The organism is Streptomyces sp. BK340 (assembly GCF_007827595.1).
In the GTDB taxonomy this organism is placed as follows: Bacteria; Actinomycetota; Actinomycetes; order Streptomycetales; family Streptomycetaceae; genus Streptomyces.
The window spans coordinates 115,344-230,686 of sequence record NZ_VISR01000009.1 but is presented as its reverse complement, the minus strand read 5'-3'; the positions used below and the strand labels follow the sequence as shown (position 1 = coordinate 230,686).

General features: G+C 71.1%; 107 protein-coding genes and 7 tRNA genes (2 of these 114 cut by a window edge). 88 read left to right on the top strand and 26 right to left on the bottom strand.

Annotated elements, in window-relative coordinates:
- Positions 1–98 carry the start of an FMN-binding protein gene (locus FB157_RS19050; protein ID WP_145881269.1) on the bottom strand. It extends 361 nt beyond the left edge of the window, so only the first 98 of its 459 coding nucleotides appear in the window; it begins with the start codon at positions 96–98; its stop codon lies off the left edge, out of view.
- A 16-nt stretch (positions 99–114) separates the two neighbouring features.
- On the bottom strand, positions 115–1,467 hold the full coding sequence (locus FB157_RS19045) for a ferric reductase-like transmembrane domain-containing protein (protein ID WP_145881267.1): 1,353 nt from the start codon (positions 1,465–1,467) through the stop codon (positions 115–117).
- A gap of 154 nt (positions 1,468–1,621) precedes the next feature.
- Here FB157_RS19045 and FB157_RS19040 point away from each other — a divergent pair, with 154 nt between their 5' ends.
- Both FB157_RS19040 and FB157_RS19035 read left to right on the top strand, forming a co-directional pair.
- A complete protein-coding gene (locus tag FB157_RS19040) occupies positions 1,622–2,362 on the top strand; it encodes a response regulator transcription factor (protein WP_145881265.1) in 741 nt (246 codons plus the stop codon).
- Complete coding sequence (locus tag FB157_RS19035; RefSeq protein ID WP_145881263.1) at positions 2,359–3,855, top strand: cell wall metabolism sensor histidine kinase WalK; 1,497 nt, start codon at positions 2,359–2,361, stop codon at positions 3,853–3,855. The genes FB157_RS19040 and FB157_RS19035 overlap by 4 nt, the downstream gene beginning before the upstream one ends.
- Here FB157_RS19035 and FB157_RS19030 read toward each other — a convergent pair.
- The 3 genes from FB157_RS19030 to FB157_RS19020 all read right to left on the bottom strand — a co-directional run bounded on the left by FB157_RS19030 (position 3,842) and on the right by FB157_RS19020 (position 6,146).
- Positions 3,842–4,543 carry a L,D-transpeptidase gene (locus FB157_RS19030; protein WP_145881261.1) on the bottom strand — a complete coding sequence of 234 codons (702 nt, stop codon included), beginning with the start codon at positions 4,541–4,543 and terminating at the stop codon, positions 3,842–3,844. The two genes, FB157_RS19035 and FB157_RS19030, sit on opposite strands and share 14 nt — an antisense overlap.
- Positions 4,544–4,546: 3 nt before the next feature.
- A complete protein-coding gene (locus FB157_RS19025) occupies positions 4,547–5,134 on the bottom strand; it encodes a pyridoxamine 5'-phosphate oxidase family protein (RefSeq protein ID WP_145881259.1) in 588 nt (195 codons plus the stop codon).
- 151 nt (positions 5,135–5,285) lie between these two features.
- Positions 5,286–6,146, bottom strand: coding sequence for a hypothetical protein (locus tag FB157_RS19020; protein ID WP_145881257.1), 861 nt, complete (start codon positions 6,144–6,146; stop codon positions 5,286–5,288).
- 168 nt (positions 6,147–6,314) lie between these two features.
- Here FB157_RS19020 and FB157_RS19015 point away from each other — a divergent pair, with 168 nt between their 5' ends.
- The 6 genes from FB157_RS19015 (at position 6,315) to FB157_RS18990 (ending at position 13,153) form a co-directional block, all read left to right on the top strand.
- Entirely contained in the window at positions 6,315–7,517 is a 1,203-nt protein-coding gene (locus tag FB157_RS19015; protein ID WP_145881254.1) for an argininosuccinate synthase, read from the top strand.
- 57 nt (positions 7,518–7,574) lie between these two features.
- Complete coding sequence (gene argH, locus FB157_RS19010; RefSeq protein ID WP_145881252.1) at positions 7,575–9,002, top strand: argininosuccinate lyase; 1,428 nt, start codon at positions 7,575–7,577, stop codon at positions 9,000–9,002.
- A 57-nt stretch (positions 9,003–9,059) separates the two neighbouring features.
- Complete coding sequence (locus FB157_RS19005; protein WP_145881251.1) at positions 9,060–9,902, top strand: hypothetical protein; 843 nt, start codon at positions 9,060–9,062, stop codon at positions 9,900–9,902.
- Between the two features lie 123 nt (positions 9,903–10,025).
- Positions 10,026–10,997: an aldo/keto reductase gene (locus FB157_RS19000; RefSeq protein ID WP_145881249.1), complete on the top strand. Its 972-nt coding sequence runs from the start codon at positions 10,026–10,028 to the stop codon at positions 10,995–10,997.
- A gap of 84 nt (positions 10,998–11,081) precedes the next feature.
- A complete protein-coding gene (locus tag FB157_RS18995) occupies positions 11,082–11,633 on the top strand; it encodes a TetR/AcrR family transcriptional regulator (protein ID WP_222440945.1) in 552 nt (183 codons plus the stop codon).
- Entirely contained in the window at positions 11,630–13,153 is a 1,524-nt protein-coding gene (locus FB157_RS18990) for an MFS transporter (protein WP_145881245.1), read from the top strand. The genes FB157_RS18995 and FB157_RS18990 overlap by 4 nt, the downstream gene beginning before the upstream one ends.
- 8 nt (positions 13,154–13,161) lie before the next feature.
- On the opposite strand, the gene FB157_RS18985 is transcribed toward FB157_RS18990, so the two are convergent.
- Positions 13,162–13,833, bottom strand: a complete 672-nt coding sequence (locus FB157_RS18985; protein WP_145881243.1) for a 1-acyl-sn-glycerol-3-phosphate acyltransferase — start codon at positions 13,831–13,833, stop codon at positions 13,162–13,164.
- A 345-nt stretch (positions 13,834–14,178) separates the two neighbouring features.
- Between FB157_RS18985 and FB157_RS18980 the strand changes: the two genes are divergently transcribed.
- From FB157_RS18980 to FB157_RS18970, 3 genes are all read left to right on the top strand, one after another.
- Positions 14,179–15,384 (top strand): glycerophosphodiester phosphodiesterase, encoded by a 1,206-nt coding sequence (locus tag FB157_RS18980; protein WP_145881241.1) that lies wholly within the window; start codon positions 14,179–14,181, stop codon positions 15,382–15,384.
- A 102-nt stretch (positions 15,385–15,486) separates the two neighbouring features.
- Entirely contained in the window at positions 15,487–15,993 is a 507-nt protein-coding gene (locus tag FB157_RS18975; protein ID WP_145881239.1) for a sigma-70 family RNA polymerase sigma factor, read from the top strand.
- Between the two features lie 45 nt (positions 15,994–16,038).
- On the top strand, positions 16,039–16,536 hold the full coding sequence (locus tag FB157_RS18970; protein WP_145881357.1) for a GNAT family N-acetyltransferase: 498 nt from the start codon (positions 16,039–16,041) through the stop codon (positions 16,534–16,536).
- 83 nt (positions 16,537–16,619) lie between these two features.
- On the opposite strand, the gene FB157_RS18965 is transcribed toward FB157_RS18970, so the two are convergent.
- Both FB157_RS18965 and FB157_RS18960 read right to left on the bottom strand, forming a co-directional pair.
- Positions 16,620–17,045, bottom strand: coding sequence for a hypothetical protein (locus FB157_RS18965; protein ID WP_145881238.1), 426 nt, complete (start codon positions 17,043–17,045; stop codon positions 16,620–16,622).
- Position 17,046: 1 nt separating this feature from the next.
- A complete protein-coding gene (locus FB157_RS18960; protein WP_145881236.1) occupies positions 17,047–17,406 on the bottom strand; it encodes a hypothetical protein in 360 nt (119 codons plus the stop codon).
- A 69-nt stretch (positions 17,407–17,475) separates the two neighbouring features.
- Between FB157_RS18960 and FB157_RS18955 the strand changes: the two genes are divergently transcribed.
- From FB157_RS18955 to FB157_RS18915, 9 genes are all read left to right on the top strand, one after another.
- Positions 17,476–18,126, top strand: coding sequence for an HAD family hydrolase (locus FB157_RS18955; protein WP_145881234.1), 651 nt, complete (start codon positions 17,476–17,478; stop codon positions 18,124–18,126).
- 414 nt (positions 18,127–18,540) lie between these two features.
- On the top strand, positions 18,541–19,584 hold the full coding sequence (locus tag FB157_RS18950; protein WP_145881232.1) for a methionine ABC transporter ATP-binding protein: 1,044 nt from the start codon (positions 18,541–18,543) through the stop codon (positions 19,582–19,584).
- Entirely contained in the window at positions 19,581–20,318 is a 738-nt protein-coding gene (locus FB157_RS18945) for a methionine ABC transporter permease (RefSeq protein ID WP_186581566.1), read from the top strand. The genes FB157_RS18950 and FB157_RS18945 overlap by 4 nt, the downstream gene beginning before the upstream one ends.
- Before the next feature lie 66 nt (positions 20,319–20,384).
- Positions 20,385–21,218, top strand: a complete 834-nt coding sequence (locus FB157_RS18940) for a MetQ/NlpA family ABC transporter substrate-binding protein (RefSeq protein ID WP_145881231.1) — start codon at positions 20,385–20,387, stop codon at positions 21,216–21,218.
- 181 nt (positions 21,219–21,399) lie between these two features.
- Positions 21,400–22,038, top strand: coding sequence for a GNAT family N-acetyltransferase (locus FB157_RS18935; protein ID WP_145881228.1), 639 nt, complete (start codon positions 21,400–21,402; stop codon positions 22,036–22,038).
- Between the two features lie 136 nt (positions 22,039–22,174).
- Positions 22,175–23,401 (top strand): precorrin-6y C5,15-methyltransferase (decarboxylating) subunit CbiE, encoded by a 1,227-nt coding sequence (gene cbiE, locus FB157_RS18930; RefSeq protein ID WP_145881226.1) that lies wholly within the window; start codon positions 22,175–22,177, stop codon positions 23,399–23,401.
- Between the two features lie 393 nt (positions 23,402–23,794).
- On the top strand, positions 23,795–27,775 hold the full coding sequence (gene cobT / locus FB157_RS18925; RefSeq protein ID WP_145881224.1) for a nicotinate-nucleotide--dimethylbenzimidazole phosphoribosyltransferase: 3,981 nt from the start codon (positions 23,795–23,797) through the stop codon (positions 27,773–27,775).
- A gap of 211 nt (positions 27,776–27,986) precedes the next feature.
- Positions 27,987–29,219, top strand: a complete 1,233-nt coding sequence (cobA, locus tag FB157_RS18920; RefSeq protein WP_145881223.1) for a uroporphyrinogen-III C-methyltransferase — start codon at positions 27,987–27,989, stop codon at positions 29,217–29,219.
- 74 nt (positions 29,220–29,293) lie between these two features.
- On the top strand, positions 29,294–30,112 hold the full coding sequence (locus FB157_RS18915; RefSeq protein WP_145881221.1) for an RNA methyltransferase: 819 nt from the start codon (positions 29,294–29,296) through the stop codon (positions 30,110–30,112).
- A 42-nt stretch (positions 30,113–30,154) separates the two neighbouring features.
- On the opposite strand, the gene FB157_RS18910 is transcribed toward FB157_RS18915, so the two are convergent.
- The gene (locus tag FB157_RS18910) at positions 30,155–31,549 is read right to left on the bottom strand and encodes a serine/threonine-protein kinase (protein ID WP_261386369.1); all 1,395 of its coding nucleotides are present in this window, start codon (positions 31,547–31,549) and stop codon (positions 30,155–30,157) included.
- 1,105 nt (positions 31,550–32,654) lie between these two features.
- On the opposite strand from FB157_RS18910, the gene FB157_RS18905 reads away from it, so the two are divergent.
- Together FB157_RS18905 and FB157_RS18900 are read left to right on the top strand one after the other, a co-directional pair.
- Complete coding sequence (locus tag FB157_RS18905; protein WP_145881219.1) at positions 32,655–33,596, top strand: phosphotransferase family protein; 942 nt, start codon at positions 32,655–32,657, stop codon at positions 33,594–33,596.
- A gap of 80 nt (positions 33,597–33,676) precedes the next feature.
- Positions 33,677–33,973 (top strand): zf-TFIIB domain-containing protein, encoded by a 297-nt coding sequence (locus FB157_RS18900; RefSeq protein ID WP_145881217.1) that lies wholly within the window; start codon positions 33,677–33,679, stop codon positions 33,971–33,973.
- Between the two features lie 47 nt (positions 33,974–34,020).
- On the opposite strand, the gene FB157_RS18895 is transcribed toward FB157_RS18900, so the two are convergent.
- The 5 genes from FB157_RS18895 to FB157_RS18875 all read right to left on the bottom strand — a co-directional run bounded on the left by FB157_RS18895 (position 34,021) and on the right by FB157_RS18875 (position 34,477).
- Positions 34,021–34,092 (bottom strand) — tRNA-Val (locus FB157_RS18895).
- A 29-nt stretch (positions 34,093–34,121) separates the two neighbouring features.
- Positions 34,122–34,193: transfer RNA gene (locus FB157_RS18890), tRNA-Val, on the bottom strand.
- Between the two features lie 26 nt (positions 34,194–34,219).
- Positions 34,220–34,291, bottom strand: a tRNA-Val gene (locus FB157_RS18885).
- Between the two features lies 1 nt (position 34,292).
- Positions 34,293–34,366, bottom strand: a tRNA-Cys gene (locus FB157_RS18880).
- Positions 34,367–34,404: 38 nt separating this feature from the next.
- Positions 34,405–34,477: transfer RNA gene (locus tag FB157_RS18875), tRNA-Gly, on the bottom strand.
- A gap of 178 nt (positions 34,478–34,655) precedes the next feature.
- On the opposite strand from FB157_RS18875, the gene FB157_RS18870 reads away from it, so the two are divergent.
- The 3 genes from FB157_RS18870 to FB157_RS18860 are packed head-to-tail and all read left to right on the top strand — an operon-like array spanning position 34,656 to position 37,417.
- Complete coding sequence (locus FB157_RS18870) at positions 34,656–35,720, top strand: chorismate-binding protein (RefSeq protein WP_145881215.1); 1,065 nt, start codon at positions 34,656–34,658, stop codon at positions 35,718–35,720.
- A complete protein-coding gene (locus FB157_RS18865) occupies positions 35,717–36,538 on the top strand; it encodes an aminotransferase class IV (protein WP_145881213.1) in 822 nt (273 codons plus the stop codon). Before FB157_RS18870 ends, FB157_RS18865 begins: the two co-directional genes overlap by 4 nt.
- A 54-nt stretch (positions 36,539–36,592) precedes the next feature.
- Positions 36,593–37,417, top strand: a complete 825-nt coding sequence (locus FB157_RS18860; RefSeq protein WP_145881212.1) for a GNAT family N-acetyltransferase — start codon at positions 36,593–36,595, stop codon at positions 37,415–37,417.
- A gap of 34 nt (positions 37,418–37,451) precedes the next feature.
- Here the strand turns inward: FB157_RS18860 and FB157_RS18855 are convergent, their stop codons facing one another.
- A complete protein-coding gene (locus FB157_RS18855; RefSeq protein WP_186581565.1) occupies positions 37,452–37,976 on the bottom strand; it encodes a DsbA family protein in 525 nt (174 codons plus the stop codon).
- A gap of 200 nt (positions 37,977–38,176) precedes the next feature.
- On the opposite strand from FB157_RS18855, the gene FB157_RS18850 reads away from it, so the two are divergent.
- On the top strand, positions 38,177–38,623 hold the full coding sequence (locus FB157_RS18850; protein ID WP_145881210.1) for a hypothetical protein: 447 nt from the start codon (positions 38,177–38,179) through the stop codon (positions 38,621–38,623).
- Between the two features lie 120 nt (positions 38,624–38,743).
- Positions 38,744–38,896, top strand: a complete 153-nt coding sequence (locus FB157_RS47320; protein WP_165289388.1) for a hypothetical protein — start codon at positions 38,744–38,746, stop codon at positions 38,894–38,896.
- 64 nt (positions 38,897–38,960) lie between these two features.
- On the opposite strand, the gene FB157_RS18845 is transcribed toward FB157_RS47320, so the two are convergent.
- Together FB157_RS18845 and FB157_RS18840 are read right to left on the bottom strand one after the other, a co-directional pair.
- The gene (locus FB157_RS18845; protein ID WP_145881208.1) at positions 38,961–39,521 is read right to left on the bottom strand and encodes a CGNR zinc finger domain-containing protein; all 561 of its coding nucleotides are present in this window, start codon (positions 39,519–39,521) and stop codon (positions 38,961–38,963) included.
- A gap of 306 nt (positions 39,522–39,827) precedes the next feature.
- Complete coding sequence (locus FB157_RS18840; protein WP_004002642.1) at positions 39,828–40,241, bottom strand: SsgA family sporulation/cell division regulator; 414 nt, start codon at positions 40,239–40,241, stop codon at positions 39,828–39,830.
- A gap of 191 nt (positions 40,242–40,432) precedes the next feature.
- Here FB157_RS18840 and FB157_RS18835 point away from each other — a divergent pair, with 191 nt between their 5' ends.
- From FB157_RS18835 to FB157_RS18790, 10 genes are all read left to right on the top strand, one after another.
- A complete protein-coding gene (locus FB157_RS18835) occupies positions 40,433–40,909 on the top strand; it encodes a TIGR02611 family protein (protein WP_145881206.1) in 477 nt (158 codons plus the stop codon).
- A 61-nt stretch (positions 40,910–40,970) separates the two neighbouring features.
- Positions 40,971–41,042, top strand: a tRNA-Val gene (locus tag FB157_RS18830).
- A gap of 680 nt (positions 41,043–41,722) precedes the next feature.
- Positions 41,723–43,009, top strand: a complete 1,287-nt coding sequence (locus tag FB157_RS18825; RefSeq protein WP_145881204.1) for an ABC transporter substrate-binding protein — start codon at positions 41,723–41,725, stop codon at positions 43,007–43,009.
- On the top strand, positions 43,009–43,980 hold the full coding sequence (locus FB157_RS18820; protein WP_145881202.1) for a carbohydrate ABC transporter permease: 972 nt from the start codon (positions 43,009–43,011) through the stop codon (positions 43,978–43,980). Before FB157_RS18825 ends, FB157_RS18820 begins: the two co-directional genes overlap by 1 nt.
- Complete coding sequence (locus FB157_RS18815; RefSeq protein WP_145881200.1) at positions 43,977–44,852, top strand: carbohydrate ABC transporter permease; 876 nt, start codon at positions 43,977–43,979, stop codon at positions 44,850–44,852. Before FB157_RS18820 ends, FB157_RS18815 begins: the two co-directional genes overlap by 4 nt.
- Before the next feature lie 10 nt (positions 44,853–44,862).
- Positions 44,863–45,453, top strand: coding sequence for a hypothetical protein (locus FB157_RS18810; RefSeq protein ID WP_145881198.1), 591 nt, complete (start codon positions 44,863–44,865; stop codon positions 45,451–45,453).
- 100 nt (positions 45,454–45,553) lie between these two features.
- Positions 45,554–48,286, top strand: coding sequence for a Tat pathway signal sequence domain protein (locus tag FB157_RS18805; protein ID WP_145881197.1), 2,733 nt, complete (start codon positions 45,554–45,556; stop codon positions 48,284–48,286).
- Positions 48,287–48,409: 123 nt separating this feature from the next.
- The gene (locus FB157_RS18800) at positions 48,410–48,856 is read left to right on the top strand and encodes an SRPBCC family protein (protein WP_145881195.1); all 447 of its coding nucleotides are present in this window, start codon (positions 48,410–48,412) and stop codon (positions 48,854–48,856) included.
- Between the two features lie 39 nt (positions 48,857–48,895).
- Positions 48,896–48,967 (top strand) — tRNA-Val (locus FB157_RS18795).
- A 37-nt stretch (positions 48,968–49,004) separates the two neighbouring features.
- On the top strand, positions 49,005–50,186 hold the full coding sequence (locus tag FB157_RS18790) for a DUF2207 family protein (protein ID WP_186581564.1): 1,182 nt from the start codon (positions 49,005–49,007) through the stop codon (positions 50,184–50,186).
- Here the strand turns inward: FB157_RS18790 and FB157_RS18785 are convergent.
- Positions 50,102–50,827 (bottom strand): 3'-5' exonuclease, encoded by a 726-nt coding sequence (locus FB157_RS18785; RefSeq protein ID WP_145881191.1) that lies wholly within the window; start codon positions 50,825–50,827, stop codon positions 50,102–50,104. The two genes, FB157_RS18790 and FB157_RS18785, sit on opposite strands and share 85 nt — an antisense overlap.
- 168 nt (positions 50,828–50,995) lie before the next feature.
- Here FB157_RS18785 and FB157_RS18780 point away from each other — a divergent pair, with 168 nt between their 5' ends.
- From FB157_RS18780 to thrS, 3 genes are all read left to right on the top strand, one after another.
- A complete protein-coding gene (locus FB157_RS18780; RefSeq protein ID WP_145881190.1) occupies positions 50,996–51,562 on the top strand; it encodes a DUF4365 domain-containing protein in 567 nt (188 codons plus the stop codon).
- Positions 51,559–52,800, top strand: a complete 1,242-nt coding sequence (locus FB157_RS18775) for a hypothetical protein (protein WP_145881188.1) — start codon at positions 51,559–51,561, stop codon at positions 52,798–52,800. Before FB157_RS18780 ends, FB157_RS18775 begins: the two co-directional genes overlap by 4 nt.
- A 99-nt stretch (positions 52,801–52,899) precedes the next feature.
- Positions 52,900–54,876, top strand: coding sequence for a threonine--tRNA ligase (gene thrS / locus FB157_RS18770; RefSeq protein WP_145881186.1), 1,977 nt, complete (start codon positions 52,900–52,902; stop codon positions 54,874–54,876).
- Positions 54,877–54,910: 34 nt separating this feature from the next.
- On the opposite strand, the gene FB157_RS18765 is transcribed toward thrS, so the two are convergent.
- A complete protein-coding gene (locus tag FB157_RS18765; protein ID WP_145881185.1) occupies positions 54,911–55,570 on the bottom strand; it encodes a potassium channel family protein in 660 nt (219 codons plus the stop codon).
- A 67-nt stretch (positions 55,571–55,637) separates the two neighbouring features.
- On the opposite strand from FB157_RS18765, the gene FB157_RS18760 reads away from it, so the two are divergent.
- Entirely contained in the window at positions 55,638–56,195 is a 558-nt protein-coding gene (locus tag FB157_RS18760; protein ID WP_145881183.1) for an HIT domain-containing protein, read from the top strand.
- A 31-nt stretch (positions 56,196–56,226) separates the two neighbouring features.
- Here FB157_RS18760 and FB157_RS18755 read toward each other — a convergent pair whose 3' ends face one another.
- A complete protein-coding gene (locus tag FB157_RS18755; protein ID WP_145881181.1) occupies positions 56,227–57,873 on the bottom strand; it encodes a hypothetical protein in 1,647 nt (548 codons plus the stop codon).
- Positions 57,874–58,085: 212 nt separating this feature from the next.
- Positions 58,086–60,284: an elongation factor G-like protein EF-G2 gene (locus FB157_RS18750; RefSeq protein ID WP_145881179.1), complete on the bottom strand. Its 2,199-nt coding sequence runs from the start codon at positions 60,282–60,284 to the stop codon at positions 58,086–58,088.
- Between the two features lie 283 nt (positions 60,285–60,567).
- Between FB157_RS18750 and pgsA the strand changes: the two genes are divergently transcribed.
- The 15 genes from pgsA (at position 60,568) to FB157_RS18665 (ending at position 75,808) form a co-directional block, all read left to right on the top strand.
- A complete protein-coding gene (gene pgsA / locus FB157_RS18745; RefSeq protein ID WP_145881177.1) occupies positions 60,568–61,248 on the top strand; it encodes a phosphatidylinositol phosphate synthase in 681 nt (226 codons plus the stop codon).
- Positions 61,245–62,153 carry a phosphatidylinositol mannoside acyltransferase gene (locus FB157_RS18740; RefSeq protein ID WP_145881175.1) on the top strand — a complete coding sequence of 303 codons (909 nt, stop codon included), beginning with the start codon at positions 61,245–61,247 and terminating at the stop codon, positions 62,151–62,153. Before pgsA ends, FB157_RS18740 begins: the two co-directional genes overlap by 4 nt.
- Positions 62,150–63,310: a glycosyltransferase family 4 protein gene (locus FB157_RS18735; protein WP_145881173.1), complete on the top strand. Its 1,161-nt coding sequence runs from the start codon at positions 62,150–62,152 to the stop codon at positions 63,308–63,310. Before FB157_RS18740 ends, FB157_RS18735 begins: the two co-directional genes overlap by 4 nt.
- A gap of 48 nt (positions 63,311–63,358) precedes the next feature.
- The gene (locus FB157_RS18730; protein WP_145881172.1) at positions 63,359–63,901 is read left to right on the top strand and encodes a LemA family protein; all 543 of its coding nucleotides are present in this window, start codon (positions 63,359–63,361) and stop codon (positions 63,899–63,901) included.
- Between the two features lie 115 nt (positions 63,902–64,016).
- Complete coding sequence (gene pdxS, locus FB157_RS18725; RefSeq protein ID WP_145881170.1) at positions 64,017–64,922, top strand: pyridoxal 5'-phosphate synthase lyase subunit PdxS; 906 nt, start codon at positions 64,017–64,019, stop codon at positions 64,920–64,922.
- A gap of 13 nt (positions 64,923–64,935) precedes the next feature.
- On the top strand, positions 64,936–65,541 hold the full coding sequence (gene pdxT, locus FB157_RS18720; RefSeq protein WP_145881167.1) for a pyridoxal 5'-phosphate synthase glutaminase subunit PdxT: 606 nt from the start codon (positions 64,936–64,938) through the stop codon (positions 65,539–65,541).
- A 49-nt stretch (positions 65,542–65,590) separates the two neighbouring features.
- On the top strand, positions 65,591–66,343 hold the full coding sequence (locus FB157_RS18715; RefSeq protein WP_145881166.1) for a YebC/PmpR family DNA-binding transcriptional regulator: 753 nt from the start codon (positions 65,591–65,593) through the stop codon (positions 66,341–66,343).
- 136 nt (positions 66,344–66,479) lie between these two features.
- Complete coding sequence (ruvC, locus tag FB157_RS18710; RefSeq protein WP_094220709.1) at positions 66,480–67,019, top strand: crossover junction endodeoxyribonuclease RuvC; 540 nt, start codon at positions 66,480–66,482, stop codon at positions 67,017–67,019.
- Positions 67,016–67,621: a Holliday junction branch migration protein RuvA gene (ruvA, locus tag FB157_RS18705; RefSeq protein ID WP_145881164.1), complete on the top strand. Its 606-nt coding sequence runs from the start codon at positions 67,016–67,018 to the stop codon at positions 67,619–67,621. The genes ruvC and ruvA overlap by 4 nt, the downstream gene beginning before the upstream one ends.
- Before the next feature lie 24 nt (positions 67,622–67,645).
- Positions 67,646–68,740, top strand: coding sequence for a Holliday junction branch migration DNA helicase RuvB (gene ruvB, locus FB157_RS18700; RefSeq protein WP_145881162.1), 1,095 nt, complete (start codon positions 67,646–67,648; stop codon positions 68,738–68,740).
- A 176-nt stretch (positions 68,741–68,916) separates the two neighbouring features.
- Positions 68,917–69,423 (top strand): preprotein translocase subunit YajC, encoded by a 507-nt coding sequence (gene yajC / locus FB157_RS18695; protein WP_145881160.1) that lies wholly within the window; start codon positions 68,917–68,919, stop codon positions 69,421–69,423.
- A 140-nt stretch (positions 69,424–69,563) separates the two neighbouring features.
- Complete coding sequence (gene secD, locus FB157_RS18685; RefSeq protein ID WP_186581562.1) at positions 69,564–71,339, top strand: protein translocase subunit SecD; 1,776 nt, start codon at positions 69,564–69,566, stop codon at positions 71,337–71,339.
- Between the two features lie 3 nt (positions 71,340–71,342).
- Entirely contained in the window at positions 71,343–72,452 is a 1,110-nt protein-coding gene (secF, locus tag FB157_RS18680) for a protein translocase subunit SecF (protein ID WP_145881156.1), read from the top strand.
- Positions 72,449–72,997 (top strand): adenine phosphoribosyltransferase, encoded by a 549-nt coding sequence (locus tag FB157_RS18675; protein WP_145881154.1) that lies wholly within the window; start codon positions 72,449–72,451, stop codon positions 72,995–72,997. Before secF ends, FB157_RS18675 begins: the two co-directional genes overlap by 4 nt.
- 261 nt (positions 72,998–73,258) lie before the next feature.
- Positions 73,259–75,808 (top strand): bifunctional (p)ppGpp synthetase/guanosine-3',5'-bis(diphosphate) 3'-pyrophosphohydrolase, encoded by a 2,550-nt coding sequence (locus FB157_RS18665; RefSeq protein WP_145881150.1) that lies wholly within the window; start codon positions 73,259–73,261, stop codon positions 75,806–75,808.
- A 77-nt stretch (positions 75,809–75,885) separates the two neighbouring features.
- Here the strand turns inward: FB157_RS18665 and FB157_RS18660 are convergent, their stop codons facing one another.
- Together FB157_RS18660 and FB157_RS18655 are read right to left on the bottom strand one after the other, a co-directional pair.
- Positions 75,886–77,115 (bottom strand): DUF349 domain-containing protein, encoded by a 1,230-nt coding sequence (locus tag FB157_RS18660; RefSeq protein ID WP_145881148.1) that lies wholly within the window; start codon positions 77,113–77,115, stop codon positions 75,886–75,888.
- Between the two features lie 155 nt (positions 77,116–77,270).
- Positions 77,271–78,095: a peptidylprolyl isomerase gene (locus FB157_RS18655; protein ID WP_145881146.1), complete on the bottom strand. Its 825-nt coding sequence runs from the start codon at positions 78,093–78,095 to the stop codon at positions 77,271–77,273.
- Positions 78,096–78,274: 179 nt separating this feature from the next.
- Between FB157_RS18655 and FB157_RS18650 the strand changes: the two genes are divergently transcribed.
- The 5 genes from FB157_RS18650 (at position 78,275) to rpsD (ending at position 83,449) form a co-directional block, all read left to right on the top strand.
- Entirely contained in the window at positions 78,275–78,991 is a 717-nt protein-coding gene (locus FB157_RS18650) for an MBL fold metallo-hydrolase (RefSeq protein ID WP_145881144.1), read from the top strand.
- A 13-nt stretch (positions 78,992–79,004) separates the two neighbouring features.
- On the top strand, positions 79,005–80,267 hold the full coding sequence (gene hisS, locus FB157_RS18645; RefSeq protein WP_145881142.1) for a histidine--tRNA ligase: 1,263 nt from the start codon (positions 79,005–79,007) through the stop codon (positions 80,265–80,267).
- Positions 80,268–80,472: 205 nt separating this feature from the next.
- Positions 80,473–81,129: a vitamin K epoxide reductase family protein gene (locus FB157_RS18640; RefSeq protein ID WP_145881140.1), complete on the top strand. Its 657-nt coding sequence runs from the start codon at positions 80,473–80,475 to the stop codon at positions 81,127–81,129.
- A gap of 44 nt (positions 81,130–81,173) precedes the next feature.
- Positions 81,174–82,529 (top strand): replication-associated recombination protein A, encoded by a 1,356-nt coding sequence (locus FB157_RS18635; protein ID WP_145881138.1) that lies wholly within the window; start codon positions 81,174–81,176, stop codon positions 82,527–82,529.
- Positions 82,530–82,834: 305 nt separating this feature from the next.
- Positions 82,835–83,449 (top strand): 30S ribosomal protein S4, encoded by a 615-nt coding sequence (gene rpsD, locus FB157_RS18630; RefSeq protein ID WP_020938857.1) that lies wholly within the window; start codon positions 82,835–82,837, stop codon positions 83,447–83,449.
- Between the two features lie 21 nt (positions 83,450–83,470).
- Here the strand turns inward: rpsD and FB157_RS18625 are convergent, their stop codons facing one another.
- Positions 83,471–85,663, bottom strand: a complete 2,193-nt coding sequence (locus FB157_RS18625) for an AAA family ATPase (protein ID WP_261386368.1) — start codon at positions 85,661–85,663, stop codon at positions 83,471–83,473.
- A gap of 171 nt (positions 85,664–85,834) precedes the next feature.
- Between FB157_RS18625 and FB157_RS18620 the strand changes: the two genes are divergently transcribed.
- The 13 genes from FB157_RS18620 to nusB all read left to right on the top strand — a co-directional run bounded on the left by FB157_RS18620 (position 85,835) and on the right by nusB (position 98,796).
- A complete protein-coding gene (locus FB157_RS18620; RefSeq protein WP_145881134.1) occupies positions 85,835–86,275 on the top strand; it encodes a DUF948 domain-containing protein in 441 nt (146 codons plus the stop codon).
- Between the two features lie 7 nt (positions 86,276–86,282).
- A complete protein-coding gene (locus FB157_RS18615; protein WP_145881132.1) occupies positions 86,283–86,636 on the top strand; it encodes a hypothetical protein in 354 nt (117 codons plus the stop codon).
- A complete protein-coding gene (gene alaS / locus FB157_RS18610; protein WP_145881130.1) occupies positions 86,636–89,308 on the top strand; it encodes an alanine--tRNA ligase in 2,673 nt (890 codons plus the stop codon). Before FB157_RS18615 ends, alaS begins: the two co-directional genes overlap by 1 nt.
- A 25-nt stretch (positions 89,309–89,333) precedes the next feature.
- Positions 89,334–89,798, top strand: a complete 465-nt coding sequence (gene ruvX / locus FB157_RS18605; protein WP_145881128.1) for a Holliday junction resolvase RuvX — start codon at positions 89,334–89,336, stop codon at positions 89,796–89,798.
- A gap of 122 nt (positions 89,799–89,920) precedes the next feature.
- Complete coding sequence (gene mltG / locus FB157_RS18600; RefSeq protein WP_145881125.1) at positions 89,921–91,627, top strand: endolytic transglycosylase MltG; 1,707 nt, start codon at positions 89,921–89,923, stop codon at positions 91,625–91,627.
- Positions 91,608–92,447 carry a shikimate dehydrogenase gene (locus tag FB157_RS18595; RefSeq protein ID WP_145881123.1) on the top strand — a complete coding sequence of 280 codons (840 nt, stop codon included), beginning with the start codon at positions 91,608–91,610 and terminating at the stop codon, positions 92,445–92,447. Before mltG ends, FB157_RS18595 begins: the two co-directional genes overlap by 20 nt.
- A 177-nt stretch (positions 92,448–92,624) precedes the next feature.
- Complete coding sequence (aroC, locus tag FB157_RS18590) at positions 92,625–93,809, top strand: chorismate synthase (protein ID WP_145881121.1); 1,185 nt, start codon at positions 92,625–92,627, stop codon at positions 93,807–93,809.
- Positions 93,810–93,841: 32 nt separating this feature from the next.
- Entirely contained in the window at positions 93,842–94,324 is a 483-nt protein-coding gene (locus FB157_RS18585; RefSeq protein ID WP_145881351.1) for a shikimate kinase, read from the top strand.
- Positions 94,321–95,412, top strand: a complete 1,092-nt coding sequence (aroB, locus tag FB157_RS18580; protein WP_145881119.1) for a 3-dehydroquinate synthase — start codon at positions 94,321–94,323, stop codon at positions 95,410–95,412. Before FB157_RS18585 ends, aroB begins: the two co-directional genes overlap by 4 nt.
- Before the next feature lie 181 nt (positions 95,413–95,593).
- Positions 95,594–96,460, top strand: coding sequence for a Pro-rich N-terminal domain-containing protein (locus FB157_RS18575; RefSeq protein WP_145881117.1), 867 nt, complete (start codon positions 95,594–95,596; stop codon positions 96,458–96,460).
- Positions 96,461–96,629: 169 nt separating this feature from the next.
- Positions 96,630–97,736: an aminopeptidase P family protein gene (locus tag FB157_RS18570; RefSeq protein ID WP_145881115.1), complete on the top strand. Its 1,107-nt coding sequence runs from the start codon at positions 96,630–96,632 to the stop codon at positions 97,734–97,736.
- A 56-nt stretch (positions 97,737–97,792) separates the two neighbouring features.
- A complete protein-coding gene (gene efp / locus FB157_RS18565; protein WP_015661807.1) occupies positions 97,793–98,359 on the top strand; it encodes an elongation factor P in 567 nt (188 codons plus the stop codon).
- A gap of 2 nt (positions 98,360–98,361) precedes the next feature.
- Complete coding sequence (nusB, locus tag FB157_RS18560; protein WP_145881113.1) at positions 98,362–98,796, top strand: transcription antitermination factor NusB; 435 nt, start codon at positions 98,362–98,364, stop codon at positions 98,794–98,796.
- Positions 98,797–99,023: 227 nt separating this feature from the next.
- Here nusB and bldD read toward each other — a convergent pair whose 3' ends face one another.
- Positions 99,024–99,527, bottom strand: a complete 504-nt coding sequence (gene bldD / locus FB157_RS18555; RefSeq protein ID WP_014671524.1) for a transcriptional regulator BldD — start codon at positions 99,525–99,527, stop codon at positions 99,024–99,026.
- A 252-nt stretch (positions 99,528–99,779) separates the two neighbouring features.
- Between bldD and pyrR the strand changes: the two genes are divergently transcribed.
- The 13 genes from pyrR to metK all read left to right on the top strand — a co-directional run bounded on the left by pyrR (position 99,780) and on the right by metK (position 114,160).
- The gene (pyrR, locus tag FB157_RS18550) at positions 99,780–100,352 is read left to right on the top strand and encodes a bifunctional pyr operon transcriptional regulator/uracil phosphoribosyltransferase PyrR (protein ID WP_145881111.1); all 573 of its coding nucleotides are present in this window, start codon (positions 99,780–99,782) and stop codon (positions 100,350–100,352) included.
- Positions 100,353–100,475: 123 nt separating this feature from the next.
- Complete coding sequence (locus tag FB157_RS18545) at positions 100,476–101,456, top strand: aspartate carbamoyltransferase catalytic subunit (protein WP_145881109.1); 981 nt, start codon at positions 100,476–100,478, stop codon at positions 101,454–101,456.
- Positions 101,457–101,461: 5 nt separating this feature from the next.
- Positions 101,462–102,748, top strand: coding sequence for a dihydroorotase (locus FB157_RS18540; protein ID WP_145881107.1), 1,287 nt, complete (start codon positions 101,462–101,464; stop codon positions 102,746–102,748).
- Complete coding sequence (locus FB157_RS18535) at positions 102,745–103,305, top strand: hypothetical protein (RefSeq protein WP_145881105.1); 561 nt, start codon at positions 102,745–102,747, stop codon at positions 103,303–103,305. Before FB157_RS18540 ends, FB157_RS18535 begins: the two co-directional genes overlap by 4 nt.
- Entirely contained in the window at positions 103,302–104,444 is a 1,143-nt protein-coding gene (gene carA / locus FB157_RS18530) for a glutamine-hydrolyzing carbamoyl-phosphate synthase small subunit (protein ID WP_145881104.1), read from the top strand. Before FB157_RS18535 ends, carA begins: the two co-directional genes overlap by 4 nt.
- Positions 104,437–107,745 (top strand): carbamoyl-phosphate synthase large subunit, encoded by a 3,309-nt coding sequence (carB, locus tag FB157_RS18525; RefSeq protein ID WP_145881102.1) that lies wholly within the window; start codon positions 104,437–104,439, stop codon positions 107,743–107,745. The genes carA and carB overlap by 8 nt, the downstream gene beginning before the upstream one ends.
- Positions 107,746–107,796: 51 nt before the next feature.
- Positions 107,797–108,903 carry a quinone-dependent dihydroorotate dehydrogenase gene (locus FB157_RS18520; RefSeq protein WP_145881100.1) on the top strand — a complete coding sequence of 369 codons (1,107 nt, stop codon included), beginning with the start codon at positions 107,797–107,799 and terminating at the stop codon, positions 108,901–108,903.
- Positions 108,900–109,745, top strand: a complete 846-nt coding sequence (gene pyrF / locus FB157_RS18515; RefSeq protein ID WP_145881098.1) for an orotidine-5'-phosphate decarboxylase — start codon at positions 108,900–108,902, stop codon at positions 109,743–109,745. The genes FB157_RS18520 and pyrF overlap by 4 nt, the downstream gene beginning before the upstream one ends.
- A gap of 300 nt (positions 109,746–110,045) precedes the next feature.
- Complete coding sequence (locus FB157_RS18510) at positions 110,046–110,369, top strand: integration host factor (RefSeq protein ID WP_003977346.1); 324 nt, start codon at positions 110,046–110,048, stop codon at positions 110,367–110,369.
- A gap of 60 nt (positions 110,370–110,429) precedes the next feature.
- Positions 110,430–110,987 carry a guanylate kinase gene (gmk, locus tag FB157_RS18505; protein WP_145881096.1) on the top strand — a complete coding sequence of 186 codons (558 nt, stop codon included), beginning with the start codon at positions 110,430–110,432 and terminating at the stop codon, positions 110,985–110,987.
- 75 nt (positions 110,988–111,062) lie between these two features.
- Entirely contained in the window at positions 111,063–111,335 is a 273-nt protein-coding gene (rpoZ, locus tag FB157_RS18500; RefSeq protein WP_005319902.1) for a DNA-directed RNA polymerase subunit omega, read from the top strand.
- 140 nt (positions 111,336–111,475) lie between these two features.
- On the top strand, positions 111,476–112,678 hold the full coding sequence (coaBC, locus tag FB157_RS18495) for a bifunctional phosphopantothenoylcysteine decarboxylase/phosphopantothenate--cysteine ligase CoaBC (protein WP_145881094.1): 1,203 nt from the start codon (positions 111,476–111,478) through the stop codon (positions 112,676–112,678).
- Positions 112,679–112,951: 273 nt separating this feature from the next.
- A complete protein-coding gene (gene metK / locus FB157_RS18490) occupies positions 112,952–114,160 on the top strand; it encodes a methionine adenosyltransferase (RefSeq protein ID WP_145881092.1) in 1,209 nt (402 codons plus the stop codon).
- Between the two features lie 66 nt (positions 114,161–114,226).
- Here metK and FB157_RS18485 read toward each other — a convergent pair whose 3' ends face one another.
- Positions 114,227–115,030, bottom strand: a complete 804-nt coding sequence (locus FB157_RS18485) for a S1 RNA-binding domain-containing protein (RefSeq protein WP_145881090.1) — start codon at positions 115,028–115,030, stop codon at positions 114,227–114,229.
- Between the two features lie 57 nt (positions 115,031–115,087).
- Between FB157_RS18485 and FB157_RS18480 the strand changes: the two genes are divergently transcribed.
- Positions 115,088–115,343: the beginning of a primosomal protein N' gene (locus FB157_RS18480; protein WP_145881088.1), read on the top strand. The gene runs 1,892 nt beyond the window's last position; only the first 256 of its 2,148 coding nucleotides appear in the window; the start codon lies at positions 115,088–115,090; its stop codon lies off the right edge, out of view.

Sequence of the window (115,343 nt, the reverse complement as noted above, 5' to 3'; positions counted from 1 at the left end):
TGCGGCTTCAGCGACAGCAGCAGCACCATTCCGGAGACGGTGGCCGCACTCGCCAGCACGATACGGCGGAGGGGACGGTTCTTCTTCAACGCGTGCACGCGGGCCTCACAGCTCTCAGAGTTCGAACGACTCGTGGTGGATACGACGGTCCGCGACCCCGGCCGCCCGCAGCGCGCCGTACACGTCCTGGGCGAAGCCGTGCGGGCCGCAGATGTACACGTCGTGGCCCGCCAGCCCGGGGAACGTCGCCTGCAGCGACTGTGCCGTGATGCTCGGCCGTTCCCCGTGCGGCCCGTTGAGCGCGTACAGCACCCGCGCGCCCCGCCGGCGGGCGATCGCCTCCAGCTCGCCGCCCAGCGCCAGGTCCTCGGCACCGCGCGCCCGGTAGAGCAGGGTGACCTCGCCGGGCAGCGTCTCGAACAGCGCCCGCAGCGGGGTGATGCCGACCCCGGCCGCGATCAGCAGGGACCGCTGCCCCGTGGCCCGGTCGGCGGTCAGCGAGCCGTACGGGCCCTCCGCCCACACCCGGGTGCCCGGCCGCAGCAGCGCGACGGCCGCGCTGTGGTCGCCGAGCGCCTTCACCGTGATCCGCATCCGGTCCGGGCGGGGCGGCGCCGACAGGGAGTACGGCGTCGACGTCCAGCTCATGCCCTCGGCGAGGAACCGCCAGCGGAAGAACTGACCCGGCCGCGCGCCCAGCTCGTCCAGGCGCCGCCCGTGCACGACGACCGAGTACACGCCCGGCGCCTCCCGGTGCACCGACTCCACCCGCAGCCGGTGCCGCCGGTTGAGCCGGACCGGGGCGAGGACCCGGAACCACAGCACCAGGGCCGCCACCCCGAGGTACAGCGCGTACCAGAAGGCGGTGGCGACCGGCTTGCCGTTGAACTCCTCACCCAGCGCCAGCTGGTGCCCGAAGGCGAGGAAGACGGCCGCGTAGGTGAGGAGGTGGACGTAGTACCAGAACTCGTGGCTCGTGCGGCGGCGCGCGGCGCGCACCGAGGTGACGCCGACCGCGAAGAGGATCACCGTGCCGGCGGTGGCCTTGAGCATCTCCGGGTAGTCCAGCACGACGGTGACCGTCTCGTGCCACAGCGAGGCGCGGTCCTGGGCGGCGTACCCGGCCAGGATCAGCACGATGTGCGCGACGAGCAGGCACACGGTGTACCGGCCCGCCATCGCGTGCCAGCGGGCCACCCGGTCGGAGCCGATCCGCACCTCCAGCAGCGGCACCCGGGCCATCAGCCCGACCAGCACCGCGCAGGCGTACCCGCACAGCAGCCCGGCGATCCGCCCGGCCCCGGTCAGCCGGCCCGCCGCACCGACCACGGCGTCCGTGTCCGCCCACCACAGCGCGACCACGGCCGCCGCTCCCGCCCACAGCACGGCCAGCACCGGCCCCGCGAGGGAGCGCCGTGCGGTCAGGGGCAGGGGCGGCGCCGCCCGCCCCGCGTCCACGGTGGTCATGAATGGTCGTCCCTTCGTCCGTCGTGCCGGGCCACTGTGCGGTCCGAAGCTCTGAGGGACCTCTGAGCGGGCGCCGTACCGAGCCGACTCAGAGGAAACTCAGAGCTGCCCCGGCGGCCGGCCGCCCGGCGCACGAGAGATGCTGGTAGACGCGATGAACACCACCCGCTCCGGCCGCCCCGCCCTCACCCGACCCGACGGCACCCCGCTGCGCGTCCTCGTCGTCGACGACGACCCCGACCTCGCGGAGGTGCTCACCGGCGCCCTGCGCTACGAGGGCTGGGAGGTGCGCGCGGCCGGCGACGGCGCCTCGGCGGTCGCCGCCGCGCGCGAGCTGCTGCCCGACGCCGTCGTCCTGGACGTGATGCTCCCGGACACCGACGGCTTCACGGTGCTGCGCCGCCTGCGCGAGGTGAAGGCGGACGTCTGTGTGCTCTTCCTCACCGCCCGGGACGCGGTCGAGGACCGTATCGCCGGCATCACGGCGGGCGGCGACGACTACGTCACCAAGCCCTTCAGCCTGGAGGAGGTCGTCGCCCGGCTGCGCGGACTGCTGCGCCGTGCCGGCATGGCCCGCCAGCTGGAGGAGGGGCCGCGGCTGGCCGTGGGCGACCTGGTCATGGACGAGGAGGCCCGCGAGGTGACCCGCAACGGCGAGCTGGTCGAACTCTCGCCGACCGAGTTCGAACTCCTCCGCTTCCTGATGCGCAACCCGCGCCGGGTGCTGAGCAAGGCGCAGATCCTCGACCGGGTGTGGTCGTACGACTTCGGCGGCCGGGCCCATGTGGTCGAGCTGTACATCTCCTACCTGCGCAAGAAGGTGGACGCGGGCCGCGAACCCATGATCCACACGGTCCGCGGCGCGGGCTACGTCCTGAAGCCGGTGCCCCGGTGAGGTCCGTACGACGCCTGCCCCGGCCGCGCACCCTGCGCGCCCGGCTCACCTTCGCCCTGGTGATCCTGCTCGCGGTGAGCTGCGCGGCCGTGGGACTCGCCGCGGTCGTCGAGCTGAACGGCTTCCTCACCCAGCGTCTGGACGAGCAGCTCACCCAGGCCGGCACCCGGTTCCCGGAGAGCCTGGAGCACAACCGCCCGGGGCCGGGCGGCCGGGTGCCCGACGATCACGACGGCGACGAGCAGGGCGACACCCGCCGCCTGGCCACCGGCACCTTCGGCGCCCGCCTGCTGAACGGCGAGGTCACCAACAAGGGCCTCATCCGCTCCGGCGACCCGTCCGCGGACCTGGGCGTGGACCTCACCGCCGGGGACCGGAAGGCCCTGGCCGCCGTACCGGCCGACGGCAGGCCCCACACCGTCGAACTCTCCGCCCTGGACGACTACCGGATCGTCGCCAAGCCGGGCCGGGACGGGGACGTGCTGGTCGTCGGCCTTCCGCTGGAGCCCGTCCAGGCCGCCGTCCACCGTCTCGAAGCGGTGGCCGGCATCGTCTTCGGTCTCGCCCTGGTGGCGACCGGCGTGACCGGGGCCTTCTGGGTCCGCTGGTCGCTGCGCCCGCTCAGCAGGGTCGCTGCGACCGCCACCCGGGTCAGCGAGCTGCCGCTGGCCAGCGGCGAGGTGGCCCTGCCGGCGCGCGCCCCGGAACCCGACTCCCGCAGCGAGGTCGGCCGGGTCTCGGCCGCCTTCAACCGCATGCTGGGCCATGTCGAGGACGCCCTGACCAAACGCCACGCCAGCGAGGAGCGGCTGCGCCGCTTCGCCGCCGACGCCAGCCACGAGCTGCGCACCCCGGTCGCCTCGGTCCGCGGCCACGCCGAGCTGGCCCTGCTGCACCCTGGGCCGGTCCCACCGGAGGTGACCCGCGCCCTGGAGCGCATCGCCGCCGAGTCCTCCCGCATGGGCGAGATGGTCGACGACCTGCTCCTGCTGGCCCGGCTCGACGCGGGCCGCCCGCTGGAGCGCCGCCCGGTCGACCTGACCCACCTGGTCCTGGACGCCGTGACGGACGCCCGGGCCGCCGGCCCCGACCACCGCTGGACCCTGGACCTTCCGGAGGAACCGGTCACGGTCACGGGCGACACCCACCGCCTCCAACAGGTGTTGGCCAACCTGTTGGCCAACGCACGTGTGCACACACCTGTCGGCACCAAGGTGACGGTGACCCTGGACACCGAGGACGGTTCGGCCCGCCTCTCGGTCCACGACGACGGCCCCGGTGTCCCCGGGGAGGTTCAGCCGGGCGTCTTCGAACGCTTCACCCGCGCGGAACACCGCCGCCGCCAGGACGCGCCCGGCGGCGGTGCCGGCCTCGGCCTGTCGATCGTGGCGGCGGTGGTGGAGGCGCACGGGGGGAGCGTCGGGCTGGAGAGCGGGCCGGGGGCGACGACGTTCACCGTACGGCTGCCCCTGGGCGGGGTCAGTAACGGGTGATGGCGGTGGCGCCGTCCGTGGTGCCGATCGCGACGTGCGGCTTCCTGCCGGGGTCCGCCCACTCCAGGATCCGCTGCATCGCGTCCTCGGGCACGGACACGCAACCGGCGGTGGCCGCCTTACCGTTGACGTGCAGAAAGATCCCGGCGCCCCGCCCCCGCACCGGCTCGTCGTAGTTGAACCCGATGACCAGACCGTACGCGTACTGCGTCCCGTAGGAGCTGAGCTGCTCGGACTCCGAGGCGCGGCAGTCGGCCGGGAGCGGATCCACCCAGCGGTTGTACTCGGTGGAGTCGACGTCCTCGCACCACCAGGAACTCTCCTTCACCGGCCGGTACTCGACCCGCGTCCCGCTCGGCGCCGTCTTGATGCCGAAGGCGAACGGAAGGCGGTACAGCCCCGTCGGCGTGGTGTTCGTCCCCTGCGTCCGCGACTGACCCTCGACCAGGCCCTTCGCCCCGAACCGGGCGGGCGCGGACCCGGCCTGGACCCACTGGCCGTCCCGCAGGTCCCACCACGTGACCGTGCCGGACGTCGCGGCGGTGTCCGCCGCCTGAGCGGTGATCAGCTGGGTGCCGCCCCCGGTGTCCGCCAGCTGCGAGGGCAACGGCGCCGGCCCCGGCCCGGGCGCGAGGCCGAGCACGCAGACGGACGCGGACACGAGGGCGACGACGACACCGGGGCGCATGGCTCAGACGGTAGACGGCGGGAGCGGCAACGGCAGTCCGGGCAGCCCGTCCAGGCTCGTCGCGATGTACTCCTTCTTGGTGAAGTAGGCACTCAGCGAGTCGTCGTCCTCGCGGGCGAACCGCTTGGCGTGCAGATCGCGGTCCTCCTCGTAGGCCATGTGGGGGACGGCGTATCCGCAGCTGTCCCGCACCAGGTCGGCGTGGACGACGATGACCGCGCGCAGGCCGTGCAGGCTCGGGTCGATGTCCGGGAAACGGGCGACCAGGTCCCTGAAGCGGGGGTCGTCCCGGAAGACCGCCTCGCCCCGGCCGTGCACCCGCACGATGTTCGGCGGGCCCTGGAAGGCGCACCACATGAGGGTGATGCGCCCGTTCTCCCGCAGGTGCGCGATGGTCTCGGCGTTGGACCCGGCGAAGTCGAGGTACGCCAGAGTGAGTTCGTCCAGCACCACGAACGAGCCCTTGAGGCCCTTGGGGGAGAGGTTGACCGTGCCGTCGCCGGAGAGTGGCGCGGTCGCCGTGAAGAAGAGTGGCTGCTCCTCGATGAACGTCCGGAGCCTTCCGTCTATGCGCTCGTAGCTCTTTCCCATGTCCAGCGATTATCGGCGCAAGTCGTTCGCATGTCTAAGGAATTGCCGGATCCGTGCGCCCGGGTCCGCTCGCCTGGGTCCGTTCGGCCGGACCGACCGCGGCCGCCCCGGCCGGCGCTGTTCGACGGGGCGGCCACGGCTGCCTGTCACCTCACTTGGTGAGCGTGCAGGCGGCCAGCGAGTCCAGGCCGGTCGGCTTGGCCGAGGTGCGGCCGATGGAGATGGCGATGCGGTCGATGGTGGAGACCCGCTTGTCCTTGAGGGGGCCGAGGATCGCGTTGTTGACGAAGTTCGGTCCGCCCTGGCCCACGGTGTTCTTCAGGCGCGTGTCGGCCTCCTGGATCTGGGTTTGCAGCAGGGCCAGGTTGCGGTCGACCTCGGCCTTCGCGGAAGCCGGGACAGCCGGCAGTGCGGAGGCCACGTCCGGGCAGGTGATCGTGCCCGCAGCGGTGCTCCCGCCCGCCGCGGCGCCGCCGCCCGACCGCTGCCCGGCCGCCTTGCCCGGGGTCGCGGAGGCGGACGCCTGGCCGCCGCCCGCGTTCGCGCCACCGCCCGTGGCCCCGCCCGCGTTCAGGGTGCAGGGCGCCAGCGCGTCCAGGCCCGTCGGTCTGGTGCCCTTGCGGCCGATGGAGATGGCGATGCGGTCGATGGTGGAGACCCGCTTGTCCTTGAGGGGGCCGAGGATCGCGTTGTTGACGAAGTTCGGTCCGCCCTGGCCCACGGTGTTCTTCAGGCGCGTGTTGGCCTCCTGGATCTGGGTTTGCAGCAGGGCCAGGTTGCGGTCGACCTCGGCCTTCGCGGAAGCCGGAACCGCGGGCAGCTTCGACTTCACGTCGGGGCAGGTGATGGTGCCGGGGTCCGCCAGGGTGCGCGCGGTCCGGGTGGTGCCGCTCTTGGCCGGCTCCCCGGCGAGGGCGGAACCGGCGATCACCGCGCCGGAGAGCACCACGGCGGCAGCGCCGCCGATGATCGCCGCACGACGCTTGCTGTACTTCGGAAGTGCCCTGGACATGCGACTGCCTCACTTGGGTCAGGAGTGGGTTGTGATCAACGCGGCGCCGGCGTTCGGTGGGAAGTACGAGAAAGCGATTGCCATCGTTCAAGCGGTCCGAGAATTGACGAATCATGCAGAGCTCTGCATACTCATGCATGTCAGTGAGTGCAGTGTGAGGAGAAACCCGTGACCGAGCGCGTCGTACTCGCCTATTCGGGCGGTCTGGACACCTCCGTCGCCATCGGCTGGATCGCCGAGGAGACGGGCGCCGAGGTCATCGCCGTCGCGGTGGACGTCGGCCAGGGCGGCGAGGACCTGGACGTCATCCGCAAGCGCGCCCTCGCCTGCGGTGCTGTCGAGGCCGAGGTCGCGGACGCCAGGGACGAGTTCGCCGAGCAGTACTGCCTCCCGGCGATCAAGGCCAACGCCCTCTACATGGACCGCTACCCGCTGGTCTCCGCACTCTCCCGGCCGACGATCGTCAAGCACCTCGTCGCCGCCGCCCAGAAGCACGGCGCCACCACGGTCGCCCACGGCTGCACCGGCAAGGGCAACGACCAGGTCCGCTTCGAGGCCGGCATCGTCGCCCTCGCCCCGGACCTGAAGTGCATCGCCCCGGTCCGCGACTACGCGATGACCCGGGACAAGGCGATCGCTTTCTGCGAGGAGAAGCAGCTCCCGATCGCCACCACCAAGAAGTCGCCGTACTCCATCGACCAGAACGTCTTCGGGCGCGCGGTCGAGACGGGCTTCCTGGAGGACATCTGGAACGCCCCGATCGAGGACATCTACGAGTACACGCAGAACCCGGCCGTGGCCCGCGACGCCGACGAGGTGATCATCACCTTCGAGCAGGGCGCCCCCGTGGCCGTCGACGGCAGGCCGGTCACCGTCCTGCAGGCCATCCAGCAGCTCAACGAGCGGGCCGGCGCCCAGGGCATCGGCCGGATCGACATGGTCGAGGACCGCCTCGTCGGCATCAAGTCCCGCGAGGTCTACGAGGCCCCCGGCGCGATCGCCCTGATCACCGCCCACCAGGAGCTGGAGAACGTCACCGTCGAGCGCGAGCTGGCCCGCTACAAGCGGCAGGTCGAGCAGCGCTGGGGCGAGCTGGTCTACGACGGCCAGTGGTTCTCGCCGCTCAAGCGCGCCCTGGAGGGCTTCATCGACGAGGCCAACCAGTACGTCACCGGTGACATCCGGATGACCCTGCACGGCGGCCGCGCGGTCGTCACCGGCCGGCGCTCGGACTCGTCCCTGTACGACTTCAACCTCGCCACCTACGACACCGGCGACACCTTCGACCAGTCGGCGGCGAAGGGCTTCATCGACATCTACAGCCTGTCGTCGAAGATCGCGGCACGGCGTGATCTCGCAGGCGGAGCCTGACGACGGCCTGGCCTGAGTACGGTTCGGACATCCACACCTTCTCTAGGAGCAGCGCAAGTGAGCAGCAACAGCGGTGACGTACGGCTCTGGGGCGGCCGTTTCGCCGACGGTCCCGCCGAGGCCCTGGCGAAGCTGTCCGCGTCCGTCCACTTCGACTGGCGGCTCGCGCCCTACGACATCGCGGGTTCACGCGCCCACGCGCGTGTGCTGCACAAGGCGGGACTGCTCTCCGAGGACGAGCTGACCCGCATGCTCGCCGGACTCGGCCGGCTGGAGGCGGACGTCGCGAACGGCTCCTTCGTGGGCACGATCGCCGACGAGGACGTCCACACGGCATTGGAGCGCGGCCTGCTGGAGCGGCTCGGCCCGGACCTCGGCGGCAAGCTGCGGGCCGGCCGGTCGAGGAACGACCAGGTGGCGACCCTCTTCCGGATGTACCTGCGGGACCACGCCCGGATCATCGGCGGCCTCATCGCCGACCTCCAGGACGCGCTCATCGGCCTCGCCGAGGCCCACCCGGACGTGGCCATGCCCGGCCGCACCCACCTCCAGCACGCCCAGCCGGTGCTCTTCGCCCACCATGTGCTGGCCCACGTCCAGTCCCTGTCCCGGGACGCCGAGCGGCTGCGCCAGTGGGACGAGCGGACGGCCGTGTCGCCCTACGGTTCCGGCGCCCTGGCCGGTTCCTCCCTGGGCCTGGACCCGGAGGCGGTCGCCGAGGACCTCGGCTTCGAGCACGGCAGCGTCGGCAACTCCATCGACGGCACGGCCTCGCGTGACTTCGTCGCCGAGTTCGCCTTCATCACCGCGATGATCGGCGTGAACCTCTCCCGGATCTCCGAGGAGATCATCATCTGGAACACGAAGGAGTTCTCCTTCGTGACCCTGCACGACGCGTTCTCCACGGGCTCGTCGATCATGCCGCAGAAGAAGAACCCGGACATCGCCGAGCTGGCGCGCGGCAAGTCGGGCCGTCTCATCGGCAACCTGACCGGCCTCATGGCCACGCTCAAGGCGCTGCCCCTCGCGTACAACCGCGACCTCCAGGAGGACAAGGAGCCGGTCTTCGACTCCTGCGACCAGCTGGAGGTCCTGCTCCCCGCCTTCACCGGCATGATCGCCACGTTGACCGTCAACCGCGAGCGCATGGAGGAGCTGGCCCCGGCAGGCTTCTCGCTCGCCACCGACATCGCCGAGTGGCTGGTCAAGCAGGGCGTGCCGTTCCGCGTGGCCCACGAGGTCGCGGGGGAGTGCGTGAAGGTCGCGGAGGCCGACGGCAAGGAGCTGGACGAGCTGACCGACGAGCAGTTCGCGAAGATCTCCGCCCATCTGACCCCCGAGGTCCGCACGGTCCTCAACGTCCCGGGCGCCCTCGCCTCCCGCAACGGCCGCGGCGGTACGGCACCCAGCGCGGTCGCGGTCCAGCTCACCGAGGTCAAGGCGGACGTGGCGGCGCAGCACGTCTGGGCGGACGCCAAGAAGTGACGACCTCCGGCGCGTGAACCCCCGCCTCCCCGGGCAGAGAGGGAGGCGGGGGGAGCCATGGAGAACAACGCGCCGGGAGGCCGGCGGCTGCTGAGCAGATTCCGCGCCGCCCTCGCACTGTGCGTCCTGCTCGCGGGCCTGAGCCTGGCCCTGCTGTCCAACGGCCGTGACGGCTTCGGCTGGTCGGTCCTCAACGAACTCGCCCTGTTCGCGGCGGCCGGTGTCGCCGTCCCCTTCTACTACGACCTGTTCCTCAGGGATGCCGAGCGGGAGACGTTCCTCCAGGAGCTGGGCGGGGTCATCGACCGGCGGCTGGCCACCGGTGACGGCGGACGCGGCCTGACCGTCCATGCCCATGGACGGCTCGCACCCACGGAGAAGGCCGCGTTCCTCGCCGCGGCGCAGACGGAGATCATCGAGATCGGTGTCGCCCTGCGCAGCCTGACCAGCCTGTACGTCTCCCGCCCCGAGCGCGACTTCACCGACCCCGTGCGCCGGCTGCTGAGCCGGGGTGTGCGGATCACCTGTCTGGTAGCCGACCCGGAGTCGGCGCTGATCACCGAGTACGCCCGCAGCATCGGCGACCCCGGCCTGCCGGGCCGGGCGGCGGAGTCCGCCCGTCAACTGGCCCGAGTGGCCCGGGACTTCGCGGCGGAGGGGCATGCCGGGCAGATGACCGTACGGTTCACCCGGCACCTGCCCACCTGCTACGTGTCCCTCGTCGACCCCGACTCCGCGTCGGGCCGCTGCCGTACCTCGCACTACCTGGTGGGGGTACGGCGAGCCGACTCGCCCGTGGTCGACATCGCCCGGACGGGCCAGCCCGAACTGTTCGCGCGCTACGTGACGTACGTACGGCGCGCGCTGGACGACAGCAGACCGGTCGACTCGGCCGGCTGACCGTCGTGTCCGCCCGCACGCGGCGGGTTACGTTGGTCCTGAGCCATAGGAGCCTGTGTCATGTTCCCGGCCAGGCGCGGGACATGGCACAGGCTCCACGGAGCCGACCGAACGGAGTCCGCGATGCCCTTCGCCCGTCTCGCGACCGCCACGACGCCGACCTGCCACATCGGGCTCGGTCTCGCCGCCGTCGGCCGCCCCGGCTACATCAACCTGGGCCGCGAGGAGGACCTCCCGCCGGTCCGCAGCGTCGACGCCCTGCGCGACCGCACCCACGACCTGCTGGACGCCGCCTACGCCCAGGGCGTGCGCTACTTCGACGTCGCCCGCTCCTACGGCCGTTCCGAGGAGTTCCTCGCCGACTGGCTGAACGCCCGCCCGGACATCGACGACGTGGTCGTCGGCAGCAAATGGGGGTACACCTACACCGCCGGCTGGTCCACCGATGCCGCGCAGCACGAGGTGAAGGACCACAGCCTGGCGACGTACGAGCGCCAACGCGCCGAGTCCGAAGCGCTGCTCGGCGACCGGCTCGACCTCTACCAGATCCACTCGGTGACCCCGGACAGTCCGGCCCTCACCGACAAGGAACTCCACGCCGAACTCGCCGAGGCCGCGGCCGGGGGTCTGACCATCGGCTTCTCCACCAGCGGTCCGGCCCAGGCGGACGCGATCCGCGCCGCCCTCGCCGTGCGGGTCGACGGCGAGCCCCTCTTCCGTACCGTCCAGTCGACGTACAACGCCCTCGAGACCTCGGCCGGACCCGCGCTCGCCGAGGCGCACGACGCCGGACTGACCGTGATCATCAAGGAGGGTATGGCCAACGGCCGCCTCGCCGCCCAGAATGCCCCGGACGCGCTGAAGACCGTGGCCGAGGAGACCGATCTCGGCTGCGACGCCGTCGCCCTCGCCCTGATCCTGCGCCAGCCCTGGGCGGGTGTCGTCCTCTCCGGCGCCGCGACCGTCACCCAGCTCGCCTCCAACCTCCACGCGCCCGTCGTGGACCTGGACGTCGACCAGCTGACCCGCCTCGCCACGCTGGTGGAGGAACCGGGCACCTACTGGGAGCGGCGCGGCCAGCTGCCCTGGCACTGACCGATCACCCCTGCTGACCAGCAGCTATGAGTCATGCATGCCTACAATGAGACAAAGATGTCTCACATGGGCTATGATTGTCTCATGGCCCTGGATCGTGACCACGTGCTGCGCAGCGCAGCCGCCCTGCTGACCCGCAAGTCCACGGCGACCATGGACGAGGTCGCCAAGGCCGCCGGGATCAGCCGGGCCACGCTGCACCGCCACTTCGCCGGGCGTGACGCGCTCGTACGGGCGCTGGAGGCGCTCGGCATCGCGGAGTGCGAGGCGGCGCTGGACACGGCCCGCCTGGAGGAGGGTTCCGCCGGCGAGGCCGTGCACCGCCTGGTCCGCTCGTTCGAACCCTCGGCCGGCCTGCTCGCCTTCCTCTACACCGAGAACCAGCTGTTCGAGGGCGAGGGGCAGAACCAGGGCTGGGCCCGCATCGACGAGCGCGTCACGGCCCTGTTCCGGCGCGGCCAGGAGAGCGGCGAGTTCCGTATCGACCTCACTCCGGTCTGGCTCACCGAGGCGCTCTACGGCCTGCTGGCCTCCGGTGCCTGGGCGGTCTCGGAAGGCCGCGTCGCCCCCAAGGACTTCACCCACATGATCGTCGAGCTGCTGCTCGGCGGCGCACTACGAAGAGAGGAATCATGACCAGCACCCTGCAGCCGGCGTGTGCGGCGGAGGTGGAGAAGCGCCCGGGCCGCTGGCTCGCGCTCTCCGTCCTCGTCCTGGCCGTGCTGCTGGTGGCCGTCGACGCCACCGTCCTCGGCCTCGCGACCCCGTACATCAGCGAAGACCTCAACCCCTCCGGTACCCAGCTCCTGTGGATCGGCGACGTCTACTCCTTCGTCATCGCCGGTCTGCTGGTCTCCATGGGCAGCCTCGGCGACCGCATCGGCCGCAAGCGCATCCTGCTGACCGGCGCCACGGCGTTCGGTGCGATATCCGTCCTGAACGCGTACGCGACCACCCCTGAACTCCTGATCCTGGCGCGGGCCCTGCTGGGCGTCGCCGGTGCGACCCTGATGCCGGCCACCCTCGCCCTGATCCGCAATCTCTTCCACGACCCGCGTGAGCGCAGCCTCGCGGTCGGCATCTGGGGCGCCACCGCCTCCGCCGGCACGGCCGTGGGCCCCATCACCGGCGGCTTCCTCCTCGAGCACTTCTGGTGGGGCTCGGTCTTCCTGATCAACCTGCCGGTGATGGCGGTCCTGGTGCTGGTCGGCATCCGTACGCTGCCCGAGTCCCGCAACCCGGACCCCGGCCCCTGGGACCTGATCAGCGTCGTCCTGTCGCTGGTCGGCATGATCGGCCTGGTGTACGCGGTCAAGGAGGCCGCCACCCACGGCCTCACCTGGCCCACGCTCGCCGCGGCCCTGCTGGGTGCGTCGGCGCTCTACGGCTTCGTGCGCCGCCAGCTCACCATGCCGGCCCCGCTGCTGGACATGCGCCTGTTCCGGCGCCGTGGCTTCAGCGGCGCGGTCCTCGCCGACCTGCTGACCGTGCTGGGCATGTCCGGCCTGGTGTTCTTCCTCTCCCAGTTCCTGCAACTGGTCCAGGGCAGGAGCCCCTTCGAGGCGGGCCTGGCCGAACTGCCCGCCGCCGTCGGCGCGGTGGCGGCCGGCCTGATCGCGGGCCGCGCGGCCCGCCGCTTCTCGGTACGGGCCGTGGTCTCGGGCGGTCTGGCCGCCGTGGGTATCGCCCTCGCCGTCCTCACGACCGTGGGCCGGTCGACGGGTTACCCGGTCCTCGGCGTCGCGCTCCTGGTCGTCGGCATCGGCGCCGGCTTCTCCTTCACGGTGACGGCCGACGTGATCCTCTCCAGTGTGCCCAAGGACCAGGCGGGCGCCGCCTCCGCGGTCTCCGAGACGGCGTACGAACTGGGCGCTGCCCTCGGCATCGCCCTGCTCGGCTCGATCGTGACCGGTGTCTACCGCGACTTCACGGGCCCGGCCGGAACCCCGGCAGCGGCCCATGAGTCACTGGGAGCGGCGGTGGAGGCCTCGACGGCCATGCCTGCGCACACGGCGGAGTCTCTCCTGGACGCGGCAAGCAGCTCTTTCGTCCAGGGCCTGCAGATCGCCTCGGCCGCAGGAGCAGCGGTCCTGCTGGCGACGGCGGTGGCGGCGTGGTTCCTGCTGAAGGGGCAGAAACTGGAAAGTGCCGGCTGAGCCGGCGCTTACGCAGCCTTGGCCTTCGTGGCGTACATGTCCACGTACTCCTGCCCGGAGAGCCGCATGACCTCGGCCATCACGGAGTCGGTCACGGCCCGCAGCACGTACCGGTCCCGGTCCATGCCCTCGTACCGCGAGAACTCCATCGCCTCGCCGAAGCGAACGGTGACCTTCCCGGGCCGCGGCATCCCCGCCCCGCCCGGCTGCAGCTTGTCCGTGCCGATCATCGCGAACGGAACCACCGGCGCACCGGTCATCAGCGTCAGCCGCGCGATACCGGTGCGCCCCCGGTACAGCCGGCCGTCGGGCGACCGCGTCCCCTCGGGGTAGATCCCGAAGACCTTCCCCTCCTCCAGGATCCGCCGCCCGGTCATCAGCGCGGCGACGCCACCGTTGGCCCCGTCCCGGTCGACCGGGATCATGCCGACGCCGGTGAAGAACCACGCCATCAGCCGGCCCTTGAGGGTCTTGCCGGTGACGTACTCGTCCTTGCCGATGAAGTACACCTGCCGCTTGGTGACGATCGGCAGCACCAGCGAGTCGATGAAGGTCAGGTGGTTGCCGGCCAGGATGACCGGCCCGTCCCCCGGGATGTGCTCCGCGCCCTCCACCTGTGGGCGGAACATCAGGCGCATGATCGGTCCGAGCACTGCCTTGATGAGCGCGAAGCGGGACAACGGGTCCTCCGATGTCGAGGGAAGCGATATGTGTCTGTGCAGGTGAGGACATTACTCGCGGCTCCGGGGGATGCGCACATCGGGTGCGGCCGGTTCACCGAGGTCTTACACACTGTTGACACTGGTTTACCTGCGGTGACGCCCCGGTGCCCGTCAGTGACGTACACCTGGAGTGTGACGGAGGTCGCGTCGAATGCCCGCGGCCGAAGCCGACGGACCGTCATGTCTCGCCTCGCACACGACAGACGGAGTCACCCGCGTGTTCGAACCGAGGTCTCCCATCGGTCATGTGTACGCCCCTACGATCGGCGCGCATCGAAGAGGCAGGACAGCGGGAGGGCGCTCATGGACAGCGACCAGACGAACGGGCAGACGCAGGGCACGGGACGGCGGGCGCTCCTCGGCGCAGCGGTGCTCGGCGCGGGCGGAGCGGTCTTCGGGCTGCCCGGAACCGCCCGGGCCGCCGACGCCCGGACGGCCGACGCCCGGACGGCCGACGCCCGGACGGCCGGGTACGGCGGGCGCGGGCTGAAGAGCCTGCCGGTGCCGACGATCATCGGCCACCGGGGTGCCAGCGGCTACCGCCCCGAGCACACCTTCGGCTCGTACAACCTGGCCCTCGACCTCGGCGCCGACGTCGTCGAGGCGGGCGACCTGGTGCCCACCAAGGACGGTCACCTGGTCTGCCGGCACGAGCCGGAGATCGGCGGCACCACGGACGTCGCCTCGCATCCCGAGTTCGCCGACCGCAAGACCACCAAGGTTCTGGACGGCGTCCCCACCACCGGCTGGTTCACCGAGGACTTCACCCTCGCCGAGCTGAAGACCCTGCGCGCGGTCGAGCGCATCCCGGCCAACCGCCCGCACAACACCCTCTACAACGGGCGCTGGGAGATCCCCACGTTCGAAGAGGTCCTGAAGTGGCAGGACGAGCAGACCCGCAAGCGCGGCAAGCAGGTCTGGATCTACCCCGAGACCAAGCACCCCACCTACTTCCGCAAGCTGGGCCTGGGCCTGGAGGAGCGGGTGGCGAAGCTGCTGCGCAAGTACGGGAGGGACGGCCGGGACTCGCCGGTCATCCTGCAGTCCTTCGAGCCGAGCAGCATCCAGAAGCTGAACCAGCTGGTGGACAACCCGCTCGTCGTGCTGCTCTCCTCGGCCAGCAGCCGCCCCTACGACTTCGTCGAGGCGGGCGACCCGCGCACGGTCGCCGACCTGATCACGCCCAAGGGGCTGCGGGAGATCGCCGGCTACGCGCAGGGCATCGGTCCGACGCTGGACCTGATCATCCCGAAGAACGCCGACGGCACCCTGGCCCAGCCGACCACGCTGGTCTCCGACGCGCACAAGGTGGGTCTCGTCCTGCACCCCTACACCATGCGCAACGAGAACCCCTTCCTCCCGGCCGAGTACCGCAAGGGCAGCGCCGCGGACGCCTACGGCGATGTCTTCGGCGCCTTCAGGACGTACTTCGCCACCGGCATCGACGGCGTCTTCACCGACAACGCCGACACCGGTGTGCTGGCCCGCGCCGACTTCCTGGCCGGCTGACCGGAGCCGCCCTCGTCAACACCGAGGCCGTACCGCACCCCTTTAGGGGTGACTCCGCGCCGTCCCGGAAACCTGCCGCCGGGGCGGCGCGTCGTTCCGCATATGACGCACGACTTGGTGGTCACCCTGCGCCCGCTGCTCGCCGCCGAGGCCTCTGCCGAGGCATATGCCTGCGGAGGTGAACCGGGCGATCTGGAGCAGGCCGTCTGGCTCCGCCTCCTGGAGCTCCTGGAGACCACCGGGCCGCCGACCGACCCGGAGGGCTGGCTGCGCAAGGCCGTCCGTGCCGAGGCCCGGCGCAGCCGTCGCACCACCCGCATCGAACGTCCGTACGATGTCGAGCCGGCCGACGACACCCGCTCCGACCCCGAACAGCTGGCACTCGCGGCCGCCCGGTACCGCGCCCTGCGCGACGCGGCGCGTCGGCTGCCCGGCCGCTGCCCCCGGCTCATCGAGGCGCTGCTCTCCCCGAGGGACCTGACATACCGGGAGATCGCGGGGGAGTTGGGTATCTCACAAGGCAGTCTCGGACCGGAACGTTCCAGATGTCTGGGATGTCTGCGCCGATTGCTCACGCCGGAGGTTGCGGCCCGTGAAGCGCGGGGATAGGAGTGAGGGACGACAGGTGATCAGGTGAGCGGGAGGCATGCGCACATGGGCATGAGCGTGACCATCTCGGTGGCGACCGAGCAGGATTCGGAGCAGATCTTCAGGCTCCAGTACCTGTGCTTCCAGAGCGAGGCGGCGCTGTACGGCAACTACCGCATCGACCCGCTCGTCCAGAGTCTCGACTCGGTCCGTCAGGAGGTCGTCGCCGACTGTGTCTTCGTGGCCCGCCTCGGCGACGAGGTGGTCGGCGCGGTGCGCGGCAAGGTGACCGAGGACGGCGCCGCCGCCATCGGCAAGCTCTGTGTCCACCCGCGTCTCCAGGGCCACGGCATCGGCGCGCGTCTGCTGCGCGCGGCCGAAGCGGCGCTGGAGGGGGAGCGGGGTGCCACCAAGTTCCGCCTCTTCACCGGCCACCGCAGCGAGAGCAACCTCCGCCTGTACCGCCGGGTCGGGTACCAGGCGGTGGGCCGGTCGAAGGGTGCGGACGGCGTGGAGATGATCGTCCTGGAGAAGCAGGCGGGCGCTTACGCAACTACGGCGTGAGGGGCGCCCCGAGGAGTCGCGGGGCCGTATTGACATGCGGCTCCGCCGCGTGGGCGCGAACGGCCCGCAGGCGCCCGCACTTCTCAGGCCGCAGCCCTCTGCTGCGCCTGCACCTTCCGCAGCCAGTACAGCGCGGACAACGGCAACAGCACGGGGATGAAGATGTAGCCCATCCCATAGTCCGACCACACGGTCGCGTCGGGAAACGCCGAGGGCTCCACGAGCGTCCACGTGCCGACGACCAGCACTCCCACCAACTCGGCCGCGCAGCAGACCCGCGCCGCCCTGCGCGCCGTCTCGCCCCCACGGACCAGCGTGTACGTGATGAACCCGTACACGACACCGGCCACCGCCGACAACGAGTAGGCGAGCGGCGCCCGCTGGAAGTCCGTCGCGATCTGGTACGCCGAGCGCGACAATGCGCCGACCACCATCACGCCGTAGAACCAGACGAGCAGCATTCCCGGCCCGCTGATCAACCGGGTCGGCTTCTCCTCGAGCGCCGTCATCTCAGCCTCCCCAGATGTCGTAGAGCCGTACCTCGAGCACGGCCAGCACCACACCGCCGGCCGCCACCGTCACCGAGCCCCAGCGCGTCCGCTCGGCCAGGGACATGAAGCCCGCCGCCGGCACGCACGCGAACGCGCCCAGCAGATACGCCACGAAGATGGCCGTCCCCTGCTCCGGCTTCTCGCCCCGGACCAGCAGCACGATCCCGGCCACCAGCTGGATCACGGCCAGCAGCGACACCACGGCCATGCCGATGAAGTGCCAGTCCTTGGTCGGCTGGTCCCGGTGGGCGGCCCAGCCGCACCAGGCGGCGAGCAGCAGCGCGGCGACTCCGGTCACCAGCGTCAGGGCGTTGAGCATGCGGTGACCTTATTACGGCCGAAATGGCCCGACGCCGCCGACCCCGTCGTACGCCGTAGGGTCTAGACCATGATGTTCCACGCGCACGCCCTCCTGTTCGACAACGACGGCACCCTCGTCTCCTCCCTCGAATCCGTCGAGCGCTGCTGGACACGCTGGGCGCAGGAGTACGGCATCACCGCCGAGCAGTTCCGGCGCGTCGCGCTGCACGGGCGGCCCGCGGCCGAGATAGTCGCCGACCTGCTGCCCGCCCGGCTCGTGCCGGAGGCGGTCGCCCGGGTCGAACAGCTGGAGGTGGAGGACGTGCCCGGCGGGGGCGTGCGGCTCCTGCCGGGCACCCGGGACTTCCTCGACTTGCTGCCCGCCGACCGATGGGCCGTCGTCACCTCCGCCACCCGGCGGCTCGCCGAGGCCCGCCTCGACGCCGTCGGCATCGTGCCCAAGACGCTCGTCGCCGCCGACGACATCACCCGCGGCAAGCCCGACCCCGAGCCCTATCTGCTCGCCGCCCGGCAGCTCGGCGTGGACCCGGCCCACTGTGTCGTCTTCGAGGACGCACCCGCAGGACTCCAGGCGGGCCGCGCGGCCGGCATGACCACCGTGGCGTTGGCCACAACCCACCGGGCCGAGGAGCTGGACGCCGACCTGGTGGTGAGGGACCTGTCGGCCTTGTCCGCACTGGTCACCGAGGCCGGAGTGGAGATCTCCGTTCGCGACTGAGAACTGTCCGCCGCTGTCCAGCATGCGGACAGCGGCGGCCGGTCAGCACCGTAGGTCTGGTTTACTGATCGCATGACCACGACGAGCTGCCGCACCCTTGCGACCGAGGCGACCCTGACGCCCGGTGCTCGTTGTATGTGTTCGCGCCGAATGTGTGCTTTCTAGAGGGCCCCTGCACCACCTGAGCCTCGCGCCCCGAAGCGAGAGCCGTGGCCGTCCCCACGCCGGATCCCCGGCCTGAGTGACTGAAGCCTCCCCCACTGCCTGAACGGCGTGGGGGACCCCCATCGCGCACGCGACGTTCTCCCCGGTTCACCGCCTCGGCCAGAACCGTGCCGCGTCCCTGAACGACTGCAACTGCACCCGTGTCCGGGCACACCCACGCCCGTGCACTCGACAGTGACGGAAACCCCTGTGATCACCACATCGGGCCTGACCAAGGTCTACCGCTCCCGCGGCCGTGAGGTCACCGCCCTCGACGGCGTCGATCTCCATGTCCGCGAAGGCGAGGTCTACGGCGTCATCGGCCAGTCCGGCGCCGGAAAGTCCTCGCTCATCCGCTGCGTCAACCTGCTCGAGCGTCCGACATCCGGGACGGTGAGCGTCGCCGGACAGGACCTCACCGCGCTCGCCGGCCGCGGCCCCCGCGCCGGCAAGGAGCTGCGCCGGGCGCGCAGCCGCATCGGCATGGTCTTCCAGCACTTCAACCTGCTCTCCTCGCGGACCGTGCAGGACAACGTCGAGCTGCCGCTGGAGATCCTCGGCAAGTCCGGCAAGGAGCGTTCCCGCAAGGCGCTCGAACTCCTCGACCTGGTCGGCCTCGCCGACAAGGCCAAGGCCTACCCCGCCCAGCTCTCCGGCGGCCAGAAGCAGCGCGTCGGCATCGCCCGCGCCCTGGCCGGCGACCCCAAGGTGCTGCTCTCCGACGAGGCCACCAGCGCCCTCGACCCGGAGACCACCCGCTCCATCCTCCAGCTGCTGCGCGACCTGAACCGGCAGCTGGGCCTGACCGTCCTGCTCATCACCCACGAGATGGACGTCGTGAAGTCCGTCTGCGACTCCGCCGCCCTCATGGAGAAGGGCAGGATCGTGGAGTCCGGCACGGTCAGCGAACTGCTGGCCACCCCCGGCTCCGAGCTGGCCTCCGCCCTGTTCCCGGTGGGCGGCGAGGCCACGGGCGCCGACCGGACCGTCCTCGACGTCACCTTCCACGGCGAGGCCGCCACCCAGCCGGTCATCTCCCAGCTCGCGCGCACCTACAACATCGACATCTCGATCCTCGGCGCCGCCATCGACACCGTCGGCGGTCTCCAGATCGGCCGCATGCGCATCGAACTGCCCGGCCGCTACGAGGACAACGTGGTGCCCGTGGGCTTCCTGCGTGAGCAGGGCCTGCAGGTCGACGTCGTCGACCACACGGTCCAGGCGCCCGTGCTGGTGAAGGAAGGTGCCAAGTGACCTGGTCCGAGATGCAGCCGCTGCTGTCCCAGGCGTGTAGCGAGACGTTCACCATGGTGGCCTGGTCCACCCTGATCGCCGTCGCCGCCGGCCTTCCGCTCGGCATCCTCCTCGTCCTGACCGACCGGGGCGGCCTGCTGCAGAACGTCGTCGCCAACAAGGTGATCGGCCAGGTCGTGAACGTCGGCCGGTCGATGCCGTTCATCATCCTGATGGTCGCGCTGATGAGCTTCACCCGCTGGGTCACCGGGACGACGATCGGCACGACCGCCGCCATCGTGCCGCTCGCCATCGGCGGCATCCCGTTCTTCGCCCGCCTGGTCGAGACGGCTGTCCGCGAAGTGGACAACGGTCTCGTCGAGGCCGTACAGGCCATGGGCGGCAACTCCTGGACGATCGTCCGCAAGGTCCTCGTCCCCGAGGCCCTGCCCTCGCTGATCGCCAGCACGACCACGACGGTCATCGCCCTGATCGGCTACTCCGCCATGGCCGGCACGGTCGGCGGCGGCGGTCTCGGCGACCTCGCCGTCCGCTACGGCTACCAGCGCTTCGAGACCGAGCTGATGTGGATCACCGTCGCGATCCTCGCCGTGGCCATCTCCCTCATCCAGTTCGCCGGCGACTACGCGGCCCGCTCCCTGCACCACCGCGGCGCGCGCTCCGGCCCCGCTCCCAAGCTGCGCCTGCTGAAGGCCGAGGCGACCGAGCCCGCCGACATCACCAAGGTCGCCTGAGACCCCCCAAAGACTCCCCGTACACCCATCACGGGGTCGCACCACCCTTAAGGAAAGGCACTTTTCGTGCGTAACACCGCCAAGCTCACCACCGCCGTCCTCGCCGCCGGAGCCCTCACCTTCGGACTCACCGCCTGCGGCTCCGGCAACGACTCCGCCGGCTCCTCCGACTACAGCGGCCCGCTGGTCGTCGCCGCGAGCCCGACCCCGCACGCCGAGATCCTGAACTTCGTCAAGGAGAACCTGGCGAAGAAGGCGGGCCTCGACCTCGAGGTCAAGGAGTTCACCGACTACATCACGCCGAACACGGCGACCGAGGACGGCTCGGTCGGGGCCAACTACTTCCAGAACCAGCCGTACCTGGACGACTTCAACAAGAAGCGCGGCACCCACATCGTGCCCGTCGTCACGGTGCACCTGGAGCCGCTCGGCCTCTACTCCCACAAGGTGAAGAGCGCCGATGCCCTCAAGAGCGGTGCGACCGTCGCCGTCCCGAACGACTCCGTCAACGAGGCCCGCGCGCTGAAGCTGCTCGCCGCCAAGGGCCTCATCACGCTCAAGGACGGCGTCGGCACCGAGGCCACCCCGCAGGACATCGCCAAGAACCCCAAGAACCTCAAGTTCAAGGAGGTCGAGGCGGCCCAGACCCCGCGTTCCCTGGACGACGTGGACGCCGCCGTGGTCAACGGCAACTACGCGATCTCCTCGGGTCTCAAGCCGGCGAAGGACGCCCTCGTGCTGGAGTCCGCGAAGAACAACCCGTACGGCAACTTCCTCGCGGTCGAGAAGGGCAACGAGAAGGACCCGCGGGTGAAGAAGCTCGCCAAGCTCCTCACCTCGCCCGAGGTCAAGAAGTTCATCGAGGACAAGTACCAGGGCTCGGTCATCCCGTCCTTCTGAATCTGACGGCTCGTCCGACGGCACGTATACGGCGTATCGCCACGCACGGGGTCCACTCCCTCACCCGGGGTGGGCCCCCTCGTGCCGTTCAGTGGTTTCATGCTGCATGCTGGGCAGTTCAGCGGGGCCCTGACGGTCCTGATGCTCTCTCAAGGATTTTCCGAAGGTTACGGAGCGGCGCATGACTAGCACCTTCCCCAACATCTCCATCAGCACGGAGCGGTTGGTGCTGCGTCCCCTCGACGAGGACGACGTGCCCGCCCTGGCCGAGATGATGAACGACGAGCACATCGGTGCCTGGACCGACGTCCCCCAGCCCTTCACCCAGGACGACGCCCGGTACTGGATCACCGAGTACGCGCCCGCCGAGCGCACCGCCGGCCGCGGCCTGGACCTCGCCGTCACCGAGTTCCTCACCCAGCGCCTCGTCGGCATCGTCCAACTGGGCAAGACCAACTGGCACATCCGCTCCACCGAGCTGTCGTACATCGTCGCCCCCTGGGCCCGCGGCGAGGGCTACGCCTCCGAGGCCGCCCTCGCCACCGCCCAGTGGCTCTTCGGCGACCAGAAGTTCGAGCGCATCGAGATCCGTACCGCCGCCGACAACACGGCATCCCAGCAGGTCGCGCAGAAGATCGGCTGCATCAGCGAGGGCGTGCTGCGCAACGCCTGCATAGTCCACGTCCGCGCCGAGGACGGAACCTGGACCGACCTGCGCACGGACTTCATCGTCTGGAGCCTCCTCCCGGAGGACCTCGAAGGCGCCGACGGGCAGCTCGCCGACACCGGCGGCTTCACCTCGTACGCCGACTGGAACTGACCCCGGCGAGGCGCACCCGGATCCGCGTACGGCCCCGCCGCATCGCGCGTCCGCTGCCTTCACCAGGTACCCTCACGGAGCCCGCCCGACGGGCCCGTACCCCTGACGAGCTGCGAAAACCTGGAGACTGACGACGATGGCCGACCGGGTCACGGTGATCGGCTGGGACGGCTCGCCGCTGACCGCCACGGCACGCGCCGCCCTCGGCGCCGCCACGCTCGTGGCCGGCGCGGCACACCACCTCGCACTCCCCGAGGTCCCGCCCACCGCCGAGCGCATCCGCCTCGGCAGCCTCGCGCTGGCCGCCCGCCGCATCGCCGCCCACCGTGGCACCGCGGTCGTGCTCGCCGACGGCGACCCCGGCTTCTTCGGCGTCGTACGGGCCCTGCGCGCACCGGAGTTCGGCCTGGAGGTCGAGGTCGTCCCCGCCGTCTCCTCGGTGGCCGCCGCCTTCGCCCGCGCCGGCATGCCCTGGGACGACGCCCAGGTGGTCGTCGCCCACCGGCGCACCCTGCGCCGTGCCGTGAACGTCTGCCGTGCCCACACCAAGGTCGCCGTCCTCACCTCGCCGGGCGCAGGCCCCGCCGAGCTGGGGCTGCTCATGGACGGGATCCACCGGACCTTCGTCATCTGCGAGGAGCTGGGCACCGAACGCGAGCGGGTCTCGGTCGTGACCTCCGACAATGCCCCCGACCACACCTGGCGCGACCCGAACGTCGTCATCGTCATCGGCGGCCCGGCCGGAGCCGCCGACGGCGGCGGCTGGATCGCCGGGCGCGACCCCGGCACCGGACCCCGCGGCTGGGTGCAGCCGGACGAGGAGTACGGGGGGTACGGCGGCGGCCTCGGTGAAGGGGAGACCCAGCTGCTCCGGGCCGCCCAACTCGCCCGTCTCGGTCCCCGGGTCGGCGACCTCGTCTGGGACATCGGCTGCGGCAGCGGCGCCTTCGCCACCGAGGCGGCGCGCGCCGGAGCCGCCGTCATCGCCGTCGACCGGCTGTCCGACGCCTGCGCCCGGACCGACACGGCCGCCCGCCGCTTCGGCGTCCAGCTCCAGGTGGTGCAGGGCACCGCGCCCCATGTCCTCGAAAACCTGCCCGAACCGGACGTCGTGCGGGTCGGCGGCGGGGGAGCGGCCGTGGTCTCCGCGGTCGCCGACCGCCGCCCGCAGCGCATCGTGACCCACGCCGCGACCCGCGACGAGGCCGAACTCGTCGGCCGCGGCCTGAGCGAACACGGATACCGGGTCGAGTGCGCCCTGCTGCAGTCCGTCGAACTCGACACCAGGGCCTGGACGGAGACCGAGCGGAACGTTGCGTTCCTGCTCACAGGGGAATTGCTGCGGCGCGAAGCGCCTCGTTGAGGGGCGGTGGTCGGGCGACGGGTGGGCCTGCCGGATCGCGCCCCGTGATCCTGTTGTCGTACTGCGCGCGGTAGGCTGGCCGATCGTTGTACCGCATCGGTGGCCCGGAACTTCGTTCGCCAATGTCCGGAAAGCGTGCCCGCTTTGGGGTGGGTGTGGTACGGCAGAACCCGAGGACGCGCAACGTGGCGCAGTCCACAGCGGGCTGTCGCGGATCATGCTGTCGCGACGGCTGAACGGCCGGGACAATGCCACTGAATGGCTTTGTCGCCTTTTTTGGGCGGGTCGTTCGTGCCGCTGGGCACACACGCTCGTTCTTCACTACGGGGCGGTCGGTGCGCCGTTCCGGGTGAGCTGGTCGTAGAAGCACTAACCGATGGGCGAGGGGTACGCATGACCGACACCGGCCAGGTCCCGGGCGAGGGACAGCCGGAGAGCGCAGGCATGGTGGAACAGCCGGGCGTCCCCGCGCACGGCGCGTACACCTACCTCTCCGAGGCACCCGCCGAGGACGAAGACCTGCTGCTGCCGGGAGCCCAGGGCGCGTGGGGCAACGAAGTGCACCCCCCCGCCCCGGAACCGGTGGTCGAGGCCGTCCACCAGCCGGGCCCGCACGAGACGGCCGGCCGGGACAGCGGTTCCGTCGACCTCAGCGGCGTCCGGCTGCCGAATCCGGCGCCGGCGTCCGTGCCGCCGTCGCCCATCCTCTCGGCCCCGCAGGACGCGGCCGCCGCGCCGCAGCAGGCGCGCCGGCCGCTGCATCTCGGTCCGCCGATCCCCGACGCCACCGCCAGCCCGGTCCGCTCCCTCGCCGACCGCGGGCCCGCCGGAGCGCCGGTACGGCAGCCGGGACCGGCCACGCCCGGACCCGAGTACCTCGAGGCCCAGCCGCTGGGCGACATGGCCCCGCAGAACGCGGCCCCCTGGGGCGCCGCGCCGGTCGCCGTGGCCCAGGTCGGCACGGAGGCCCCGGCCGCCGAAACGGTCGGTCCCGTCGCGGTCCCCGAGGCCGTCGCCGATGTACCCGACGCCGCCCAGGCCACGATGACCCGCCTTGCCACGCAGGCGGCCGCGCAGCTGCCCGGCGAGGCGGTCCAGCCGCAGGCCGTGCACGGCCATGACGGGGTGCAGCCGGTGCACGGTCACGACGGTGTGTACGTCCCCCAGGGGGATCTGGACCTGGGCCAGGGCCCCGAGGCCGCCGCCCCTTCCGACGCCGCTGCCGGTGGGGCCGTCCCCGCGCCCGAGGCCGAGGCCGCCGAGGCGGTCCATGCCGTGGAGACCGGCCCGGTGCCCCCTGCGGCCGACGTGCTGGAGCAGGGTGCTCCGGTTCAGCCGGCGCAGGCCGAGGCCGTACCGGTCCAGGCGCCCCAGGCCGCGCCGGTCGCGGAGGCCACGCCGGTGGCGGACACGGCGGAGCCCGTCCAGGTGCCCGAGCCTGTCCAGCAGCCGGAGCCTGTCCAGCAGGCCGAGGCCGCACCTGTCGTCGAGGCCGCTCAGCCGGTCGAGGGCGCACCCCTTGCCGAGTCGGCTCAGCCCGTCGAGGCCGCCCCCGTTGCCGAGGCGGTTCAGCCGGTCGAGGCGGCACCCGTCGTCGACGCCGTGCAGGCAGAGGTCCCCTCGGCTGCTGATGCGCCGGCCGAGGCTGTCGCCGCCGCTCCGGCACAGGGTGAGGCCGAGGAGGCGGATCCCGCCGTCGCCCAGAGGGTCACCGAAGCCGTCCCGGTCGTCACCGAAGCCGTCCCGGTCGCTCCGGCCCAGCCCGGCCCGTCCGCCGCCGGTCCCGTCGAGACCCGGCCCGCCGTTGTCCCCGACTCCGCCGCCCCCGCTGCCGGCCAGGTCCCGCCCGCCGTCGAGCAGGGGCAGGCGCCCGAGCCCGTGGCCGCCGCCGAGCCGGCGCCGGAGCCGGCGCACGCGGCCGAACCGGCAGAGTCCCCGGAGCCCCTCGCCCCGGCGCAGGACGTCGCGCAGGTGCTGGTTCCGGAGGCCACGCCCGAGGTGTCCGGGCCCGCCCTCCTGCAGGCCCAGGGCCCGCAGCTCGCGGGTCCCGTCCCGCAGTACGGCGATCCCGCGGCCGCCCCGCAGCAGCCGCAGCCCCAGGCGTCGGATGCCGCCGAGCAGGCCGCGGTGGCGCCGACCCCCGACACCGGCATCGCCGCACCCGCCGGCCCGCAGCTCCAGCCCGTCGAGGCCGCTCCGGTGGCGCCCGAGGCCGAGGCCGCTCCGGTGACGCCGGAGACCGAGGCCCCGACAGCGGTCGCACCGGCCACCGAGCCGGACCCGGCCGCGGCGGCCGCGCAGCAGGCACCCGCCGGCACCACCGGGCCGCTGCCCTCCGGCGTCCCGCTCCAGGCGCACCCCGAGCAGCCGCTCGGGCAGTTCGTGCCCGTCGAGGGCCAGGTGCCGACCACCCCGCACCTGGCGCCGACCCCGCCGCACCCCCTCGTCCTGCCCGCCCAGGAGCAGCAGGAGCCCGTCGTCACGGTCCCCGCTCCGCGCGAGGCCGAGCCCGCCGCCGGACCGGACGCGTCGGCCGACGAGCACGCCCCCGACGTCGTACAGCACGCGGAGGACCTGGAGACCAGGGCCGCCGACCAGGAAGAGAGCAAGGCCGCAGTGGAAGAGGCAGGACAGTCCACCGGACCGGCCGCTCCGGCCTACGACGACGCCGAGCGCGAGGCCGTCCTGAAGGTGATGCGCGAACGGCGCGACATCCGCAACGGCTTCCGCAGCGACCCGATCCCGCACGAGGTGCTGCTGCGCGTCCTGGAGGCCGCCCACACGGCGCCCTCCGTGGGCCACTCGCAGCCCTGGGACTTCGTCGTCATCCGGTCCGCCGACACCCGCCGCACCATGCACGAACTGGCCATGCGCCAGCGCGAGGCGTACGCCAAGTCGCTGCCCAAGGGCCGGGCCAAGCAGTTCAAGGAACTGAAGATCGAGGCCATCCTCGACACCCCGGTGAACATCGTCGTCACCGCGGACCCGACCCGCGGCGGCCGCCACACCCTCGGCCGGCACACCCAGCCGCAGATGGCGCCGTACTCCGCCGCGCTCGCGGTCGAGAACCTCTGGCTCGCCGCGCGCGCCGAAGGCCTCGGCGTCGGCTGGGTCAGCTTCTTCGACGAGCGCGAGATGGTCCGTGCCCTCGGCCTGCCCGAGCACCTGGAGGTCATCGCCTACCTGTGCGTCGGGTACGTCGACGAGTTCCCGGACGAGCCCGAGCTGATGCAGGCCGGCTGGTCCAAGCGGCGCCCGCTGTCCTGGGTGGTGCACGAAGAGACGTACGGCCGCCGCGCCCTGCCCGGAGAGGAACCCCACGACCTGCTTGCCGAGACCGTCGCACAGATCCGCCCGCTGGACGCCAAGGCGCTCGGCGAGGCCTGGGAGCGCCAGAAGCGCATGACCAAGCCGGCCGGCGCGCTCGGCATGCTGGAGATCATCTCCGCGCAGCTGTCGGGCCTGTCCCGGCAGTGCCCGCCGCCGATCCCGGAGCCCGCAGCCGTCGCCATCTTCGCCGGTGACCACGGGGTCCACGCCCAGGGCGTCACCCCCTGGCCGCAGGAGGTCACCGCCCAGATGGTGGCCAACTTCCTGGGCGGGGGAGCGGTCTGCAACGCCTTCGCCAACCAGGTCGGCGCCGAGGTCTGCGTCGTGGACGTCGGTGTCGCCGCCGACCTGCCGGCCACGCCCGGCCTGCTGCCCCGCAAGATCCGCGGCGGCACGTCCGACATGACCACCGGCCCCGCGATGAGCCGCGAGGAGGCCAAGGCGGCCATCGAGGTCGGCATCGAGACCGCCCGCGACCTGGTGGCGGCGGGCAACAAGGCGCTGCTCACCGGTGAGATGGGCATCGCCAACACGACCGCGTCCGCCGCGCTCATCTCCGTCTTCACGGGCGCCGACCCGGCGGAGGTCACCGGCCGGGGCACGGGCATCAACGACGAGACCCTCGCCCGCAAGACCGAGGTCGTCCGCCGTGCGCTCGAAGTCCACCAGCCGGACCCGGCCGACCCGATCGGCGTCCTCGCGGCGATCGGCGGCTTCGAACACGCGGCGCTGGTCGGCCTGCTCCTGGGCGGAGCCTCCCTGCGTACCCCGGTGATCCTGGACGGCGTCAGCGCCGGCGCCGCGGCTCTGGTGGCCCGCGCGATCGCCCCCGAGGTGCTCGCGGCCTGCATCGCCGGCCACCGCAGCGCCGAGCCCGGCCACGTCGCGGCCCTCAACAAGCTGGGCCTGCGGCCCCTGGTCGACCTCGACCTCCGCCTCGGCGAGGGCACGGGCGCCCTGCTGGCCCTCCCGCTGGTGCAGAGCACGGCCAGGGCGATGCACGAGGTGGCGACCTTCGATTCGGCAGGGGTCACCGAGAAGTAGGGGCGGCTTCCGGCCGACGGCCGGTCAGGCGTGGTCCGTGCGCAGTCGTTCCGCCGGGCGGGCACGGACCACGCGGCCGCGCCCGGCCACCCTGCCCAGCCACCGGACAGCCGACCCGCCTTTCCGGCAGCCAACGTAAAATCCGCACGTCAGGGCCACCGCAAAGCCGCAGAGGCCTCGCACTGCACAGCAGCAAGAGGAGCCGCCCCTCATGGCCGAACACCCCGCCTACCCCGTAGGCCTCCGCCTCTTCGGCCGTCGAGTGGTCGTCCTCGGCGGTGGCCAGGTCGCCCAGCGCCGCCTCCCCGCACTGATCGCGGCAGGCGCGGACATCCTGCTGGTGTCCCCCGGGGCGACCCCCTCCGTGGAGGCGATGGCGGACGCGGGCGAGATCACCTGGGAGCGGCGCCCCTACGCGGACGGCGACCTCGCGGCCGCCTGGTACGCCCTCATCGCCACCAGCGACCCCGAGGCCAACGCCCGGGCCTCCGCCGAGGCGGAGCGCCACCGCGTCTGGTGCGTCCGCTCCGACGACGCCGACCAGGCGACGGCCTGGACCCCGGCGACCGGCCACAGCGAGGGGGTCACCGTCGCCGTCCTCACCACGGACGCCAGGGGCCGCGACCCCAGGCACACCGCCGCCATCCGCGACGCGGTCGTCGAGGGCCTGCGCGACGGCACCCTCGTCGCCCCGCACCACCGCACCCGTACACCCGGCGTGGCCCTGGTCGGCGGCGGTCCCGGCGACCCGGACCTCATCACCGTCCGCGGCCGCCGTCTGCTCGCCGAGGCCGACGTCGTCATCGCGGACCGGCTCGGCCCGCGCGACCTGCTCGCCGAACTCCCGTCGCACGTCGAGGTCATCGACGCCGCGAAGATCCCGTACGGCCGGTACATGGCCCAGGAGGCCATCAACAACGCGCTGATCGAGCACGCCAAGCAGGGCAAGTCCGTGGTCCGGCTCAAGGGCGGCGACCCGTTCGTCTTCGGCCGGGGTATGGAGGAGGTCCAGGCGCTCGCCGAGGTCGGCATCCCCTGCACGGTCGTGCCGGGCATCTCCAGCTCGATCTCCGTTCCCGGCGCGGCCGGCATCCCGGTCACCCACCGCGGTGTCGCCCATGAGTTCACCGTGGTCAGCGGCCATGTCGCCCCCGACGACGAGCGCTCCCTCGTCGACTGGCCGGCGCTGGCCAGGCTGACCGGTACGCTCGTGATCCTGATGGGCGTCGACAAGATCGGGAAGATCGCCGAGACGCTCGTCGCGCACGGCAGGTCGCCCGAGACCCCCGTCGCCCTCGTCCAGGAGGGCACGACGGCCGCTCAGCGCCGTGTGGACGCGACCCTCGCCACGGTCGCCGAGACCGTACGTGCCGAGGACGTGAAGCCCCCGGCGGTCATCGTCATCGGCGAGGTCGTGAACATCGGCCCGGAGCCGGTGGCTTGATCCCGCGTAACCCGGGGTAACACAACCCGTTCCCAGCCGTTGGCAGCACACCCAGGACAAGGCAGTATCACCCTGTGGCCGATCTCATCACCGTTGAGGATCCCGACGACCCGCGCCTGCGCGACTACACGGGCCTGACCGACGTCGAACTGCGCCGCAAGCGCGAGCCGGCCGAGGGCCTGTTCATCGCCGAGGGCGAGAAGGTCATCCGAAGGGCCAAGGAAGCCGGCTACGAGATGCGCTCCATGCTGCTCTCGGCCAAGTGGATCGACGTCATGCGCGACGTCATCGACGAACTCCCGGCCCCCGTGTACGCGGTCACCCCGGAACTGGCCGAGCAGGTCACCGGCTACCACGTGCACCGCGGCGCCCTCGCCTCCATGCAGCGCAAGCCGCTGCCGACGGCGGCGGAACTGCTCCGCTCCGCCCGCCGGGTGGTGGTCATGGAGTCGGTCAACGACCACACCAACATCGGCGCGATCTTCCGCTCGGCGGCAGCCCTCGGCATGGACGCGGTACTGCTGTCGCCCGACTGCGCCGACCCGCTGTACCGCCGCAGCGTCAAGGTCTCCATGGGTGCGGTGTTCTCCGTGCCGTACGCCCGCCTGGAGACCTGGCCCAAGGGTCTGGAGTCGGTGCGCGAGGCGGGCTTCACGCTCCTCGCGCTCACGCCGGACGAGAAGGCCAGAAGCCTGGACGAGGCCGCCCCGCACCGGATGGACCGGGTCGCGCTGATGCTCGGCGCCGAGGGCGACGGTCTGTCCACGCAGGCCCTGGTCGCCGCCGACGAATGGGTGCGCATCCCCATGTCCCACGGGGTCGACTCCCTCAACGTGGGCGCGGCCGCCGCGGTGGCCTTCTACGCGGTGGCCTCGGGACGCCCCGCGTCCTGAGCCGGACCGGAAGGCTCGGTTCCCCGAGCCGGACCGGAAAGCTCAGTTCCCCGAGCCGGACCCGGACTCGAAGGTCGAGTCGTACCGCTGCGACATCAGCTTCCCGCCGTCCGGCGGCGTGAAGCTCGGCTGTACGTGGCGCTGCCGCCGGCCGTCGTCGCCGAGCCCGCGGGCCGGGCCCTGGCAGCCCTGCGCCACCGCGATACCGAGCGCCACCAGCAGCGTCACGACCACGAACACGAACAGCCGCTGGCGCAGCAGCCGGGGATTGGCGGGGCGACGGCCGGTCCCCGTCGCGCGCGGCACCGGACGCCCGGTGCCGCTGCGCGGAGCGGGCCGGCTCCCGCTGCCCGAGCGCGTGCCGCCGGAGCGGGGCGCCGGGGTGGGGCGGGCCGCGCCCGGCCGGGAGGAGACGCCCCCGGCGCGTGAGGCGCTGCCGCCCCGCGAGGGGGTGCCGCCCCGGGCGGGCGTGCCGCCGCGCGGCACCGGGGTGCCGGGGGCTGTGCGCCGCTGGGCGCGCTGCGGCTCGGGGTAGGTGTCCACGAGCCGTCCGGTGGGCCGGTCCGCCTCGGCGGCGCGCGGCGCGGGCGGCCGTGCGTCGGCCAGGCCCTGCGCCTCACGGGCGGCGATCTCCTTGAGCCGCAGCGACAGTTGGAGGGTGCTGGGCCGGTCCTCGGGATCCTTGGCCAGACAGGCCCGCACCAGCGGCGCGAGGGCGTCCGGAACGCCGTACAACTGCGGCTCCTCGTGCACGACGCGGTACAGCATCACCTCGGAACTGCCCTGCCCGAAGGGGGAGTCGCCGGTCGACGCGTAGGCCAGGGTCGCGCCGAGGGAGAAGACGTCGGTGGCCGGGGTGACGGCCGCGCCGCGCACCTGTTCGGGGGCGAGGAAGCCGGGGGAGCCGACGGCGGTGCCGACGTGCGTGAGCGTGGAGGCGCCGGTGGCCCACGCGATGCCGAAGTCGATGATCCGCGGCCCCTTGGGGGACAGCAGGATGTTGGAGGGCTTCAGGTCCCGGTGGACGACCCCGGCCTCGTGCACGGCGACGAGTCCCTCGGACAGGGCCGCGCCGACCGCCGCCGCCTCGGCCGCGCCGAGCGGGCCCTCGTCGGCGACCTTGTCGTGCAGGGAGGGGCCGGGCACGTACTGCGTCGCGAACCACGGCCGGTCGGCCTCCAGGTCCGCCGCCACCAGGCGTGCGGTGCAGCCTCCCCTGATACGTCGGGCCGCCGAGACCTCACGGGCGAACCGCGAGCGGAACTCCTGGTCCTCCGCCAGATCGGGCCGGATCACCTTCAGCGCGACCCGCTGCCCCTTCTTGTCGGAGCCGAGGTAGACCACGCCCATTCCGCCCGCGCCGAGCCGTCGGTGAAGCCTGAACGAGCCGACGACGCGCGGGTCCTCGCGCCTCAGGCGCATCATCGCCATGTTCATCCCCGCTGCCCGGTCCCTGTGACGTGGCACAGCTTACGTTTCCACAGCCGCCTGCGCGCAGAGGCCGCGCCCTCCGGGACGGACGGATTGTGCACGACGGGAGCACGAGGTGAAACACGGTCAGTTAGCCGCTCCCTGCGGTGCCTTTGGGGAACCCGTGACTTCAACATGCGGACGTGACAGGGAGGTTGGCCCCGGCCGGAGTGACCATGGACGAGGAGAGGCGCCCACGGAAGGAACACCGAGCCCTCCTTTCCGCCTGCCGCCCTGAACCGGCCACCGCGCGCACACATCACATCCCCATACCCCACCCAAGTGAGCGAAGTCACTCGCCGCAGCCGTCGGATGGTCCGGAAATGACCGGACACGGTGGGCGACCCCTCCGGGAAGACCCCGAGACCTGGGACCCCGTCTCCACCCAGGGGAGTACTCCGCAGGTCGTGGCTCATCCTCCGGGAGGCCCGCGATTCGGTACGAAGGCATGACGCCCTTGGGAGGCCGCACGCCTAGATTTGAGGTCAAGCGGCGGGTGCAGCACTCGTCCCCCGAGGTCAGGCACCCGCCGCTGCCAACGACAACAGAGAACGACAACAGAGACGGTCAGGAGAGGGACCATGGCCCACCCGGCACCGCGACGCACGACGTTCGCCCCTCGCCGGACGGGTCGTCGCCACCCGCTGGTGGCGACACTCATGGCTCTTCCCCTGGCGGCCCTGCTCCTCCTCGTCTTCGACGGCTGGGAGACAGTGGCCACACAGGCGTCGTCCGTGGGTGCGATGCTGGGGCGCTGAGCGGCGACCCCAGGCCCGGAAGAGCGGTCCGGGCGGGGACATCGATCCATGAAACCCCGTGGGGACGGGGGTACGGCGGACGGCACAAATGCCGGCGCAGCTGGGGAGCTGCGCCGGCATTGCGCCGTTCTGGACCTCCGTCCGTTCCGTCTGCGGGCCGGTGCGGACGGATCGCGCAGTCCCCCGCGCCCCTGGGGGAGTGGCGGTCGCCGTACCCGGCGAAACCCACCCCCGCCCAGCCGTGGCGCCGAGCCCACCGCACCCCCCGCGCCCCGCGTACGCTCACCCCGGACACCCCACCGACCGAGGCCTCCGTGAACCTTCTCGCCGCTCTCACCGCAGAACTCAGCGCCACCGCCCACCCCCGGACCGGCGGCGCCACCTGCGCGTGCGGCACCACCCCCCTCGCCGACCGCCCCGACGCCACGGTCGTCCGCCACGCCGACACCGTGGCGAAGGCCCACGCCCCGGACACCGACCCCGCCGGGCTGACCCTGCGTCTCGCCGCGGCGGCCCGGCTCCCGGACGTCCTCCTCGCCCCGCTCGCCACCACCCCGGCCACTCTCCACAACCGCCCGGTGACCTTCTGGCCGTACGGCGCCCCCGTGGACCCGGACGACCCGGCCGCCGCCCCCTGGGAGGCCGCGGCCATCCTCCTCGCCCGGCTGCACCGGACTGTCCCTCCCAGCCCCCTGCCCCCGATGCGCGGCCCCGCCAAGGCCGCCCACGCCATCCAGCGCCTGCGTGCGGCCGTGAGCACCGCGCCCCATCCCGCCGCACCCCCCGTCCTGCGGGCCTGGCACGCGCTCCCCGCCTGGGCCCGCGCCGAGGCCCCCATGCCCGGCACCCCGGCCCTCTGCCACGGTGACCTCCACCTCGGCCAGCTGGTCCGCAGCCCCGCACCCGACGGCCCCTGGCTGCTGATAGATGTGGACGACCTCGGCGTCGGCGTCCCGGCCTGGGATCTCGCCCGCCCCGCCTCCTGGTACGCCTGCGGGCTCCTCCCGCCCGACGAGTGGACCCGCTTCCTGGCCGCCTACCGAGAGGCCGGCGGCCCCGCCGTACCCGCCGACGGCGACCCCTGGCCCGCCCTGGACGTCCCGGCCCGCGCCCTGACCGTGCAGACCGCGGCCCGCGCGCTCACCAAGGCGCTCACGGCCGACCGCCCGCTGGACGAGGTGGAACAGGCCCTGGTGGACGCCTGTGCCCGAATGAGTTCCATCCCCGACCAGTTGACTCGGGGATTCCGGGCGTAGGGTGCAACCGACCGGGGCCGGACGGAGTCTGTCCTGGGGAAACACGAAGCAGCACCAACCGGCGAGGAGTTGAGCCGACCATGCAGTGTCCGAAGTGCCATGCGCCGATGCACACCTACAACCGCAATGGCGTCCAGATCGAGCAGTGCAGCGGCTGTCGCGGCATCTTCCTCGACTACGGCGAGCTGGAGGCCCTGACCCAGCTGGAGGCCCAGTGGTCGAAGCCCGTCCCGCCGGCCGCCCCGCAGGCGTACCCGGCCCCGCCCGCGCCGGCCTGGGGTGCCCCGCACGGCGGTCACCACGGTCACCACGGTGGTCACCACGGCGGTCACCACGGACACCAGAAGAGCTGGGCGCACATGCTGTTCTCCAGCTGAGCGCACGAAGAAGCCCCCGGTCTCGCGACCGGGGGCTTCCTGGTGTGTGGACGATACTGGGATTGAACCAGTGACCTCTTCCGTGTCAGGGAAGCGCTCTCCCGCTGAGCTAATCGTCCGCAGGCTGTGACCTGAAAGTCACAGTCAGTGCGCGATACTGGGATTGAACCAGTGACCTCTTCCGTGTCAGGGAAGCGCTCTCCCGCTGAGCTAATCGCGCGGGTTCGGATCTTCGAGAAGATCCAGTGGACGATACTGGGATTGAACCAGTGACCTCTTCCGTGTCAGGGAAGCGCTCTCCCGCTGAGCTAATCGTCCTTGGAGGTGGAGACGGGATTTGAACCCGTGTAGACGGCTTTGCAGGCCGTTGCCTCGCCTCTCGGCCACTCCACCAGGAGTGTAGGGGATCGGGAAGACCCCTTCTTCCTTCGAGCGGACGACGAGGCTCGAACTCGCGACCTCAACCTTGGCAAGGTTGCGCTCTACCAACTGAGCTACGTCCGCTTGTCGTTTCGGTCCGCTCTCGCGTCCCGGCGACGTGTTGAACTCTAGCGGATTCCCGGGCCAGTACAAAAACGCGTTTGCGCAGCGTGCTGCGGTGCACTCCACGGAGCGCGTGGTCAGCGCCCCCGAGGGGACATGCCCGGGCCACCTTTCGGCCACCCGCCCTAGACTCGACCACGTGCTCGACCTCCCTTCCGGCCTCCCTCCTCTCGCCCGCTTCGGCGCCCGCCTGGCCACCGGCCTCCTCGACGTCACCGACGATCCCGCCGCCCTGGACTCCACCGGGTTCTGGGCCGTCTGCGCCGACTTCGAGGGCCGGCTGACCTGCGCCCGCTTCGCGCACGTACGGGAGGAGCCGGTGCCCGCCCCGGTCCCCGGCGGCTGGCACGGCCCGGCGCTGGGCGACTGGTCCACCTCCCTCGACCGGACCGCCTACACCGCGGCGGTCGGCCGGATCCGCGAGCACATCGCGGCCGGCGAGGTCTACCAGGCCAACCTCTGCCGGGTGCTCAGCGCGCCCGTCGCCCCCGACGCCGACGTGGACGCCCTGACCGCCCTGCTGGCCCGCGGCAACCCCGCCCCCTACGCGGGCACGATCCGGCTGCCGGAGCACGGCGTGGAGATCGCGACCGCCTCGCCCGAGCTGTTCCTGCGCCGGGACGGCCGTACCGTCGAGTCGGGACCCATCAAGGGCACCGGACGGACCGAGGCGGACCTCCTGGAGAAGGACTACGCCGAGAACGTGATGATCGTGGACCTGGTCCGCAACGACATCGGGCGTGTCTGCGCCACCGGCAGCGTCACCGTCCCCGACCTGTGCGCGGTGGAGAAGCACCCCGGCCTGGTCCACCTGGTCTCCACCGTCCGCGGCGAGCTGCGCGACGGCGCCGGCTGGCCCGGCCTGCTCGCCGCGGCCTTCCCGCCCGGCTCGGTCACCGGCGCGCCCAAGTCGAGCGCGCTGCGGATCATCGAGGCGCTGGAGACGGCACCCCGTGGCCCGTACTGCGGCGGCATCGGCTGGGTCGACGCCGACCGGGGCGTGGGCGAGCTGGCCGTGGGCATCCGGACGTTCTGGATCGACCGGTCCTGCGAGGGCGCGGCGATGCTCCGCTTCGGGACCGGAGCCGGCATCACCTGGGGATCCGATCCCGAAGGGGAGTGGCGCGAGACCGAGCTGAAGGCGTCCCGGCTGCTCGCGGTAGCGTCGGGGACGTACGAGGTGAGCGGAGGGGCTCTGTCATGAGGATCTGGCTGGACGGCGCGCTGCAGGACCTGGAGTCGGCCCGGGTCTCCGTCTTCGATCACGGGCTGACCGTCGGCGACGGCATCTTCGAGACGGTGAAGGCGGTGGACGGGCAGCCCTTCGCGCTCACCCGCCACCTCGACCGGCTGACCCGCTCGGCCCGCGGCCTGGGTCTGCCCGACCCCGACCACACCGAGGTCCGCCGCGCCTGCGCGGCCGTCCTGGAGGCCAACCCGATGCCGCTGGGCCGGCTGCGCATCACCTACACCGGCGGCCACGGCCCCCTCGGCTCCGACCGCGGCGAGCACGGCCCGACCCTGGTGGTGGCGCTCGGTGAGACCGCACGCCGCCCCGACTCCACCGCCGTGATCACCGTCCCCTGGACCCGCAACGAGCGCGGCGCCCTCACCGGCCTGAAGACCACCTCGTACGCCGAGAACGTCGTCGCCCTCGCCCGAGCCCACCAACACGGCGCCTCCGAGGCGCTGTTCGGCAACACGGTCGGACAGCTCTGCGAGGGCACCGGGTCGAACGTCTTCGTGGTCCTGGACGGCGAGATCCACACCCCGCCGGTCGCCTCCGGCTGTCTGCCGGGCATCACCCGCGCCCTCGCCGTCGAGTGGACCGGCGCCAAGGAGACCGACCTGCCGCTGGACGTGCTGGAACGGGCCGAGGAGGTCTTCCTCACGTCCACCCTCAGGGACGTCCAGGCCGTGCACCGCGTCGACGACCGGGAACTGCCCGGCGCACCGGGCCCGGTCACCGCGAAGGCCATGCGGATCTTCGAGGACCGGGCCGGGGAGGACCTGGACCCCTGACCGAAGCCGGAAAATCGGCTGCCCCGGGGCACCGGAGCGGGTAGAACACCCGTGATGACGACGACTCTGCGGCCGACCGAGCCGCTCCAGCACAACGCCGACGGGACGCGTTCCCGCCGCTACCAGGTGTGCGTGAACAGCCGCCCGGTCGGCTCGATGCATCTCGGGACCTCAGCCGCTTTCGGCGACCGGACAGCCCGGATCCTGGACGTGCGCATCGACGAGCCGGACCGCCGTCGAGGCCGGGGCACGGTGGCCGTGCTCGCCGCCGAGGAGGTGGCGCGGAGCTGGGGCTGCCGGCAGATCGAGGCAGGCGTCGCCGGGGACGCCGGGCACGCGCTGCGGCTCTTCGAGGGGCTCGGCTACGTCCACCGCAACCGCGGCATGGAGAAGCCGCTCGGCGAGGTACCGCCCGAACTGCCCGCCGGCAGTCTCGGGCACCCCATGGGCGCGGCCGAGTTCGAGGCGTGGCTCGCGTACGAGTCGGAGGCCTACGCGCGCGTCTGGATCGAGCGGGGCGTGCCCGAGGCCGAGGCGTACGCCAAGTCGCGCCACGATCACGAGACCCTGCTGCCGCACGGGCTCGCCACCGAGGACATGCTGTTCAGCGTGCTCGAGCACGAGGGCGAGCGGGTGGGCACGCTGTGGGTGTCCCTGCGGGACGGCAAAGCCTTCGTCTTCGACGTGGAGACCGACGAAGCCCACCGCGGCCGAGGCCACGGCCGTACGCTCATGCTGCTGGCGGAGCGGCAGGCGATCGCCGCCGGCCGCCGCGTCCTCGGCCTCAACGTGTTCGCGGGCAACACCCCGGCCGAGCGGCTGTACGAGTCGCTCGGCTACGAGACGACGCGGTACTCCCTGTACAAGGACCTTCTGTAGCGAAGTCCACCCGCAGCCGGTCCCGGCCCTGTGGTCAGGCCTGAGAACCGGCCAGCAGCCGGTCCGTGATCTCCTCGATGCGCTCGCGCAGCCCCTCCTGGCTCTTGCCGCCGTCGAGGCGCTCGCCGCCGATGACGTAGGTCGGCGTACCGGTGACACCGATCGCCTTGCCCTCGGCCTGGTCGGCGTCGACGATCAGGATGTGCCGCCCGTCGATCAGCGCGGTGTCGAACTCCTCGGCGTCCAGCCCCAGTTCACGGGCGACATCGACCAGGAAGGGTTCCCCCTTGCGGTCCAGCTCCTCGACCCGGCCGAGCACCGCCTCGACGTAGGCCCAGCCCTGCCCCTGCTCCGTCGCCTCCTCGGCGGCCTGGGCGGCGGCGAAGGCGTGCTTGTGCTTCTCCAGCGGGAAGTGCCGTAGCCGCAGCTCCAGCCGGTCGCCGTAACGGGCGCGCAGGGCGCGGAGGTCGTCCAGGGCGCTGCGGCAGTCGGGACACTGGAGTTCGCACCAGACGTCGAGGACGGGGGCTTCGGTGCGTGCGGGGGAGGAGTCGCTCATGCGCACCAGTCTTCCAGGCCGCACCCCGGGTACCGAATCGGACGGTGGGCGGTCACCGGCACTTCGGGAGGAGACGACCCGGAGATCTCCCTGATGTCGGGCCGGAACATGGCATCGCGAGGACCGGGCGGTGCAGGATGGAAGGGGCGAAGCGCACCCCGCGCCCCGCTGTGCCCCATCGAGCCCGCCAGGAGGACCGGATGATTGCCGAGACCGTGTGTTCCGCCGTCTCCGCGGCCGGCCTCGGCGTCGCCGCGGTCACCGCCTACCGCAAGCGTTTCCTGGCCGCCGCCCGCATCACCGCCTATGCGCTGGTCCCGATCGGCCTGGTGATGACGGGCGTCGTCGGCTGGCTGGCCGACACGGCGTTCAGCCCGACGGCCTGGGCCGGCTTCGGTGTGCTGGGCGCTGCCTGGGCACTGTTCGCGACGACGCGGGCCGTGGAGCGCAGGCGCGGGGGCACCCGCGCGGAGCGCAGGGCGGCACGGGCCGCCGCCGGACGCGACGCGGTGGCTCCGGCCGCCTCGGCCCCCTCGCTGGGCTCGGCGAACAGGCCTGCCGCCCGGCCCGCGGGCGCTGCGCCCGCCACCACCTCCGCCGACGACTTCAGCGACATCGAGGCCATCCTCAAGAAGCACGGCATATGACCTGAAACCGTTCACAACCGGAAGCAAGTCGAGCGGACCGGTGCGGAAATCGGTGAAGTACCGCACTCGAAGCTGTGGTGATCGCCAAGGGGGCATCCCCTGGGTCATCATCACCGCGAGATGCTGGACACGAGACAGAGCGAGGCCGCGCCGCCGAAGGACGAGCCGCGCGGATGCCTCTTCGCCCTATCCCAGCCACCGCTGATGATCTTCCTTGCGGTGATCGGGTGTCTGCTCCTCATGGCTGCGCTGCACGACCTGCTGTTGCTGTGAGCCGTACACGTCCGTCCCGGCGTCACCCGCCGGGACCGGCGTCGACCGGGTGTGTTCCCGGGGATCAGCCCGCCGCTTCCTTGCGCCGGGCCCGGTAGGCCGCCACATGCAGCCGGTTCCCGCAGGTGCGGCTGTCGCAGTAGCGGCGCGAGCGATTGCGGGAGAGATCCACGAAGGCACGTCGGCAGTCCGGCGCCTCGCAGCGCCGCAGCCGCTCCTGCTCCCCGGCCACCACGAAGAAGGCGAGCGCCATCCCGCAGTCGGCCGCCAGGTGGTCGGCCACGGACGCACCCGGGGCGAAGTAGTGCACATGCCAGTCGTAGTCGTCGTGGTCCGTCAGCCGCGGGGTGGTACCGGCCGCGGCGACCAGCTCGTTGATCATTCCCGCGGCGGACCGGGCGTCCGGCGCCGCGAAGATCCCCGCGAACCTGCCCCGGATCTTGCGCACCGCCGACAGGTCGAACTCCGACAGCGCCCCGACATCGCTGATCGCGTGACTGCGCACGAAGTCAGCGAGAGCCGCGACGTCCGGCAGTCCGTCCGCCACCGGGTCGTCCTCCGGCGCGGTGTTCACCAGATCCACCACGGTGTCCAGTGCGCACCGGGTGTCGTGGGTGATCAGCACGTTTCGCTCCCTGGCCTGAGGGTCGGGCGGGCGCCCGCCGATGCTGGCCGATGGTAGCGACAACCGCGCCCACCGCACCGGGGGCCGCCCACCGGCGATTGCCCGGTAGAACGCCTCCGTGCACTCGGCGGTTCCCGAGTCCGTCCGGTGCCTGCACGATATGCCTGGATGTGGCCGGAAAACAGGCCGACGCCGCCCCGTGAGCACTCACGGTGACGGCGTCGCTCTGTGCCGTATGCGGTTGTCTTGGCCCGAGCCGTCTCCCCGAGTGGACGGCGCCGGGCGGCTTTGAGGGGCGGCCTCGGCCTAGCTCTCCGCCAGGATGTGCGAGAGCTCCTGATCCAGATCGAAGTGCCGGTGTTCCGTGCCGGGCGGCACGGCGGCGTCGGTTCGCTTCAGGAAGGACTCCAGGGCCCGTGCCGGGGCTTCCAGCAGGGCTTCCCCTTCCGGAGAGCTCAGGGCGATGCACACGACGCCCTGACCGTGACTGCGGGACGGCCAGACGCGGACGTCGCCGGTGCCGGTGGGCCGGTGAAGCCCCTCGGCGAGGAGGTCGCGGGCGAACACCCACTCGACGGTCTCCTCGGCTCCGGTGTGGAAGGTGGCGTGCACGGCGTAGGGGTCGGCCGTGTCGTACCGCAGGCCTGCGGGGACAGGCAGGGATGACTCGCTCGACACAACGAGGCGCAGGTGCAGCTCGCAGCTGACCGTGGTGTTCATAAGCGCCAGGGCCTTTCGCTCAGTGTGCGCTCGGGGATTCGCACGTCGGCGAAATCGACATGCCACCTACGGTGCCGTTGTAAACCCCTCTGAGGGTTTTGCGTGTCTTTACGTAACTCTTCCGGCCGAGAACTCGGGCGAGACCTGCGACCATTCCGGTGACTGGATTCACTCGGGTAGGGTTTGTCTGTATGAATACGGGGAGTGACGAGCCGGGCGAGGTCGCCGTGGCGGCGGACGATGCAGACAAGGCCGACAAGGCGGACGTGACGGTGGGCGCGGAGCAGCCCGAGCAGGGGCTCGGCTCCCGGGCGCCGGCCTTCATCAAGGCCCGCCGGGCGCTGCACCTGAGCTGGCAGGTCGGCATCTTCGTGGTCGGCCTCGCGGTCGTCGTGGTGGGCATCGTCATGCTGCCGCTCCCGGGCCCGGGCTGGGTGGTGATCTTCGCGGGCATGGCGATCTGGGCGACCGAGTTCGTCTGGGCCCAGCTTGTGCTGCGCTGGACGAAACGCAAGGTCACCGAGGCGGCCCAGAAGGCCCTCGACCCCAGGGTGCGGCGCCGCAACATCACGCTGACGGTGATCGGCCTGGTGATCGTGGGCGCGCTGGTCGGGGTCTACCTGTGGAAGTTCGGCGTCGTGCTGCCGTGGCAGATCAAGAACCAGTGACGGCGGACCCGGGCGTGGTCGGAGGCACCCCCTGACATGGGGTAATGTTCTTCCTGCGCCCGGGCGATTAGCTCAGTGGGAGAGCGCTTCGTTCACACCGAAGAGGTCACTGGTTCGAACCCAGTATCGCCCACCCGGAACCGACGGCCCATCTGCGAACAGCAGGTGGGCCGTCGTCGTGTGGGCGCTTCTCGAAGGTCACCGTGGGTGTTACGCCGTCCGGGTGGATCATCGCTCCGGCTGCGACTTCACCGCGGTTCCGGCTTCGCTCTGTTTGCGGCTTCGTCCGACTTCGCTCTGTCACCGAGCTGCACCGTGCACTCCTCCATCCCGATCCGGTAGATCGGGTAGATCCGGCAGTCCGGGCCCGGGTCATGAGCAGGGGCCCGGAGCCGCTGCGGCTCGAAGGGCGGAGCCACCCGGCCGAGAACGGCGAACCCGAGGCGCCCACCGCCGCGTGCGCGCACTCGACGCCGCGGGGCGCCGCAACCGACGTGTTCCGGCCACCCCCGGGCCCTGCGGACCCGCACTGGACGGCTGTGGCCACTTCGTCCAGCAGTGGCGCTCCGCGGAGGCGGCGTCCCCTGGCCGGCCAGCCCGCCTGTTCATCTGACCGCGGCCTCTGACCTGCGCAAGCGCCCCGCCCACGTACCCCCGCGCCCCGGCCGGACGCCCCGAGCCCCGATCCGCGCCGGGCAGAAAATCCTGCCCGAATCATTGACGCACCTCCGGCCCCTCCGTAACTTGTGCCAGCAAGCGCTTACTTGAAACGATTCATGGCGCGGCGACGACGCTGCGGGGAGGGGCCCGACTGTGGGAACCAGCAGGAATCTTGAGAGGCGTACGATCCTGAAGGCCGCCGGGGCCTCGGCCGCCGTGCTCGGGCTCGCCGCGACGACCGGGTGTGGTGGCGAAAGCGGTTCCGGGAACGGGACGGTGACGATCCGTTACTCGTGGTGGGGTGCCGAGGAGCGGGCCAAGAAGATCAATCAGACGATCGCGCTCTTCGAGAAGAAGTACCCGAAGATCAAGGTCAAGACCGACTTTCAGACGTACCAGTCGTTCTGGGAGAAGTTCCAGACGCAGGCGGCCGGCGGAAATCCCCCGGACGTTTTCCAGAACGCCGTCACATTTCTTCGGAAGTACGACAAGCGCGGAATTCTTCTGGACCTCAAGTCACAGGTGCGGGCCGGCAATCTGAGCCTGGATCACTTCCGGGCGGGCGTCACGAAGGTCGGCGAGGTCGACGGCAAGCAGCTCGGCGTTCCCGTCGGCTCCAACACCATGGCGCTCGTCATCGACAAGAAGGTCTTCCGGAAGGCCGGCGTCGAGCCGCAGCCGGGCTGGACCTGGGACGAGTACTTCAAGGCCCTGAAGACCATCCACGACAGGACGAAGGTCGCCGGGGACACCGGCTACTTCACCATCATGTACCTGTACGACCTCTACCTCCGCCAGAACGGGAAGGCCTTCTTCACCAAGGACGGACTCGGTTTCGACAGGGCCGACCTGACGGAGTGGTGGACGGACGGCTACAACCGCGTCAAGGCCGGCATCGTCACCGACCCGAAGGTCGTCCAGCAGGACATGCCCAAGTCCTCCCTCTCCGCCGGACACGGCGCGTCGGAGTTCACCTGGGACAACTTCACCGTCCGCTACTCCGCGGAGGGCGACAGCTCCTACGGCCTCGCGCCGGTCCCCACCACCGACGGCAGGAACACCGGCCAGTACCTGGCCTCCCTGATGCTCAGCGCCTCCGCCCGCACCTCCCACCCCGAGGAGGTCGCCCGGTTCATCGACTTCATGGTCCACGATCCCGAGGTCGGCAGGATCATGGGCTACGACCGGGGCATCCTCGCGAGCACCGAGCAGTACGGGGCGTACAAGCCGGCCGACGCGGTGAACGAGGAGATCGCGCAGTACGAGGAGGACACCGCCAAGTCCGGCGTCCTCGGCACGATCACCCCGCACCCCTCCGGCGCCGACACCGTCGAGGCCGCCTTCCTGCGCCTCGGCGGCGACCTCGGACAGGGCAAGACCAAGGTCCCCGACGCGGTGAAGCAGTTCTTCACCGAGTCCGAGGCCGCCTTCCAGGCCTGATGGGACGTGCCGTGACGCTCGTCAAGGACTCCGCGCCCGCGACCCGCAAGGCCCGTCCGGCCGGCCCCGCCACCGCGCGGCGGCCGGGCCGCCGCCGGGAGAACCTCGCCGGCTACCTCTTCATGTCCCCGTGGATCGCCGGGTTCCTGCTGCTGACCGCGGGCCCGATGGTGGCCTCGCTGTACTTCGCGTTCACCGACTACAACCTCTTCAACACCCCGAAGTGGGTCGGGTTCGACAACTTCACCAGGATGTTCGACGATCCGCGCTGGCAGAAGTCGGTGGAGGTGACGGCCAAGTACGTCGTCATCGGCACCCCGCTGAAGCTGCTGCTCGCCCTCGGTGTCGCCCTGCTCCTCGCGCAGAGCCGCCGCGGCCAGTCCTTCTACCGGGCCGCCTTCTACGCCCCCTCGCTCATCGGCGCGAGCGTCTCGGTCGGCTTCGTCTGGCGTTCACTCTTCTCCGACGGCGCCGTCGTGGACCGCACCCAGACCTTCCTCGGCTTCCATGCCGGCGGCTGGGTCGGCAACGCGGACCGGGTGCTGTACTGCCTGGTCGCGCTGACCGTCTGGCAGTTCGGGGCGCCCATGGTCATCTTCCTGGCCGGGCTGAAGCAGGTGCCCAGGGAGCTCTACGAGGCCGCCGAGATGGACGGCGCGGGACCGTTCCGCAAGTTCTGGAACATCACCCTGCCGATGATCTCCCCGGTGCTGTTCTTCAACGTGCTCCTGGAGACCATCCACTCCTTCCAGATCTTCGGCTCGGCCTACGTCGTCTCCAACACCTACTGCGGTCCGGCCGACGCCACGCTCGTCTACACCTGCTACCTGTACCAGCAGGGTTTCAAGAACGCCCAGATGGGCTTCGCCGCCGCGATGGCCTGGATGCTGCTGCTCGCAGTCGCCATGGTGACGGCCGTCCTCTTCTGGTCGCAGAAGAAGTGGGTGCACTACGAGGAGGGCGCCCGATGAGTGCGGTCACCACGAAGGTCACGGACAGGGGCGGCCGCAGGCACGCAGGTTCCCTCGTCTGGCACCTCGGCGCCCTGCTGATCCTCGCGGTCATCCTCTACCCGGTGGTCTGGGTGATCGGCGCCTCGTTCAAGCCGAGCAAGGACATCGTCAACAGCCTCACGCTGTTCCCGTCCCACCCGATCCTGTCCAACTTCAAGGGTCTCGCCGACGGCATAGCGGACATCGACATCCGGACCTTCTTCCAGAACTCCCTCCTCTACGCCGTCGGGGCCGTCGTCGGCGTGCTCATCTCCTGCTCGCTCACCGCCTACGCCTTCACCCGCATCCGGTTCGCCGGCCGCAACCTGCTCTTCTCCCTGATGATCGGCACCCTGCTGCTGCCGTACCACGTCCTGCTGATCCCGCAGTACGTGATGTTCCAGAAGCTGGGCTGGATCAACACCTACATCCCGCTGCTGATCGGCAAGTACCTCGCGACCGAGGCCTTCTTCGTCTTCCTGATGGTGCAGTTCATGCGCAACCTGCCCCGCGAGCTGGACGAGGCCGCCCGGCTCGACGGCTGCGGTCACCTGCGCATCTACTGGTCGATCGTGCTGCCGTTGTGCCGGCCCGCACTGATCACGAGTGCGATCTTCACCTTCATCAACGCCTGGAACGACTTCATGGGCCCGCTGATCTACCTCAACGAGCCCGGCAAGTACACCGTCTCCCTCGGCCTGATGATGTTCCGCGACTCCGACGGCGTGGCCGCCAACTACGGCGGCATGATCGCCATGTCCCTGGTCGCGCTGCTGCCGGTGCTGCTCTTCTTCCTCACCTTCCAGCGGTACCTGATCGACGGCATGGCGACCTCCGGACTGAAGGGCTGAGGCGGCCACCATGGCGGAAGCACGTGTGAAGCCGCGCAGGGAGTCCGTGGTCGCGGAGAGGTTCGGGGTATTCGCCGAGTGCCTGCTCGCCGGTGTGTGGATCGCGGTGGCCTCCCTCGCAGTCGTGACCTGCCCGGCCGCCTTCGCCGCCGGCGCCCGGCATCTGCGCCGTCGTACGACGCACGAGGGCGGCGGCGCGCGGGAGTTCGTCGCCGACTTCCGGAGCGCGCTGCGCGGCGGCTGGGCCGTCGGGGCCGTCGGCTGGGCCGTGCCGACGCTCGCCTGGGTGGACGTCCGGGCCGTGCGCGCGGGGCTGCCCGGCGGGCCGCCGGCCGGTGCCGTGGGTCTGTTCGCGCTGCTCGGCCTCACCGTGGCCGTGCTGCGCGCTGCGGCCGTGTGGACCCCGGGAAGCCGCTGGCGCGCCCTGCTCGCCGACGCGGGCCGCCGTACGGTCCTCGACCCCGCCGGATCCTTCCTGCTCGTCGGCGGAGCGGCCCTGACCTGCTGTTCCGCTGTGCTCATCGCACCGTTGGCGGTCCCCGTGCTCGGGGCCGTCGCGGCGGCGGCCGTCGCCGTGGAGGAGCGGTACCGGCGCCGCTGAGCCCGCGGCGCCCTCGATCAAGGCCGGTGCCCCTGGGCATCGCACCCATCTCTGTCATGCCCCTGATCAGCTCACATCTGCCCGCACGGAAGGAAAGACCATGTCTCCCATTCCCCGCAGGTCCCTCCTGAAGGCGGCCGCCGTCGCCGGAGCCGCCACCCAGTTCGGCTGGGCAGCCGGGGCGAGCGGCGCGCAGGCCGCGCCCGCGGCGGACGGCGCCGACCCGGTGACCCTGGACTGGCTGGAGGACGGCGGCCTCGGCGCCGCACCCGGCTCCACCGTCGGCGTGCCCTGGCCGATGGGCGTCTACCAGGAGGACCAGACCTTCGCGCTCACGGACGCCGACGGCAAGGACGTCCCCGTACAGACCTGGCCCCTCGCCCACTGGCCCGACGGCTCCCTCAAGTGGACCGCGCACGCGGTCGCCTCGGGCTCGGGCAGGCTCACCCTCACGGCCGGCACCCCCAAGGCGCCCGACCGGAAGGTCACCGTCGACAAGAGCGGCGGCACCGTCGACGTCTCCACCGGCGTCATCACCGTGAAGATCGGCAAGAACGGCTCCACCCTCGTCAAGTCGGTCAGCCGGGGCTCGACCGAGATCGCCAGGAACGGGCGGCTCGTGCTCGTCCGGCAGCCCGAGGCCGCGGACGAGGACCAGGGCACGGTCAGGACGGAGCGCTTCGACGGGGTGATCGGCGAGATCACCGTCGAACAGGACGGTCCGGTCCGCGCGGTGGTCCGGATCGACGGCAAGCACCGCAAGGGCGACCGCAGTTGGCTTCCCTTCTCGATCCGGCTGTACTTCTACGCCGGTTCCGAGTCCTTCCGCATGGTGCACACCATCACCTACGACGGCACGCTGGAACCCGGCAAGGCCGGTGGCGACTTCATCCGCGGGCTCGGCGTACGGTTCGCCGTGCCCATGCGGGACGCGGCCTACGACCGGCACATCCGCATCGGCGGCGAGGGCACCGGCCTGCTGCGGGAGGCCGTCCAGGGCGTCACCGGGCTGCGCCGCGACCCGGGCGCCGCCGTGCAGGCCGCCCAGTACGAGGGCCGGAAGCTGCCCGACCCGGCCACCTGGGACCAGCGCGTCACCACCCGCCTGCAGTACGTCCCGCACTGGGGCGACTACACCCTCTCCCAGCTCTCCGCAGACGGCTTCACCCTGCGCAAGCGCACCAGGAAGGGCTACGGCTGGATCACCGCCGGCGCTGGCGGGCGGGCCTCCGGCTTCGGCTACGTCGGCGGCGCGAGCGGCGGACTCTCCTTCGGCCTGCGGGACTTCTGGGAGAAGTTCCCCGCCCAGCTCGACATCCGCGACGCCCACACCGACGAGGCCACCGTCACCCTCTGGCTCTGGTCGCCCGAGGCGCAGCCGATGGACCTGCGCTTCTACCACGACGGCATGGGCCAGGACACCTACGCCGAGCAGCTCGAAGGCCTCAACATCACCTACGAGGACTACGAGCCGGAGTTCGGCACCCCCTACGGCATCGCCCGCACCTGCGAACTCCTCTTCTGGGCCAACGAGTCGACGCCCGTCGCCGAGACCCTCGCCGACCAGGTGACAGCCGTACGGACACTGCCGCAGCTAGCCGCCCCGCCCAGGCAGCTCATCAAGGCCAAGGTCTTCGGCCCCGGCCTCTACTCCGAGCCGGACCGCTCCACCGCCGCCAAGGCGAAGATCGAGGACCACCTCGACTTCCTCTTCGCCTACTACAAGGACCAGGTGGAGATGCGCCGTTGGTACGGCTTCTGGGACTACGGCGACATCATGCACACCTACGACCCGGCGCGGCACGTGTGGCGGTACGACATCGGCGGCTACGCCTGGGACAACTCCGAGCTCTCGCCCGACCTGTGGCTCTGGTACGCCTACCTCAGAAGCGGCCGCTCCGACATCTTCCGCTTCGCCGAGGCGATGACCCGGCACACCGGCGAGGTCGACGTCTACCACCTCGGCAAGTGGGCCGGCCTCGGCACCCGGCACGGCGTCCAGCACTTCGCCGACAGTGCCAAGCAACAGCGCATCGCCAACACCACCTACCGGCGCTTCTACTACTTCCTCACCGCCGACGAACGCGTCGGCGACCTCATGCGCGCCAACGTCGACTCCGACGAGACGTTCCTCGTCCTCGACCCGCAGCGCAAGGTCCGCACCGACCCGTACACCCCCGACCCGCACGCCCTGTCGATCGGCTTCGGCACCGACTGGAGCGGACTGGTGTCGGCCTGGTTGACGGAGTGGGAGCGCAAGGGCCCCAAGTGGGAGAAGGCCAGGGCCCGGGTCCTGTCCACCATGGAGACCATCGCCGCCCAGCCCAACGGCTTCGTCCAGGGCAGCGGCCTGTACGACATCGACACCGGCAGGTTCGCCGTCGCCGACAGACCGGTGGTGGCGGTCTCCCACCTCTCGGCCGTCTTCGGTCTGGGTGAACTGTGCGCCGAGCTGATCCACCTGGTCGACCTGCCGGAGTTCAAGGAGGCCTACCTCGACTACTGCCGCTACTTCAACGCCACCAAGGCCGAACAGGCGGCCCGCTACGGCAGCGACTTCGGCACCCTGCTGCTCTTCCAGGGCCACTCGCGCCTGGACGCCTACGCCGCCGTACAGACCGGTGACGCGACGCTCGCCAAGCGTGCCTGGACCAAGTTCTACAACTCCGACGGCTACACCGAGTCCGCACCGTGGAAGACCGAGAAGCTGACCGGACCGGCCACCCTGGTTCCCGGGAGCGAGGCGAGCTGGGTGTCGACCAACGACACCGCGCTGTACGGCCTCGCGGCCATCGAGAACCTGGCCCTGCTCGGCGACGAGATGCCCGGCTGAAGACGTTGGGGGAGCGCCGTCGCACGGGCGGCGGCGCTCGTCCCCCGAGTGTGGTTCGCGTCACCGTGCGGCGCATGAGTACGCGTACTCAGACCGACGCGTCCACCAGGGCAGACTCTGGCCATGGACTGGTCCCACTACCGCTTTCGCAGCCTGTGGTCCCTGCCCGCCCCGCCGGCCGTCGTGTACGCGGTGCTGGAGCGGCCCGAGGGCTATCCCGACTGGTGGCCGCAGGTACGGGCGGTGACCCGGCTCGACGACGTCACCGGCGTCATCACCATCCGGTCCCTGCTGCCGTACGCCATGACCTTCACCGCCCGCGAGACACGCCGCGCCCCGGCGGCCGGTGTCCTGGAGATCGCCGTGTCCGGCGACATCGAGGGATCGGCCCGCTGGACCGTCACGGCCGACGGCGCGGGCACGCTGGCCCGCTACGACCAGGTCGTCGACGTCACCAAGCCCCTGCTCAGAAGGCTGGCCGTGCCGGGACGCCCCGTCTTCCGCCTCAACCACCGGCTGATGATGGCGGCCGGGCGGCGCGGACTGCTGCGTCACCTGGAAGCGGTTTGAAGTAACACCGCAGGGACCTGTATTGTTCAGTGCGTTCCCGGGCGATTAGCTCAGTGGGAGAGCGCTTCGTTCACACCGAAGAGGTCACTGGTTCGAACCCAGTATCGCCCACCGGGAAAGAGCCGGTCCGCACAGCGGACCGGCTCTTTTGACGTCAGGGGGGCGTCGGGGGTACGGAACGGGGCAAGGACGGACCGAGAGTTGGCGCGCGACCGCGTCAGCGCCGGATCGGCAGTCCGATCGGCATCTTCTTCCTCACGCTGCTGCTCGGCGCTCAAACCCCCCGCCCCCGCGGGACCCGAGCCCGGCACAGGGCGGGATCCTGGCCGCCGAGCAGGTGGCCCCCGTGCACCAGGCCGCCTGGCTGCCCGGCCTCGCCGCCGCGGGCCACCTCACGCTCGGGGGTGCCGAGCACGCCCCGACCCTGCGGCGCCCCAACCGTGGTGCGGGCCCGGACGACCCGGTCACCAGGGAGGTTCTGCGCTACATGTTCGCGGGCCGCGCGGAGATCACCCTGGGCGCGTACGACTCGTCCTTCGGGACGGGCTGGCACGCGCCGGCCCGGCACCTGAAGCAGTGGCAGGCCGATTCCGGTCTGTGGGACCCGGCCGCCGTGCGCCTCGCCCGCCGCGCCCGGCCCGTGGGCATCGCCGCCACCGTGCTCGGTCCGGTCGCCGGCGTGGTGGGCGCCGCACTGGGCGCCGGCCGCCACGCGGCCGGAGGGCCGCTGCTCGTCGCCGGCGTGATCGTCTTCGGTGTCGGCCTCGCGCTGTGGCGGCGCGGCTGGGAACCGCACCGGCGCACCCCCGAGGGCAGCGCCCAACTGCTGCGGGTCGAGGCGTTCCGGCGCGCTCTCGCCGACCCGTCCGCGTTCCCCGACACGGAACCGCTCGACGACGACCAGGTGCGGCTCCGCACGGCGTGGGCCGTCGCACTCGGCCTGGGCGACACCTGGCGGCACGCCGTCGAGTCGTCCACCGTGCCCACCCGGCGGCGCGCGTCGCCGGCCGTGCGGTTCGGACCCGCGCCGGCCCCCGGCATCGTCGTCACGGCCGCGATGTCGTCCAGGGCACCCTCCTCCAGCGGCTCCGGAAGTTCTGGCGGCAGCGGCGGCGGCTCCTCGGGCGGCGTCGGCGGGGGAGCGGGCGGCGGTGCGGAGGCTCCTGGTGAACCACCGCCCCCGCCGAGGCCCGGGGAGCCGGTCCGGCAATGCCCGCCTGCCGCGCGGCGCTTGCCGGACAGCCGCTACGCCGCCGCCGGCAGCTCCGGCCTGAGCGGCCAGTCCGTGCTCACCGTCTCCTCCGAGCCGCTGCGCGCGAACCACGCCTGAAGCCCGCGGGCCTGCGCCGCGTGCCAGGCGGCCTGGAGCGTGTGCAGCTCGGCAGGGCTCAGACGCTCCAGCCGGGTGGCGAACCGGCGGCCCACGGCGCGGACGACGTCCAGCGCGGCCATGGCGTCCGCCGCCGCGTCGTGCGCGCCCTCCAGCGTCACCCCGTAGTGCGCGCACAGGTCGGTCAGCGTGCGCCGGCCCTTGCGGTAGCGGTCCAGGTGCTTGTCCAGGACCCGGGGATCCAGCACGTGCAGCGGGCTCGTCTCGAACCAGCGGTCCAGCGACGAGGCGCGGTGCCGGCGCAACTCCCGGTCCAGCAGCGTGAGATCGAACGGCGCGTTCATCACCACCAGCGGGCGGCCCATCGCCGCGTGCTCGGCCAGCTGCTCGGCTATCTCGAACATCACCGGCGCCGGCCAGCGGCCGTTGTGCTGCAGGTGTTCGTCCGTCAGACCGTGCACCGCCGTCGCCCCCTCCGGCACCGGCACACCCGGGTTCACCAGCCACCGGGTGATCCTGGGCCGGGTGCCCGGCGCGTCCTGGACGACGACGGCGGCCGACACGATCCGGTCGGCCTCCACGTCGACGCCCGTCGTCTCCGTGTCGAAGGCGGCCAGCGCCCCCTCGTACCAGCACGTCATCCCAACCCAACTCCTCGTTCACCCACGGCAGATGAAGTTCCGTCTTCTGCCCGTTTGGTGATACCCGGGCCGTTTGCGCCGTACGCCGGGAGGACACAACAGGAGTGCGGGTCTTTGCAGTTCAGCAGCCCGCAGCGGGGAAACTCTTGGCTTGGAAGGCTGTTGGTCATGGCCATAGCGCAGCCCGAGCGGGGCGGGCTGCTGCCCGAACGCCCGGGCACCGTCCGCGGCACGCTCGCCACCACCGCCTGCATGGAGACACTGCAGGTCGGATATCTGCACGCGGTCGCCGCCGCAGCGGGCTGCTCGCTGTCCCAGCCCTTCCCGGACAACGGCATCGACTGGCACGTCAGCCACAGCGCACCCGGACACACCGTCGACGACGAGGTCACCATCAAGGTGCAGCTCAAGTGCACCTACCAGGTCCCGCCGAACCCGCCGGGCCGCTCCTTCTCCTTCACCCTCGACAACGACCACCTGCGCAAACTCGCCCGCACGCCCGTCTCGGTGCACAAGATCCTGGTCGTCATGCTGGTCCCGCGCTCCCAGGACGACTGGCTGCGCGCCGGCCACGACCGGCTCGACCTCAGGCACTGCTGCTACTGGGTCAACCTCGCCGGTCACCCGGTCACCGGCCGGCACCGGACCACCGTGCGGATACCGACCTCGCGCATCTTCGACGACCGCGCGCTGTGCGAGATCATGACGCGGGTCGGGACGGGAGGCAGGCCATGAGGATCCGTCCGTACGACGAGCCGGCCAGGCAGGTCCGGCCGCACCCCGACGACCTGGCCTGGAACCGGCCGCCCGACCCCGCCGAGATCGACCCCGCCGTATTCGGCGCCCTGCTGCGCCGGCACGGCTGGCAGCGGCGCGGGGGAGCGGCCGGGCGCTACGGCCGCTGGACCCCGCCCGGGCCGGGCGGCGGCGGGACCAGCCTGCTGGTGCCCGAGAGCCGGGCCTTCCCCGACAGCGACGACCTGCTCGGCGAGGCCCTCGACGCCCTCGCCCGCAGCGACACCCCCGCCGCGCGCGAGGTGCTGATCTCCCTCGCCGTGCCCAGCGACGAGATCCGCTGGTGGCGGGACACCCCGGGCGGGCCCGTCGGCGCCTCCCCCTGGGCGGTCGACGAGCGCCTGCGCACCGCGGCCCGCCAGATGCTCCTCGCGGCCGCGCTCGCCACGCGCGCGCGTGCCGGCTACTACGGCGCCCGGCACCGCCGGTCCGCCGCCGGACTCCTGGAGGACGTCCTGGTCGGCCCCACCGCCGAGGGCCACCGGCTGACCGCCTTCGTGCCCGTGCCCACCGGCCGCTCCCTCGCCGTCCGCCTCCACCAGGCCCTGTACGCCGCCCGCGAGGCCATCGACTACCAACGGGCCACCGGCGGCATGGACGCCTTCGACGGCGCGGTCGGGGCCGGCGTCAGCCGAGAGCTGACCGAGGCGCTCACCACGCTCGTCCGTGGCACCGAGGGCGCCCGCATCGCCATCGCCTGGGCCCCCGGGGCCGGAGTGCCCGAGGGCTGCGCCGCCACCGCCGAACCCGTCGAGTTCTCACCCGGCGACCTGCCCGTGCTGCACGCGGCCGGCGCCCGCTACGTCCAGGGCGAACCCTCGGTGCCGGTGCGGATCACCGGCACGGTGGTCCGCCTGCGCCGCTCCGGGCCGCGCGGCGCGGGCACCGTACGGCTGCGGGTGCTCGCCGGCGCCGAGGTCCCGCACGTCCGCTTCACCCTGGACGAGGAGGACTATCGCATCGCCGGCCACGCCCACCTCGTCGGCCTCCCGGTGCGGGTCCACGGCCGTCTGGAGCGCCGCGGCGGCTTCCGCAGGCTCACCGGCGCCTCCGGGGTCGTCCCCGTGCAGGTGGACGACGCCGAGCGGGACCGGCTGATGAAGTCGCTGCAGGGGACCGATCAAGAAGGGGCCTTCTTCGAGGAGGCGTGCGGAGAGGCGTACGGGGGCGAGGACTGAGGGTGACCGTTTAGCGGTCGGTGGTGTCGGGTCGGTACGATCCCTTGTGCGCGCGCTCCTGGTATGGCGCCGCATCCCACCTTCAGTCAGGAGAGACCGGTGTCAGACGTCCGTGTGATCATCCAACGCGATTCCGAGCGGGAAGAACGCGTGGTGACGACGGGCACTACGGCCGCCGACCTCTTCGCGGGTGAGCGGTCGATCATCGCCGCGCGCGTGGCCGGCGAGCTGAAGGACCTCGCGTACGAGCTGTCCGACGGCGACGAGGTCGAGGGCGTCGAGATCTCCTCCGAGGACGGTCTGAACATCCTGCGCCACTCCACCGCGCACGTCATGGCGCAGGCGGTGCAGGAGCTGTTCCCCGAGGCCAAGCTGGGCATCGGCCCGCCGGTCAAGGACGGCTTCTACTACGACTTCGACGTCGAGAAGCCGTTCACGCCCGAGGATCTCAAGGCCGTCGAGAAGAAGATGCAGGAGATCCAGAAGCGCGGTCAGCGCTTCGCCCGCCGCGTCGTCACCGACGAGGCCGCCCGCGAGGAGCTGGCGAACGAGCCGTACAAGCTGGAGCTGATCGGCCTCAAGGGCTCGGCGTCGCACGACGACGGCGCGGACGTGGAGGTCGGCGCCGGCGAGCTGACGATCTACGACAACCTGGACGCCAAGACCGGCGACCTGTGCTGGAAGGACCTCTGCCGCGGTCCCCACCTGCCCTCGACCCGTCTCATCCCGGCGTTCAAGCTGATGCGCAACGCGGCCGCCTACTGGCGCGGCAGCGAGAAGAACCCGATGCTCCAGCGCATCTACGGCACCGCCTGGCCGTCCAAGGACGAGCTGAAGGCGTACCTCGACTTCCTCGCCGAGGCCGAGAAGCGCGACCACCGCAAGCTGGGCAACGAGCTCGACCTGTTCTCCATCCCCGAGCAGATCGGCTCCGGCCTCGCCGTCTTCCACCCCAAGGGCGGCATCGTCCGCCGCGTGATGGAGGACTACTCGCGCCGCCGTCACGAGGAGGAGGGCTACGAGTTCGTCTACACCCCGCACGCGACGAAGGGGAAGCTCTTCGAGACGTCCGGCCACCTGGACTGGTACGCCGAGGGCATGTACCCGCCCATGCAGCTCGACGAGGGCGTGGACTACTACCTCAAGCCCATGAACTGCCCGATGCACAACCTGATCTTCGACGCGCGCGGCCGCTCGTACCGTGAACTGCCCCTGCGCCTCTTCGAGTTCGGGACCGTGTACCGGTACGAGAAGTCGGGCGTCGTGCACGGCCTGACCCGGGCCCGCGGCTTCACCCAGGACGACGCGCACATCTACTGCACCCGTGAGCAGATGTCCGAGGAGCTGGACAAGACGCTCACCTTCGTCCTCGGCCTGCTGCGCGACTACGGCCTGACCGACTTCTACCTGGAGCTGTCCACCAAGGACCCGGAGAAGTTCGTCGGTTCGGACGAGGTCTGGGAGGAGGCGACGGAGACCCTCCGCGAGGTCGCCGAGAAGCAGGGCCTGCCCCTGGTCCCGGACCCGGGCGGCGCCGCCTTCTACGGTCCGAAGATCTCCGTCCAGGCCAAGGACGCGATCGGCCGCACCTGGCAGATGTCGACCATCCAGCTCGACTTCAACCTGCCCGAGCGCTTCGACCTGGAGTACACCGGCCCGGACGGCTCCAAGCAGCGCCCGGTGATGATCCACCGCGCCCTCTTCGGCTCGATCGAGCGCTTCTTCGCGGTGCTCCTGGAGCACTACGCGGGCGCCTTCCCGGCGTGGCTCGCCCCGGTCCAGGCGATCGGCATCCCGATCGGTGACGGGCACGTCGAGTACCTGGAGAAGTTCGCCGCGGCGGCCCGGAAGAAGGGCCTGCGCGTCGAGGTGGACTCCTCCTCGGACCGCATGCAGAAGAAGATCCGCAACGCCCAGAAGCAGAAGGTGCCCTTCATGGTCATCGCGGGCGACGAGGACATGTCGAACGGCTCGGTGTCCTTCCGCTACCGCGACGGCTCGCAGGAGAACGGCATCCCGTTCGACGAGGCCATCGCCAAGATCGCGCAGGTCGTGGAGGAGCGGACCCAGGTCTGATCCGTACCCGTACCGTTCGCAGGGCCCCCGGGGATCACTTCCTCGGGGGCCCTGCGTCGCCCTCGCGCGTGAAGGTCTGCATCAGCCAGGACGAGAACGAACCCGTCACGGCGCCGAGGAGAGCCAGCCCGCAGGCCATCATCCCGATCGCGATCGTCCGGCCGGCCCTGGTCACCGGGGTGATGTCGCCGTAGCCGACCGTGCTGAGGGTCGAGGCCGCCCACCACACGGCGTCCCCGAACGTCTTCATGGTGGTGCCGGGCGCGCCACGCTCCTGCTTGTAGACCGCGAGGGCACCGGAGAAGCCGAGCAGCAGGGTGGACAGGCTCGCGTACGCGATCACGCGGGCGTACAGGGACAGCCGGGGCTCGCCCTGCCGGCGCTGGATGACCTCGAAGAGCGGAACGATCCGCAGCGGGCGCAGCAGCGGCAGCACGACCACCACCGTGAGCAGGAAGTGCCCGGTGACGAAGCGCAGGAAGCGCTGCCCGCTGAGCCGCCAGCGCACCACGTAGTCCGCGGCGAAGGCCACCCAGATCGCCAGCAGCACGAACCCGCACAGGTCGAGCCAGAAGGGCGCCACGTCGGTCGCCAGCACACGGGTCGCGTAGGCCGCCAGGAACACCAGTGAGGCCGCGAACAGCGGAATCTCGGCGCTCTGCTCCCAGCGGGCCAGGGGGCTGTCGTCGTCCACCGGCCAAGCTTGGCCGGTGAGTGCCCTCTCGCCGCCCCGGCGACACGCCGCGAAAGGGCGAAGCCATATGCTGCCTTGCATGACGAGTGAGCCGGAGCAGCAGATCGGAGTGGGGACGCAGGACGCGTTCCAGCGCCTGTGGACGCCCCACCGGATGGCCTACATCCAGGGCGAGAACAAGCCGACCGGCCCCGGGGCCGGCGACGGCTGCCCGTTCTGCTCCATCCCGGCCAAGTCCGACGAGGACGGCCTGATCGTACGCCGCGGCGAGCACGTGTACGCCGTGCTCAACCTCTACCCGTACAACGGCGGCCACCTGATGACCGTGCCCTACCGGCACGTGGCCGACTACACCGACCTGACCGGGCCGGAGACCACCGAGCTGGCCGAGCTGACCAAGCAGGCGATGACGGCCCTGCGCACCGCCTCCGGCGCGCACGGCTTCAACATCGGTATGAACCAGGGGACGGTGGCCGGCGCCGGCATCGCGGCCCACCTGCACCAGCACATCGTCCCGCGCTGGGGCGGCGACACGAACTTCATGCCGGTGGTCGGCCACACGAAGGTACTGCCGCAGCTGCTGGCGGACACGCGGAAGATGCTGGCCGAGGCCTGGCCGGCGTAGGTCCCCGGGTGCCCTCCGCAGAGGGCATCCCCTACGCGTCGTACAGGTCCGCCTTCCTGGGCGACGCATCCTGCACCAGACCGCTGAGCACGGACGACCGGTTGCCGAACTTCGCCGTGTCCACGCCGTTCTCCGCCAGGACCCGGAGTGCGGCCGAGTGCACCACCCGCAGCACCGGCGTGGCCGCACGCAGCGCGTCGTCGGCCATGAAGCGGTGCCGCCAGGGCTGGTCGGCCCAGGCGTGCCTGAGGCCGAAGGGCTCGGGCAGCACGAGGGAGCCACCGAGCCAGTTGAGGAGCGGTGGATACCAGGTCAGCGGGGCGCGCGCGGCGAGCCGTACGACCTCGTCGGTGCGGACCAGCGGCAGCTTGACCGTGCGGGTCTCCCACGGCTTGAGGGACTTGGTGACCTCCTTGGTCGGCGCCTCCGGCTTCGCGTGGAACAGCGGGTTCACCGGTCCCAGCGCGTGTCCGGTCACCTCGATGCGCAGCGTCTCGTGCAGCACGGTCACCGTGATCAGCATGGTCAGGACCAGCTGGCCGTCCCACAGGGTCCACTGCACGCCCAGATAGTGCCGGTCGCCGCTGCCGAACTGCTGCTTGTTGCAGATGTCCTGTATGGCGTGCGGCTTGACCTGGAACGCCTCGACGTCCGTGCCCTCCGGCCGGGCCACCGCCTTCGCGTTCTCACCGATCGGCGTGACGATCCAGTGCCGTATCGAGGGCCGCGGGAAGCCGCCGGTGTTCAGCGGTCCGCGCTCCAGCATCCGCAGCTGGTCGTGGATCGCGCGTACGACGTCCCAGCTGCGGAAGGGGTGGATCTCCCGGGTGGGGTCGGCGGGCACCAGGTCCTCGGCGAGCTGCCAGGCGCCCCAGCGGGTACCCATGCCGAGTATGCCCTTGGGGCCGGCGTAGAAGACCGAGTTGGACTGCTGCTCGGCGCTGAGCCGGGCCAGCGACTGGCGCAGCTGCTCGGCCGCGGTCTCGCCGGGGCTGCGCGGCACGGCCTCGGGGACCTTGGCGCCGACGCTGGTGCCCGAGAGCAGGCCGTCCCAGCGCGCCCGCAGGTCCTTCGCGGTGCGCTCGCAGATCTGCTTGGCCCAGAACCAGCCCAGCACCGGGGCGACGACGCAGCCGCGCGCGTACCACGCCCAGAACCCGGTGAACGGCATCTTCAGCAGGAAGAGCGCGGCGAGCACGCCGACCCCGGCGAGCAGGGCGGTGGCGAGCGCGCCGGCCCGCTTGTCCTCGCGCTTGGCGACGAACGTGCGCAGCTGGAAGACGAGCAGCCAGCCGATGAGGCCCGGCAGGAAGATCAGGCCGCACACCACCATGACCAGGGACAGCCGGTTGTCCCGCTCCCGGCGGATGTTGTTGGCCGCCAGGCAGTGCTCCACGACGACCTGCGGCTCGGCGCCGAAGGACTGGATGAGCGGCTTGCGCCCGGGCGCGAGCATGCGGTCGACGACGGCCCGCGAGAAGGCCTCTCCGAGGTTCGGCTTGAGCAGGGCGATCCGGCCGGCCTTCACCGCCGACTGGTGCCACTCGTTGTCGGTCTTCTTGATGTCCTCGACCACGTTGTCCCGGTAGGCCGCCGAGGCCAGCGCGAAGGTCGCCGCCTGTCCCTCGTCGCCGGACACGGGCACCTGCGGTCCGTCCCACTCCGTGCCAACCGACATTCCCGCCCCCATCGCCGCCGGTGTCGCTTCTGCGGCCTTCCCGACTTCCCTGCCCCGCACACCTTTTGAACAGCGCGTCGTGCCGATACCAAGCCACGGCCGAACGAGTTCGGCGCACCGTGACCAGGTGATCAGCGTATCCGCAGCCACTGACACCGCGTCGGCGGACGGCCGAAGCCGCCCGCCGGCGCATGACGTCCACCGGTGGTGAACTACGAGGATTCTCCCGCCTGTTCGCGGATCCGCTCGGCGATCTGCGGCGGCATCGGCTCGTGCCGGGCGTACGCCCGGTCGAAGCGCGCCGTCCCGTGCGACAGGGAGCGCAGGTCGATCGCGTAGCGGCCGATCTCGAACTCGGGCACCTCGGCGCGGACCAGGGTCCGTCCGGCACCCACCTGCTCGGTGCCGAGCACCCGGCCGCGCCGGCTCGACAGGTCGCTCATCACCGCGCCCACGTAGTCGTCGGCGACCAGCACGGTCACCTCGGCCACCGGCTCCAGCAGATGGATCCGGGTCTGGGCCGCTGCCTCGCGCAGGGCCAGGGCCCCCGCCGTCTGGAAGGCGGCGTCGGAGGAGTCCACCGAGTGCGCTTTGCCGTCCAGCAGTGTGATCCGCACGTCCACCAGCGGATACGCGGCGACCACGCCTTTGGCGGCCTGCGCACGTACGCCCTTCTCCACGGACGGGATGAACTGGCGCGGCACGGCGCCGCCCACCACCTTGTCCACGAACTCGATGCCCGAGCCGCCCGGCAGCGGCTCCACCTCGATCTCACAGATGGCGTACTGCCCGTGCCCGCCGGACTGCTTGACGTGCCGGCCGCGCCCCGCGGCCTTCGTGGCGAACGTCTCCCGGAGGGAGACCCGGTGCGGTACGACGTCGACCTGGACGCCGTACCGGCTGCGCAGCCGCTCCAGGGCGACGTCCGCGTGGGCCTCGCCCAGGCACCACAGGACCACCTGGTGGGTGTCCTGGTTCTGCTCCAGGCGCATCGTCGGATCCTCGGCCACCAGCCGGCTCAGCCCCTGCGAGAGCTTGTCCTCGTCCGCCTTGCTGTGCGCCTGGATGGCGAGCGGCAGCAGCGGGTCCGGCATCTGCCAGGGCTCCATCAGCAGCGGGTCGTCCTTGGCCGAGAGCGTGTCCCCGGTCTCGGCGCGGCCGAGCTTGGCCACGCACACCAGGTCGCCCGCGACGGCGTGCGTCACCGGGCGCTGCTGCTTGCCGAAGGGCGTGGACAGCGCGCCGATCCGCTCGTCCACGTCGTGGTCCTCGTGCCCGCGGTCGGCCAGGCCGTGCCCGGAGACGTGCACCGTCTCGTCGGGGCGCAGGGTGCCGGAGAAGACGCGGACCAGCGAGATCCGGCCGACGTACGGGTCGGAGGCGGTCTTCACGACCTCGGCGACCAGCGGGCCGCTCGTGTCGCAGGCCTTCAGGTCGCGCGGCTTGCCGTCGATGGTGGTGACCCCGGGCATGGGGTGCTCGACCGGGGTGGGGAATCCGCCGGTGATCAGTTCCAGCAGCTCGACCGTGCCGAGGCCCTGCCGGGCGCCGTCGGCGGCGGGGGCGGCCGCCAGTACCGGGAAGAAGGTGCCGCGCGCGACGGCCCGCTCCAGGTCGTCGATCAGCGTCTTGACGTCGATCTGCTCGCCGCCGAGGTAGCGGTCCATGAGGGTCTCGTCCTCGCTCTCGGCGATGATCCCCTCGATCAGCCTGTTGCGGGCCTCCCCGATGGCCGGCAGCTGGTCCTCGCCGGGCTCGGCCTCCTTGCGCTCCCCGGACGCGTAGTCGAACAGTTTCTGCGACAGCAGCCCGATCAGCCCGGTCACGGGCGCGTGCCCGTCGGGTCCCTCCGGCGCGCGCAGCGGCAGGTACAGCGGCAGCACGGCGTCGGGGTCGTCGGCGCCGAAGGCCTCCGCGCACACCCGGGTCATCTCCTCGAAGTCCGCCCGGGCGGCCTCCAGGTGTGTGATCACGATCGCTCGGGGCATGCCGACGGCCTGGCACTCCTCCCACAGCATGCGGGTCGAGCCGTCCACGCCGTCCGAGGCCGAGACGACGAAGAGGGCCGCGTCCGCCGCTCGCAGACCGGCCCTCAGCTCCCCGACGAAGTCGGCGTACCCGGGGGTGTCGAGGATGTTGATCTTGAACCCGTCCCATTCGACCGGGGCCAGGGAGAGCTGTACCGAGCGTTGCTGCCGGTGCTCGATCTCGTCGTAGTCGGAGACGGTGCCGCCGTCCTCGACGCGGCCCGCCCGGTTGACAGCCCCCGCGGTCAGCGCGAGGGCCTCCACCAGAGTCGTCTTGCCCGAACCGGAGTGGCCGACCAGCACCACATTCCGTACGGACGCGGGGTGGTCGGCCGCCACTGCCCTGCCGGCGGCCCCGGGGTGTGTTTGCGCCTTGTCGCCCATGATCCTGCCTCCCGTTGACGGTGAGGTCACTGTGGGCGCGGACACGCGGCACCGCGTGCACTGGCGGCTCCTGCGACGCCCGCGGTCCTTCGAGCTTTCCACTCCCGTCATGCTGCGTCCATACGACGGACGCCGATCGCGCCACGCGCCCCCCCGCGCGGGCGGGTGTGCACCGGTTCGCGGCACGTCTGCGGGTGCCCGCCCGTCACCTGTGCGCGCGCGTGACTACGATGGGCCAGCCGGTGGCCACCAGGGCCGCGGCGCCACGACCGTCGGGAAGGCCATGCTGAACAAGTACGCGCGTGCATTCTTCACGCGTGTCCTCACACCGTTCGCCGCGTTTCTCATCCGGCGGGGCGTGAGCCCCGACGCGGTCACACTCATCGGCACGGCCGGTGTGGTCGCGGGCGCGCTGGTCTTCTTCCCCAGGGGCGAGTTCTTCTGGGGCACGATCGTGATCACCCTGTTCGTCTTCTCGGACCTGGTCGACGGCAACATGGCCCGCCAGCTGGGCCGCTCCAGCCGCTGGGGTGCCTTCCTGGACTCCACGCTCGACCGGGTGGCCGACGGCGCGATCTTCGGCGGCTTCGCCCTGTGGTACGCGGGCAACGGCGACAACAACGCCCTGTGCGCCGTCTCGATCTTCTGCCTGGCCAGCGGCCAGGTGGTGTCGTACACCAAGGCGCGCGGCGAGTCGATCGGGCTGCCGGTCGCCGTCAACGGCCTCGTCGAGCGCGCCGAGCGGCTGGTGATCTCGCTGGTGGCGGCCGGTCTGGCCGGCCTCCACACGTTCGGCGTCCCGGGCATCCAGATCCTCCTCCCGATCGCCCTGTGGATCGTCGCCGTGGGCAGCCTCGTCACCCTCGTCCAGCGGGTCGTCACCGTCCGCCGAGAGTCCGCCGAGGCCGAGGCGGAGGCCGAGGCGGAGCAGAACGCGTCCCAGGGGAGGGAGGCGGCGAAGTGAGCACCGCCGACCGGTTCACCGACGCGCTGTACGGTCTCGGCTGGAGCACCGTCAAGAAGCTTCCGGAACCCGCCGCTGTCCGGCTCGGCCGGTCCGTCGCGGACCTCGCCTGGAAGCAGCGCGGCAAGGGCGTCCTGCGGCTGGAGGCGAACTACGCGCGCGTGGTGCCCGACGCCGGCCCCGAGCGCCTCGCCGAACTCTCCCGCGCGGGCATGCGCTCGTACCTGCGCTACTGGATGGAGTCCTTCCGGCTGCCCGCCTGGAGCGCCGAGCGCGTCAGGACGGGCTTCGACTGCACGGACGTCCACCACCTGACCGACGGGATCGCCTCCCCCCGGGGCCTGATCCTCGCGCTTCCGCACATGGCCAACTGGGACCTGGCCGGCGCCTGGGTCACCACCCGGCTGGAGACGCCGTTCACCACGGTCGCCGAGCGGCTCAAGCCCGAGTCGCTCTACGACCGCTTCGTCGCCTACCGCGAGGGTCTCGGCATGGAGGTCCTGCCGCACAGCGGCGGCACCGCCTTCGGCACCCTGGCCCGGCGGCTGCGCGACGGCGGCCTGGTCTGCCTGGTCGCCGACCGGGACCTGTCCGCGTCCGGCGTCGAGGTCGACTTCTTCGGCGAGCGGACCCGGATGCCCGCCGGCCCGGCCCTGCTCGCCCAGCAGACCGGCGCGCAGCTGATGCCCGTCACCCTCTGGTACGACGACTCGCCCGTGATGAAGGGCCAGGTGCATCCTCCGATCGAGGTACCGGAGACAGGCAGCCGGGCCGAGAAGACGTCTGTCATGACACAGGCACTGGCCGACGTCTTCGCCAAGGGGATCGCCGACCACCCGGAGGACTGGCACATGCTCCAGCGCCTGTGGCTCGCCGACCTCGACCCCGCGAAGGGACCCGCGTGAGAATCGGGATCGTCTGCCCGTACTCCTGGGACGTCCCCGGGGGCGTCCAGTTCCACATCCGCGACCTCGCCGAGTACTTCATCCGCCTCGGCCACGAGGTCTCCGTCCTCGCCCCGGCCGACGACGACACCCCGCTGCCGCCGTACGTCGTCTCGGCCGGCCGCGCGGTGCCGGTGCCGTACAACGGCTCGGTGGCCCGCCTCAACTTCGGCTTCCTGTCGGCCGCGCGGGTGCGGCGCTGGCTGCACGACGGCGCGTTCGACGTGGTCCACATCCACGAGCCGACCTCCCCGTCGCTCGGCCTGCTGACCTGCTGGGCGGCCCAGGGCCCCATCGTGGCCACCTTCCACACCTCCAACCCCCGCTCGCGCGCGATGATCGCCGCGTACGCGATCCTGCAGGCCGCGCTGGAGAAGATCAGCGCGCGCATCGCGGTCAGCGAGTACGCCCGCCGCACCCTGGTCGAGCACCTGGGCGGCGACGCGGTGGTCATCCCCAACGGCGTCGACGTCGACTTCTTCGCCAAGGCCGGGCCGAACCCCGAGTGGCAGGGAGACACGCTCGGCTTCATCGGCCGCATCGACGAGCCCCGCAAGGGCCTGCCGGTCCTGATGAAGGCCCTCCCGAAGATCCTCGCCGCCCGCCCGCAGGCGCGTCTGCTGGTCGCGGGGCGCGGGGACGAGGAGGCGGCCGTCGAGGACCTGCCCGAGGAGCTGCGTTCCCGCGTCGAGTTCCTCGGCATGATCAGCGACGAGGACAAGGCGCGCTTCCTGCGCAGCGTCGACCTGTACGTCGCGCCCAACACCGGCGGCGAGAGCTTCGGCATCATCCTCGTCGAGGCCATGTCGGCGGGCGCCCCGGTCCTCGCCTCCGACCTGGACGCCTTCGTCCAGGTCCTGGACCAGGGCCAGGCGGGCGAGGTCTTCGCCAACGAGGACGCGGACGCCCTGGCCGAGGCCGCCGTACGCCTGCTGGCGGACCCCGACCGCCGGGCCGAACTGCGCGAGCGGGGCAGCGCCCACGTCCGCCGCTTCGACTGGTCCACCGTCGGCGCGGACATCCTGTCGGTGTACGAGACGGTCACCACCGGTACGTCGGCGGTGGCCACCGACGAGCGCACGGGGTTCAGGGCCCGGTTCGGGCTGGCGCGGGACTGAGGCGAGGGTCTGCTCCGGCCGGCCTCGCGGGCCGACTAACCTTCGCCCGTGACCGCAACCCTGATCTGGATCTTCGTCGCGCTCGTCGCCATCGGCCTCTATCTGAGCTGGACGGCCGGCCGGCTGGACCGGCTGCACGTGCGCATGGACGCCGCGCGGGCCGCGCTGGACGCGCAGCTGCTGCGGCGGGCCTCCGTGACCCAGGAACTGGCGACCTCGGGCGTGCTGGACCCGGCCGCCTCGATCGTGCTCTACGAGGCCGCGCACGCCGCCCGGCAGGCGGAGGAGGAGCAGCGGGAGGTCGCCGAGAGCGAGCTGAGCCAGGCACTGCGCGCGGTGTTCGAGGATCCGCAGCAGGTCGAAGCCGTGCGGGAGGCCCCGGGCGGCGAGTCGGCGGCCCGCGAGCTGGCCGAAGCGGTACGCCGGGTCCCCATGGCCCGCCGCTTCCACAACGACGCCGTGGGAGCCGCCCGCAGGCTCCGGGAGCACCGCAAGGTGCGCTGGTTCCGGCTGGCCGGTCACGCCCCCTTCCCGCTGGCCTTCGAGATGGACGACGAGCCTCCCGCGGCGCTGGTGGAACGGGCCTCCTGAACCTTTGGTGGACCAAAAGGATCCACCGGGTTGCCATTGGCCCTTGCTGTGGCCTGGTCCACTCACGTTTCCTCTCTGAAGCAGAAAACCCTCTTTCACTTCAGTGAGGTCACCCGTGTCCACCACCGAGAACCAGGCTCCCGAGACCGGCACCGCCCGCGTGAAGCGCGGTATGGCCGAGCAGCTCAAGGGCGGCGTGATCATGGACGTCGTCACCCCGGAGCAGGCGAAGATCGCCGAGGACGCGGGCGCCGTCGCGGTCATGGCCCTGGAGCGAGTCCCCGCCGACATCCGCAAGGACGGCGGCGTGGCCCGCATGTCCGACCCGGACATGATCGAGGGCATCATCGACGCAGTCTCCATCCCGGTCATGGCGAAGTCCCGCATCGGCCACTTCGTCGAGGCCCAGGTGCTGCAGTCCCTCGGCGTCGACTACATCGACGAGTCCGAGGTCCTCACCCCGGCCGACGAGGTCAACCACTCCGACAAGTGGGCCTTCACCACCCCCTTCGTCTGCGGTGCCACCAACCTGGGCGAGGCCCTGCGCCGCATCGCCGAGGGCGCCGCGATGATCCGTTCCAAGGGCGAGGCCGGCACCGGCAACGTGGTCGAGGCCGTCCGTCACCTGCGCCAGATCAAGAACGAGATCGCCCGCCTGCGCGGCTACGACAACAACGAGCTGTACGCCGCCGCCAAGGAGCTGCGCGCCCCGTACGAGCTGGTCAAGGAGGTCGCCGAGCTGGGCAAGCTCCCGGTGGTCCTCTTCTCCGCCGGTGGTGTCGCCACCCCGGCCGACGCCGCCCTGATGCGCCAGCTCGGCGCCGAGGGCGTGTTCGTGGGCTCCGGCATCTTCAAGTCCGGCGACCCGGCCAAGCGCGCCGCCGCCATCGTGAAGGCCACCACCTTCTACGACGACCCGAAGATCATCGCGGACGCCTCCCGCAACCTGGGCGAGGCCATGGTCGGCATCAACTGCGACACCCTCCCCGAGGCCGAGCGCTACGCGAACCGCGGCTGGTAAGGCACCGGAAGACATGAACACCCCCGTCATAGGCGTCCTGGCCCTCCAGGGCGACGTACGGGAGCACCTCATCGCCCTGGCCGCGGCCGACGCCGTGGCCAGGCCGGTGCGGCGCCCCGAGGAACTCGCCGAGGTCGACGGTCTCGTCCTGCCCGGCGGCGAGTCCACCACCATCTCCAAGCTGGCCGTCCTCTTCGGAGTGATGGAGCCCCTCCGCGCGCGCGTACGCGACGGCATGCCCGTCTACGGCACCTGCGCCGGCATGATCATGCTCGCGGACAAGATCCTCGACCCGCGCTCGGGCCAGGAGACCATCGGCGGCATCGACATGATCGTGCGCCGCAACGCCTTCGGACGGCAGAACGAGTCCTTCGAGGCGGCGGTCGACGTCAGGGGCGTGGAGGGCGATCCTGTAGAGGGCGTCTTCATCCGCGCCCCCTGGGTCGAGTCCGTCGGGGCCGAGGCCGAGGTGCTCGCCGAGCACGAAGGCCACATCGTGGCGGTCCGTCAGGGCAACGCGCTCGCCACGTCGTTCCACCCGGAACTGACCGGCGACCACCGCGTGCACTCCCTGTTCGTCGACATGGTGCGCGCGAACCGGACGGCCGAGTCCTTGTAGGATCTCTGGCGTTCGTTGTTTGGATGGGTTACGCGAAGGAGACAGGCAGATGTCCGGCCACTCTAAATGGGCTACGACGAAGCACAAGAAGGCCGTGATCGACGCCAAGCGCGGCAAGCTCTTCGCGAAGCTGATCAAGAACATCGAGGTCGCGGCCCGCATGGGCGGCGTCGACATCGAGGGCAACCCGACCCTCTACGACGCCATCCAGAAGGCGAAGAAGCAGTCGGTCCCGAACAAGAACATCGACTCCGCGGTCAAGCGCGGCGGCGGCCTCGAGGCCGGCGGTGCCGACTACGAGACGATCATGTACGAGGGCTACGGCCCGAACGGTGTCGCGGTGCTCATCGAGTGCCTCACCGACAACCGCAACCGCGCCGCCTCCGACGTCCGCGTCGCGATGACCCGCAACGGCGGCTCCATGGCCGACCCGGGCTCGGTGTCGTACATGTTCAGCCGCAAGGGCGTCATCATCGTCCCCAAGGGCGAGCTGAGCGAGGACGACGTCCTGGGTGCCGTCCTGGACGCCGGCGCCGAGGAGGTCAACGACCTCGGTGAGACCTTCGAGGTCATCAGCGAGGCCACCGACCTGGTCGCGGTCCGCACCGCTCTCCAGGAGGCCGGGATCGACTACGACTCCGCCGACTCCAGCTTCGTGCCGTCCGTCCAGGTCGAACTGGACGAGGAGGGCGCCAAGAAGATCTTCAAGCTGATCGACGCGCTCGAGGACAGCGACGACGTGCAGAACGTCTTCGCCAACTTCGACGTGAGCGACGAGATCATGGAGAAGGTCGACGCGTAGCGCCGCGGCGGGCTGCGCAGGTTCTCACGGGCCGACGGGACACCCCGTCGGCCCGTCGCCTTGTCGGGCGTTGGTGCGGGGCGTTGTCGGTGGCACCCGATAGCCTGCACAAACAGGCGATCGAAGGGAGGGGCGCGTGCGCGTGTTGGGGGTGGACCCCGGGCTGACGCGGTGCGGTGTCGGCGTGGTGGAGGGGGTGGCGGGCCGGCCGCTCACCATGCTCGGCGTCGGGGTCGTACGGACACCCGCGGACGCCGACCTGAGCCTGCGGCTGCTCGCCGTCGAGCAGGGCATCGAGGAGTGGCTGGACGAGCACCGGCCCGAGTTCGTCGCCGTCGAGCGCGTCTTCAGCCAGCACAACGTGCGCACGGTGATGGGCACCGCCCAGGCCAGCGCCGTCGCCATGCTGTGCGCCGCCCGGCGGGGCATCCCCGTCGCCCTGCACACCCCCAGCGAGGTCAAGGCCGCCGTCACCGGCAGCGGCCGCGCCGACAAGGCCCAGGTCGGGGCCATGGTCACCCGCCTGCTGCGGCTCAGCGCCCCGCCGAAGCCGGCCGACGCCGCCGACGCACTCGCCCTCGCCATCTGCCACATCTGGCGCGCCCCCGCCCAGAACCGGCTCCAGCAGGCCGTCGCCCGGCACACAGTCCACGCAACGAAAGGCCGTACGGCATGATCGCGTTCGTCAGCGGCCCGGTCGCCGCCCTCGCCCCCGACTCCGCGGTGGTCGAGGTGGGCGGCATCGGCATCGCCGTCCAGTGCACCCCGAACACGCTCTCCGGCCTCCGCATGGGCCGGCAGACCAAGCTCGCCACCTCTTTGGTGGTGCGCGAGGACTCGCTGACCCTGTACGGCTTCGCGGACGACGACGAGCGCCAGGTCTTCGAACTGCTGCAGACCGCGAGCGGTGTGGGACCCCGCCTCGCCCAGGCGATGCTCGCCGTGCACACGCCGGACGCACTGCGCCGCGCCGTCGCCACCGGTGACGAGAAGGCCCTCACCGCGGTCCCCGGCATCGGCAAGAAGGGCGCGCAGAAGCTGCTGCTCGAGCTGAAGGACCGGCTCGGTGCCCCCACCGGCGCCCCCGCGGTCGGAGCCCCGGTCACCCAGGGCTGGCGCGACCAGCTGCACGCGGCTCTCATCGGACTCGGCTACGCCACCCGTGAGGCCGAGGAGGCCGTGGCCGCCGTGGCGCCGCAGGCCGAGGCGGCGGGCGGCACACCCCAGGTGGGCGTGCTGCTGAAGGCCGCCCTGCAGACCCTGAACCGAGCCCGCTGACCCCCATAGCCGAAGGCACATCACATGAACTGGGACGACACGACCGACAGCGCTGCCGATGAGCAGCCCGTCGGCCCCGCCGCGGAGCGGCTGGTGGGCTCTGTCGCCGACCGTGAGGACCAGGCCGTCGAGGCTGCTCTGCGCCCCAAGGACCTCGGCGAGTTCATCGGCCAGGAGAAGGTGCGCGAACAGCTCGACCTGGTGCTGCGCGCCGCACGCGCGCGCGGGGCGACCGCCGACCACGTGCTGCTCTCCGGCGCGCCCGGACTGGGCAAGACCACGCTGTCGATGATCATCGCGGCCGAGATGGGCGCCCCCATCCGCATCACCTCCGGCCCGGCCATCCAGCACGCCGGCGACCTCGCCGCGATCCTCTCCTCCCTCCAGGAGGGCGAGGTCCTCTTCCTGGACGAGATCCACCGCATGTCCCGGCCCGCCGAGGAGATGCTGTACATGGCCATGGAGGACTTCCGCGTCGACGTCATCGTCGGCAAGGGCCCCGGCGCCACCGCCATCCCCCTGGAGCTGCCCCCGTTCACCCTGGTCGGCGCCACCACGCGCGCGGGCCTGCTGCCGCCCCCGCTGCGCGACCGCTTCGGCTTCACCGCGCACATGGAGTTCTACGAGCCCGCCGAGCTGGAGCGGGTCGTGCACCGCTCGGCACACCTGCTCGACGTCGAGATCGAGCCGAACGGCGCCGCCGAGATCTCCGGCCGCTCCCGCGGCACGCCCCGTATCGCCAACCGCCTGCTGCGCCGCGTGCGCGACTACGCGCAGGTCAAGGCCGACGGCGTGATCACCCGCGAGATCGCCGCGGCCGCCCTCGCCGTCTACGAGGTCGACGCGCGCGGCCTCGACCGCCTCGACCGGGCCGTCCTGGAGGCGCTGCTGAAGCTGTTCGGCGGCGGTCCGGTGGGCCTGTCCACGCTCGCCGTCGCGGTGGGGGAGGAGCGCGAGACCGTCGAGGAGGTCGCCGAACCTTTCCTGGTCAGGGAGGGTCTGCTGGCCCGAACCCCACGGGGCCGGGTCGCCACTCCCGCGGCCTGGGCGCACCTCGGACTGACCCCGCCCCGCTCGTCGGCGGGGGGAAACGGACAACAGGACCTGTTCGGGGCGTGACCGCTCCGTGACGGCGAGGGCAATGGCGGGGGCAGGAACCCAGGTGCCATGCTGAGCGTTGTTCCATGCACGCGGACTCGCTTAGACTCCGCCGATGCCGCCCTTGCGGGTGGCGCCGACCAACCCCCATCCATCAGGCCGCTCACCGCGCGGTCGCGCGAAGGAAATTCCGTCCCGTGAATGCCTTTACCCTTCTCCCCTTCATCGTGCTCATCGCGGCCATGTTCCTGATGACGCGCTCGGCCAAGAAAAAGCAGCAGCAGGCCGCAAACATGCGGAACGAGATGCAGCCCGGCTCCGGTGTCCGCACCATCGGGGGGATGTACGCGACGGTCAAGGAGGTCAACGAGGACACCGTCCTCCTCGACGCCGGCCCCGGCGTCGACCTCCTCTTCGCCAAGAACGCGATCGGCGCCGTCCTCACGGACGACGAGTACAACCGCATCGTCCACGGCATCGAGCACGACCTGAAGTCCGACGCCGGCATCGTCCCGGACGACGCCTCCTCCCTCACCGAGACCGACGAGTCTGCCGACGCCGCTGCCGCCGCCTCCGACGACAAGGCCGTCGACCTCGGTAAGAAGGACGCCGACGAGGACAAGGCCGACGAGGCCCCCGAGGCCGCCGAGGCCAAGGCGGACGAAGAGCCGAAGAAGACCGACGGCGACACCGACGCGAAGTAGTCACGTCCGGGGTGCGGGGCGCGGACCGACCGCACCCCGAGCACCCCGGGCGCGTCTGTTTTCCGCACGGGAGCCCGACACCATGTCATGGCCGACCGCGCCGACCGGGCGCGGGGCGGCCCGAGAGGGAGTACGAGAAGGTGGCAGCACCTAAGAAGGGCCGGAGCGCGAGCGCCCAGAGCAAGCCAGGGCGCTCGCTGGCCCTCATCCTGATCGCCATCGTGGCGCTGACCGGGGGGATGTTCGCCTCCGGGCACAAGACTCCGCGTCTCGGCATCGACCTCGCCGGTGGTACGAGCATCACGCTCAAGGCGAAGGCCGACCAGGGGTCCGCGATCAACAAGGCCAACATGGACACCGCGGTCGACATCATGAACCGCCGTGTCAACGGCCTGGGCGTCTCCGAGGCGGAGGTGCAGACCCAGGGGAACGATCACATCATCGTGAACATCCCCAAGGGCACCAACTCCAAGGAGGCCCAGCAGCAGGTCGGCACCACCGCCAAGCTGTACTTCCGCCCGGTGCTCGCCAGCGAGCCCACGGGGGCCGCCGCGAAGCCCTCGCCGAGCGCGTCCCCCAGCGGCAGCGGCTCGCCGAGCCCGTCGAGCAGCGCCTCCGCCAAGGAGAAGGCCTCCTCGTCCTCCTCCGGGTCCCCGACGCCGACGGCCACCGCCACCTCGCAGGGCCGCGCGGTCACCGACGCCCTGAAGGACGACGCCACGCCGTCGCCGTCCGGCTCCCCGAGCGCCACGTCCTCGCCGAGCCCGTCCGCGTCGTCCTCCGGCGGCACGGCCGACACCACCAAGCTCCAGGCGCAGTACGCCGCGCTGGACTGCTCCAAGCCCGCCCAGCGGGCCAATGCCGGCAAGGGCGCCAAGCCCGGCGAGATCACCGTGGCCTGCGGTGAGAACGACAAGGTCTGGTACAAGTACCTGCTCGGCCCGGCCGCCGTGGACGGCACCGAGGTCAAGAAGGCCCAGGCTGTGATCGACACCCAGGGTGCCGCCGGCTGGCAGGTCCAGATGAACTTCACCTCCAGCGGGTCGAAGAAGTTCGCGGACATCACCGAGAAGCTGTCCAAGAACCAGTCCCCGCAGAACGAGTTCGGCATCGTCCTCGACGGCCAGGTCGTCTCCAGCCCGTTCGTCCAGTCGGCCATCTCGGGCGGCCAGGCGGAGATCTCGGGCCGCTTCACGCAGCAGGAGGCGCAGAGCCTCGCCAACATGCTGTCGTACGGCGCGCTGCCGCTGTCGTTCAAGGAGGAGACCGTCACCACGGTGACCGCCGCGCTCGGTGGTGAGCAGCTGCACGCCGGTCTGCTCGCGGGCGCGATCGGCCTCGCTCTGGTCGTGATCTACCTGGTCGCCTACTACCGCGGTCTGTCGATCGTGGCCATGGCGTCCCTGCTGGTCTCCGCGATCCTCACCTACGTGCTCATGGCGCTGCTCGGCCCGGCCATCGGCTTCGCGCTGAACCTGCCGGCCGTCTGCGGTGCCATCGTCGCCATCGGTATCACCGCGGACTCGTTCATCGTGTACTTCGAACGCATCCGGGACGAGATCCGTGAGGGCCGCACGCTGCGTCCCGCCGTCGAGCGGGCCTGGCCGCGCGCCCGGCGCACGATCCTGGTCTCCGACTTCGTGTCGTTCCTCGCCGCCGCGGTGCTGTTCATCGTCACCGTCGGCAAGGTGCAGGGCTTCGCGTTCACGCTCGGCCTGACCACCGTGCTCGACGTGGTCGTCGTCTTCTTCTTCACCAAGCCGCTGATGACTCTGCTCGCCCGCCGCAAGTTCTTCGCGAACGGCCACAAGTGGTCCGGACTCGACCCGAAGAGCCTGGGTGCCCAGCCGCCGCTGCGCCGCACCCGCCGTCCCGCCGGTCCCGCCGCCGGCCCTGTCGACCCGAAGGAGGCGTGAGCGATGTCGAAACTCGGCAACCTCGGCGCTCGACTGCACCGCGGCGAGATCAGCTACGACTTCGTCGGCAAGCGCAAGATCTGGTACGGCATCTCCATCCTGATCACCATCACGGCCATCCTCGGCCTGGCGGTGCGCGGCCTGAACATGGGCATCGAGTTCCAGGGCGGCGCGGTCTTCACCACGCCGACGGCGATGAGCACGTCGGTCGCGCAGGCGGAGGACTACGCGAAGTCCGCCTCCGGCCATGAAGCGGTCGTGCAGAAGCTCGGCAACGGCAGCCTGCGCATCCAGATCGCCGGTATCGACACCGACAAGTCGGACCAGATCAAGCAGACGCTGGCCAAGGACCTGAACCTCGACCCGGAGAAGCTCGCCGCCGACCTGGTCGGCCCGAGCTGGGGCGAGCAGATCGCCAGCAAGGCCTGGGAGGGCCTGGCGATCTTCATGGTGCTCGTGGTGATCTACCTGGCGATCGCCTTCGAGTGGCGCATGGCCGTCGCGGCCCTCGTCGCGCTGATCCACGACATCACCATCACGACCGGTATCTACGCCCTGGTCGGCTTCGAGGTCACACCCGGTACGGTCATCGGTCTGCTGACGATCCTCGGTTACTCGCTCTACGACACGGTCGTCGTCTTCGACAGCCTCAAGGAGCAGACGAAGGACATCACCAAGCAGACCCGCTGGACGTACAGCGACATCGCCAACCGGTCGATCAACGGCACGCTGGTCCGCTCCATCAACACCACCGTGGTCGCGCTGCTGCCGGTGGCGGGCCTGCTGTTCATCGGTGGCGGCTTCCTCGGGGCCGGCACGCTGAACGACATCTCGCTGTCGCTGTTCGTCGGCCTCGCGGCCGGTGCGTACTCCTCGATCTTCATCGCCACGCCGCTCGTCGCCGACCTCAAGGAGTCCGAGCCGGCGATGAAGGCGCTCCGCAAGCGGGTCCTCGCCAAGCGCGCCCAGGCCGCCGCCGAGGAGGGCTTCGCGGACGCGCGGTCCGCCGCCGGTGACGAGTCCGAGGACGCCGCTCCCGCCGTGGTGGGTCCGCGCAACCAGCCGGCGTCCCGCACCCGGGGCCGCGGCCGACCCTCCGGGAAGCGTCGATGACCGAGCTCGCGGAGATCACGCCGTTGCTGCTCAGCCGCATCCGTGACGTGGCGGACTACCCGGAGCCCGGCGTGATGTTCAAGGACATCACGCCGCTCCTGGCGGACCCGGCCGCTTTCACGGCCCTCACGGACGCGCTGGCCGAGATCGCCGTCGACACCGGCGCGACCAAGGTCGTCGGCCTGGAGGCCCGGGGCTTCATCCTCGGTGCCCCGGTCGCGGTCCGCGCCGGCCTCGGCTTCATCCCGGTGCGCAAGGCGGGCAAGCTCCCCGGAGCGACCCTGCGTCAGGCGTACGACCTGGAATACGGCTCGGCGGAGATCGAGGTGCACGCGGAGGACCTGTCCTCCGGCGACCGTGTGCTGATCGTGGACGACGTCCTCGCGACCGGTGGCACCGCGGAGGCCGCGATCCAGCTCATCCACCGGGCGGGCGCCGAGGTCTCCGGCCTCGCGGTGCTCATGGAGCTAGGCTTCCTGGACGGCCGCGCCCGTCTGGAACCGGCGCTGAAGGGGGCACCGCTCCAGGCGCTGCTCCAGATCTGACAGCTCTGACGGAACCGGGCACCAGGTGCTCCACGGCCGCTCCGGCACCACCGGGGCGGCCGTCGGCGTTCCCGTGGGGGACACGCGCCGCACGCCGGGAAATCACCTCGGAGCCACCTCCCGGAATCCCGACCCCGTCCCTCGTGTTGCAGGGGTATACGGTCCTCACATCCGCCTGAAGGCGATGAGCGGGCTCAGGATCGCTACCATGGGGTTTCCGGAGCCTGACCGGGGGACCCGGATCGCGCACGAGGAGTCCTCTTGCCAGACGAGGCCCAGCCACTGACCGCCGCCAAGCCCGAGCCAGCCTCGGCACCCGCGGCCAAGCCCGCGCCGAACGTGTCGCAAGCGAAGAATGACACCCGCGGGGCGGTCGAGCACGCCCAGTCCACGCCCGTGGAGAAGGCTGCCGAGGTGGCGCGCCCCAAACCGTCCCCCACTCCCGACTCCGCTCGAGCGGGGGGAGCCCCGTCGCCCGGGCGTCCGGCCGCCAACCAGCCCGCCCGCAGCGGCTCCTCCAACCGCGTCCGCGCGCGCCTCGCCCGCCTCGGTGTCCAGCGCGCGAACCCGTACAACCCCGTGCTGGAGCCGCTGCTGCGGATAGTGCGCAGCAACGACCCGAAGATCGAGAACTCGACGCTCCGGCAGATCGAGCGTGCCTACCAGGTCGCCGAGCGCTGGCACCGGGGGCAGAAGCGCAAGAGCGGCGACCCGTACATCACGCATCCGCTCGCCGTCACCACCATCCTCGCCGAGCTGGGCATGGACCCGGCCACCCTCATGGCGGGCCTGCTGCACGACACCGTCGAGGACACCGAGTACGGCCTGGACGACCTGCGCCGCGACTTCGGCGACGTCGTCGCCCTCCTCGTGGACGGCGTCACCAAGCTGGACAAGGTCAAGTTCGGCGAGGCCGCGCAGGCCGAGACCGTGCGCAAGATGGTCGTCGCGATGGCCAAGGACCCCCGGGTCCTGGTGATCAAGCTCGCCGACCGCCTGCACAACATGCGCACCATGCGCTACCTCAAGCGCGAGAAGCAGGAGAAGAAGGCGCGCGAGACGCTGGAGATCTACGCGCCCCTCGCCCACCGCCTGGGCATGAACACCATCAAGTGGGAGCTGGAGGACCTCGCGTTCGCGATCCTCTACCCCAAGATGTACGACGAGATCGTACGGCTGGTGGCCGAGAGGGCACCGAAGCGTGACGAGTACCTGGCCATAGTGACCGACGAGGTCCAGGCCGACCTGCGCGCCGCCCGCATCAAGGCGACCGTCACCGGACGCCCGAAGCACTACTACAGCGTCTACCAGAAGATGATCGTCCGCGGTCGCGACTTCGCGGAGATCTACGACCTGGTGGGGATCCGTGTACTTGTCGACACGGTCCGCGACTGCTACGCCGCCCTCGGCACCGTGCACGCGCGATGGAACCCGGTCCCCGGCCGGTTCAAGGACTACATCGCGATGCCCAAGTTCAACATGTACCAGTCGCTGCACACGACGGTCATCGGGCCCAACGGCAAGCCCGTCGAACTGCAGATCCGCACGTTCGACATGCACCGCCGTGCCGAGTACGGCATCGCCGCGCACTGGAAGTACAAGCAGGAGGCCGTCGCCGGCGCCTCCAAGGTCCGCACCGACGTGCCCAAGGCGGGCAAGGGCAAGGACGACCACCTCAACGACATGGCGTGGCTGCGCCAGCTGCTCGACTGGCAGAAGGAGACCGAGGACCCCGGCGAGTTCCTGGAGTCCCTGCGCTTCGACCTGTCCCGCAACGAGGTCTTCGTCTTCACGCCCAAGGGCGACGTCATCGCGTTGCCTGCCGGCGCGACCCCGGTCGACTTCGCGTACGCCGTCCACACCGAGGTCGGCCACCGCACCATAGGAGCGCGGGTCAACGGCAGGCTCGTACCGCTCGAATCCACCCTGGACAACGGCGACCTGGTGGAGGTCTTCACCTCCAAGGCGCCCGGCGCGGGTCCGTCCCGGGACTGGCTCGGGTTCGTCAAGTCGCCGCGCGCCCGCAACAAGATCCGGGCCTGGTTCTCCAAGGAGCGCCGCGACGAGGCGATCGAGCAGGGCAAGGACGCCATCGTCCGCGCCATGCGCAAGCAGAACCTGCCGATCCAGCGCATCCTCACCGGCGACTCCCTCGTCACGCTCGCGCACGAGATGCGCTACTCCGACATCTCCGCGCTCTACGCGGCGATCGGCGAGGGCCATGTCTCCGCGCAGAACATCGTGCAGAAGCTCGTCCAGGCGCTCGGCGGCGAGGAGGCGGCCACCGAGGAGATCGACGAGGCCGTCCCGCCGACCCGTACCCGCGGCCGCAAGCGCCGCTCCAGCGCCGACCCCGGCGTCGTGGTCAAGGGCGTCGACGACGTGTGGGTCAAGCTGGCCCGCTGCTGCACGCCCGTCCCCGGCGACCCGATCATCGGCTTCGTCACGCGGGGCAGCGGTGTATCGGTTCACCGCAGCGACTGCGTCAACGTGGAGTCTCTGTCCCGTGAGCCGGAGCGCATCCTCGACGTCGAGTGGGCGCCCACCCAGTCCTCGGTCTTCCTGGTCGCCATCCAGGTCGAGGCGCTGGACCGCTCCCGCCTGCTGTCGGACGTCACCCGCGTCCTGTCCGACCAGCACGTCAACATCCTCTCCGCGGCCGTCCAGACCTCCCGCGACCGGGTGGCCACCTCCCGCTTCACCTTCGAGATGGGCGACCCGAAGCACCTCGGCCACGTCCTGAAGGCCGTACGGGGCGTGGAGGGCGTGTACGACGTCTACCGTGTGACCTCGGCACGCAGCCGGGCGTAGACGGTCGTAGGACACCCACGCACGAGAAAGAGCCCCGTACGCCACGTACGGGGCCCTTCTCGATGCGCAGCGGGATCTTAGCCGCCGAACTCCTGCAGGCCCTTCAGAGCCTGGTCCAGGAGCGCCTGACGGCCCTCCAGCTCACGCTCCAGCTTGTCGGCCTTGGAGTTGTTGCCCTGGGCGCGTGCCTGCTCGATCTGCGCCCTCAGCTTGTCCACGGCGGCCTGCAGCTGACCGGTCAGCCCCTCGGCACGCGCGCGCGCCTCCGGGTTGGTCCGGCGCCACTCGGCCTCCTCGGCCTCCTGGATGGCCCGCTCGACGGCGTGCATCCGGCCCTCGACCTTCGGCCGCGCGTCCCGCGGGACGTGACCGATGGCCTCCCAGCGCTCGTTGACCGAGCGGAAGGCGGCCCGGGCGGCCTTGAGGTCCGTGACCGGGAGGATCTTCTCGGCCTCCTCGGCCAGCTCCTCCTTGAGCTTCAGGTTCTCCGACTGCTCGGCGTCGCGCTCGGCGAAGACCGAGCTGCGGGCGGCGAAGAACACGTCCTGGGCGCCGCGGAAGCGGTTCCACAGGTCGTCCTCGTGCTCGCGCTGGGCGCGGCCCGCGGCCTTCCAGTCCGCCATCAGCTCGCGGTAGCGCGCCGCCGTCGGACCCCAGTCCGTCGAACCGGACAGCGACTCGGCCTCGGCGACCAGCCGCTCCTTGGTCTTGCGGGCCTCCTCGCGCTGCGCGTCCAGCTGCGCGAAGTGACCCTTGCGACGCTTGGAGAACGCCGACCGGGCGTGCGAGAAGCGGTGCCACAGCTCGTCGTCGGACTTGCGGTCCAGCCGCGGCAGCCCCTTCCAGGTGTCCACCAGCGCCCGCAGCCGCTCACCTGCGGCCCGCCACTGGTCGGACTGCGCCAGCTGCTCGGCCTCGGTGACCAGGTCCTCCTTGGCCTTGCGGGCCTCGTCGGACTGCTTGGCCCGCTGGACCTTGCGCTCCTCGCGCCGGGCCTCGACCGTCGCCACGAGCTTGTCGAGACGGGCCCGCAGCGCCTCCAGGTCACCCACCGCGTGGTGCGCGTCCACCTGCTCGCGCAGGTGGTCGATCGCGGTCTGGGCGTCCTTCGCGGAGAGGTCCGTCGTCTGCACTCGCTTCTCGAGGAGGCCGATCTCGACAACCAGGCCCTCGTACTTGCGCTCGAAGTAGGCAAGCGCCTCCTCAGGGGAGCCGGCCGCCCAGGAACCGACGACCTGCTCGCCGTCGGCCGTACGCACGTACACGGTCCCCGTCTCGTCGACGCGGCCCCACGGGTCGCTGCTCACAGCGCCTCCTCCACATGATGCCCGCGGGGGCCTCGGCGCCCCCGGGCATCGTCCACAGTTTCGTCACGGCCAACATAGGCGACCAGCGGGTTGCCTGTCCGCATCCAGCGCGACCGAAATTCCGCAGTTGGCCGTGTTGAGCGCCGGTTACGGCGTCAGGACTTGGTGACCGTCGCCTTGTTGATCACGACCGTAGCGTTCGGGGCACCGTCACCGGCACCCGTGTTCTCGCCCGCGGCCGCGATCTTGTCCAGCACCTTCAGGCCCGCCGCGTCGATCGTGCCGAACGGCGTGTAGCTGGGCGGCAGCGGGCTGTCCTTGTAGACGAGGAAGAACTGGCTCCCGCCGGTGTGCTTCTGACCGGTGTTGGCCATCGCCACCGTGCCCGCCGGGTACTTGTTGCCCTTCAGGCTCGCGTCCTTCAGGTTCTCGTCCGGGATCGTGTAGCCCGGGCCGCCGCTGCCGACGCCCGTCGGGTCGCCGCACTGCAGCACGTAGATGCCGTTCGTGGTCAGGCGGTGGCACTTGGTGTGGTCGAAGAAGCCCTTGCCCGCCAGGAAGTCGAACGAGTTCACGGTGTGCGGCGCGGCCGACGTCTTCAGCGCGATGCCGATGTCACCGCACGTCGTCGCGAGCTTCATCGTGTACTTCGCCGACGTGTCGATCGACATCGCCGGCTCCTTCTTCCAGGTCTCCTTCGCGATGGAGCCGGCGGCCGGCTTCGCGCAGGGGTCCGGCGCCTTGCTGCTCGGCGTGGCGCTCGGCGTGACGTCGGCGCTCGCGTTGGTCTTCTTGTCGTCGTCGTTCTTGAGTACACCGGTCGTGTACAGCGCGACACTGCCGATCACGACCACGCCCAGTACCGACGCGATCACGGAGTTGCGCATATTCGCCTTGCGCCGCGCGCTGGTGCGTCGCTGCTGCTGCCGCAAGAACTTCTCCCGGGCGAGCTGACGCCGCCGCTGCTCCTGGCTGACCACCGGGTTCTCTCCTCATGCGTGTCGTGTGTCGACCGGTACGCGTGCGACCTGTGAGCCGACAGCTGCGTGTAGCCCCGTACCGTATATGGGTTGGCTGAGGAAACGGCAGCGCCGGTAGTCTCTGGACCACGGGCTGCCTGCCCGTAAGCCCTCCCGTATCGACACAACGAAGGACGATCGTGCTCATTGCCGGGTTCCCCGCCGGGGCCTGGGGGACGAACTGTTATCTCGTCGCCCCCGCCGCCGGTGAGGAGTGCGTGATCATCGACCCGGGCCACCAGGCCGCCCAGGGCGTCGAGGAAGCGCTGAAGAAGCATCGGCTCAAGCCCGTCGCCGTCGTCCTCACCCATGGCCACATCGATCATGTGGCCTCGGTCGTCCCCGTGTGCGGCGCGCACGACGTACCGGCCTGGATCCACCCCGAGGACCGGTACATGATGAGCGACCCCGAGAAGGGGATCGGCCGGTCCATCGGCATGCCGCTCATGGGCGAGCTGACCGTGGGGGAGCCGGACGACGTCAAGGAGCTGACCGACGGCGCGAGGCTCGCGCTCGCCGGGATGGAGTTCTCCGTCGCGCACGCACCGGGCCATACCAGGGGGTCGGTGACCTTCCAGATGCCCGAAGCCCGCGACGGATCAGACATCCCCTCGGTCTTCTTCTCCGGGGATCTGCTGTTCGCCGGCTCCGTCGGACGCACCGACCTTCCGGGTGGCTCCATGGAGGACATGCTCGACTCGCTGGCCCGCGTGTGCCTGCCGCTCGAGGACTCCACCGTGGTGCTGTCCGGCCACGGCCCCCAGACGACCATCGGCCAGGAGCGCGCCACCAACCCCTATCTGCGGCAGGTGGCGGCCGGCCAGGGAGCCTCCCAGGCTCCCCGACGAGGAATGTGACGAGAGAGCTTCCGTGAGCACCTTTCAGGCCCCCAAGGGCACCTACGACCTGATTCCGCCGGACTCCGCCAAGTACCTGGCGGTCCGCGAGGCGATCGCGGCCCCGCTGCGCAACTCCGGCTACGGCTACATCGAGACTCCCGGCTTCGAGAGCGTCGAACTCTTCGCACGCGGTGTGGGTGAGTCCACCGACATCGTCACCAAGGAGATGTACGCCTTCGAGACCAAGGGCGGCGACAGGCTGGCCCTGCGTCCGGAGGGCACGGCGTCCGTCCTGCGCGCGGCCCTGGAGGCCAACCTGCACAAGGCGGGCAACCTCCCGGTCAAGCTCTGGTACTCCGGCTCGTACTACCGCTACGAGCGCCCCCAGAAGGGCCGTTACAGGCACTTCTCCCAGGTCGGCGCCGAGGCGATCGGCGCCGAGGACCCGGCGCTGGACGCCGAGCTGATCATCCTCGCCGACCAGGCGTACCGCTCCCTGGGCCTCAGCAACTTCCGCATCCTGCTGAACAGCCTGGGCGACAAGGAGTGCCGTCCGGTCTACCGGGCCGCGCTGCAGGACTTCCTGGGCGGCCTGGACCTCGACGAGGACACCCAGCGCCGCACCGAGATCAACCCGCTGCGCGTGCTCGACGACAAGCGGGAGTCGGTCCAGAAGCAGCTGGGCGGCGCCCCGCTCCTGCGTGACTACCTGTGCGACGCCTGCAAGACGTACCACGAGGAGGTGCGCGAGCTGATCTCCGCGGCGGGCGTGTCCTTCGAGGACGACCCGAAGCTGGTGCGCGGCCTGGACTACTACACCCGCACCACCTTCGAGTTCGTACACGACGGTCTGGGCTCCCAGTCCGCGGTGGGCGGCGGCGGGCGCTACGACGGTCTGTCCGAGATGATCGGCGGCCCCGCGCTGCCGTCCGTCGGCTGGGCCCTCGGCGTCGACCGCACCGTCCTCGCCCTGGAGGCCGAGGGTGTCGAGCTGGACATCCCGTCCGCGACCAGCGTCTACGCGGTGCCGCTCGGCGAGGAGGCCCGCCGGGTCCTGTTCGCGAAGGTCACCGAGCTGCGCAAGGCCGGTGTCGCCGCGGACTTCTCCTACGGCGGCAAGGGCCTCAAGGGCGCCATGAAGAACGCCAACCGCAGCGGGGCCCGCTACGCGATCGTCGCCGGCGAGCGCGACCTCACCGACGGCGTCGTGCAGCTCAAGGACATGGAGTCCGGCGAGCAGACGGCGGTCGGCGTGGACGACGTCGTGGCCGAGCTGCGGTCGCGGCTCGGCTAGCCGCACCCGCGCGTGGGCGCCGGATGCCCCCTGGGGGTGTCCGGCGCCTTCGTCGTCGTCGGGTACGGGCGCTGTCCGGAACCGAACGGACGGGACCCGTCGTACGTACATCCTTATGCGGAGCGAACGGTGCGCACCCGGGTGTGTGCGGCACAATGTCCGGTGCCCGAAGATGGTCCAACTCTCAAGTGACGGAATCGGCGTGATGAGCAAGACGACAGTCAAGGACGTCTCCACGGAGCCCGGGCCCGAGCGCGCCGTCGACGCGCCCCGCACGGTGGGCGGCAGTCGCGCCTTCGCCCTGCTGCTGGTGATCACCGGTGCCGCCGGACTGCTCGCCGCCTGGGTCATCACGATCGACAAGTTCAAGCTGCTGGAAGCCAAGGTCGAGGGCAAGACGTTCACCCCCGGGTGCAGCCTCAACCCGGTCGTCTCCTGCGGCAGCGTCATGGAGAGCAAGCAGGCCGCCGCCTTCGGTTTCCCCAACCCGATGCTCGGCCTGGTCTGCTACGGCATCGTCATCTGCGTCGGCGTGAGCCTGCTGGCCCGCGCCCGCTTCCCGCGCTGGTACTGGCTGACCTTCAACTCCGGCACGCTGTTCGGCGTCGCGTTCTGCACCTGGCTGCAGTTCCAGTCCCTGTACCGGATCAACGCGCTGTGCCTGTGGTGCTCGCTCGCCTGGGTCGCCACCATCACCATGTTCTGGTACGTCACCTCGTTCAACATCCGCAACGGCTTCCTGCCGTCCCCGCGCTGGCTGAAGTCCTTCTTCGGCGAGTTCACCTGGGTCGTGCCGGTCCTGCACGTCGGGATCATCGGCATGCTGATCCTGACCCGCTGGTGGGACTTCTGGACCAGCTGACGTCCCGGGCCGCGTTGTCAGTGGCGTGACATAGGGTTTCGGGTGTGGAAGCCGACCTGTTCACCGCCGCAGCAGAGGAACGCCAGGAGAAGGACCCGGCCGGCAGCCCCCTGGCGGTCCGCATGCGCCCGCGCACCCTCGACGAGGTGGTGGGCCAGCAGCACCTGCTCAAGCCGGGATCCCCGCTGCGCAGACTGGTCGGCGAGGGCAGCGGCGGCCCGGCCGGACCCTCCTCGGTGATCCTCTGGGGCCCGCCCGGCACCGGCAAGACGACCCTCGCCTACGTCGTCTCCAAGGCGACCGACAAGCGGTTCGTGGAGCTGTCCGCGATCACCGCGGGCGTCAAGGAGGTCCGTGCGGTCATCGACGGGGCCCGCCGCGCCACCGGCGCCTTCGGCAAGGAGACCGTCCTCTTCCTGGACGAGATCCACCGCTTCAGCAAGGCCCAGCAGGACTCCCTGCTCCCCGCGGTCGAGAACCGCTGGGTGACCCTGATCGCCGCGACCACGGAGAACCCGTACTTCTCGGTCATCTCCCCGCTGCTGTCGCGCTCCCTCCTCCTCACCCTCGAACCCCTCACCGACGACGACATCCGCGGACTCCTGAAGCGGGCGCTGACCGACGAGCGCGGCCTCAGGGCGGCCGTCACCCTCCCCGAGGACACCGAGGACCACCTCCTGCGCATCGCCGGCGGCGACGCCCGCCGCGCCCTGACCGCCCTGGAGGCCGCCGCCGGGGCCGCCCTCGACCAGGGCGAGCCGGAGATCAGCCTCCGGACCCTGGAACAGACCGTCGACCGGGCCGCGGTGAAGTACGACCGCGACGGCGACCAGCACTACGACGTCGCCAGTGCCCTCATCAAGTCGATCCGCGGCTCCGACGTCGACGCCGCCCTGCACTACCTGGCCCGCATGATCGAGGCCGGCGAGGACCCCCGCTTCATCGCCCGCCGCCTGATGATCTCCGCCAGCGAGGACATCGGCCTGGCCGATCCGGGCGCGCTGCCCATCGCGGTCGCCGCCGCCCAGGCCGTCGCCATGATCGGCTTCCCCGAGGCCGCCCTCACCCTCAGCCACGCCACCATCGCCCTCGCACTCGCCCCCAAGTCCAACGCGGCGACCACCGCGATCGGCGCGGCCATGGAGGACGTACGCAAGGGCCTGGCCGGAGCCGTCCCGCCGCACCTGCGGGACGGGCACTACAAGGGCGCGGCCGAGCTCGGCCACGCGCAGGGGTACGTGTACCCGCACGACCTGCCCGAGGGCATCGCCCGGCAGCAGTACGCCCCGGACGCCCTCAAGGACCGCGAGTACTACACACCGACCCGGCACGGAGCCGAGGCCCGGTACGCGGACGCCGTCGAATGGACCCGCAAGCACCTCGGTCGCAAGCGGTCCTGAGCGCCCTGTAGAATCCCTCGAAGTGCTGAGTCCCGCGCAGTCAGAGCGGGACAGCCAGCCGGAGATCCAGTCCCTCGGGACTGACTCCAGGAGCGTCGCGCACCGTCGAACGGTGTCGCGGGCAGCCCACCACCACCCGGAGCCCCGGGAGAGGTCGGTGGGCCACTCGCGTGCTGCACGTATGTGCCCAGACCAGGGGAACGGCTGCCCGGCAGGTCCGATACGGACCCGGCGGGATTCCCCGGCTGCGGATGCGACCTCCCTCAAAGCTGACAAGCCGAAAACTAGGAAAGAGACAAAAGACAGTGGCGAACCAGTCCCGCCCCAAGGTCAAGAAGTCGCGTGCCCTCGGCATCGCGCTGACCCCGAAGGCCGTCAAGTACTTCGAGGCCCGCCCCTACCCGCCGGGCGAGCACGGCCGCGGCCGCAAGCAGAACTCGGACTACAAGGTCCGTCTGCTCGAGAAGCAGCGCCTGCGCGCTCAGTACGACATCTCCGAGCGCCAGCTGGTCCGCGCCTACGAGCGTGCGTCCAAGGTCCAGGGCAAGACCGGTGAGGCCCTGATCGTCGAGCTGGAGCGCCGTCTCGACGCGCTGGTCCTGCGTTCGGGCATCGCCCGCACGATCTACCAGGCCCGCCAGATGGTCGTCCACGGCCACATCCAGGTCAACGGCCAGAAGGTCGACAAGCCGTCCTTCCGTGTCCGTCCGGACGACGTCGTGCAGGTCCGCGACCGCTCCAAGGACAAGACGCTCTTCCAGATCGCCCGCGAGGGTGGCTTCGCCCCCGACGGTGAGACCCCGCGCTACCTGCAGGTGAACCTCAAGGCCCTGGCGTTCCGCCTGGACCGTGAGCCGAACCGCAAGGAGATCCCGGTGATCTGCGACGAGCAGCTCGTCGTCGAGTACTACGCCCGCTGATCCCAGCCCCGGCGCAGCACCTCAGCCCGCCGTCTCCCCGCCCTTCCGGGTGGGCGAGGCGGCGGGTTCGCGTTTTCCGGCGTCCCCGAGGGCGTGCGACACCGGGCCGCGCGGCGCCGGCTGGGGCTCCCCCCTGCTCGAAGAGCTCGGGGGAGCCTCCAGCGGCCGTACGCCGCCGCCCCCCAGCGCCCTTGCCACGGCCGCGTCGCCGTCCAGCCCCGCCCCCGCGCGCACGCACTCCTCGTACCGCTCGTCGCCGAGCGCCTGCCGGGCCGTCGCCTCGCACAGCTCGTGCGGGGCGTTGTAGTAGGCGGAGCCGAACAGCGGCAGCCCCACCGACGGCCACATCCGGCCCGCGGCGCCCTGCAGCACCGCCGCCTCGGCCGGGTCGCCCTGGGCCGCCGTCACCAGGGCGAGCAGTTCCAGGGACAGCACCGAGCCCAGCAGATCGTGGAAGGTGTGCGCGTTGTCCAGACAGTCCGCGAGCAGCTCCCGCGCGCCGGCCGGATCACCGTCCCGCCAGGCCGCGTAGGCCAGCACGTACAGCGCGTACGACCGTGCCCAGCGCTCGCCGTGGTCCTCGCACACCCGGCGCACGTCCTCGCACAGCCGCACCGCGTCCGCCAGATCTCCCTGGAAGGCCCTCGCCATCGCCAGCTCCACCTGGGCCATCAGCACGTTGCTGTTCAGCTCGCCGATCTCCTGGTACCGCCCGAGGGCCGAGCGCAACAGCGTTTCTGCGCGTGCCATGTCATCCGTGACCAGGGCAAGACAGCCGGTGCGGTGCTCCGCGTACGCCACCGCCGTCCCGTCCGAGACTCGCTCCGCCTGTACCCGGCACTCCCGCAGCGCGGCCAGCGCCGGCACGGTGTCGCCCTGCAGGATCGCCACATAACCGAGCACCCACAGGGCCTTCAGCCGGGACTGCTCGTACTCCGAGTCCAGCTCCACGCTGCGCTCCAGCCAGCGCCGCCCCTCCGACAGCCGTCCGCAGCCGGCCCAGCAGAACCACAGCGAACCCGCCAGGTACTGCCCCAGATGCGCCTCGTCCGGCTCGGTCAGGCAGAACTCCAGGGCGGTGCGCAGGTTCGGCAGCTCGACCTCGACCCGCGCCGCCACCTCGCGCTGCCGGGCCGAGAACCACTCCAGCTCGCACCAGGTCGCCAGGCCCAGGTACCAGTCCCGGTGCCGCCGCCGCAGCCGTACCGCGTCGCCCGCCGCCTCCAGCCAGTCGCCGCCGTAGGCCCGGACCGTGTCCAGCATCCGGTAGCGGGGGCCCGCCGGAGTCTCCTCACGGGACAGGACCGACTGCGCGAGCAGCTCCGTCAGCACGTCCAGGACGTCCTCGGCGTCCAGCCCGTCCCCGCTGCACACGTACTCGGCCGCCTCGAGGTCGAAGGTCTGCGCGAACACCGAGAGCCGCGCCCACAGCAGCCGCTCTGCCGGGGCGCACAGCTCATGGCTCCAGCCGATCGCCGTACGCAGCGCCTGATGGCGGGGGAGAGCGTCCCGGCCGCCGCCGGTCAGCAGCCGGAACCGGTCGTCGAGCCGCTCCAGCAACTGCGCCGGCGACAGCGCCCGCAGCCGCCCCGCGGCCAGTTCCAGGGCCAGCGGGATCCCCTCCAGCCGGCGGCACAGCTCCCGCACCACGGGGCAGTCGTCCGGCTCCGGCCCGTGCTGCCTGGCCCGGTCCGTGAACAGCTCCACCGCCTCGTCCTCGGCGAGCGGGGCCAGCGGGAACAGCCGCTCGCCGGTCAGCCCCAGCGGGCGCCGTCCCACGGCCAGCACCCGCAGCTCCGGCAGCCTGCGCAGCAGTTCGGACACCAGGTCGGCGCAGGCCGCCACCAGGTGCTCGAACCCGTCGAGCACCAGCAGGAATCGGCGGCCGGCGAGACGGTCCAGCAGGGTCTGGCGGGGTAACCGGGTGGTGTGGTCGGTCAGCCCCAGCGCCTCCACGACCGCGTACTCCACGAACTGCGGATCCTGCACGGGCGCCAGCTCGACCCTCGCCCAGGCCCGCGGCGCAGACCGGGCCGCCGCCCGTGCGGCCAGCCGGGACTTGCCCACGCCGCCGACCCCGGTCACCGTCACCAGCCGGGCCGTCTCCATCGCCTCGGCCAGCTCGGCGAGTTCGGCCGAGCGCCCGACGAAAGCGGTGAGTTCAAGGGGCGGAGAGCCGTCCGTGGAGGGGCCGGGGCGCTGAGGTCCTCGCATGGGACACGGAGCGTACTGAACCGTGTTCATTCCGTACAATCGCTTCCCGCAACTCCACCATCCGCCGACCGTAAACCGGTACGGAGCCACACCCGTGGCGCGATAGGCTCGGTGCACTGCTTATTCATGGTTTCGATGTTCAGAGCACGTTTCAGGGAGCGGGTGCGCACAGTGTCCGGTGGAGAGGTGGCCGGGATCCTGGTGGCCGTCTTCTGGGCGATCCTGGTCTCCTTCCTCGCCGTCGCACTGGCGAGGCTGGCCCAGACGCTCAAGGCGACCACCAAGCTCGTGGCGGACGTGACCGAGCAGGCCGTCCCGCTGCTCGCCGACGCCTCCGCGGCCGTGCGCTCCGCGCAGACCCAGATCGACCGGGTCGACGCGATCGCCTCCGACGTCCAGGAAGTCACGTCGAACGCCTCCGCGCTCTCGACCACCGTCGCCTCGACCTTCGGCGGCCCGCTGGTCAAGGTCGCGGCCTTCGGCTACGGCGTGCGCCGGGCGATCGGCGGCCGCAAGGAGAACGTGCCCGCCAAAGAGCCCAGGCGTACCGTGATCGTGGGCCGTACGGTCCCTGCGGCACGCAAGCGGAGCAACCGGGGAAAGAAGGACTGACCGAGCGATGTTCCGCCGTACGTTCTGGTTCACCACGGGTGTCGCCGCAGGTGTGTGGGCCACCACCAAGGTCAACCGCAAGCTGAAGAAGCTGACCCCCGAGAGCCTCGCCGCGACCGCGGCCAACAAGGCCCTGGAGACCGGTCAGCGCCTGAAGGACCGCGCGGTCGGCTTCGCGCTCGACGTCCGCGACAACATGGCGCAGCGGGAGGCCGAGCTGGCGGACGCGCTGGGTATCCAGGAGAACCCCGAACTCCCCGCACCCCGTCGGTACACCGCTGTCGAGAACAGCGACAACCACAGCAACCCGAAGTACATCGAAGCCCCGATGTACTCGTACAACCGGAATGAGGACCACTGATGGAGTCGGCCGAGATTCGCCGCCGCTGGCTGAGCTTCTTCGAGGAGCGCGGGCACACCGTCGTCCCTTCGGCGTCGCTCATCGCGGACGACCCGACTCTGCTCCTCGTCCCCGCCGGCATGGTTCCCTTCAAGCCCTACTTCCTGGGTGAGGTCAAGCCGCCGTTCCCGCGCGCCACCAGCGTGCAGAAGTGCGTGCGCACGCCCGACATCGAAGAGGTCGGCAAGACCACGCGCCACGGCACGTTCTTCCAGATGTGCGGCAACTTCTCCTTCGGCGACTACTTCAAGGAAGGCGCCATCAAGTACGCCTGGGAGCTGCTCACCACGCCCCAGGACAAGGGCGGTTACGGCCTGGAGCCCGACCGTCTGTGGATCACCGTCTACAAGGACGACGACGAGGCCGAGCGCATCTGGCACGAGGTCGTCGGCGTGCCGAAGGAGCGCATCCAGCGCCTCGGCATGAAGGACAACTACTGGTCCATGGGCGTCCCCGGCCCCTGTGGCCCCTGCTCCGAGATCAACTACGACCGCGGCCCCGAGTTCGGCGTCGAGGGCGGCCCCGCCGTCAACGACGAGCGGTACGTGGAGATCTGGAACCTCGTCTTCATGCAGTACGAGCGCGGCGAGGGCATCGGCAAGGACAACTTCGAGATCCTCGGCGAGCTGCCGAGCAAGAACATCGACACGGGCCTCGGCATGGAGCGCCTCGCCATGATTCTGCAGGGCGTGCAGAACATGTACGAGATCGACACCTCCATGGCCGTCATCAAGAAGGCCACCGAGCTGACCGGCGTGGCCTACGGCGACGCCCACGCCTCGGACGTCTCGCTGCGTGTGGTCACCGACCACATGCGTACGTCGGTGATGCTCATCGGCGACGGCGTCACCCCCGGCAACGAGGGCCGCGGCTACGTCCTGCGCCGCATCATGCGCCGCGCCATCCGCAACATGCGTCTGCTGGGCGCCACCGGTCCGGTCGTCAAGGACCTGGTCGACGTCGTCATCGGCATGATGGGCCAGCAGTACCCGGAGCTGGTCACCGACCGCGAGCGCATCGAGAAGGTCGCCCTCGCCGAGGAGAACGCCTTCCTGAAGACGCTGAAGGCCGGCACCAACATCCTCGACACGGCCGTCACCGAGACCAAGCAGGCCGGCTCCTCGGTCCTGCCCGGCGACAAGGCGTTCCTGCTCCACGACACCTGGGGCTTCCCGATCGACCTCACCCTCGAGATGGCCGCCGAGCAGGGGCTGTCCGTGGACGAGGACGGCTTCCGCCGCCTGATGAAGGAGCAGCGGGAGCGCGCCAAGGCCGACGCCCAGGCCAAGAAGACCGGTCACGCCGGTGCCGGTGCCTACCGCGAGATCGCCGACAAGACCGGCGAGACCGACTTCATCGGCTACACCGACACCGAGGGCGAGACCACGATCGTCGGCATCCTCGTCGACGGCGTCTCCTCCCCGGCCGCCACCGAGGGCGACGAGGTCGAGATCGTCCTCGACCGCACCCCGTTCTACGCCGAGGGCGGCGGCCAGATCGGCGACACCGGCCGCATCAAGGTCGACTCCGGTGCCGTCATCGAGATCCGCGACTGCCAGAAGCCGGTCCCCGGTGTGTACGTCCACAAGGGCGTCGTCCAGGTCGGCGAGGTCACCGTCGGCGCCAAGGCCCACGCCTCGATCGACCACCGTCGCCGCAAGGCCATCGCCCGCGCCCACTCGGCCACCCACCTGACCCACCAGGCCCTGCGCGACGCCCTCGGCCCGACGGCCGCCCAGGCCGGTTCCGAGAACCAGCCCGGCCGTTTCCGCTTCGACTTCGGCTCCCCGTCCGCCGTCCCGACGGCCGTGATGACCGACGTCGAGCAGAAGATCAACGAGGTGCTCGCCCGCGACCTCGACGTGCACGCCGAGGTCATGGGCATCGACGAGGCCAAGAAGCAGGGCGCCATCGCCGAGTTCGGCGAGAAGTACGGCGAGCGCGTCCGCGTCGTGACCATCGGCGACTTCTCCAAGGAGCTGTGCGGCGGCACGCACGTGCACAACACCGCCCAGCTGGGCCTGGTGAAGCTGCTCGGCGAGTCCTCCATCGGCTCCGGTGTCCGCCGTATCGAGGCGCTGGTCGGCGTCGACGCCTACAACTTCCTCGCCCGCGAGCACACGGTCGTCGCCCAGCTCCAGGAGCTGATCAAGGGCCGCCCGGAGGAGCTTCCGGAGAAGGTCTCCGCCATGCTCGGCAAGCTGAAGGACGCCGAGAAGGAGATCGAGAAGTTCCGCGCCGAGAAGGTGCTGCAGGCCGCCGCCGGTCTCGTCGAGTCCGCCAAGGACATCAAGGGCGTCGCTCTTGTCACCGGCCGGGTCCCGGACGGCACCACGCCGGACGACCTGCGCAAGCTGGTCCTCGACGTGCGCGGCCGCATCCAGGGCGGCCGGGCCGCCGTGGTCGCCCTGTTCACGGTCAACAACGGCAAGCCGCTGACCGTCATCGCCACCAACGAGGCCGCCCGCGAGCGCGGTCTCAAGGCCGGTGACCTGGTCCGTACCGCCGCCAAGACGCTCGGCGGCGGCGGTGGCGGCAAGCCGGACGTCGCCCAGGGCGGCGGCCAGAACCCGGCTGCGGTCGGCGAGGCCGTGGAGGCCGTCGAGCGCCTCGTCGCCGAGACCGCCAAGTGACAGTGAAGTAAGGAAACGGTCGGAAATGCGCAGAGGACGCCGACTCTCGATCGACGTCGGGGACGCCCGGATCGGGGTCGCCTCGTGCGACCCCGACGGGATCCTCGCCACTCCGGTGGAGACCGTCCCCGGCCGGGACATCCCGGCCGCCCACCGCCGGCTCAGGCAGCTGGTGGAGGAGTACGAACCGATCGAGGTCGTCGTCGGACTCCCTCGTTCCCTCAAGGGGGGCGAGGGCCCGGCTGCCCAGAAGGTACGCGCCTTCGTCCAGGAGCTCGCCAAGGGCATCGACCCGGTGCCGGTCCGGCTGGTCGACGAGCGGATGACGACCGTGACGGCCAGTCAGGGACTGCGCGCCTCGGGGGTGAAATCCAAGAAGGGCCGGGCCGTCATCGACCAGGCAGCAGCCGTCATCATCCTGCAGCAGGCCCTGGAATCCGAACGGGTGTCAGGTAAAGCACCCGGCGAGGGCGTCGAAGTGGTCATCTGATCGCGATACGGTAACGTTCCGCGCGATGCGGCGGTGTTCGAACAGCCGCCGCACAGCAAGAGGCGGAACGGAAGCCGGTCCACCGGCCATGCGACCGTCGGCCTCGCGGCTCTAGGGGATCGATGACTGAGTATGGCCGGGGCCCAGGCTCCGAACCGTGGCATCCGGAGGACCCGTTGTACGGGGACGGCGGATGGGGAGGACAGCAGGCCCACGTCGGCCAGCAGTCCCCCTACGGCGGCCAGCCACAGCAGCAATACCCGCAGCCGCAGCACGGCGACTGGACCCAGGGGCAGCAGTCCGGGTACGACCAGCAGCAGTACCAGTACTACGACGAGCAGAGCCAGCAGCAGTACGGTCAGCAGTACACCGGCCAGGACCAGCAGTACGCGGTGCAGGCCCCGCAGCAGTACCAGCACCAGGGCGGCTGGGAGGCGTCCGGCACGCACGGCCAGGTGCCCTACCCGCCCGACCCGAGCGACCCGTACGGCCAGCAGCCCGCCTCCTACGGCGGGGAAGCGCCCGACTTCTACGGCACCGAGGACGCCTACCCGCCGCCGGTGCCGCCCAGCCGCAGGCGCCCCGAGTCGAAACCGGAACCGGATCCCGAGACCGGCTGGGACCCGGGCGAGGACCGGGGCGAGCACGCCTTCTTCGCCGGAGGCGGCGATGACGACGATGTCGACGACGAGGCGGACAGCCGGTCCGGCCGTGGCGAACGGCGCGGCAAGAAACCGGTCAAGAGCAAGAAGCGGCGCACCGGCTGCGCGTGCATGGTCGTCGTCCTGGTCTTCGGCGGCGGCCTCGGCACGGTCGGCTACTTCGGCTACAAGTACTACCAAAATCGTTTCGGCCCGGCCCCGGACTACGCGGGCAGCGGCAACGGCGAACAGGTCACGGTCTCCATTCCGAAGGGCGCGGGCGGCTGGGAGATCGGTGCGAAGCTGAGGGAGGCGGGCGTCGTCGAGAGCGCGGACGCGTTCGTCTCCGCGCTGCAGGCGAATCCCAAGGGCAAGGGGCTCCAGGAAGGCGTCTATACGCTGGAGAAGCAGATGTCCGCCGCCAGCGCCGTGCAGCTGATGCTCGACCCGAAGAGCCAGAACAATGTGATCGTCACGCCCGGCGAGCGCAACGCCGGTGTCTACGCGGCGATCGACAAGAAACTCCAGCTGTCCACCGGGACCACGCGGAAGCTCGCCAAGCAGGAATACCGGAAGTTCGGTCTGCCGAGCTGGGCGCAGAGGAGCAGCCAGATCCAGGACCCGCTGGAGGGCTTCCTGTTCCCGGGTACCTATGCGGCCGCAAAGGGCATGAAGCCCGACGCGATCCTGAAGCAGATGGTCACCCAGGCCAAGGAGAGGTACGCCGCCTACGACCTGCCGTCGAAGGCGAAGGCGTTGGGCCTGGACAGCGCGTTCCAGCTCATCACGGTCATGAGCCTGGTCCAGGCCGAGGGCAAGACGCACGACGACTTCCGCAAGATGGCCGAAGTGGTCTACAACCGTCTGAAGCCCACGAACACCGAGACGAACCAGTTGCTCCAGTTCGACTCGACGTACAACTACCTCAAGGGCACGAGCAACATCCACATCTCCGAGAAGGAGATCAACAGCAACCAGAGCCCGTACAACACCTATACCCACAAGGGCCTTCCGCCCGGTCCGATCGGAAACCCCGGTGAGGACGCGATGAAGGCGGCACTGAATCCGACGCACGACGGCTGGATGTATTTCGTGGCGACCGACGGTGTGAACAACACCGAATTCGCCAAGACCAACGAAGAATTCGAAAAGCTCAAGGACAAATTCAATGCCTCCTCGGGCAACTGACGCCCGCCGGGCTGCCGTGCTCGGATCGCCCATCGCCCACTCCCTCTCCCCGGTGCTGCACCGGGCTGCCTACGACGCACTCGGACTGACCGACTGGTCGTACGGCCGCTTCGAGATCGACGAGGCCGCCCTGCCCGGCTTCATCGAGGAGCTCGGGCCGGAGTGGGCGGGGCTGTCGCTGACCATGCCGCTGAAGAGGGCGGTCATCCCGCTGGTGGACGAGATCAGCGAGACGGCCGCGTCGGTCGACGCCGTCAACACCGTGGTCTTCACCGAGGACGGCCGCCGCATCGGCGACAACACCGACATCCCGGGCATGGTGGCCGCCCTGCGCGAGCACGGCATCGAACAGGTCGACTCCGCGGCGATCCTCGGTGCCGGCGCCACGGCCTCCTCGGCGCTGGCCGCACTCGCCCGGATCTGCACCGGTGAGGTCGTCGCCTACGTCCGCAGCGAGGCCCGCGCCGCCGAGATGCGCCAGTGGGGCGAGCGGCTCGACGTGGACGTCCGTACGGCGGACTGGGGCGACGCACGGGAGGCCCTGAAGGCACCCCTGGTGATCGCCACCACCCCGGCCGGCACCACCGACGCGCTCGCCACCGCCGTGCCCGAGCGCCCCGCCACCCTCTTCGACGTGCTCTACGACCCGTGGCCCACCGAGCTCGCTGCCCGCTGGTCCATGTTCGGCGGTGCCGTGGTCAGCGGCCTCGACCTGCTGGTCCACCAGGCCGTTCTCCAGGTCGAGCGGATGACGGGCCGCTCCCCGGCCCCCCTGGAGGCCATGCGGCACGCAGGCGAGAAGGCGCTCGCCGCGCGCTGAGCGGCCGCCTCCGTTGCGCCGCCGCGTCCCGCCTGCTGGACCAGCGGCCGGACACCGCCCCCGGACGTGGGAGGATCGGAGGTGGCGGACCGGGGTCGCGCACCCGGTGGCGCCGTCGCCGTACGCGAGGACGTGCGTACGCCGGGCAGTACCGGGCGCGAACACTGAGGAGCACCGTTGAGCAGGCTGCGTTGGCTGACCGCGGGGGAGTCCCACGGTCCCGCACTTGTCGCGACGCTGGAGGGGCTTCCCGCCGGCGTGCCGATCACCACCGAGATGGTGGCGGACCACCTTGCGCGGCGGCGGCTCGGCTATGGCCGCGGTGCGCGGATGAAGTTCGAGCGCGACGAGGTCACCTTCCTGGGTGGTGTCCGGCACGGCCTCACCCTCGGCTCCCCGATCGCGGTCATGGTGGGCAACACGGAGTGGCCCAAGTGGGAGCAGGTCATGGCGGCCGACCCGGTCGACCCCGAGATCCTCGACGGTCTCGCCCGCAACGCGCCGCTGACCCGCCCCCGGCCCGGCCACGCCGACCTCGCCGGCATGCAGAAGTACGGCTTCGACGAGGCCCGTCCGATCCTGGAGCGCGCCTCCGCCCGCGAGACCGCCGCGCGTGTGGCGCTCGGCGCCGTCGCCCGCTCCTACCTGAAGGAGACGGCCGGCATCGAGATCGTCTCCCACGTGGTCGAGCTGGCCGCCGCCAAGGCCCCGTACGGCCTCCATCCGACACCGGCCGACGTCGAGAAGCTGGACGCCGACCCGGTGCGCTGCCTGGACGCCGACACGTCGAAGGCGATGGTCGCGGAGATCGACCAGGCCCACAAGGACGGCGACACGCTCGGCGGCGTGGTCGAGGTGCTCGCCTACGGCGTCCCGGTCGGCCTGGGTTCGCACGTGCACTGGGACCGCCGGCTGGACGCCCGGCTCGCCGCCGCCCTCATGGGCATCCAGGCGATCAAGGGCGTCGAGGTCGGCGACGGCTTCGAGCTGGCCCGGGTGCCCGGCTCCAAGGCGCACGACGAGATCGTCGGCACCCCCGAGGGCATCAGGCGGTCCAGCGGGCGCTCCGGCGGCACCGAGGGCGGCCTGAGCACCGGCGAGCTGCTGCGCGTGCGCGCCGCGATGAAGCCGATCGCGACCGTGCCCCGGGCCCTGCAGACCGTCGACGTCTCCACCGGCGAGGCCACCCAGGCCCACCACCAGCGCTCCGACGTGTGCGCGGTCCCGGCCGCCGGCATCGTCGCCGAGGCCATGGTGGCGCTCGTCCTGGCCGACGCCGTCGCGGAGAAGTTCGGCGGCGACTCCGTCCCCGAGACGCGGCGGAACGTGCAGTCGTACCTCGACAACCTCGCCATCCGGTGACCGCCGTGCCTGCGGTAGTACTGGTCGGCCCGATGGGCGTGGGCAAGTCCACCGTCGGGCAGCTGCTGGCCGAGCGCCTCGGGGTCGTCTACCGGGACACCGACGACGACATCGTCGCCGCCGAGGGCCGGGCCATCGCCGAGATCTTCGTGGACGAGGGCGAGTCCGCCTTCCGCGCAATCGAGAAGCGCACGGTGCACACCGCGCTCGCCGAGCACGAGGGCGTCCTCGCGCTCGGCGGCGGGGCGGTCCTCGACGCGGACACACGGGCGCTGCTCGCCGGGCACCGGGTGGTCTACCTCTCCATGGACGTGGAGGAGGCGGTCAAGCGCACCGGCCTGAACGTGGCCCGCCCGCTGCTCGCGGTCAACCCGCGCAAGCAGTGGCGCGAGCTGATGGAGGCCCGCCGTCACCTGTACGAGGAGGTCGCCACCGCCGTCGTGCCGACCGACGGCCGCACCCCCGAAGAGGTCACCCAAGCAGCGCTGGACGCACTGGAGTTGAAGGAAGCATGAGCGAGGCAGTCACCCGGATCCAGGTCGCCGGCACCGCGGGCACCGACCCGTACGAGGTGCTGGTCGGCCGGCAACTCCTGGGCGAGCTGGCCGGGTTGATCGGGCCGAAGGCCAAGCGCGTCGCGGTGATCCACCCCGAGGCGCTCGCCGAGACCGGCGACGCACTGCGTGCCGACCTGGCCGACCAGGGCTACGAGTCCGTCGCCATCCAGGTGCCCAACGCGGAGGAGGCCAAGACCGCCGAGGTCGCCGCCTACTGCTGGAAGGCGCTGGGCCAGTCCGGCTTCACCCGCACCGACGTCGTCGTCGGCGTCGGCGGCGGCGCCACCACGGACCTCGCCGGGTTCGTGGCCGCGACCTGGCTGCGCGGGGTGCGCTGGATCGCCGTCCCGACCACCGTGCTGGCCATGGTGGACGCGGCGGTCGGCGGCAAGACCGGCATCAACACCGCCGAGGGCAAGAACCTGGTCGGCGCGTTCCACCCGCCGGCCGGTGTCCTGTGCGACCTGGCCGCGCTGGACTCCCTCCCGGTCAACGACTACGTCTCCGGTCTCGCGGAGATCATCAAGGCCGGCTTCATCGCCGACCCGGTGATCCTCGACCTCATCGAGGCCGACCCCGAGGCCGCCCGCACTCCGGACGGCCCGCACACGGCCGAGCTGATCGAGCGCTCGATCCGGGTCAAGGCGGACGTCGTCTCCTCCGACCTGAAGGAGTCCGGGCTCCGGGAGATCCTGAACTACGGCCACACGCTCGGCCACGCGATCGAGAAGAACGAGCGCTACAAGTGGCGGCACGGTGCGGCGGTCGCGGTCGGTATGCACTTCGCCGCCGAACTGGGCCGTCTGGCGGGCCGGTTGGACGATGCGACGGCGGACCGCCACCGCACCGTCCTCGAGTCGGTGGGCCTGCCGCTGCACTACCGCTACGACCAGTGGCCCAAGCTGCTGCAGGCGATGAAGGTCGACAAGAAGTCCCGCGGTGACCTGCTGCGCTTCATCGTCCTGGACGGGCTGGCGAAGCCCACCGTGCTGGAGGGCCCGGACCCGGCCGTTCTCCTCGCGGCCTACGGAGAAGTGGGCCAGTAGGAAGCGGTCCAGTAAGTCCTCCACTGTTCCCTTCCGCCCGATTCCCCTTCCGGGCCGGGCACTTCGGACCGCCCCCGGTCGTTTCACCAAACGACGGCCGGGGGCGGTACCGTTCGCTAGGGAGCGGGCTCCGTACCCGCCTGCCAGCGCCAAATGTGTGTACGAGACGGAGTGGCAACGGATGCAGCACGCAGTGGGGTCTCCGCTGCCGCCGCCCCACCGGCCGGGGCAGGGACCGCACGCCGGCTGGGAGCCGGCCGCACACCACCCGGGAGCCCCACAGGGTCCCGCACCCGCGCCTCCGCCGCCACCCGGCTACCCCGGAGCCGGGCCGGGATCCGTGCCTCCGCCCGCTCCCGTGCCGCCCGCGCCTCCGCAGCACGCCCCCGCCCCGCCGCCCGACACGACCGGTCATGTACCGCTGCCGCCCGGCGGCCCGGTCGGTGTGCCCACCGCGCCTCCGGCCGCGGTCGCCGTCCCGGACCCGACGACCACCACCCTGGCGGTCCTGCTGATCGGCCCCGCGGGCGCGGGCAAGACGAGCGTGGCCAAGTACTGGGCCGACCACCGCCGGGTGCCCACCGCGCACATCAGCCTGGACGACGTGCGCGAATGGGTCCGCGCCGGCTATGCGAACCCGCAGTCCGGGTGGAACGACAACTCCGAGGCCCAGTACCGCCTGGCCCGCCGCACCTGCGGCTTCGCCGCCCGGAACTTCCTGGCCAACGGCATCTCCTGCATTCTCGACGACGCCGTCTTCCCGGACCGACCCGTGGTGGGCCTCGGTGGCTGGAAGCGGCATGTCGGCCCCGGCCTGCTGCCGGTGGTCCTCCTCCCGGGCCTCGACATCGTCCTGGAGCGCAACGCCGAACGCACCGGCAACCGCCGCCTCACCGACGAGGAGGTGGCCCGCATCCACGGCCGCATGGCCGGCTGGTACGGCTCGGGCCTCCCGATCATCGACAACTCCCAGCTGGACGTCCCCGGCACGGCCCAAGTGCTGGACGACGTCCTGACCAGGGCCATCGCAAGCCCCCCGAGCTGGTGACCGGCGGGCGGACGGTCCTGTCCGAGGGGTGCGGGGCCCCATCGGCGGGCGGCTTTGCCGCGTGGGCCCGATCGATCCCCGCCGGCCCGCACCCGTAGGCACCACCGACCGCACCCCACTCGGCCCCCACCAACCAGCGCAATCCAGACAAAACTCCTACGATCATCTCATGTCAGAGGTGTACGCGACCCGCCGTGCCCAGCTCAGGGAACGCTGCAACGCGGCCGGCGCCGCGGCAGCGCTCATCTCGTGCCCTGCCAACGTGCGCTACCTCGCCGGCGCGGCACCGCGGGGCTCCGTGCTGCTGCTGGGCAAGAGCGAGGATCTGCTGGCCTGCGCCGGCCCGCTGGACGACCGGCCGACCGAGGGCCGTCCCGACGAGGCCCTGACCGTGCATGTCCTGCCCTCGCCGGGCGGCGACCCCGCGGTCACGGCAGCCGGCCTCGCCGAAGTGCAGGGGGCCGACTCCCTCGCGGTGGAGGAACACCACCTCACCGTCGCCCGCCACCGTGCCGTGTCCGCCGTCGCCCCCGGGCTGCGCCTCGCCGACCTCGGCGGGGCCGTCGAGCAGCTCAGGGTCGTCAAGGACGAGGAGGAGATCTCCTGCCTGCGCATCGGCGCCGAGATCGCCGACCAGGCCCTCGGTGAGCTGCTGGAGTCCATCCTGGTCGGCCGCACGGAACGGCACCTCGCGCTGGAGCTGGAGCGGCGCCTGGTCGACCACGGCGCCGACGGGCCCGCGTTCGCGACATCGGTGGCCACCGGCCCCAACTCCGGCCGCCGCGGGCACCGGCCCACCGACCGCCGCGTGGAGGAGGGCGACTTCCTCTCCGTCTGTCTGGGCGCCACCTACCGCGGCTACCGCTGCGAGATCGGCCGTACCTTCGTCATCGGCACCTCGCCCGCCGACTGGCAGATCGAGCTGTACGACCTGGTTTTCGCAGCCCAGCGAGCCGGACGAGAGTCCCTGGCGCCCGGCGTCGCCTACCGCGACGTCGACCGTGCGGCACGCCAGGTACTGGGCTCCGCAGGCTATGCTGAGGCTTTGCCACCGCTGACGGGACACGGAGTCGGACTCGAAATCGACGAGGACCCGCAGCTGGCCCCTGCGTCCATGGGTAAACTGGACGCTTGCGTGCCGGTCACCGTCGAACCGGGGGTCCACCTCCCGGGCCGGGGCGGCGTCCGGATCGATGACACGCTCGTCGTACGCCCTGAGGCGGACGGCGGACCCGAGCTACTCACCATCACGACCAAGGAGCTGCTCGCGCTCTAGCCTCGCGCTGTGCGCGTGCCCCGGGGTCGTACGTCAGTCCAGGAGATTCCGCAACCGTGGCTTCCACGAACGACCTCAAGAACGGCATGGTGCTCAAGCTCGAAGGCGGCCAGCTCTGGTCCGTCGTCGAGTTCCAGCACGTCAAGCCCGGCAAGGGCCCGGCCTTCGTGCGCACCAAGCTCAAGAACGTGCTCTCCGGCAAGGTCGTCGACAAGACCTTCAACGCCGGTGTCAAGGTCGAGACGGCCACTGTCGACAAGCGCGACATGCAGTTCTCGTACATGGACGGCGAGTACTTCGTCTTCATGGACATGGAGACCTACGACCAGCTGATGGTCGACCGCAAGGCCGTCGGCGACGCCGCCAACTTCCTCATCGAGGGCTTCACCGCCACCGTCGCGCAGCACGAGGGCGAGGTGCTCTTCGTCGAGCTTCCGGCCGCCGTGGAGCTCGTCATCCAGGAGACCGAGCCGGGCGTCCAGGGCGACCGCTCCACCGGTGGCACCAAGCCCGCCACCCTGGAGACCGGCCACCAGATCCAGGTCCCGCTCTTCATCACCACCGGTGAGAAGATCAAGGTCGACACCCGTACGAGCGACTACCTCGGCCGGGTGAACAGCTAACCGTGGCTGCCCGCAACACGGCCCGCAAACGCGCCTTCCAGATCCTCTTCGAGGGCGACCAGCGCGGCGCCGACGTCCTGACGGTCCTCGCGGACTGGATCCGGCTGTCCCGGTCCGACACCCGGCAGCCGCCGGTGAGCGAGTACACGATGCAGCTGGTCGAGGGCTACGCGACCTACGCGAAGCGCATCGACGAGCTGATCTCCCAGTACGCGGTGGGCTGGACGCTCGACCGGATGCCGGTCGTCGACCGGAACATCCTGCGTCTCGGCGCCTACGAGCTGATCTGGGTGGACGAGACCCCGGACGCCGTCGTCCTGGACGAGATGGTGCAGATCGCCAAGGAGTTCTCCACGGACGAGTCGCCCTCGTTCGTGAACGGCCTGCTCGGCCGGCTCAAGGAGCTGAAGCCGTCGCTGCGCCGGGACGAGGCGTAGGCGGTACGGCAGACGCCGGAGGGCCCGCAGCGAGCGCATGCTGCGGGCCCTCCGGCGTTTCCGTGCCCGCGTGCCGTGGAAGTGTCGCGGGAGGGCGGGTGCGGGCCGGCTGTGGCCGGCCCCGGCCGCGCGGCGGAGCCGCACACGGACAAAAGCCGCCGGGGCGCCCCGAACCGTACGGTTCAGGCCACCCCGGCGGCACGTTTCTGCTCAGCTGCTGCAGGCGGTCAGGCCTCTTCGTGGGTGGCCACCGCGCGGCGCGCGTCCGCGTCCAGGACGCCCCAGCTGATCAGCTGCTCGGTCAGGACCGAGGGGGACTGGTCGTAGATGACGGCGAGGGTGCGCAGGTCGTCCTGGCGGATCGAGAGCACCTTGCCGTTGTAGTCGCCGCGCTGGGACTGGATGGTCGCCGCGTAGCGCTGCAGCGGGCCCGCCTTCTCGGCCGGCACGGTGGCCAGCCGCTCCAGGTCCAGGACCAGCTTCGGCGGCGGCTCGGCGGCGCCGCCCGGCGTGGTGCCCGGCAGGAGCTCCTGCACGGGGACGCCATAGAAATCGGCCAACTCGGCGAGACGCTGCACGGTCACGGCGCGGTCACCGCGCTCATATGAACCGACCACCACGGCCTTCCAGCGACCCTGGGACTTCTCCTCGACACCGTGGAGGGAAAGGCCCTGCTGGGTGCGGATGGCCCGGAGCTTGGCCCCGAGCTGTTTGGCGTATTCGCTGGACATATAGCTCCCCGGACACTGTGTCGACGCGGTCGGTTGGGTTTCCCGCCGCGCGGCTGGTAACTCACTGTGAGGTTACGCAGCGTGACTCTCATGCGTCAAGCCGAATGGTCCACACCGACTCTTCCGTGGTAGTGACGGCCGATTGCGCCAGGTGGGTGATCGACGCCCCCTCGGGACCTGCTACCGTTGATGGCGCAAATCCGACGTCCTTTAAGGTCCGTCCCGTGAGGCGGAGAAGGAGGTCCGTTTCGTATGGACTCGCACGCGAACCCGCATGCAACCGATGCCCGGCCCGTACTCGAAGGCCCCGACATCGCACGGGTGCTGACCCGTATCGCCCACGAGATCGTCGAGCGCGCCAAGGGCGCCGACGACGTGGTGCTCCTCGGCATTCCGACCCGGGGCGTCTTCCTCGCCCAGCGGCTCGCCGCCAAGCTGGAGCAGATCACCGACCGCAAGGTCCCCGTCGGCTCGCTCGACATCACCATGTACCGCGACGACCTGCGCATGCACCCGCCGCGTGCGCTGGCCCGCACCGAGATCCCCGGTGACGGCATCGACGGCCGTCTGGTCGTCCTCGTCGACGACGTGCTCTTCTCCGGGCGCACCATCCGTGCCGCCCTCGACGCCCTGAACGACATCGGGCGCCCGCGCGCGGTCCAGCTCGCGGTCCTGGTCGACCGCGGCCACCGCGAACTGCCCATCCGCGCCGACTACGTCGGCAAGAACCTCCCCACGTCGCTGCGGGAGACGGTCAAGGTCCAGCTCGCCGAGGAGGACGGTCGCGACACCGTGCTGCTCGGTGTGAAGCCGGCCGACCAGTAGCAAGTCGGGAGCGCACGGCCGCTTCGGCGTGCCGACACGCGCACCGGTTTGCCCCACTGTGCCCTCTTGGGGGCATCTCCCAGACCCCCGGATCCCGATGAACTGCCTTACGGAGCCTGACAGATGCAGCGTCATCTCATCTCGGCCGCCGACCTCACCCGCGACGACGCCGTCCTGATCCTCGACACCGCCGAGGAGATGGCCCGGGTCGCCGACCGGCCGATCAAGAAGCTGCCGACCCTGCGCGGCCGCACGATCGTCAACCTCTTCTTCGAGGACTCCACCCGCACCCGGATCTCCTTCGAGGCCGCCGAGAAGCGGCTGTCCGCGGACGTCATCAACTTCACCGCCAAGGGCTCCAGCGTGTCCAAGGGCGAGTCCCTGAAGGACACCGCCCAGACCCTGGAGGCGATGGGCGTCGACGCCGTCGTCATCCGGCACGGCGCCTCCGGAGCCCCCTACCGCCTGGCCACCTCCGGCTGGATCGACGCCGCCGTCATCAACGCCGGCGACGGCACCCACCAGCACCCCACGCAGGCCCTGCTGGACGCCTTCACCATGCGCCGCCGCCTGGTCGGCCGGGACGCCGGTCTCGGCCAGGACCTGGCCGGCAAGCGGATCACCGTCGTCGGCGACGTCCTGCACAGCCGGGTCGCCCGCTCCAACGTCGACCTGCTGCACACCCTCGGCGCCGAGGTCACCCTCGTCGCGCCGCCCACCCTGGTGCCGGTCGGCGTCGAGACCTGGCCCTGCGAGGTGTCGTACGACCTCGACAGCACCCTGCCGAAGTCCGACGCGGTGATGATGCTCCGGGTCCAGCGGGAGCGCATGAACGCCGCCTTCTTCCCGACCGAGCGCGAGTACTCGCGGCGCTACGGCCTCGACGGCGAACGCATGGCGAAGATGCCCGAGCACGCCATCGTGATGCACCCCGGCCCGATGGTCCGCGGCATGGAGATCACCGCCGAGGTCGCCGACTCCGAGCGCTGCACCGTCGTCGAGCAGGTCGCGAACGGCGTCTCCATCCGGATGGCCGTCCTGTACCTGCTGCTCGGTGGAAACGAGCCCGCCGTCACCCACACCCGCACCAACGAGGAGAAGTAAGACCCATGAGCAAGATCCTTATCCGTGGTGCGAAGGTGCTCGGCGGCGAGCCGCAGGACGTGCTGATCGACGGCGAGACGATCGCCGAGGTGGGCGCCGGGCTCAGCGCCGAGGGCGCCGAGGTCGTCGAGGCCGCCGGCAAGGTGCTGCTGCCGGGTCTGGTCGACCTGCACACCCATCTGCGCGAGCCGGGCCGCGAGGACTCCGAGACCGTGCTGACCGGCACGCGCGCGGCCGCCTCCGGCGGCTACACCGCCGTGTTCGCCATGGCCAACACCTTCCCGGTCGCCGACACCGCCGGCGTGGTCGAGCAGGTCTACCGGCTCGGCCAGGAGCACGGCTACTGCGACGTCCAGCCCATCGGCGCCGTCACCGTCGGCCTGGAGGGCCGCAAGCTCGCCGAGCTGGGCGCGATGCACGAGTCGGCCGCCGGGGTCACCGTCTTCTCCGACGACGGCAAGTGCGTGGACGACGCCGTGATCATGCGCCGGGCGCTGGAGTACGTGAAGGCCTTCGGGGGTGTCGTCGCCCAGCACGCGCAGGAGCCGCGGCTCACCGAGGGCGCCCAGATGAACGAGGGCGTCGTCTCGGCCGAGCTGGGCCTGGGCGGCTGGCCGGCCGTCGCCGAAGAGTCGATCATCGCCCGGGACGTGCTGCTCGCCGAGCACGTGGGCTCCCGCGTGCACATCTGCCACCTCTCGACCGCGGGCTCGGTGGAGATCGTCCGCTGGGCCAAGTCCCGCGGCATCCAGGTCACCGCCGAGGTGACCCCGCACCACCTGCTCCTCACCGACGAGCTGGTGCGCACCTACAACCCCGTCTACAAGGTCAACCCGCCGCTGCGCACCGAGCGGGACGTGCTCGCCCTGCGCGAGGCGCTCGCCGACGGCACGATCGACATCGTCGCCACCGACCACGCCCCGCACCCGCACGAGGACAAGGACTGCGAGTGGGCCGCCGCCGCCATGGGCATGGTCGGTCTGGAGACCGCGCTGTCAGTGGTGCAGGAGACCATGGTCGACACCGGGTTGCTGGACTGGGCCGGCGTCGCCGACCGCATGTCCGTCAGGCCGGCGCAGATCGGACAGGCCACCGGCCACGGCCGCCCCGTCTCGGCTGGTGAGCCCGCCAACCTCGCCCTCGTCGACACGGAATACCGTGGCTCGGTGGACCCCGCGGGCTTCGCCTCGCGCAGCCGCAACACCCCGTACGAGGGACGCGAGCTGCCGGGCCGTGTCACCCACACGTGGCTGCGGGGCAAGGCCACGCTCGTCGACGGGAAGCTCACGTGACACCTGTAATCCTGCTGGCCGAGGCGCAGAAGTCGGCCGAGGTCACCGACTGGCCCGCCCGTATCGGCTGGCTGATCGGCCTCGCCCTCTTCGTCGCGCTCATCTACTGGCTGATGCGCGAGGGCTGGAAGTGGCGCGGCACGCTCCAGGGCGACCTGCCCGAGCTGCCCAGCGCGCCGGAGCAGCCCGGCGAGGCCAGACTGACGATGAGCGGCCGCTACCACGGCTCCACCACGGCCGGGCAGTGGCTGGACCGCATCGTGGCCCACGGCCTCGGCACCCGCAGCCGGGCCGAGCTCACCCTCACGGACTCGGGTCTGGAGGTCGTACGCCCCGGGGCGACCGACTTCTTCGTCCCCACCGCCGCACTGCGCGGCGCCCGGCTCGACAAGGGCATCGCCGGCAAGGTCCTCACCGAGGGCGGCCTGCTGGTGGTGACCTGGGCCCTCGGGGACAGGCTGATCGACTCCGGCTTCCGCTCCGACCACGCGGCCGAGCACAACGAGTGGGCAGACACCCTCAACCAGATGACCAACGACACGGAAGGCGCACGATGACGACCTCCACCAGGGGAGCTGCCAAGGTTCCCGCCGTACTCGTCCTGGAGGACGGCCGCACCTTCCGCGGCCGCGCCTACGGGGCCGTGGGGGAGACCTTCGGCGAGGCCGTGTTCTCCACCGGTATGACCGGTTACCAGGAGACCCTCACCGACCCGTCGTACGACCGCCAGATCGTCGTCGCGACCGCCCCGCAGATCGGCAACACCGGCTGGAACGACGAGGACGACGAGTCGAGCCGCATCTGGGTCTCCGGCTACGTCGTGCGCGACCCCGCGCGCGTGCCGTCCAACTGGCGGGCCAGGCGCTCCCTGGACGACGAGCTGGTCGCGCAGGGCGTGGTCGGCATCTCCGGGATCGACACCCGCGCCCTCACCCGCCACCTGCGCGAGCGCGGCTCGATGCGCGCCGGCATCTTCTCCGGCGAGGCCGTCGCCCCCGAGGCCGAGCTGGTCGAGCGCGTGCAGGCGCAGCCGCACATGAAGGGCGCGAGCCTCTACGAGGAGGTCGCGACCGAGCAGGCGTACGTCGTCCCCGCGATCGGCGAGAAGCGCTTCACCGTCGCCGCCATCGACCTCGGCATCAAGGGCATGACCCCGCACCGCATGGCCGAGCGCGGCATCGAGGTGCACGTGCTCCCGGCGACGGCCTCCGTCGACGACGTCTACGCCGTCGCCCCGGACGGAGTCTTCTTCTCCAACGGCCCCGGCGACCCGGCCACCGCCGACGGCCCGGTGGCCCTCATGTCCGCCGTGCTGGAGCGCAGGACGCCGCTGTTCGGCATCTGCTTCGGCAACCAGATCCTCGGCCGCGCCCTCGGCTTCGGCACCTACAAGCTGAAGTACGGCCACCGCGGCATCAACCAGCCGGTCCAGGACCGTACGACCGGCAAGGTCGAGGTCACCGCGCACAACCACGGCTTCGCCGTCGACGCGCCGCTCGACAAGGTCAGCGACACGAAGTTCGGCCGCGCCGAGGTCTCGCACGTCTGCCTGAACGACAACGTCGTGGAGGGGCTGCAGCTGCTCGACCAGCCGGCCTTCTCCGTCCAGTACCACCCCGAAGCGGCAGCGGGCCCGCACGACGCCGCCTACCTGTTCGACCGCTTCGTATCCCTGATGGAGGGCCAGCGTGCCTAAGCGCACCGATATCCAGTCCGTCCTGGTCATCGGCTCCGGCCCGATCGTCATCGGCCAGGCCGCCGAGTTCGACTACTCCGGCACCCAGGCGTGCCGCGTGCTGCGGGCCGAGGGCCTGCGCGTGATCCTCGTCAACTCCAACCCGGCGACGATCATGACCGACCCGGAGATCGCCGACGCCACCTACGTCGAGCCGATCACCCCCGAGTTCGTCGAGAAGATCATCGCCAAGGAGCGCCCCGACGCCCTGCTGCCCACCCTGGGCGGCCAGACGGCCCTGAACACCGCCATCTCGCTGCACGAGAACGGTGTCCTGGAGAAGTACGGCGTCGAGCTGATCGGCGCCAAGCCCGAGGCGATCCACAAGGGCGAGGACCGCGACCTGTTCAAGGGCGTGGTCGAGGCCGTCAACGCCAAGATCGGGCACGGCGAGTCCGCCCGCTCGGTCATCTGCCACTCGATGGACGACGTCCTCAAGGGCGTCGGGCAGCTCGGCGGCTACCCGGTCGTCGTCCGCCCGTCCTTCACCATGGGCGGCGCCGGCTCCGGTTTCGCGCACGACGAGGAGGAGCTGCGCCGCATCGCCGGTCAGGGCCTCACCCTCTCGCCGACCACCGAGGTGCTCCTGGAGGAGTCCATCCTCGGCTGGAAGGAGTACGAGCTGGAGCTGATGCGCGACAAGCACGACAACGTCGTGGTCGTCTGCTCCATCGAGAACTTCGACCCGATGGGCGTGCACACCGGTGACTCGATCACCGTCGCGCCCTCGATGACGCTGACCGACCGCGAGTACCAGATCCTGCGCGACATCGGCATCGCCGTCATCCGCGAGGTCGGCGTCGACACCGGCGGCTGCAACATCCAGTTCGCGGTGAACCCCGAGGACGGCCGGGTGATCGTCATCGAGATGAACCCGCGCGTGTCGCGCTCCTCGGCGCTCGCCTCCAAGGCGACCGGCTTCCCGATCGCCAAGATCGCCGCCAAGCTCGCCGTGGGCTACACCCTGGACGAGATCCCGAACGACATCACCCAGGAGACCCCGGCCTCCTTCGAGCCCACGCTCGACTACGTGGTCGTCAAGGCTCCGCGGTTCGCCTTCGAGAAGTTCCCGCAGGCCGACTCCACCCTCACGACCACCATGAAATCGGTCGGCGAGGCCATGGCCATCGGCCGCAACTTCACCGAGGCCTTCCAGAAGGCGCTGCGCTCGCTGGAGAAGAAGGGCAGCCAGTTCACCTTCGTCGGCGAGCCCGGCGACAAGGAAGCGCTGCTGCGCGAGGCCGTGCGCCCCACCGACGGCCGGATCAACACGGTCATGCAGGCCATCCGCGCCGGCGCCACGCCCGCGGAGGTCTTCGAGTACACGAAGATCGACCCGTGGTTCGTGGACCAGCTCTTCCTGATCAAGGAGGTCGCGGACGAGCTGGACGCGGCGCCCGAGCTGACCCGTGACCTGCTCGCCGAGGCCAAGCGGCACGGCTTCTCCGACCAGCAGATCGGTGAGATCCGCGGCCTGCGCGAGGACGTCGTCCGCGAGGTCCGGCACGCCCTCGGCATCCGGCCCGTCTACAAGACGGTCGACACCTGCGCCGCCGAGTTCGCCGCGAAGACGCCGTACTTCTACTCCTCCTACGACGAGGAGACCGAGGTCGCGCCCCGCGAGAAGCCCGCGGTGATCATCCTGGGCTCCGGCCCGAACCGCATCGGCCAGGGCATCGAGTTCGACTACTCCTGCGTCCACGCATCCTTCGCGCTGTCCGACGCCGGGTACGAGACCGTGATGGTCAACTGCAACCCGGAGACCGTCTCCACGGACTACGACACCTCCGACCGCCTGTACTTCGAGCCGCTGACGCTGGAAGACGTGCTGGAGATCGTCCACGCGGAGTCCCTGGCCGGCCCGATCGCGGGCGTGGTCGTGCAGCTGGGCGGCCAGACCCCGCTGGGCCTCGCGCAGGCCCTGAAGGACAACGGCGTGCCGATCGTGGGCACCCCGCCCGAGGCGATCCACGCCGCCGAGGACCGCGGCGCCTTCGGCCAGGTCCTCGCCGAGGCCGGCCTGCCCGCTCCCAAGCACGGCACGGCCACCACCTTCGCCGGGGCCAAGGCCATCGCCGACGAGATCGGCTACCCGGTCCTCGTCCGGCCCTCCTACGTCCTCGGCGGGCGCGGCATGGAGATCGTCTACGACGAGACCCGCCTCGCCTCCTACATCGCCGAGTCGACCGAGATCAGCCCCTCCCGGCCGGTCCTCGTCGACCGCTTCCTCGACGACGCCATCGAGATCGACGTCGACGCCCTGTACGACGGCGAGGAGCTGTACCTCGGCGGCGTCATGGAGCACATCGAGGAGGCCGGCATCCACTCCGGCGACTCGGCGTGCGCCCTGCCCCCGATCACCCTCGGCGGCTTCGACATCAAGCGCCTGCGTGCCTCCACCGAGGCCATCGCGCGCGGCGTCGGCGTGCGCGGCCTGATCAACATCCAGTTCGCGATGGCGGGCGACATCCTGTACGTCCTGGAGGCCAACCCGCGCGCCTCCCGTACGGTCCCCTTCACCTCGAAGGCGACCGCGGTGCCCCTCGCGAAGGCCGCTGCCCGGATCTCGCTGGGCGCGACCATCGCCGAGCTGCGCGCCGAGGGCCTGCTGCCGCAGACCGGCGACGGCGGCGAGCTGCCGCTGGACGCGCCGATCTCCGTCAAGGAGGCCGTCATGCCGTGGTCGCGCTTCCGCGACATCCACGGCCGCGGCGTCGACACCGTCCTCGGCCCGGAGATGCGCTCCACCGGCGAGGTCATGGGCATCGACTCCGTCTTCGGCACGGCGTACGCCAAGTCGCAGGCGGGTGCCTACGGCCCGCTGCCCACCAAGGGCCGCGCGTTCATCTCGGTCGCCAACCGCGACAAGCGCTCGATGATCTTCCCGGCCCGCGAGCTGGTCGCGCACGGCTTCGAGCTGCTCGCCACCTCCGGCACGGCCGAGGTCCTCAAGCGCAACGGCATCAACGCCACGATCGTGCGCAAGCAGTCCGAGGGCACCGGTCCGAACGGCGAGCGGACCATCGTCCAGCTCATCCACGACGGCGAGGTCGACCTCATCGTCAACACCCCGTACGGCACCGGCGGCCGCCTCGACGGCTACGACATCCGTACGGCCGCGGTGGCCCGCTCCGTGCCGTGCCTGACGACCGTCCAGGCGCTCGCGGCGGCCGTCCAGGGCATCGACGCCCTCAACCACGGTGACGTGGGCGTCCGTTCGCTCCAGGAACACGCGGAACACCTGACCGCGGCCCGCGACTAGCAGCCCTGAGGGGGACACCGGAAACGGTGTCCCCCTCTTCGTGAGGACACCATGTACAAGATCTTTTTCAGTCTCGTCTTCAAGCGCATGGACCCCGAGAAGGCCCACTACCTGGCCTTCCGCTGGATCCGGCTCGCGGCCCGCATCCCCGTGCTGCGCACCTTCGTCGCGGCCGCCCTCGCGCCCCGCCACAAGGAGCTGCGCACCGAGGCCTTCGGGCTGCGCATGCACGGCCCCTTCGGGCTCGCCGCCGGCTTCGACAAGAACGCCGTGGCCATCGACGGCATGTCGATGCTGGGCTTCGACCACGTCGAGATCGGCACGGTCACCGGTGAGGCGCAGCCCGGCAACCCCAGGAAGCGGCTGTTCCGGCTCGTCGCGGACCGTGCGCTGATCAACCGGATGGGCTTCAACAACGACGGTTCGCTCACCGTCGCGGCCCGTCTGGCCACACGCGAGCCCGTCTTCAGGACCGTCGTCGGCGTCAACATCGGCAAGACCAAGGTCGTCCCGGAGGCGGAGGCCGTCGGCGACTACGTGAAGTCGGCCGAGCGCCTCGCGCCGTACGCCGACTACCTGGTCGTGAACGTCTCCTCGCCGAACACGCCGGGCCTGCGCAACCTGCAGGCCACCGAGGCGCTGCGCCCGCTGCTCACCGCGGTCCGTGAGGCCGCGGACCGTACGGTGGCCAACCGGCGTGTTCCGCTCCTGGTGAAGATCGCCCCCGACCTCGCCGACGAGGACATCGACGCGGTCGCCGACCTCGCCGTGGAGCTGGGTCTGGACGGCATCATCGCCACCAACACCACCATCGCGCGCGAGGGCCTCGGCCTGAATTCCGCACCCTCGCTGGTGAAGGAGACGGGCGGACTCTCCGGCGCGCCGCTGAAGGCACGCTCCCTGGAGGTCCTGCGGCGCCTGTACGCCCGCGTGGGCGACCGGATCACCCTGGTGGGCGTCGGCGGCATCGAGACCGCCGAGGACGCCTGGCAGCGCATCCTGGCCGGTGCCACGCTGGTCCAGGGGTACAGCGCCTTCATCTACGAGGGCCCCTTCTGGTGCCGTGCCGTCCACAAGGGCCTCGCCGCCCGCCTGCGCACCAGCCCGTACGCCACCCTCGCCGACGCGGTCGGCGCCGACGTGAGGAAGCCCGCATGACCTCGTTCGAGCCCTTCGGTGCCCGTCTGCGCCGCGCGATGGACGAGCGCGGCCCGCTCTGCGTCGGCATCGACCCGCACGCCTCCCTGCTCGCCGAGTGGGGCCTGAACGACGACGTGGCCGGTCTGGAGCGGTTCAGCCGCACGGTCGTCGAGGCGGTGGCCGACCGGGTCGCCGTCATGAAGCCGCAGAGCGCCTTCTTCGAGCGCTTCGGCTCGCGCGGCGTCGCCGTCCTGGAGACGGTGGTCCAGGAGGCCCGTGCGGCCGGCACCCTGGTCGTGATGGACGCCAAGCGCGGCGACATCGGCTCCACCATGGCCGGGTACGCCGAGGCCTTCCTGCACAAGGACGCCCCGCTGTTCTCCGACGCCCTGACGGTCTCGCCCTACCTCGGCTACGGCTCCCTCAGCCCGGCCGTCGCGCTGGCCCGGGAGAGCGGTGCCGGACTCTTCGTCCTGGCCCTCACCTCGAACCCGGAGGGGCCGGAGGTCCAGCACGCGGTCCGCGCCGACGGGCGCACCGTGGGCGCGACCATGCTGGCCCACCTCGCCGCCGAGAACGCGGGCGAGGAGCCGCTGGGCTCCTTCGGCGCGGTCGTCGGCGCCACGGTGGGCGACCTGTCCTCCTACGACCTCGACATCAACGGCCCGCTCCTCGCGCCCGGTGTCGGCGCTCAGGGGGCGACGGCGGCCGACCTTCCCGAGGTCTTCGGGCCGGCGGTGCGCAACGTCGTCCCGAACGTCAGCCGGGGTGTGCTGCGGCACGGTCCCGACGTCGGGGCGCTGCGCTCGGCCACGGAGCGCTTCGCGGAGGAGATCCGGGCCGCTGTCGGCGCCGGCTGAGATCTCCGCCGGGCGTTCCCATGGACGGCACCAGGGCGACTTGAGTGTGAATACATCCTCAAATCGTGGGCAATATGTCCGAAATGTCCGGCCTGGCGGCGGCTGACCAGTACTTTTCCGCTGTTCTCGCTGACTCTGGCGGACTTGCCCGCTAGTCTCCGAGCAGTGGGGACACCTCCCACGCCCTCAAGGCAGTGGGGGGAGAACGGGCAGCGTGTTGCTCGTGGCTCCCCAGGTGTGGGGCGACTAGGTTCCTCACCGGTCCGTATCCGACAGTTCGACATCCGAGGTGACGTAGGCGTGGCTCTTCCGCCCCTTACCCCTGAACAGCGCGCAGCCGCGCTCGAAAAGGCCGCCGCGGCTCGCCGGGAGCGGGCCGAGGTCAAGAATCGACTCAAGCACTCCGGCGCCTCCCTTCACGAGGTCATCAAGCAGGGCCAGGAGAACGACGTCATCGGCAAGATGAAGGTCTCCGCCCTGCTCGAGTCCCTGCCGGGCGTGGGCAAGGTCCGCGCCAAGCAGATCATGGAGCGTCTGGGCATCTCCGAGAGCCGCCGTGTGCGCGGTCTCGGTTCGAACCAGATCGCTTCCCTGGAGCGTGAGTTCGGCAGCACCGGTTCCTGAGTCCGGCTTCTGCCGGACCGGGCGTCCCGGGCACCCCGGGATTGCTGGAATAATCGCTGCATGAGTGAACGTCCGCGGCTGACCGTGCTCTCCGGCCCTTCGGGGGTCGGCAAGAGCACGGTCGTCGCCCATATGCGCAAGGAACACCCGGAAGTCTGGCTCTCGGTGTCGGCCACCACCCGCAAGCCGCGCCCCGGCGAGCGGCACGGAGTCCACTACTTCTTCGTCACCGACGATGAGATGGACAAGCTGATCGCCAACGGCGAGCTGCTGGAGTGGGCCGAATTCGCCGGCAACCGCTACGGCACGCCCCGTGCGGCCGTGCTGGAGCGGCTGGAGAACGGCGAGCCCGTGCTGCTGGAGATCGACCTCCAGGGCGCCCGGCAGGTCCGTGACTCGATGGCCGACGCCCAGCTGGTGTTCCTGGCTCCGCCCTCCTGGGAGGAGCTGGTGCGCAGGCTCACCGGCCGGGGGACCGAGTCGCCCGAGGTCATCGAGCGCCGCCTGGCGGCGGCCAGGACCGAGCTGGCGGCCGAGCCGGAGTTCGACGTGACCTTGGTCAACACCTCCGTCGAGGACGTGGCGAGCGAGCTGCTAGCCTTGATGGACGTTGTGTGATCGTGACTGCCGTCCACCAGCAGGTGCCGGCCGGTCGCACCGACTGAATCTTTCCCATCCATCGGAAGGTAGAGCGTGTCCTCTTCCATCACCGCGCCCGAGGGCATCATCAACCCGCCGATCGACGAGCTCCTCGAGGCCACCGACTCGAAGTACAGCCTCGTGATCTACGCGGCCAAGCGTGCCCGCCAGATCAACGCGTACTACTCGCAGCTCGGTGAGGGTCTCCTCGAGTACGTCGGTCCGCTCGTCGACACCCACGTCCACGAGAAGCCGCTCTCGATCGCACTGCGCGAGATCAACGCGGGTCTGCTGACCTCCGAGGCCATCGAGGGCCCGGCTCAGTAGGAATTTCAGATCGCAGTTGACTTGTCCACAGGCCCGGCAGAGCTCCTGCCGGGCCTGTGGTCTGCCGGGGGTGCGAGGGGGTCGTCCCCCGCAGTGATGCAGCATGGTCTCGTAGGGTTCCGAGCCGGGGAGAGACGACGGTGGACAAGCCGAAGGTCGTACTGGGGGTCAGCGGCGGCATCGCCGCGTACAAGGCCTGTGAGCTGCTGAGAAGGTTCACGGAATCGGGTCACGACGTGCGCGTGGTGCCCACCGCCTCCGCACTGCACTTCGTCGGGGCCGCCACCTGGTCCGCGCTGTCCGGCAACCCGGTCTCCACCGAGGTCTGGGACGACGTCGACGAGGTCCCGCACGTCCGTATCGGCCAGCACGCCGACCTGGTGGTGGTGGCCCCGGCGACCGCCGACATGCTCGCCAAGGCCGCCCACGGCCTCGCCGACGACCTGCTGACCAACACGCTCCTCACCGCCCGCTGTCCGGTCGTCTTCGCGCCCGCGATGCACACCGAGATGTGGGAGCACCCCGCGACCCAGGAGAACGTGGCCACGCTGCGCCGCCGCGGCGCCGTGGTGATCGAGCCCGCGGTCGGCCGCCTCACCGGTGTCGACACCGGCAAGGGGCGGCTGCCCGACCCGGCGGAGATCTTCGAGGTCTGCCGCCGGGTGCTGGCCCGCGGCGCCGTCGAGCCCGACCTCGCGGGCCGCCACGTCGTCGTCTCGGCCGGCGGCACCCGCGAGCCGCTCGACCCGGTTCGCTTCCTCGGCAACCGCTCCTCCGGCAAGCAGGGCTACGCCCTCGCCCGCACGGCCGCGGCGCGCGGCGCCCGGGTGACCCTGATCGCGGCCGACACCGCCCTGCCCGACCCGGCCGGCGTCGACGTCGTCCCGGTGGGCACCGCCTTGCAGATGCGGGAAGCGGTCCTCAAGGCCGCCGCGGACGCCGACGCCGTGGTGATGGCCGCGGCCGTCGCCGACTTCCGTCCCGCCACCTACGCCGCCGGAAAGATCAAGAAGAAGGACGGCCAGGACCCCGCCCCGATCGTCCTGGTGCGAAATCCGGACATTCTCGCCGAGATCTCGGCCGGCCGGGCCCGCCCCGGACAGGTCGTCGTCGGCTTCGCCGCGGAGACGGACGACGTCCTCGAGAACGGCCGCACCAAGCTCGCCCGCAAGGGGTGCGACCTCCTCGTCGTCAACGAGGTGGGGGAGCGCAAGACCTTCGGTTCGGAGGAGAACGAGGCCCTTGTGCTGGGCGCCGACGGCAGCGAGACCCCCGTGCCGCACGGTCCGAAGGAAGCGCTCGCGGACATCGTCTGGGACCTGGTCGCCGCCCGCCTCGGATGACCGCGTTCCGCCGTTCGGAGCCGCCTGATTCAGCCGATCGGTGTCTTCCCGCCACATGACATTCCCCACGACAATGTCGCGTGGCGGCCCTGGCCAAGCCCGCTCGGCATTGTGCAGAATGCCCGTGCCGCAGGTCACAGCGCTCCCGAGAGGCGAGACAGGTGGGCCGGTGGCCGAGTGCGACCGATAAACTGTTGTCGGACGACGCCGGGCGCAGCTCCCGCGTGGTCCGACAATGATCAGCCAGCAGCCGCTGCAACCCCAGGGAGCGTTGTGTCCCGTCGCCTGTTCACCTCGGAGTCCGTGACCGAGGGTCACCCCGACAAGATCGCTGACCAGATCAGCGACACCATTCTCGACGCGCTTCTGCGCGAGGACCCGACTTCCCGGGTCGCGGTCGAGACCCTGATCACCACCGGCCTCGTGCACGTGGCCGGAGAGGTCACGACCAAGGCCTACGCGGACATCGCGACCCTGGTCCGCAACAAGATCCTCGAGATCGGCTACGACTCCTCGAAGAAGGGCTTCGACGGCGCTTCCTGCGGTGTGTCGGTGTCGATCGGTGCGCAGTCCCCGGACATCGCGCAGGGCGTGGACACCGCCTACGAGTCCCGGGTCGAGGGCGACGAGGACGAGCTGGACCGGCAGGGCGCGGGCGACCAGGGCCTGATGTTCGGTTACGCCTCGGACGAGACGCCGACGCTCATGCCGCTGCCGATCTTCCTGGCGCACCGTCTGTCCAAGCGTCTGTCGGAGGTCCGCAAGAACGGCACCATCCCCTACCTGCGCCCGGACGGCAAGACGCAGGTCACCATCGAGTACGACGGTGACAAGGCGGTGCGTCTGGACACGGTGGTCGTCTCCTCGCAGCACGCGTCGGACATCGACCTGGAGTCGCTGCTGGCCCCGGACATCCGTGAGTTCGTCGTGGAGCCGGAGCTGAAGGCGCTGCTGGACGACGGCATCAAGCTGGACACCGAGGGCTACCGCCTGCTGGTCAACCCGACCGGACGCTTCGAGATCGGCGGCCCGATGGGCGACGCGGGTCTGACCGGCCGCAAGATCATCATCGACACGTACGGCGGCATGGCCCGTCACGGCGGCGGCGCCTTCTCGGGCAAGGACCCGTCCAAGGTGGACCGTTCGGCCGCGTACGCGATGCGCTGGGTGGCGAAGAACGTGGTGGCGGCGGGCCTGGCCTCCCGCTGCGAGGTCCAGGTCGCCTACGCGATCGGCAAGGCCGAGCCGGTCGGTCTGTTCGTGGAGACCTTCGGCACCGCCAAGATCGAGGCCGAGAAGATCGAGAAGGCGATCGACGAGGTCTTCGACCTCCGCCCGGCCGCCATCATCCGCGACCTCGACCTGCTGCGTCCGATCTACTCCCAGACCGCGGCGTACGGCCACTTCGGCCGCGAGCTGCCCGACTTCACCTGGGAGCGCACCGACCGCGTGGAGGCCCTGCGCAAGGCCGTCGGGCTGTAAGCCCGCACAGCTCTCTCGCCGAGGCCCGGTCTCCCTTCGGGGAGCCGGGCCTCGGCGTGTGCGCCGTCAGCCGGCGGGGGCCAGCCGGATCCGGCGCAGCACCCGGTCGATCTCCACGATCCTGACCGCCAGCTCCTGCCCCTCGCGCACGGCCTGTCCGTCCAGGTCCGACTCGTGGACCAGACCCTGCGCGGCCTCGCCGACCCGGACGAGGACGCCGAAGGGGGTCACCTCGGTGACCGGACCTGTCACCACGTCCCCCGTGCTCGCGGCGAGTCCGTCCCAGGGGTCTTCCTGGAGGGCCTTCAGCGAGACGACCACTTCACCCTGGTCCGTGTCGATGACGACCACCGCGCCGGTGACCCGCTGTCCGGGCCGGACCACCTCCTCCGGGTGATCGATGCGCGACCAGCTCAGGTCGGGGACGCGGATGAAGCCCGTCCCCGGGTAGGCGGGGTGCCCGGGCTCCCCGTCCAGCCGGACGAAGACCCCGAAGTCGTGCACGGCGGCCACCGTGCCCGTGACGATGTCCCCGCGCTGCCTACCGCGCAGATACCGGTACAGGGCCTCGTCCTCGCACGCCTTGGCGGAGAGCGTGACCAGGCCGCTCCGCTCGTCGACGCCGAACACTTCGGCGGTGATCCGCTGCCCGACCGACACCAGCTCCCCGGGGTCCTCGAACGCGGTCCGCGAGAGGAGATGCCGAGGGATGCTTCCGGTCGGCGCCCGCGGATCGTCCCCGTCGAGCCGCACGAGCACGTCACCCCGCTCGCCGAAGCCGGCCACCGTGCCGGTCCTGACCTCCCCGTCGGGCAGGGCCGCCAGGCGTTCACGGAGCTGTTCGAGCGGGTCGGGAGCGGGTCCGGTCATGGCCGCGAGCCTAGGCGCGGGCGTCCGTTGTCGGTGCCGTTTGGTAAGAATGCAAGGGTGAGCAGCGAGAACGGGTCGGGGGACGGCACAGGCGCAGGGGCGCCGCCGGAGCAGCTCGCGTTCATTCGGGAGAGTGTGCGGGGGGCCCAGGTGCCCCGTGCCAAGCCGCGGACGTGGCGGGGGGCGGCGCTGGCCAAGGAGCTGCCCGTCGCGCGGGTGCTCGTGGACAAGGGCGTGCTGCATCTCGACCGGTACTTCGACTACGCCGTGCCGGAGGAGCTGGACGCCGAGGCACAGCCCGGGGTGCGGGTGC

Bases quoted from the DNA above. Each gene is read 5' to 3' on its own strand.
- FB157_RS18990 (WP_145881245.1), top strand. From the start codon at position 11,630: ATGACCAGCACCCTGCAGCCGGCGTGTGCGGCGGAGGTGGAGAAGCGC.
- FB157_RS18750 (WP_145881179.1), bottom strand. From the start codon at position 60,284: ATGGGCGACAAGGCGCAAACACACCCCGGGGCCGCCGGCAGGGCAGTG.
- FB157_RS18805 (WP_145881197.1), top strand. From the start codon at position 45,554: ATGTCTCCCATTCCCCGCAGGTCCCTCCTGAAGGCGGCCGCCGTCGCC.
- ruvX (WP_145881128.1), top strand. From the start codon at position 89,334: ATGCGCAGAGGACGCCGACTCTCGATCGACGTCGGGGACGCCCGGATC.
- FB157_RS19005 (WP_145881251.1), top strand. From the start codon at position 9,060: ATGGAGAACAACGCGCCGGGAGGCCGGCGGCTGCTGAGCAGATTCCGC.
- FB157_RS18715 (WP_145881166.1), top strand. From the start codon at position 65,591: ATGTCCGGCCACTCTAAATGGGCTACGACGAAGCACAAGAAGGCCGTG.
- pdxT (WP_145881167.1), top strand. From the start codon at position 64,936: ATGAACACCCCCGTCATAGGCGTCCTGGCCCTCCAGGGCGACGTACGG.
- FB157_RS18640 (WP_145881140.1), top strand. From the start codon at position 80,473: ATGAGCAAGACGACAGTCAAGGACGTCTCCACGGAGCCCGGGCCCGAG.
- secF (WP_145881156.1), top strand. From the start codon at position 71,343: ATGTCGAAACTCGGCAACCTCGGCGCTCGACTGCACCGCGGCGAGATC.
- FB157_RS18840 (WP_004002642.1), bottom strand. From the start codon at position 40,241: ATGAACACCACGGTCAGCTGCGAGCTGCACCTGCGCCTCGTTGTGTCG.
- FB157_RS19000 (WP_145881249.1), top strand. From the start codon at position 10,026: ATGCCCTTCGCCCGTCTCGCGACCGCCACGACGCCGACCTGCCACATC.
- FB157_RS18860 (WP_145881212.1), top strand. From the start codon at position 36,593: ATGACGACGACTCTGCGGCCGACCGAGCCGCTCCAGCACAACGCCGAC.
- FB157_RS18855 (WP_186581565.1), bottom strand. From the start codon at position 37,976: ATGAGCGACTCCTCCCCCGCACGCACCGAAGCCCCCGTCCTCGACGTC.
- FB157_RS19045 (WP_145881267.1), bottom strand. From the start codon at position 1,467: ATGACCACCGTGGACGCGGGGCGGGCGGCGCCGCCCCTGCCCCTGACC.
- FB157_RS18775 (WP_145881188.1), top strand. From the start codon at position 51,559: ATGAGGATCCGTCCGTACGACGAGCCGGCCAGGCAGGTCCGGCCGCAC.
- FB157_RS18810 (WP_145881198.1), top strand. From the start codon at position 44,863: ATGGCGGAAGCACGTGTGAAGCCGCGCAGGGAGTCCGTGGTCGCGGAG.
- carA (WP_145881104.1), top strand. From the start codon at position 103,302: ATGACGACCTCCACCAGGGGAGCTGCCAAGGTTCCCGCCGTACTCGTC.
- FB157_RS18935 (WP_145881228.1), top strand. From the start codon at position 21,400: ATGACTAGCACCTTCCCCAACATCTCCATCAGCACGGAGCGGTTGGTG.
- FB157_RS19030 (WP_145881261.1), bottom strand. From the start codon at position 4,543: ATGCGCCCCGGTGTCGTCGTCGCCCTCGTGTCCGCGTCCGTCTGCGTG.
- cobT (WP_145881224.1), top strand. From the start codon at position 23,795: ATGACCGACACCGGCCAGGTCCCGGGCGAGGGACAGCCGGAGAGCGCA.
- FB157_RS18980 (WP_145881241.1), top strand. From the start codon at position 14,179: ATGGACAGCGACCAGACGAACGGGCAGACGCAGGGCACGGGACGGCGG.
- FB157_RS18815 (WP_145881200.1), top strand. From the start codon at position 43,977: ATGAGTGCGGTCACCACGAAGGTCACGGACAGGGGCGGCCGCAGGCAC.
- FB157_RS18780 (WP_145881190.1), top strand. From the start codon at position 50,996: ATGGCCATAGCGCAGCCCGAGCGGGGCGGGCTGCTGCCCGAACGCCCG.
- FB157_RS18975 (WP_145881239.1), top strand. From the start codon at position 15,487: ATGACGCACGACTTGGTGGTCACCCTGCGCCCGCTGCTCGCCGCCGAG.
- FB157_RS18595 (WP_145881123.1), top strand. From the start codon at position 91,608: ATGCCTCCTCGGGCAACTGACGCCCGCCGGGCTGCCGTGCTCGGATCG.
- ruvB (WP_145881162.1), top strand. From the start codon at position 67,646: ATGAACTGGGACGACACGACCGACAGCGCTGCCGATGAGCAGCCCGTC.
- pyrR (WP_145881111.1), top strand. From the start codon at position 99,780: ATGGACTCGCACGCGAACCCGCATGCAACCGATGCCCGGCCCGTACTC.
- pyrF (WP_145881098.1), top strand. From the start codon at position 108,900: ATGACCTCGTTCGAGCCCTTCGGTGCCCGTCTGCGCCGCGCGATGGAC.
- FB157_RS18675 (WP_145881154.1), top strand. From the start codon at position 72,449: ATGACCGAGCTCGCGGAGATCACGCCGTTGCTGCTCAGCCGCATCCGT.
- bldD (WP_014671524.1), bottom strand. From the start codon at position 99,527: ATGTCCAGCGAATACGCCAAACAGCTCGGGGCCAAGCTCCGGGCCATC.
- FB157_RS18625 (WP_261386368.1), bottom strand. From the start codon at position 85,663: ATGCGAGGACCTCAGCGCCCCGGCCCCTCCACGGACGGCTCTCCGCCC.
- cbiE (WP_145881226.1), top strand. From the start codon at position 22,175: ATGGCCGACCGGGTCACGGTGATCGGCTGGGACGGCTCGCCGCTGACC.
- FB157_RS18960 (WP_145881236.1), bottom strand. From the start codon at position 17,406: ATGCTCAACGCCCTGACGCTGGTGACCGGAGTCGCCGCGCTGCTGCTC.
- FB157_RS18485 (WP_145881090.1), bottom strand. From the start codon at position 115,030: ATGACCGGACCCGCTCCCGACCCGCTCGAACAGCTCCGTGAACGCCTG.
- FB157_RS19025 (WP_145881259.1), bottom strand. From the start codon at position 5,134: ATGGGAAAGAGCTACGAGCGCATAGACGGAAGGCTCCGGACGTTCATC.
- FB157_RS18955 (WP_145881234.1), top strand. From the start codon at position 17,476: ATGATGTTCCACGCGCACGCCCTCCTGTTCGACAACGACGGCACCCTC.
- FB157_RS18520 (WP_145881100.1), top strand. From the start codon at position 107,797: ATGTACAAGATCTTTTTCAGTCTCGTCTTCAAGCGCATGGACCCCGAG.
- FB157_RS18865 (WP_145881213.1), top strand. From the start codon at position 35,717: ATGAGGATCTGGCTGGACGGCGCGCTGCAGGACCTGGAGTCGGCCCGG.
- FB157_RS18545 (WP_145881109.1), top strand. From the start codon at position 100,476: ATGCAGCGTCATCTCATCTCGGCCGCCGACCTCACCCGCGACGACGCC.
- mltG (WP_145881125.1), top strand. From the start codon at position 89,921: ATGACTGAGTATGGCCGGGGCCCAGGCTCCGAACCGTGGCATCCGGAG.
- FB157_RS18570 (WP_145881115.1), top strand. From the start codon at position 96,630: ATGTCAGAGGTGTACGCGACCCGCCGTGCCCAGCTCAGGGAACGCTGC.
- FB157_RS18835 (WP_145881206.1), top strand. From the start codon at position 40,433: ATGAATACGGGGAGTGACGAGCCGGGCGAGGTCGCCGTGGCGGCGGAC.
- FB157_RS18850 (WP_145881210.1), top strand. From the start codon at position 38,177: ATGATTGCCGAGACCGTGTGTTCCGCCGTCTCCGCGGCCGGCCTCGGC.
- FB157_RS18575 (WP_145881117.1), top strand. From the start codon at position 95,594: ATGCAGCACGCAGTGGGGTCTCCGCTGCCGCCGCCCCACCGGCCGGGG.
- pgsA (WP_145881177.1), top strand. From the start codon at position 60,568: ATGCTGAACAAGTACGCGCGTGCATTCTTCACGCGTGTCCTCACACCG.
- FB157_RS18995 (WP_222440945.1), top strand. From the start codon at position 11,082: ATGGCCCTGGATCGTGACCACGTGCTGCGCAGCGCAGCCGCCCTGCTG.
- FB157_RS18820 (WP_145881202.1), top strand. From the start codon at position 43,009: ATGGGACGTGCCGTGACGCTCGTCAAGGACTCCGCGCCCGCGACCCGC.
- aroB (WP_145881119.1), top strand. From the start codon at position 94,321: ATGAGCGAGGCAGTCACCCGGATCCAGGTCGCCGGCACCGCGGGCACC.
- FB157_RS18970 (WP_145881357.1), top strand. From the start codon at position 16,039: ATGGGCATGAGCGTGACCATCTCGGTGGCGACCGAGCAGGATTCGGAG.
- FB157_RS18615 (WP_145881132.1), top strand. From the start codon at position 86,283: ATGTTCCGCCGTACGTTCTGGTTCACCACGGGTGTCGCCGCAGGTGTG.
- FB157_RS18755 (WP_145881181.1), bottom strand. From the start codon at position 57,873: ATGTCGGTTGGCACGGAGTGGGACGGACCGCAGGTGCCCGTGTCCGGC.
- gmk (WP_145881096.1), top strand. From the start codon at position 110,430: ATGAGTGAACGTCCGCGGCTGACCGTGCTCTCCGGCCCTTCGGGGGTC.
- FB157_RS19040 (WP_145881265.1), top strand. From the start codon at position 1,622: ATGAACACCACCCGCTCCGGCCGCCCCGCCCTCACCCGACCCGACGGC.
- FB157_RS18965 (WP_145881238.1), bottom strand. From the start codon at position 17,045: ATGACGGCGCTCGAGGAGAAGCCGACCCGGTTGATCAGCGGGCCGGGA.
- FB157_RS18760 (WP_145881183.1), top strand. From the start codon at position 55,638: ATGCTGCCTTGCATGACGAGTGAGCCGGAGCAGCAGATCGGAGTGGGG.
- cobA (WP_145881223.1), top strand. From the start codon at position 27,987: ATGGCCGAACACCCCGCCTACCCCGTAGGCCTCCGCCTCTTCGGCCGT.
- FB157_RS18900 (WP_145881217.1), top strand. From the start codon at position 33,677: ATGCAGTGTCCGAAGTGCCATGCGCCGATGCACACCTACAACCGCAAT.
- FB157_RS18800 (WP_145881195.1), top strand. From the start codon at position 48,410: ATGGACTGGTCCCACTACCGCTTTCGCAGCCTGTGGTCCCTGCCCGCC.
- alaS (WP_145881130.1), top strand. From the start codon at position 86,636: ATGGAGTCGGCCGAGATTCGCCGCCGCTGGCTGAGCTTCTTCGAGGAG.
- FB157_RS19020 (WP_145881257.1), bottom strand. From the start codon at position 6,146: ATGTCCAGGGCACTTCCGAAGTACAGCAAGCGTCGTGCGGCGATCATC.
- FB157_RS18585 (WP_145881351.1), top strand. From the start codon at position 93,842: ATGGGCGTGGGCAAGTCCACCGTCGGGCAGCTGCTGGCCGAGCGCCTC.
- FB157_RS18540 (WP_145881107.1), top strand. From the start codon at position 101,462: ATGAGCAAGATCCTTATCCGTGGTGCGAAGGTGCTCGGCGGCGAGCCG.
- FB157_RS18910 (WP_261386369.1), bottom strand. From the start codon at position 31,549: ATGAACATGGCGATGATGCGCCTGAGGCGCGAGGACCCGCGCGTCGTC.
- ruvA (WP_145881164.1), top strand. From the start codon at position 67,016: ATGATCGCGTTCGTCAGCGGCCCGGTCGCCGCCCTCGCCCCCGACTCC.
- FB157_RS18785 (WP_145881191.1), bottom strand. From the start codon at position 50,827: ATGACGTGCTGGTACGAGGGGGCGCTGGCCGCCTTCGACACGGAGACG.
- FB157_RS47320 (WP_165289388.1), top strand. From the start codon at position 38,744: ATGCTGGACACGAGACAGAGCGAGGCCGCGCCGCCGAAGGACGAGCCG.